110 protein-coding genes (2 of these 110 only partly in view) are annotated in these 112,846 nt (G+C 63.1%); 39 read left to right on the top strand and 71 right to left on the bottom strand.

Features of this window, described 5'->3' with window-relative positions:
* A protein-coding gene (gene gltB / locus AC1D10_RS27990; RefSeq protein ID WP_477277662.1) for a glutamate synthase large subunit crosses the window boundary here: on the top strand, positions 1-1,726 show its 3' end. The gene continues 2,996 nt to the left of window position 1, outside the view; only the last 1,726 of its 4,722 coding nucleotides appear in the window; its start codon lies beyond the left edge, outside the window; the stop codon is at positions 1,724-1,726.
* A 141-nt stretch (positions 1,727-1,867) separates the two neighbouring features.
* A complete protein-coding gene (locus AC1D10_RS27985) occupies positions 1,868-3,322 on the top strand; it encodes a glutamate synthase subunit beta (protein ID WP_477277660.1) in 1,455 nt (484 codons plus the stop codon).
* Here the strand turns inward: AC1D10_RS27985 and AC1D10_RS27980 are convergent.
* Both AC1D10_RS27980 and AC1D10_RS27975 read right to left on the bottom strand, forming a co-directional pair.
* Positions 3,319-4,545 carry an SGNH/GDSL hydrolase family protein gene (locus tag AC1D10_RS27980; RefSeq protein WP_477277658.1) on the bottom strand — a complete coding sequence of 409 codons (1,227 nt, stop codon included), beginning with the start codon at positions 4,543-4,545 and terminating at the stop codon, positions 3,319-3,321. The two genes, AC1D10_RS27985 and AC1D10_RS27980, sit on opposite strands and share 4 nt — an antisense overlap.
* Before the next feature lie 128 nt (positions 4,546-4,673).
* On the bottom strand, positions 4,674-5,897 hold the full coding sequence (locus tag AC1D10_RS27975; RefSeq protein ID WP_477277656.1) for a lytic murein transglycosylase: 1,224 nt from the start codon (positions 5,895-5,897) through the stop codon (positions 4,674-4,676).
* Between the two features lie 212 nt (positions 5,898-6,109).
* Between AC1D10_RS27975 and galU the strand changes: the two genes are divergently transcribed.
* Complete coding sequence (gene galU, locus AC1D10_RS27970; protein WP_379102687.1) at positions 6,110-7,015, top strand: UTP--glucose-1-phosphate uridylyltransferase GalU; 906 nt, start codon at positions 6,110-6,112, stop codon at positions 7,013-7,015.
* A gap of 12 nt (positions 7,016-7,027) precedes the next feature.
* Here galU and AC1D10_RS27965 read toward each other — a convergent pair whose 3' ends face one another.
* Positions 7,028-8,824, bottom strand: a complete 1,797-nt coding sequence (locus AC1D10_RS27965; protein WP_477277653.1) for an outer membrane beta-barrel protein — start codon at positions 8,822-8,824, stop codon at positions 7,028-7,030.
* A 252-nt stretch (positions 8,825-9,076) separates the two neighbouring features.
* Between AC1D10_RS27965 and AC1D10_RS27960 the strand changes: the two genes are divergently transcribed.
* Entirely contained in the window at positions 9,077-10,078 is a 1,002-nt protein-coding gene (locus AC1D10_RS27960) for a KpsF/GutQ family sugar-phosphate isomerase (protein ID WP_477277651.1), read from the top strand.
* 4 nt (positions 10,079-10,082) lie between these two features.
* Here AC1D10_RS27960 and AC1D10_RS27955 read toward each other — a convergent pair whose 3' ends face one another.
* The 13 genes from AC1D10_RS27955 to AC1D10_RS27895 all read right to left on the bottom strand — a co-directional run bounded on the left by AC1D10_RS27955 (position 10,083) and on the right by AC1D10_RS27895 (position 24,524).
* Positions 10,083-10,547, bottom strand: coding sequence for an NfeD family protein (locus tag AC1D10_RS27955; protein ID WP_477277649.1), 465 nt, complete (start codon positions 10,545-10,547; stop codon positions 10,083-10,085).
* Positions 10,548-10,557: 10 nt separating this feature from the next.
* Positions 10,558-11,508 (bottom strand): SPFH domain-containing protein, encoded by a 951-nt coding sequence (locus AC1D10_RS27950; RefSeq protein WP_477277647.1) that lies wholly within the window; start codon positions 11,506-11,508, stop codon positions 10,558-10,560.
* A 121-nt stretch (positions 11,509-11,629) separates the two neighbouring features.
* Entirely contained in the window at positions 11,630-12,841 is a 1,212-nt protein-coding gene (locus AC1D10_RS27945) for an NAD(P)/FAD-dependent oxidoreductase (protein ID WP_477277645.1), read from the bottom strand.
* Between the two features lie 52 nt (positions 12,842-12,893).
* Entirely contained in the window at positions 12,894-13,958 is a 1,065-nt protein-coding gene (gene hemH / locus AC1D10_RS27940; protein WP_477277643.1) for a ferrochelatase, read from the bottom strand.
* Between the two features lie 137 nt (positions 13,959-14,095).
* Positions 14,096-16,147 carry a 5'-nucleotidase C-terminal domain-containing protein gene (locus AC1D10_RS27935; protein ID WP_477277641.1) on the bottom strand — a complete coding sequence of 684 codons (2,052 nt, stop codon included), beginning with the start codon at positions 16,145-16,147 and terminating at the stop codon, positions 14,096-14,098.
* Positions 16,148-16,335: 188 nt separating this feature from the next.
* A complete protein-coding gene (omp10, locus tag AC1D10_RS27930) occupies positions 16,336-16,713 on the bottom strand; it encodes an outer membrane lipoprotein Omp10 (RefSeq protein ID WP_477277639.1) in 378 nt (125 codons plus the stop codon).
* A gap of 85 nt (positions 16,714-16,798) precedes the next feature.
* Positions 16,799-18,244: a homospermidine synthase gene (locus AC1D10_RS27925; RefSeq protein ID WP_477277637.1), complete on the bottom strand. Its 1,446-nt coding sequence runs from the start codon at positions 18,242-18,244 to the stop codon at positions 16,799-16,801.
* A gap of 129 nt (positions 18,245-18,373) precedes the next feature.
* Complete coding sequence (locus AC1D10_RS27920; protein ID WP_477277635.1) at positions 18,374-19,312, bottom strand: heme-dependent oxidative N-demethylase family protein; 939 nt, start codon at positions 19,310-19,312, stop codon at positions 18,374-18,376.
* On the bottom strand, positions 19,309-19,596 hold the full coding sequence (locus AC1D10_RS27915; protein ID WP_477277633.1) for a YciI family protein: 288 nt from the start codon (positions 19,594-19,596) through the stop codon (positions 19,309-19,311). The genes AC1D10_RS27920 and AC1D10_RS27915 overlap by 4 nt, the downstream gene beginning before the upstream one ends.
* A gap of 12 nt (positions 19,597-19,608) precedes the next feature.
* Positions 19,609-20,271, bottom strand: a complete 663-nt coding sequence (locus AC1D10_RS27910; protein ID WP_477277631.1) for an aminotransferase class IV family protein — start codon at positions 20,269-20,271, stop codon at positions 19,609-19,611.
* Positions 20,220-21,365 (bottom strand): aminodeoxychorismate synthase component I, encoded by a 1,146-nt coding sequence (locus tag AC1D10_RS27905; RefSeq protein WP_477277629.1) that lies wholly within the window; start codon positions 21,363-21,365, stop codon positions 20,220-20,222. The genes AC1D10_RS27910 and AC1D10_RS27905 overlap by 52 nt, the downstream gene beginning before the upstream one ends.
* 199 nt (positions 21,366-21,564) lie before the next feature.
* A complete protein-coding gene (locus tag AC1D10_RS27900) occupies positions 21,565-22,317 on the bottom strand; it encodes a proton-conducting membrane transporter (RefSeq protein ID WP_477277627.1) in 753 nt (250 codons plus the stop codon).
* A 374-nt stretch (positions 22,318-22,691) separates the two neighbouring features.
* The gene (locus tag AC1D10_RS27895) at positions 22,692-24,524 is read right to left on the bottom strand and encodes a M3 family oligoendopeptidase (protein WP_477278143.1); all 1,833 of its coding nucleotides are present in this window, start codon (positions 24,522-24,524) and stop codon (positions 22,692-22,694) included.
* A 175-nt stretch (positions 24,525-24,699) separates the two neighbouring features.
* Between AC1D10_RS27895 and AC1D10_RS27890 the strand changes: the two genes are divergently transcribed.
* The 3 genes from AC1D10_RS27890 to AC1D10_RS27880 all read left to right on the top strand — a co-directional run bounded on the left by AC1D10_RS27890 (position 24,700) and on the right by AC1D10_RS27880 (position 29,015).
* Positions 24,700-26,241 (top strand): sigma-54-dependent transcriptional regulator, encoded by a 1,542-nt coding sequence (locus tag AC1D10_RS27890; RefSeq protein ID WP_477277625.1) that lies wholly within the window; start codon positions 24,700-24,702, stop codon positions 26,239-26,241.
* A gap of 470 nt (positions 26,242-26,711) precedes the next feature.
* Entirely contained in the window at positions 26,712-28,559 is a 1,848-nt protein-coding gene (locus tag AC1D10_RS27885) for a peptidoglycan L,D-endopeptidase MepK (RefSeq protein ID WP_477277623.1), read from the top strand.
* A 279-nt stretch (positions 28,560-28,838) separates the two neighbouring features.
* On the top strand, positions 28,839-29,015 hold the full coding sequence (locus tag AC1D10_RS27880; RefSeq protein WP_477277621.1) for a hypothetical protein: 177 nt from the start codon (positions 28,839-28,841) through the stop codon (positions 29,013-29,015).
* A gap of 90 nt (positions 29,016-29,105) precedes the next feature.
* Here AC1D10_RS27880 and AC1D10_RS27875 read toward each other — a convergent pair whose 3' ends face one another.
* Entirely contained in the window at positions 29,106-29,744 is a 639-nt protein-coding gene (locus tag AC1D10_RS27875) for a 2-dehydro-3-deoxy-phosphogluconate aldolase (protein ID WP_477277619.1), read from the bottom strand.
* Between the two features lie 289 nt (positions 29,745-30,033).
* Here AC1D10_RS27875 and trhO point away from each other — a divergent pair, with 289 nt between their 5' ends.
* The 4 genes from trhO (at position 30,034) to AC1D10_RS27855 (ending at position 32,892) form a co-directional block, all read left to right on the top strand.
* Positions 30,034-30,963, top strand: a complete 930-nt coding sequence (gene trhO, locus AC1D10_RS27870; RefSeq protein WP_477277617.1) for an oxygen-dependent tRNA uridine(34) hydroxylase TrhO — start codon at positions 30,034-30,036, stop codon at positions 30,961-30,963.
* A gap of 129 nt (positions 30,964-31,092) precedes the next feature.
* On the top strand, positions 31,093-31,830 hold the full coding sequence (locus tag AC1D10_RS27865; protein WP_477277615.1) for a tellurite resistance TerB family protein: 738 nt from the start codon (positions 31,093-31,095) through the stop codon (positions 31,828-31,830).
* A 123-nt stretch (positions 31,831-31,953) separates the two neighbouring features.
* Positions 31,954-32,082, top strand: a complete 129-nt coding sequence (locus AC1D10_RS27860; RefSeq protein ID WP_477277613.1) for a hypothetical protein — start codon at positions 31,954-31,956, stop codon at positions 32,080-32,082.
* A gap of 54 nt (positions 32,083-32,136) precedes the next feature.
* Positions 32,137-32,892: an SDR family oxidoreductase gene (locus tag AC1D10_RS27855; RefSeq protein ID WP_379102648.1), complete on the top strand. Its 756-nt coding sequence runs from the start codon at positions 32,137-32,139 to the stop codon at positions 32,890-32,892.
* Here AC1D10_RS27855 and AC1D10_RS27850 read toward each other — a convergent pair whose 3' ends face one another.
* Together AC1D10_RS27850 and AC1D10_RS27845 are read right to left on the bottom strand one after the other, a co-directional pair.
* The gene (locus AC1D10_RS27850; RefSeq protein WP_477277611.1) at positions 32,893-33,267 is read right to left on the bottom strand and encodes a YciI family protein; all 375 of its coding nucleotides are present in this window, start codon (positions 33,265-33,267) and stop codon (positions 32,893-32,895) included.
* A gap of 62 nt (positions 33,268-33,329) precedes the next feature.
* The gene (locus AC1D10_RS27845) at positions 33,330-34,226 is read right to left on the bottom strand and encodes a LysR substrate-binding domain-containing protein (RefSeq protein WP_477277609.1); all 897 of its coding nucleotides are present in this window, start codon (positions 34,224-34,226) and stop codon (positions 33,330-33,332) included.
* 135 nt (positions 34,227-34,361) lie between these two features.
* On the opposite strand from AC1D10_RS27845, the gene AC1D10_RS27840 reads away from it, so the two are divergent.
* The 3 genes from AC1D10_RS27840 to AC1D10_RS27830 are packed head-to-tail and all read left to right on the top strand — an operon-like array spanning position 34,362 to position 36,635.
* Positions 34,362-35,201 carry a transporter substrate-binding domain-containing protein gene (locus AC1D10_RS27840; RefSeq protein WP_477277607.1) on the top strand — a complete coding sequence of 280 codons (840 nt, stop codon included), beginning with the start codon at positions 34,362-34,364 and terminating at the stop codon, positions 35,199-35,201.
* 13 nt (positions 35,202-35,214) lie between these two features.
* Positions 35,215-35,892, top strand: a complete 678-nt coding sequence (locus tag AC1D10_RS27835) for an amino acid ABC transporter permease (RefSeq protein ID WP_477277605.1) — start codon at positions 35,215-35,217, stop codon at positions 35,890-35,892.
* On the top strand, positions 35,892-36,635 hold the full coding sequence (locus tag AC1D10_RS27830) for an MBL fold metallo-hydrolase (RefSeq protein ID WP_477277603.1): 744 nt from the start codon (positions 35,892-35,894) through the stop codon (positions 36,633-36,635). The genes AC1D10_RS27835 and AC1D10_RS27830 overlap by 1 nt, the downstream gene beginning before the upstream one ends.
* Before the next feature lie 3 nt (positions 36,636-36,638).
* On the opposite strand, the gene AC1D10_RS27825 is transcribed toward AC1D10_RS27830, so the two are convergent.
* A complete protein-coding gene (locus tag AC1D10_RS27825; protein ID WP_477277601.1) occupies positions 36,639-37,823 on the bottom strand; it encodes a pyridoxal phosphate-dependent aminotransferase in 1,185 nt (394 codons plus the stop codon).
* A gap of 83 nt (positions 37,824-37,906) precedes the next feature.
* Here AC1D10_RS27825 and AC1D10_RS27820 point away from each other — a divergent pair, with 83 nt between their 5' ends.
* The 4 genes from AC1D10_RS27820 (at position 37,907) to denD (ending at position 40,896) form a co-directional block, all read left to right on the top strand.
* On the top strand, positions 37,907-38,593 hold the full coding sequence (locus AC1D10_RS27820; RefSeq protein WP_477277599.1) for a GNAT family N-acetyltransferase: 687 nt from the start codon (positions 37,907-37,909) through the stop codon (positions 38,591-38,593).
* 31 nt (positions 38,594-38,624) lie between these two features.
* Positions 38,625-39,611 carry a cation diffusion facilitator family transporter gene (locus AC1D10_RS27815; RefSeq protein ID WP_477277597.1) on the top strand — a complete coding sequence of 329 codons (987 nt, stop codon included), beginning with the start codon at positions 38,625-38,627 and terminating at the stop codon, positions 39,609-39,611.
* An 83-nt stretch (positions 39,612-39,694) separates the two neighbouring features.
* Positions 39,695-39,907 (top strand): hypothetical protein, encoded by a 213-nt coding sequence (locus AC1D10_RS27810; RefSeq protein WP_477277595.1) that lies wholly within the window; start codon positions 39,695-39,697, stop codon positions 39,905-39,907.
* A gap of 11 nt (positions 39,908-39,918) precedes the next feature.
* On the top strand, positions 39,919-40,896 hold the full coding sequence (denD, locus tag AC1D10_RS27805; RefSeq protein WP_477277593.1) for a D-erythronate dehydrogenase: 978 nt from the start codon (positions 39,919-39,921) through the stop codon (positions 40,894-40,896).
* Between the two features lie 29 nt (positions 40,897-40,925).
* Here denD and AC1D10_RS27800 read toward each other — a convergent pair whose 3' ends face one another.
* The 4 genes from AC1D10_RS27800 to AC1D10_RS27785 form a co-directional block, all read right to left on the bottom strand.
* Positions 40,926-42,146 carry a nickel/cobalt transporter gene (locus AC1D10_RS27800; RefSeq protein WP_477277591.1) on the bottom strand — a complete coding sequence of 407 codons (1,221 nt, stop codon included), beginning with the start codon at positions 42,144-42,146 and terminating at the stop codon, positions 40,926-40,928.
* Complete coding sequence (locus AC1D10_RS27795) at positions 42,143-42,811, bottom strand: DUF1007 family protein (RefSeq protein ID WP_378922144.1); 669 nt, start codon at positions 42,809-42,811, stop codon at positions 42,143-42,145. The genes AC1D10_RS27800 and AC1D10_RS27795 overlap by 4 nt, the downstream gene beginning before the upstream one ends.
* A gap of 205 nt (positions 42,812-43,016) precedes the next feature.
* Complete coding sequence (locus AC1D10_RS27790; protein ID WP_477277588.1) at positions 43,017-43,916, bottom strand: LysR family transcriptional regulator; 900 nt, start codon at positions 43,914-43,916, stop codon at positions 43,017-43,019.
* A gap of 2 nt (positions 43,917-43,918) precedes the next feature.
* A complete protein-coding gene (locus AC1D10_RS27785) occupies positions 43,919-45,118 on the bottom strand; it encodes an amidase (protein ID WP_477277586.1) in 1,200 nt (399 codons plus the stop codon).
* Positions 45,119-45,656: 538 nt separating this feature from the next.
* Between AC1D10_RS27785 and odc2 the strand changes: the two genes are divergently transcribed.
* Both odc2 and AC1D10_RS27775 read left to right on the top strand, forming a co-directional pair.
* Positions 45,657-46,790, top strand: coding sequence for an ornithine/lysine decarboxylase (gene odc2 / locus AC1D10_RS27780; RefSeq protein WP_477277584.1), 1,134 nt, complete (start codon positions 45,657-45,659; stop codon positions 46,788-46,790).
* Between the two features lie 98 nt (positions 46,791-46,888).
* A complete protein-coding gene (locus tag AC1D10_RS27775) occupies positions 46,889-47,524 on the top strand; it encodes a GNAT family N-acetyltransferase (protein WP_477277582.1) in 636 nt (211 codons plus the stop codon).
* A gap of 88 nt (positions 47,525-47,612) precedes the next feature.
* On the opposite strand, the gene AC1D10_RS27770 is transcribed toward AC1D10_RS27775, so the two are convergent.
* From AC1D10_RS27770 to AC1D10_RS27735, 8 genes are all read right to left on the bottom strand, one after another.
* Positions 47,613-47,897: an SCP2 sterol-binding domain-containing protein gene (locus AC1D10_RS27770; protein ID WP_477277580.1), complete on the bottom strand. Its 285-nt coding sequence runs from the start codon at positions 47,895-47,897 to the stop codon at positions 47,613-47,615.
* 199 nt (positions 47,898-48,096) lie between these two features.
* Positions 48,097-48,612 (bottom strand): hypothetical protein, encoded by a 516-nt coding sequence (locus AC1D10_RS27765; RefSeq protein ID WP_379102575.1) that lies wholly within the window; start codon positions 48,610-48,612, stop codon positions 48,097-48,099.
* Positions 48,613-48,679: 67 nt separating this feature from the next.
* A complete protein-coding gene (locus tag AC1D10_RS27760) occupies positions 48,680-49,105 on the bottom strand; it encodes a hypothetical protein (RefSeq protein ID WP_477277577.1) in 426 nt (141 codons plus the stop codon).
* 95 nt (positions 49,106-49,200) lie between these two features.
* Positions 49,201-49,812 carry a rod-binding protein gene (locus AC1D10_RS27755; RefSeq protein WP_477277575.1) on the bottom strand — a complete coding sequence of 204 codons (612 nt, stop codon included), beginning with the start codon at positions 49,810-49,812 and terminating at the stop codon, positions 49,201-49,203.
* Between the two features lie 327 nt (positions 49,813-50,139).
* A complete protein-coding gene (locus AC1D10_RS27750) occupies positions 50,140-51,210 on the bottom strand; it encodes an adenylate/guanylate cyclase domain-containing protein (RefSeq protein WP_477277573.1) in 1,071 nt (356 codons plus the stop codon).
* Positions 51,211-51,213: 3 nt separating this feature from the next.
* Positions 51,214-51,708, bottom strand: coding sequence for a Rab family GTPase (locus AC1D10_RS27745; RefSeq protein ID WP_379102567.1), 495 nt, complete (start codon positions 51,706-51,708; stop codon positions 51,214-51,216).
* Positions 51,709-51,721: 13 nt separating this feature from the next.
* Complete coding sequence (locus AC1D10_RS27740; protein WP_477277570.1) at positions 51,722-54,787, bottom strand: OmpA family protein; 3,066 nt, start codon at positions 54,785-54,787, stop codon at positions 51,722-51,724.
* 7 nt (positions 54,788-54,794) lie between these two features.
* The gene (locus AC1D10_RS27735) at positions 54,795-55,463 is read right to left on the bottom strand and encodes a DUF3450 domain-containing protein (RefSeq protein ID WP_477277568.1); all 669 of its coding nucleotides are present in this window, start codon (positions 55,461-55,463) and stop codon (positions 54,795-54,797) included.
* Positions 55,464-55,879: 416 nt separating this feature from the next.
* On the opposite strand from AC1D10_RS27735, the gene AC1D10_RS27730 reads away from it, so the two are divergent.
* Complete coding sequence (locus AC1D10_RS27730; protein ID WP_477277566.1) at positions 55,880-57,517, top strand: DUF1963 domain-containing protein; 1,638 nt, start codon at positions 55,880-55,882, stop codon at positions 57,515-57,517.
* A gap of 105 nt (positions 57,518-57,622) precedes the next feature.
* On the opposite strand, the gene AC1D10_RS27725 is transcribed toward AC1D10_RS27730, so the two are convergent.
* From AC1D10_RS27725 to flhA, 3 genes are read right to left on the bottom strand one after another with little or no spacing between them, the layout of a single operon-like run.
* Positions 57,623-58,006, bottom strand: a complete 384-nt coding sequence (locus AC1D10_RS27725; RefSeq protein WP_477277564.1) for a hypothetical protein — start codon at positions 58,004-58,006, stop codon at positions 57,623-57,625.
* A gap of 2 nt (positions 58,007-58,008) precedes the next feature.
* Positions 58,009-58,761 (bottom strand): flagellar biosynthetic protein FliR, encoded by a 753-nt coding sequence (gene fliR, locus AC1D10_RS27720; protein WP_477277562.1) that lies wholly within the window; start codon positions 58,759-58,761, stop codon positions 58,009-58,011.
* Complete coding sequence (gene flhA / locus AC1D10_RS27715) at positions 58,758-60,845, bottom strand: flagellar biosynthesis protein FlhA (protein ID WP_477277560.1); 2,088 nt, start codon at positions 60,843-60,845, stop codon at positions 58,758-58,760. The genes fliR and flhA overlap by 4 nt, the downstream gene beginning before the upstream one ends.
* A gap of 122 nt (positions 60,846-60,967) precedes the next feature.
* On the opposite strand from flhA, the gene AC1D10_RS27710 reads away from it, so the two are divergent.
* Entirely contained in the window at positions 60,968-61,267 is a 300-nt protein-coding gene (locus AC1D10_RS27710; RefSeq protein ID WP_477277558.1) for a putative quinol monooxygenase, read from the top strand.
* Between the two features lie 223 nt (positions 61,268-61,490).
* Positions 61,491-63,272: a chloride channel protein gene (locus AC1D10_RS27705; RefSeq protein WP_477277556.1), complete on the top strand. Its 1,782-nt coding sequence runs from the start codon at positions 61,491-61,493 to the stop codon at positions 63,270-63,272.
* A 79-nt stretch (positions 63,273-63,351) separates the two neighbouring features.
* Here the strand turns inward: AC1D10_RS27705 and AC1D10_RS27700 are convergent, their stop codons facing one another.
* From AC1D10_RS27700 to AC1D10_RS27545, 32 genes are all read right to left on the bottom strand, one after another.
* Positions 63,352-64,362 carry a diguanylate cyclase domain-containing protein gene (locus AC1D10_RS27700; protein ID WP_477277554.1) on the bottom strand — a complete coding sequence of 337 codons (1,011 nt, stop codon included), beginning with the start codon at positions 64,360-64,362 and terminating at the stop codon, positions 63,352-63,354.
* 193 nt (positions 64,363-64,555) lie between these two features.
* A complete protein-coding gene (locus AC1D10_RS27695; RefSeq protein WP_477277552.1) occupies positions 64,556-66,199 on the bottom strand; it encodes an MFS transporter in 1,644 nt (547 codons plus the stop codon).
* Positions 66,200-66,417: 218 nt separating this feature from the next.
* On the bottom strand, positions 66,418-66,684 hold the full coding sequence (gene fliQ / locus AC1D10_RS27690) for a flagellar biosynthesis protein FliQ (RefSeq protein ID WP_023761707.1): 267 nt from the start codon (positions 66,682-66,684) through the stop codon (positions 66,418-66,420).
* Positions 66,685-66,706: 22 nt separating this feature from the next.
* Positions 66,707-67,114 (bottom strand): flagellar hook assembly protein FlgD, encoded by a 408-nt coding sequence (flgD, locus tag AC1D10_RS27685; protein ID WP_379102545.1) that lies wholly within the window; start codon positions 67,112-67,114, stop codon positions 66,707-66,709.
* Positions 67,114-67,557 (bottom strand): flagellar biosynthesis repressor FlbT, encoded by a 444-nt coding sequence (gene flbT / locus AC1D10_RS27680; RefSeq protein WP_379102543.1) that lies wholly within the window; start codon positions 67,555-67,557, stop codon positions 67,114-67,116. Before flbT ends, flgD begins: the two co-directional genes overlap by 1 nt.
* A complete protein-coding gene (gene flaF, locus AC1D10_RS27675; RefSeq protein WP_477277550.1) occupies positions 67,554-67,901 on the bottom strand; it encodes a flagellar biosynthesis regulator FlaF in 348 nt (115 codons plus the stop codon). The genes flbT and flaF overlap by 4 nt, the downstream gene beginning before the upstream one ends.
* A gap of 31 nt (positions 67,902-67,932) precedes the next feature.
* Complete coding sequence (locus AC1D10_RS27670) at positions 67,933-68,976, bottom strand: flagellar hook-associated family protein (RefSeq protein ID WP_477277548.1); 1,044 nt, start codon at positions 68,974-68,976, stop codon at positions 67,933-67,935.
* Positions 68,977-68,979: 3 nt separating this feature from the next.
* Positions 68,980-70,434 carry a flagellar hook-associated protein FlgK gene (flgK, locus tag AC1D10_RS27665; protein ID WP_477277546.1) on the bottom strand — a complete coding sequence of 485 codons (1,455 nt, stop codon included), beginning with the start codon at positions 70,432-70,434 and terminating at the stop codon, positions 68,980-68,982.
* 27 nt (positions 70,435-70,461) lie between these two features.
* A complete protein-coding gene (locus AC1D10_RS27660; protein ID WP_477277544.1) occupies positions 70,462-71,718 on the bottom strand; it encodes a flagellar hook protein FlgE in 1,257 nt (418 codons plus the stop codon).
* A gap of 79 nt (positions 71,719-71,797) precedes the next feature.
* On the bottom strand, positions 71,798-72,466 hold the full coding sequence (locus AC1D10_RS27655; RefSeq protein WP_477277542.1) for a response regulator transcription factor: 669 nt from the start codon (positions 72,464-72,466) through the stop codon (positions 71,798-71,800).
* A 221-nt stretch (positions 72,467-72,687) separates the two neighbouring features.
* The gene (locus AC1D10_RS27650) at positions 72,688-73,275 is read right to left on the bottom strand and encodes a transglycosylase SLT domain-containing protein (RefSeq protein ID WP_477278141.1); all 588 of its coding nucleotides are present in this window, start codon (positions 73,273-73,275) and stop codon (positions 72,688-72,690) included.
* Complete coding sequence (gene fliK / locus AC1D10_RS27645; RefSeq protein ID WP_477277540.1) at positions 73,205-74,611, bottom strand: flagellar hook-length control protein FliK; 1,407 nt, start codon at positions 74,609-74,611, stop codon at positions 73,205-73,207. Before fliK ends, AC1D10_RS27650 begins: the two co-directional genes overlap by 71 nt.
* Entirely contained in the window at positions 74,608-75,990 is a 1,383-nt protein-coding gene (locus AC1D10_RS27640) for a chemotaxis protein MotC (protein ID WP_477277538.1), read from the bottom strand. The genes fliK and AC1D10_RS27640 overlap by 4 nt, the downstream gene beginning before the upstream one ends.
* The gene (locus AC1D10_RS27635) at positions 75,987-77,357 is read right to left on the bottom strand and encodes a MotB family protein (protein WP_477277536.1); all 1,371 of its coding nucleotides are present in this window, start codon (positions 77,355-77,357) and stop codon (positions 75,987-75,989) included. Before AC1D10_RS27635 ends, AC1D10_RS27640 begins: the two co-directional genes overlap by 4 nt.
* The gene (locus AC1D10_RS27630; protein WP_477277534.1) at positions 77,354-77,980 is read right to left on the bottom strand and encodes a hypothetical protein; all 627 of its coding nucleotides are present in this window, start codon (positions 77,978-77,980) and stop codon (positions 77,354-77,356) included. Before AC1D10_RS27630 ends, AC1D10_RS27635 begins: the two co-directional genes overlap by 4 nt.
* A gap of 3 nt (positions 77,981-77,983) precedes the next feature.
* Complete coding sequence (gene fliF, locus AC1D10_RS27625; protein WP_477277532.1) at positions 77,984-79,627, bottom strand: flagellar basal-body MS-ring/collar protein FliF; 1,644 nt, start codon at positions 79,625-79,627, stop codon at positions 77,984-77,986.
* A gap of 135 nt (positions 79,628-79,762) precedes the next feature.
* Positions 79,763-80,827, bottom strand: a complete 1,065-nt coding sequence (locus AC1D10_RS27620; protein ID WP_477277530.1) for a flagellin N-terminal helical domain-containing protein — start codon at positions 80,825-80,827, stop codon at positions 79,763-79,765.
* A 296-nt stretch (positions 80,828-81,123) separates the two neighbouring features.
* On the bottom strand, positions 81,124-82,110 hold the full coding sequence (locus tag AC1D10_RS27615) for a flagellin N-terminal helical domain-containing protein (protein ID WP_477277528.1): 987 nt from the start codon (positions 82,108-82,110) through the stop codon (positions 81,124-81,126).
* Positions 82,111-82,344: 234 nt separating this feature from the next.
* Positions 82,345-83,076, bottom strand: coding sequence for a flagellar type III secretion system pore protein FliP (gene fliP / locus AC1D10_RS27610; RefSeq protein WP_023810007.1), 732 nt, complete (start codon positions 83,074-83,076; stop codon positions 82,345-82,347).
* On the bottom strand, positions 83,073-83,567 hold the full coding sequence (locus AC1D10_RS27605; RefSeq protein WP_477277525.1) for a flagellar basal body-associated FliL family protein: 495 nt from the start codon (positions 83,565-83,567) through the stop codon (positions 83,073-83,075). Before AC1D10_RS27605 ends, fliP begins: the two co-directional genes overlap by 4 nt.
* A 19-nt stretch (positions 83,568-83,586) precedes the next feature.
* Positions 83,587-84,294: a flagellar basal body L-ring protein FlgH gene (gene flgH / locus AC1D10_RS27600; protein WP_477277523.1), complete on the bottom strand. Its 708-nt coding sequence runs from the start codon at positions 84,292-84,294 to the stop codon at positions 83,587-83,589.
* A complete protein-coding gene (locus AC1D10_RS27595) occupies positions 84,291-84,872 on the bottom strand; it encodes a MotE family protein (protein ID WP_477277522.1) in 582 nt (193 codons plus the stop codon). The genes flgH and AC1D10_RS27595 overlap by 4 nt, the downstream gene beginning before the upstream one ends.
* A 3-nt stretch (positions 84,873-84,875) precedes the next feature.
* Positions 84,876-86,117, bottom strand: a complete 1,242-nt coding sequence (locus tag AC1D10_RS27590; protein WP_477277520.1) for a flagellar basal body P-ring protein FlgI — start codon at positions 86,115-86,117, stop codon at positions 84,876-84,878.
* The gene (flgA, locus tag AC1D10_RS27585; protein WP_477277518.1) at positions 86,114-86,650 is read right to left on the bottom strand and encodes a flagellar basal body P-ring formation chaperone FlgA; all 537 of its coding nucleotides are present in this window, start codon (positions 86,648-86,650) and stop codon (positions 86,114-86,116) included. The genes AC1D10_RS27590 and flgA overlap by 4 nt, the downstream gene beginning before the upstream one ends.
* 5 nt (positions 86,651-86,655) lie before the next feature.
* On the bottom strand, positions 86,656-87,444 hold the full coding sequence (flgG, locus tag AC1D10_RS27580) for a flagellar basal-body rod protein FlgG (RefSeq protein ID WP_379102508.1): 789 nt from the start codon (positions 87,442-87,444) through the stop codon (positions 86,656-86,658).
* A gap of 11 nt (positions 87,445-87,455) precedes the next feature.
* Positions 87,456-87,782 carry a flagellar hook-basal body complex protein FliE gene (gene fliE / locus AC1D10_RS27575; RefSeq protein ID WP_477277515.1) on the bottom strand — a complete coding sequence of 109 codons (327 nt, stop codon included), beginning with the start codon at positions 87,780-87,782 and terminating at the stop codon, positions 87,456-87,458.
* Entirely contained in the window at positions 87,782-88,198 is a 417-nt protein-coding gene (gene flgC, locus AC1D10_RS27570) for a flagellar basal body rod protein FlgC (protein ID WP_091577769.1), read from the bottom strand. Before flgC ends, fliE begins: the two co-directional genes overlap by 1 nt.
* Before the next feature lie 2 nt (positions 88,199-88,200).
* Positions 88,201-88,581: a flagellar basal body rod protein FlgB gene (flgB, locus tag AC1D10_RS27565; protein ID WP_477277513.1), complete on the bottom strand. Its 381-nt coding sequence runs from the start codon at positions 88,579-88,581 to the stop codon at positions 88,201-88,203.
* 85 nt (positions 88,582-88,666) lie between these two features.
* Positions 88,667-89,536, bottom strand: a complete 870-nt coding sequence (locus AC1D10_RS27560; RefSeq protein WP_477277511.1) for a hypothetical protein — start codon at positions 89,534-89,536, stop codon at positions 88,667-88,669.
* A complete protein-coding gene (gene fliI / locus AC1D10_RS27555) occupies positions 89,517-90,935 on the bottom strand; it encodes a flagellar protein export ATPase FliI (protein ID WP_477277509.1) in 1,419 nt (472 codons plus the stop codon). The genes AC1D10_RS27560 and fliI overlap by 20 nt, the downstream gene beginning before the upstream one ends.
* A gap of 3 nt (positions 90,936-90,938) precedes the next feature.
* Positions 90,939-91,661 (bottom strand): flagellar basal-body rod protein FlgF, encoded by a 723-nt coding sequence (gene flgF, locus AC1D10_RS27550; RefSeq protein WP_477277507.1) that lies wholly within the window; start codon positions 91,659-91,661, stop codon positions 90,939-90,941.
* A 7-nt stretch (positions 91,662-91,668) separates the two neighbouring features.
* Entirely contained in the window at positions 91,669-92,790 is a 1,122-nt protein-coding gene (locus AC1D10_RS27545; RefSeq protein ID WP_477277505.1) for a DUF1217 domain-containing protein, read from the bottom strand.
* 147 nt (positions 92,791-92,937) lie between these two features.
* Between AC1D10_RS27545 and motA the strand changes: the two genes are divergently transcribed.
* From motA to AC1D10_RS27515, 6 genes are read left to right on the top strand one after another with little or no spacing between them, the layout of a single operon-like run.
* On the top strand, positions 92,938-93,813 hold the full coding sequence (gene motA / locus AC1D10_RS27540) for a flagellar motor stator protein MotA (RefSeq protein ID WP_379102494.1): 876 nt from the start codon (positions 92,938-92,940) through the stop codon (positions 93,811-93,813).
* Positions 93,814-93,845: 32 nt separating this feature from the next.
* Entirely contained in the window at positions 93,846-94,793 is a 948-nt protein-coding gene (locus AC1D10_RS27535; RefSeq protein ID WP_477277502.1) for a FliM/FliN family flagellar motor switch protein, read from the top strand.
* Between the two features lie 17 nt (positions 94,794-94,810).
* Complete coding sequence (fliN, locus tag AC1D10_RS27530; protein WP_477277500.1) at positions 94,811-95,197, top strand: flagellar motor switch protein FliN; 387 nt, start codon at positions 94,811-94,813, stop codon at positions 95,195-95,197.
* A gap of 43 nt (positions 95,198-95,240) precedes the next feature.
* Positions 95,241-96,251 (top strand): flagellar motor switch protein FliG, encoded by a 1,011-nt coding sequence (locus AC1D10_RS27525; RefSeq protein ID WP_477277498.1) that lies wholly within the window; start codon positions 95,241-95,243, stop codon positions 96,249-96,251.
* A 9-nt stretch (positions 96,252-96,260) separates the two neighbouring features.
* On the top strand, positions 96,261-97,343 hold the full coding sequence (gene flhB, locus AC1D10_RS27520) for a flagellar biosynthesis protein FlhB (RefSeq protein ID WP_477277496.1): 1,083 nt from the start codon (positions 96,261-96,263) through the stop codon (positions 97,341-97,343).
* Positions 97,340-97,777: a hypothetical protein gene (locus tag AC1D10_RS27515; protein ID WP_477277494.1), complete on the top strand. Its 438-nt coding sequence runs from the start codon at positions 97,340-97,342 to the stop codon at positions 97,775-97,777. The genes flhB and AC1D10_RS27515 overlap by 4 nt, the downstream gene beginning before the upstream one ends.
* A 97-nt stretch (positions 97,778-97,874) precedes the next feature.
* On the opposite strand, the gene AC1D10_RS27510 is transcribed toward AC1D10_RS27515, so the two are convergent.
* Together AC1D10_RS27510 and AC1D10_RS27505 are read right to left on the bottom strand one after the other, a co-directional pair.
* Positions 97,875-98,645, bottom strand: a complete 771-nt coding sequence (locus AC1D10_RS27510; protein ID WP_477277492.1) for a helix-turn-helix transcriptional regulator — start codon at positions 98,643-98,645, stop codon at positions 97,875-97,877.
* Entirely contained in the window at positions 98,642-99,352 is a 711-nt protein-coding gene (locus tag AC1D10_RS27505) for a helix-turn-helix transcriptional regulator (protein ID WP_477277490.1), read from the bottom strand. Before AC1D10_RS27505 ends, AC1D10_RS27510 begins: the two co-directional genes overlap by 4 nt.
* 506 nt (positions 99,353-99,858) lie before the next feature.
* On the opposite strand from AC1D10_RS27505, the gene AC1D10_RS27500 reads away from it, so the two are divergent.
* Positions 99,859-100,272: a hypothetical protein gene (locus AC1D10_RS27500; protein WP_477277488.1), complete on the top strand. Its 414-nt coding sequence runs from the start codon at positions 99,859-99,861 to the stop codon at positions 100,270-100,272.
* A gap of 63 nt (positions 100,273-100,335) precedes the next feature.
* Positions 100,336-101,523 carry a TMEM43 family protein gene (locus tag AC1D10_RS27495; RefSeq protein ID WP_477277486.1) on the top strand — a complete coding sequence of 396 codons (1,188 nt, stop codon included), beginning with the start codon at positions 100,336-100,338 and terminating at the stop codon, positions 101,521-101,523.
* A gap of 92 nt (positions 101,524-101,615) precedes the next feature.
* Here the strand turns inward: AC1D10_RS27495 and AC1D10_RS27490 are convergent, their stop codons facing one another.
* A complete protein-coding gene (locus tag AC1D10_RS27490) occupies positions 101,616-102,647 on the bottom strand; it encodes a histone deacetylase family protein (RefSeq protein WP_477277484.1) in 1,032 nt (343 codons plus the stop codon).
* Positions 102,648-102,670: 23 nt separating this feature from the next.
* A complete protein-coding gene (locus AC1D10_RS27485) occupies positions 102,671-103,324 on the bottom strand; it encodes a TetR/AcrR family transcriptional regulator (RefSeq protein ID WP_477277482.1) in 654 nt (217 codons plus the stop codon).
* 251 nt (positions 103,325-103,575) lie between these two features.
* Between AC1D10_RS27485 and AC1D10_RS27480 the strand changes: the two genes are divergently transcribed.
* The 8 genes from AC1D10_RS27480 to AC1D10_RS27445 form a co-directional block, all read left to right on the top strand.
* On the top strand, positions 103,576-105,249 hold the full coding sequence (locus AC1D10_RS27480) for an amidohydrolase (protein ID WP_477277480.1): 1,674 nt from the start codon (positions 103,576-103,578) through the stop codon (positions 105,247-105,249).
* Positions 105,250-105,376: 127 nt separating this feature from the next.
* Positions 105,377-106,477, top strand: a complete 1,101-nt coding sequence (locus AC1D10_RS27475) for an ABC transporter ATP-binding protein (protein WP_477278140.1) — start codon at positions 105,377-105,379, stop codon at positions 106,475-106,477.
* Complete coding sequence (locus AC1D10_RS27470) at positions 106,477-107,406, top strand: ABC transporter permease (protein ID WP_477277478.1); 930 nt, start codon at positions 106,477-106,479, stop codon at positions 107,404-107,406. The genes AC1D10_RS27475 and AC1D10_RS27470 overlap by 1 nt, the downstream gene beginning before the upstream one ends.
* Positions 107,399-108,211 carry an ABC transporter permease gene (locus AC1D10_RS27465; RefSeq protein ID WP_477277476.1) on the top strand — a complete coding sequence of 271 codons (813 nt, stop codon included), beginning with the start codon at positions 107,399-107,401 and terminating at the stop codon, positions 108,209-108,211. The genes AC1D10_RS27470 and AC1D10_RS27465 overlap by 8 nt, the downstream gene beginning before the upstream one ends.
* A gap of 28 nt (positions 108,212-108,239) precedes the next feature.
* Positions 108,240-109,268 carry an extracellular solute-binding protein gene (locus AC1D10_RS27460; protein ID WP_477277474.1) on the top strand — a complete coding sequence of 343 codons (1,029 nt, stop codon included), beginning with the start codon at positions 108,240-108,242 and terminating at the stop codon, positions 109,266-109,268.
* A 66-nt stretch (positions 109,269-109,334) separates the two neighbouring features.
* Positions 109,335-110,531, top strand: coding sequence for a serine hydrolase domain-containing protein (locus AC1D10_RS27455; RefSeq protein ID WP_477277472.1), 1,197 nt, complete (start codon positions 109,335-109,337; stop codon positions 110,529-110,531).
* A 32-nt stretch (positions 110,532-110,563) separates the two neighbouring features.
* Entirely contained in the window at positions 110,564-111,745 is a 1,182-nt protein-coding gene (locus AC1D10_RS27450; RefSeq protein WP_477277471.1) for a serine hydrolase domain-containing protein, read from the top strand.
* A gap of 129 nt (positions 111,746-111,874) precedes the next feature.
* Positions 111,875-112,846 carry the beginning of a Tex family protein gene (locus tag AC1D10_RS27445; protein ID WP_477277469.1) on the top strand. The gene runs 1,353 nt beyond the window's last position, so 972 of the gene's 2,325 nt are visible here — the first part of the coding sequence; the start codon lies at positions 111,875-111,877; its stop codon lies beyond the right edge, outside the window.

Below are 112,846 nucleotides of genomic sequence, written 5' to 3'. Positions count from 1 at the left end.
GGGCGCCAAGCCCGGCGAGGGCGGCCAGTTGCCCGGCCACAAGGTCGACGCGACCATCGCCAAGGTCCGGCATTCGACGCCGGGCGTCGGCCTGATCTCGCCGCCGCCGCATCACGACATCTATTCGATCGAGGATCTGGCGCAGCTGATCTACGATCTGAAGAACGTCAATCCGGCGGCCGACGTGTCGGTCAAGCTGGTGTCGGAAGTCGGCGTCGGCACGGTTGCGGCGGGCGTCGCCAAGGCGCGTGCCGACCACATCACCATCTCGGGCTATGATGGCGGCACCGGTGCGTCGCCGCTGACATCGCTCAAGCATGCCGGCAGCCCGTGGGAAATGGGCCTTGCCGAGACGCACCAGACGCTGGTGCTTAACGGCTTGCGCTCGCGCGTGGCGCTGCAGGTCGATGGCGGCTTGCGCACCGGCCGCGACGTCATCATCGGCGCGCTGCTCGGCGCCGACGAGTTCGGCTTCTCGACCGCGCCGCTGATCGCGGCCGGCTGCATCATGATGCGCAAGTGCCATCTCAACACCTGCCCGGTCGGCGTGGCGACGCAGGATCCGGTGCTGCGCAAGCGCTTCAAGGGCACGCCCGAACATGTCATCAACTTCTTCTTCTACGTGGCGGAAGAAGTGCGCGAGCTGCTCGCCGAGATGGGCTACACCCATATCGACCAGATCATCGGCGACACCGACCTCCTGGAAAAGCGCGACTTGATCGTGCACTGGAAGGCGCGGGGGCTCGATTTCTCGAAGATGTTCTTCAAGCCGGACGCGCCGCATGAAGCGGTGCACTGGACCGAGCGGCAGAAGCACCCGATCGACGACGTGCTCGACCGCAAGCTGATCGAACTGGCCAAGCCGGCGCTCGAGAGCAAGCAGCCGGTCAAGATCGAGGTCGACATCCGCAATGTCGACCGCTCGGCGGGCGCCATGCTGTCGGGCGAAGTGGCCAAGCGCTTCAAGCACAAGGGCCTGCGCGAGGACACGATCTCGGTGAAGCTGACCGGCACCGCCGGCCAGTCCTTCGGCGCCTTCCTGGCGCGCGGCATCTCGTTCGAGCTTGTCGGCGCAGGCAACGACTATGTCGGCAAGGGCCTGTCGGGCGGCCGCATCGTCATCCGGCCGCCTGAAGAGGCCAAGATTGTCGCGGCCGAGTCCATCATCGTCGGCAATACCGTGCTTTATGGCGCGACCGAGGGCGAGGCTTACTTCGCCGGCGTCGCCGGCGAGCGCTTCGCGGTGCGCAACTCGGGTGTTGCGGCCGTCGTCGAAGGCGTCGGCGACCATGGCTGCGAGTACATGACCGGCGGCATTGTCGTCGTCATCGGCAAGACTGGCCGCAACTTCGCCGCCGGCATGTCAGGCGGCGTCGCCTATGTGCTGGACGAGGCGGGTGATTTCGCCGAGCGCTGCAACATGGCGATGGTCGAGCTGGAGCCGGTTCCCGAAGAGGACGACCTGATGGAAAGGCTGTTGCATCATGGCGGCGACCTTGACCACAAGGGTCGCGTCGACGTGTCCGGCGACATGACCAGCCATGACGAGGAGCGGCTTTACCAGCTGATCTCGAACCATGTGCACTACACCGGTTCGGTGCGCGGCCGCGAGATCCTCGACGACTGGACGACTTTCCGGCCGAAATTCCGCAAGATCATGCCGGTCGAATACCGCCGCGCCCTGATCGAGATGGAACGCATGCGCATGGGCGTGGCGGCGGAATAGACTTATGCGTTGCCGGGAGGCGCTGGCTTCCCGGCCCACTTTCATCGACAGTTTGACCTCGAGGGCAAGGTTGCCATGGCTGCCTCAAGAGGTTAACGGGTGCGGCGAAAACCGCACCATCTGGACAGCAGGAACTGGACTATGGGCAAGGTAACAGGCTTTCTTGAAATCGACCGGCAGGTGCACAAGTACCAGCCGGCCTCCGACCGCATCCGGCATTTCCGCGAATTCACGCTGCCGATGTCGGACAAGGAGGTCGAGAAACAGGCCGCGCGCTGCATGGATTGCGGCATTCCGTTCTGCCATGGACCGACGGGCTGCCCGATCCACAACCAGATCCCCGACTGGAACGACCTCGTCTACAATGGCGACTGGGACAACGCGATCCGCAACCTGCATTCGACCAACAACTTCCCGGAGTTCACCGGCCGCATCTGCCCGGCGCCCTGCGAGGAAGCCTGCACGCTGAACCTCGAGGACATTCCTGTCGCCATCAAGACGGTCGAGCAGGCGATTGCCGACAAGGCCTATGAGACCGGCCATATCAGGCCCTATCCGCCGGAGAAGAAGACAGGCAAGCGCGTCGCCGTCATCGGCTCCGGCCCGGCCGGCATGGCGGCTGCCCAGCAGCTTGGCCGCGCCGGCCACGACGTCCATGTCTATGAGCGCGAAAGCCGGCCGGGCGGGCTGATGCGCTACGGCATTCCCGACTTCAAGATCGAGAAGCACTATATCGACCGGCGCATCGAGCAGATGCAGGGCGAGGGCGTGACTTTTTATTGCGGCGTCAATGTCGGCGTCGACAAGACGGTGAACGAGCTGCTGGCCGAGTACGATGCGGTGCTCTATTGCGGCGGGTCGGAAACACCCCGCGCGGCCGGTATTCCGGGTGACGATCTCGGCGGCGTGCATGACGCGATGCCCTATCTGGTGCAGCAGAACCGGCGGGTCGGTGGCGAGCCGATCCAGTCGGTGGCGTGGCCGTCGCATCCGATCATCGCGGGCGGCCAGCATGTCGTCGTTGTCGGCGGCGGCGACACCGCCTCCGACTGCGTCGGCACTGCTTTCCGCCAGGGTGCGGTGCGCGTCACCCAGCTCGACATCCGCCCACAGCCGCCGGAGAAGGAAGACAAGCTTTCGGTCTGGCCCTACTGGGCGACCAAGATGCGTACCTCGTCCTCGCAGGCCGAAGGGGCGGAGCGCGAATTCCAGGTGGCGACGCTCGAATTTATCGGCGAGGAAGGCCAGCTGACCGGCGTCAAGTGCTGCGAGGTCGACGACAAGCGCAAGCCGATCGCCGGCACCGAATTCGTCATCCGCGCCGATCTTGCCTTCATCGCCATCGGCTTTGCCGGTCCGACCACCGCCGGCCTGGTCTCTGAACTGGACGGCCAGATGAAAATCGTCACCGACAGCCGCCGTTCCAGGAATGTCGAGGCCAATGACCGCGACTACAGGACCAGCGTCGACAGGCTCTACGCGGCGGGCGACGTGCGCCGCGGCCAGTCGCTGGTCGTCTGGGCGATCCGCGAGGGCCGCCAGGCAGCGCGTTCGATCGATGAGGCGTTGATGGGCTCGAGCGTCCTGCCGCGTTAAGGGTTGATCGCCGTCGTCGTGTCGGTCGTGGCTGCCGCCGCAGCAGGCTGCGCCCGGGGTGGCCAGGAGAAATCGTCGGCGCGGCCGGGCGAAGCCTGCGGTGCCTTGCCCTCGACCACCAGCCTTTCGCCGGGCAGGTTCGGGTTGGCCTTTGCCGGCGGCGGTGCCGCGCCCAGAAGTTCGGAGCCGCCATCGAGTGCCGGATCGCTGAGCAGCATCGGCACGGTGCGGTCGATCACAATCGGAGCCGCGGCCGGCCCGGGCGCTTCGACGGGCGCGCCTGCCGGTGCGGTCGCCGGGACCACGCCTCCGGGCGCGGCGAGGCCGAGGATCTTCATCAGCGGCTTTTCGGTATAGAAGGCGAGCTTGCGCTTGCCTGCCTTCGAGACGTTGATGCCGTCGTCGGCACGCAGCCGAACCGGCTGGCCGTTCATGTCGGGGCCGCTGGGGACGAAGGCGCCGTTCTCGTCGACGAAGCCATCCCAGACGTCGACGAATTCGCCGCCATGGCTTTCCGCCGTCTGATGGTAGATGTCGTTGAAGGCCAGCATGTCGGAGGTCATCTTCGGTACCCGGAACGCCGGCATGCCAACCCACACGAAGGGCACCTTGGCGTCGGCGATGGCCTTGCCGAGTGCATCGGTGCGGCGCTCATATTCCTTGGTCCAGTTCTCGGACCGAGGCTGCTCGCGCACATCCCCCACCCTCATCTGCTGACGGTCGTTGGACCCCAACATGACGACCACGGCGGCGGGTTTCTCGGTCTCGATCAGCGTCTTGATCTGCTCGGGCCAGTTGTAGAAGTCGTCGCGCACGAAGCCGGATGAACCATTGCTGCGAACCACGATCCTGATGCCTGGGTTTTCCGCAAAGGCGGTGTCGAGGCCTTCGGCAAGCCCGGACGCCATGAAGTCGCCGACCACCAGGACGGTGCGGGCATCCGGGACTTTCTCGGCGATCGGTGTTTGCGGTTCGGCCGGCGCACGCGGGACGCGGGGTTTGCGCGGCTTTGGCTTCGCCTTCTGGATGTTCATCGGCGGCTCGATCCGCTCGCTGCGGCGCGGGAACAAAAGGTCGCGCAACGACCAGCCGCGGTTTTGCTGTTCCTGCGCCATGGCGGGGGCATGAAAGGCGCCGGCCAAACCGACTGCGAGCACGACGACAGCCAGAACGAGCACCGGCATGCGACGAACAAGCCCTGCGATGCGCGCAGCCGAAGCCAATCTTTTCCTCCATCCCTTGGCGCTTCTTTCGAAAAGTCGCATCGACTTTTCGAAAGGACATTGCACCAAACCAGATTGCTACAGTGTCCGATGCGCGTCCGAAAGGCCGCGCGGCACCGCAGGTGGCTCTATTTCTGCCGGAGCCACTTCAGCACTTCCATGCTCGGATAGCCGTCCTGGGTCAAGCCGGCCTGGGCCTGGAAGGCCATGATGGCGGTTTTCGAGCCGTCGCCGATCTTGCCGTCGAACTTGCCGTCGTAAAGGCCGTGCTGCGAAAGCCGTTTCTGCAGTTCCTGCCTTTCCTCGAAAGTGAGCTTGGTGAAAGGCCGCTTCCAGTCCTGCACGAGTCCGCTGGAGCCGGCGATTTCGTCAGCGAGAAGGCCGACGGCAAGGGCATATTTGTCGGCATTGTTGTAGGCTTTGATGACCGAGAAATTCTTGATCATCAGGAAGGCTGGCCCGCTGCGGCCGTCCGGCACCTTCAGCGTCGCCTTGTCGCCACCGTTCTTGAACGGCTTGCCGTTGGCCCTGACGACGCCGAGCGCCTGCCATTGCGACAGCGTCTTGGAGCCGCCGGGAAGTTTGCCGGCAGGCAAGGTGACCTCATAGCCCCAGGTCTTGCCTGCCTGCCAGCCATTCTTCTTCAGCAAATTGGCGGCCGTTCCCAGCGCGTCGGGGATCGAATTCCAGATGTCGCGCTTGCCGTTGCCGTCCATGTCGACGGCATAGTGCAGATAGCTGGTCGGGATGAACTGGGTGTGGCCCATGGCGCCGGCCCAGGATCCGCTCAGATGGCTTTCGTCGATATCACCCGTCTGCAGGATCTTCAGCGCGGCGATCAGCTGGGTGCGGGCGAATTTCGCCCGCTTCGGATCGGCATAGGCCAAGGTCGCCAGCGAGCGCACGACATTGCGCATTATGTCGTCGCGTTTGAGGATTTCGCCATAGTTCGATTCCATCGACCAGATGGCGAGCAGAATGTAGCGGTCGACGCCGAACCTGGCTTCGATCCTGTCCAGCCATGGCTTCCATTTCTTGGCCATTTGCTGGCCGACGGCGACAGACTGGTCATGGACGCGGTTGTCGAAATAGTCCCATGCAGGCGCGGTGAATTCAGGCTGCGTGCGTGCCTTTTCCAGCACCACCGGGTCAATATCCTTGATATCTCTGAAGGCCTGATCGTAGAGCGCTCCGGAAACGCCGCTCTGCACGGCGGTGGCGCGGAAGCCGGCGACCCATTGCCGGAAACCGGCATCTGCGAACGCCGGGCCGGAAGGCATCAGCAGAGCGAGCGAGAGGCTGGCTGCCGCGATGACGCTGGTAAAACGTTTTGCGGCATTGCGAACGGACATCTTTTCCTCCTTCTCTGTGTCAGGAAAGACCATTCATCGCCGAACCAGGTTAGGAATTAGTTTACCATAGGTGCCGCCGGGAACGAAAAGACGCCTCAAAGCTTTACCGGTGAACGTTCCCCCCTTCAGTCGTCCAGTAATCCTCAATTTCGGCGTGAAAATGTCTTGAAACGGGGATTGCGGAGCAGGCCATCAAACGGATAATTGACAGTATGAAGAGAGTTCGCAAGGCAGTCTTCCCGGTCGCCGGTCTTGGCACGCGGTTTCTCCCGGCCACCAAGGCCATCCCCAAGGAAATGCTGACCGTCGTCGACCGGCCAGTGATCCAGTATGTGGTGGATGAAGCGCGCGAGGCCGGCATCGAGCATTTCATCTTCGTCACCGGCCGCAACAAGGCCGTCATCGAGGACCATTTCGACGTCCAGTTCGAGCTCTATGACACGCTGGCCCAGCGCGGCAAGGACGACCAGCTTGCACGCCTGCAACGGCTGCAGCCGGCGCCGGGGCAGACCAGTTTCACCCGCCAGCAGGTGCCGATGGGGCTCGGCCATGCCGTCTGGTGCGCGCGCGAACTGGTCGGCGACGAACCCTTCGCCCTTTTGTTGCCCGACATGATCATGCAGTCGGAAAAGAGCTGCATGAGGGAGATGGTCGAGCTTTACCAGGAAACCGGCAACAACATCATCGCGGTGCAGGAATGCGACCCGGCTGAAGCCCACAAGTATGGCATCGTCGGCCGTGGCGAGGACACGCATCATGGTTTCCGCATCACCGAGATGGTGGAAAAGCCGAAGACCGGCACCGCACCGTCCAATCTTTACATCAACGGCCGCTACATCCTGCAGCCTGAGATCTTCAAGATCCTCGAAGGCCAGGAAAAGGGCGCCGGCAACGAGATCCAGCTCACCGACGCGATGCTGAAGCTGGAAAAGCTGCAGCCCTTCTTTGGCTACCACTATCAGGGCCGCACTTTCGATTGCGGATCGCCGGAAGGCTTTGTCGAGGCCAATGTCGCCTTCGCGCTGTGGCGCAGCGACATGAACGAGAACATGGCCGGCGTCATCCGCACGCTTCTCGACGAACTGAAGCCGTCGGAGCGTCGCGGCGCCGCCTTCTAGGATAGGCGTGGATCAGCGCTGCACCTTCACGCCCAGGAAGATGCTGTTGGCTGTGTAGTCGCGGCCCGGCAGATTGCTGGTCAGTTTCTCGGTCCTGACCCGGGTGGTCAAGCCGGCATAGCGGTTCAGCCACCACGTCAGGCCAGCCTCGGCGCTTAGAGTCATGTCGTGGCCGTCGACGCCGATGTAGTCGCGCCAGTCGAGGCCCAGAGCAGCATTTCCGGTGAGGTTGGCGCGAATCTGCCGTTCGCCCGTCAAGCGGCCTGAGTAGAGGATATCGCCGCTTTCATCGGCGGTGGTCGTGGGCTCGACGGTGGTCTGGCCGGTCAGGCCGATCGTGGTGCCGCGTTCGGGCGACCATTTGAGATCGGCGTTGACGGTGGCGCCTGAAATCGCCTCCAGACTGCTGTCGTCGATCGCCTCCCTTAGCCAGCCGGCGGAGAACTCGCCGGAGAGCTTCTCGCCCATGTCGAGTTCAAGGCCTGCGCGGGCACCGAGCCGCGTCGAGGAGCGCTCGAAACCCTCGTCGTCGACGCGTTGATCATAGGCCCGGCGACCGACCTCGATTTCAGTGAAAGGGGTGATGGCCGGCGAGATTTCGTAGCCGGTGCGCAAGGTCGCTGTGTAGAGCGTGGAGTCGCGATCCTTCTGCGACAGCGAGGTGCCGTCCGAAAGCTTGGCGTCGCCATAGAAGTCGTGCGTCACCGCGCCGGTCAACGCATAGCGCATCTTGCCGGCGTCCTTTTCGATGCCGAGGCTGCCATTGACGGTCTGCCGCAGGGGCTGCGTGTCGACGCCGGCAATGGCGTCCGGCGAGGAGGCCGATTCCGGTACGGCCTCGTAGCCGAGCTTGGCGATGGCGCGCAACTCGTTGTCGAGGTCGACGTTGAGCTGGCCCTCGATGCGGCCCTGCTCATTGTGAACCGAATAGCCCGACACGGTCTCGCGGAAAAGGCCATAGCCATCGATCGTCGCCGAGTTCTCGCTCCAGTCGGAGGCGGCGGAAAAGCGCAGTGCCGTCTCGGACAGCAGCGCCGACTTGCCGGCATTGCTCGAATCGCCGTTCGACGTTGCGGTGAGGCCCTGTTCGATGGTCGGCCGGATGACGAACGAACCCCATTTGACGCCGGTGGCGGCAAAGGGATCGTCCTCGACCTTCGTCTTCTGGCCTTCGATGGAGGCGGTGCGTTCGGCGCCCGGGTCGAGCTTCTGCCGGTCAACGCTGTCGATGGTGACGGCACGGCGGTTGGCTGCGCCCTGATCCGCGTCATTGCCGTCGGCATCTTCCGTCGTAGACGCGGCGGTGTCCGTGGTCGCAGAAGGGCCCGTCGTTGCGGTTGTCGACTTTTTCTTCTTCGACTTGTCGGCGGCTTTGTCCTTGGCCTGATCCGCCGCATTTCGGCTGGCAGTTGATGGCCGGCGGCGGGGCTTTGGCGGTGCCGGGGTGTCGGCGGAGGTATCGTCGGTGGCAGCCGGCGGATCAAACACGCTGCCGGTCGCCGCCGCGTCGTTGGTGTCCGTGTCGTCAGGCACGGCGCCGGCGCTGGCCGGCAGGTAGGTTCGTGCCGGCGCATTGTCCTGCGCGGCATCGGCCGGCGCCTGCTGGCCTTGGGCTGCCAGGGCGAGCTGTCGCGCCTTGCGCTGCTGATCGGACAGGATCGCCGATTCGGAGACCTCGCCACGCAGTTCCGTTTCCTGGGCACGGAGCGCCTGCGGGCGCAGCAAGGCAAGCATGCTGGTCGCCAGCAGCAGGGCCCACGCGGCCTTGCTCTTTCGTCCTCTTGATTTTCTTGGCTGAACCCCGGACATCGCCACCACTGCTCGCGCGGCGCACGCGCGCCATACTTACCGAACCGTAAACGGGGATGGTTAACGGAGGGTTGAGGCGGGCGGTCACGTCAGGGGCCCCAAGCGCCAATTTCCAAGGGGGTTCATACCGCGTGCGGCAAGCTTTTTGTCCTCTTGCTTGTCGCTGTCCCGAACCACCGCGGACAGTTGGGCGACGTGCGTGGGGCCATTTCTGTTGGACAGGCGGGCGGCAACACGCTAATCGCATCAGCCATGCATGCGGGATCCTTGGATAAGAAGCCTTTGAACAGGCAAGCGTCGATCGCTTCGGCGCTGAGAACGGTGGTAACCGAGCAGGCCGGTATCGCGGCCCTTGCCGAGGCGCTCGAGAACGGACTGGCCGGGCCTTTTGCCCATGCCGTCGACATGATCTCGAAGATCGAAGGCCGGCTCATCGTCACCGGCGTCGGCAAAAGCGGCCATATCGGTTCGAAGATCGCGGCGACGCTGGCCTCGACCGGCACGCCTGCCTTTTTCGTGCATCCCGTCGAGGCCAATCACGGCGATCTCGGCATGATTGCCAGGGATGACGCCATCATCGCCATGTCGTGGTCGGGCGAGAGCAAGGAGATGATGGGGATCGTCGCCTATTCCAGGCGCTTTTCCATTCCGCTTATCGCCATCACTGCCGGAGAGACATCGGCACTGGCGCGCGCGGCTGACGTCGTGCTGCTGCTGCCGCGCGCAGCGGAGGCCTGCCCGCACGGGCTGGCGCCGACGACCTCGACGCTGCTGCAACTGGTCATCGGCGATGCGCTGGCGATCGCCCTGCTCGAAGCGCGGGGTTTCACGCCGGACCATTTCCGCACCTTCCACCCGGGTGGCCAGCTCGGCGCCAACCTGACCCTGGTTTCCGAGATCATGAGGGTTGGCGATCAGATGCCGCTAGCCGCGCTGGGCACCAAGATGCCGGAAGCGGTCATGACGCTGTCGCAGAAGAAGGTCGGCTGCGTCTTGATCGTCGACACAAACGGCGAACTGGTCGGCATCATCACCGACGGCGATGTGGCCCGCAACCTCCACCGCAACCTAGCCAACGTCATCGTCGACGACATTATGACCCGCACGCCCAAGACGATCGATCCACAGACGCTTGCCGGTACGGCGATCGCGCTTCTCAATGAGTACAATATCGGCGCGCTGGTGGTGACCAAAAACAACATGCCGTTGGGCGTGGTTCATTTCCACGATCTGCTGCGTATCGGCGCGGCCTGAGCGTTCAGACAGGCTCCACGGTCAATTCCAGATCCGTGTCGGCAGCGGCCGTCACCCGCACTTGCGTGCCGGCCGGCAGGTCCGGGCCGGAGACACGCCACAACGTATCGCCCAGCTTGATGCGGCCACGCCCGTCCCGGATCGGTTCGGCAAGTGTCGCCATCCTGCCGACCATCTGCGCGCCGCGCCGGTTGAGCAGCGGCTGATCGGTCGGATCATTGCGCCCGCCGACCAGTTTCTTACCGGCATAGGCCGACACAACAGACAATGCCAGAAAGGCAAGGACCTGGATCTGCCAGGTCCAGAAACCGGCGTCCCAGATCAGCAGCGATACCGCGCCGATGATCAATGCGGCGATGCCTATCCACAGCATGAAAATGCCGGGGGCGATGACTTCCATCACCAGCAGCACGAAGCCCAGAACCATCCAGCTCCAAGGGCCGAGTTCGGAAACGATGCGGTCGATCATGGTTATTATCTCAGTTGTCGGTTGGCCGTACGACCGGCGGACGCGCGGCCTGCCTCTGCGCGCCTGTCGTGCCTTCGCTGCGGAAGACTTCCTTGGCGATCTCGCCGATACCGCCAAGCGTGCCGATCAGCGACGAGGCTTCCATCGGCATCAGCACGATCTTGCTGTTGGTGGCCGTGCCGATCTTGCCAAGTGCTTCGGTGTACTTCAGCGCCACGAAGTAGTTCAGCGCCTGCACGTCGCCCTTGGAGATCGCTTCCGACACCACTTGCGTGGCGCGCGCTTCGGCTTCAGCCGAACGCTCGCGCGCCTCGGCGTCGCGGAAAGCGGCTTCCTTGCGGCCTTCGGCTTCGAGGATCTGCGACTGCTTGAGGCCCTCGGCGGCGAGGATCTGGGCACGCTTGTTGCGCTCTGCGGTCATCTGCCGGCCCATCGATTCGATGAGGTTGGCCGGCGGGTTGATGTCCTTGATCTCGACGCGGGTGATCTTGATACCCCACGGATGGGCCGCTTCGTCGACGACACGCAACAGGCGCTCGTTGATGGCGTCGCGGTTCGACAACAGTTCGTCGAGGTCCATCGAGCCCATGACGGTACGGATGTTGGTCATCGTCAGGTTGAGGATGGCGTTCTGCAAGCCGGAAACCTGGTAGGCGGCCTGCGCCGCATTGAGGATCTGGAAAAATGCGATGCCGTCGACACCGACAATGGCGTTGTCGCGGGTGATGATCTCCTGGCTCGGAACGTCGAGCACCTGCTCCATCATGTTCATCTTGGCGCCGATGCGGTCGACGAAAGGCATGATGAGATTGAGGCCGGGGCTCAGTGTCTTGGTGTAACGGCCAAAACGTTCGACCGTATAGTTATAGCCTTGTGGAATTGTCTTGATGCCTTTGAACAGCACCAGCACGACAAGCGCGACCAGAACAATGACCGCAATATCGAAACCACTGAAATCCATTTGGCTCTCCCTCAGAGGCAGGCCGCGAAAGCCATTCTCGCGCAGCCGGCTTCACCAAAGACTTAAGTGTGTTTCAGTAGCGTTACAATCAGGTGATGATGGATTGTTTGTGGGTTTGCACTCAGCGGTTGAAGGCAAACAACTCTGCATCCGAATCGTGAAGTCCGCAGATCGAGGCCGAAATCATCTCGGAAGCGATTTGGGAGAATGTGATGCCATTGCCGCCGTAACCCATGACTGCATGGATGCGCGGATGCCTGGGAAGCGCGCCGATATAGGGCAGGCCGGTTGTCGTGGTGCCGAACGATCCGGTCCAGGCGAATTCGGGCCTGACGTCGAGATGCGGAAACAGCCGGCCAAGTTTTTCGGCAATGCGTGCACTCTTGTCGGCGATCAAGTTGTCGCGCCGCGTCTCGTCGACGAAATCCTCGTCCTCGCCGCCGCAGACGACCCGGCCGTCGGCCGTCGCGCGCATATAGAGGTAGGGATCGGAGGCTTCCCAGATGAAGGCAGCATCGGGCCAGATCTTTCGCGATTGTGGGCGTGTCGCGATCGCCCATGTCGAGATGATCCGGTGGGCCGCGGCCGGCACGATGTCGACCAGCTCGTAGCCGGTGGCCAGAACAACATGCCGTGCGGTGATGGTCGGACCATCCCTGGTCGCGACGACCACCTCGTCGGCACTGTCCTCGATCGCCGTCGCTTCGGCAGGCGTGTAAAACCGGGCCTTGCGCCCCAGGGCCTTCAGCAACAAGCCAGCCGTCAGCTTACGCGGGTCGAGCGCGATGTTGCCATGGCTGAGGATGGCGCCGTCGCGGTCGATGCCGAATGTCTCTGCCAGCGGTGCTGATGTGAGATAGGTCGCGGCGATGCCTGCTTGCCGACGCGCGTCGACCTCGTCCCGGAGTTCCGATGGGCCCAGCGCTGTGCCGGCCAAATAGAGCGATGGGGTGCGGCTCAGGGCGCAATTGATGCCGAGTTCGGGAATGCGGGCAGAGAGGTTGGAAACGGCCAGCCGCGAGCGTCGCCATGCCTGCTCCGCCGAGGCTCTGCCGACCATCTTCGAGAGCATCGATAGCGGCTGGTCGATTTCGAACTGCACCAGTGCGGTGGTTGCCGAGGTCGAGCCTTTCAACGGGCCGCGGCGGTCGATGCAGATCACCGCATGGCCATCGGCCGTGAGCGCCTCGGCCATCATGGCGCCGCTGATGCCCATGCCGATGATCAGCACGTCGGCCTTTGCGTCACGGGTGAGCGTGATTGTGTGCACCGCAGGCGCGCGATAGGCGGACCAGACGGGCCGGCCAGTTCTGAGGTCGAGTTTGCGAGGCATCAAGTTCTCCGGAGGTGCTGCTCAACGCCCCGGAGCTTGTGTTGTTCCGGCCTCAGGCCCAGCCGGACAGTTCACGCCGCACCATCGCCTCGATCACCGCCATGCCCTCGGCGCTGTCGTTGAGGCAAGGGATATGGGCAAAGTTCTTGCCACCGGCATGATGGAAGGTCTCGGCCGCCTCGCGGCCGATCTCGTCCAGCGTCTCGATACAGTCGACCGAAAAACCGGGATTGACGATGGCGATCGACTTGACGCCGTCCCTGGCCAGCTTCTCGACGGTCTTGTCGGTGTAGGGCTGCAGCCATTCCTGCGCGCCGAAGCGCGACTGGAAGGTGATGATCAGTTTCTTGTCATCCCAGCCGAGCCGTTCTCGCAACAGCCGCGTCGTTTTCTGGCAGTGGCAATGATAGGGGTCGCCCTTCTCGAAATAGGGTTTTGGGATGCCGTGAAAGGAGGCAACGACAACTTCCGGTTCGAAATCCAGCGTGGTCAGATGCCGCTCGATCGAACGCGCCAGCGCTTCGATATAGACCGGTTCGTCGTAGTAAGGGGGCACGCTGCGGATGGCCGGTGCGCGGCGCATCTTCATCAGGGCACGAAACAGCTGGTCGTTGGCGGTTGCCGTGGTCGTCGCCGAATACTGCGGATAGAGCGGGAAGGACAGAATGCGGTCGCAGCCTTTGTCGACCAGCGCCTGGGCCACGCTCGCGGTCGAAGGATTGCCGTAGCGCATCGCCCAGTCGACGACGACATCGGGCAGATCGCGTAGCGCCTCGGCCAGCTTTTCGCCCTGTGCGCGGGTGTAGGTGCGCAGCGGCGACTCGTTCCTTTCCCGGTTCCAGATCCTGGCGTAGTTGGCGCCTGACTTCTTCGGCCGGGTGGTGAGCACCACGCCGTAGAGGATCGGATACCAGATTGCCTTGTTGAGCTCGATCACGCGTGGATCGGACAGGAATTCCCGGAGATAGCGCCACATTGGCTTGAAATCGGTGCCGTCCGGCGTGCCGAGGTTGACCAGCATGACGCCGATCTTGCCAGCCTTAACCGGCGGATGGCCGGCCGGCAACGGGCCGACGGCCTTCGCGGCTTTGGGATCGACAGGGGTCGAAAGCGTCATAAGGGTTCTCCAGGAGACGCGAACCTAACCATCTTGCGCGCGCTTTCAATGCAGCGTCTGGCCGCACCTTAGCCTGAAAGCAGAAAACCCGCCCGGTTTCCCGGGCGGGTGCTGTCGTCGAAAGGGGTGAAGCGAGGCTATTTCGCTGGGATGGTGAGCGTCGCGCCAAGCGCAAGGCGGTGAGGCCTTTGACCCTTGTTTGCCTCATAGATCAGTTTCCACTTGGTCGCGTCGCCATAGGCCTTCTTTGCCAGATCCCAATAGGTATCGCCGGCAACGATGACATGGCTGCTTTCGGCCGGTGCGGCCTCGGCGGGCTTTGTCGGTTCGGCAGGAGCTGGTGCTGCTTCGGCCGGTTTCGCTGGCGCGGCAGGTGCAGCGGGCGGCGTGGGCGCTGTCTCTGTCGATATGGCAGGTGGTGTGTTGGCGATATCGCCCGAGTTGGCGGGCAGTTCGGGCATAGGCGCCGCCTCCGCGGGCTTTGCCGGTTCCGCGGGTGCGGGCGCCGGGGTTGCCGGTGCTGCTTCTGCAGGCTTGGCTGGTTCAGCGGCCGGCGCGGCTGGCGCCGCCGCGACGGTCGCGGCGATCTCAGTGATGCGGCCGTCGAGTTTCGGCGTGTAGGGCCGGTGCGCGCCGAGATAGTCGGCAACCACCTGTTCGAGGCCCGGACCGTAGTCATAGGCATTCTTGGCCTTGTCGGCGAAGATCTTGTAACCGTCGCCGCCCTGGCGGACGTAGTTGTTGGTGGCAACCAGGTAGTCCTTGTCCGGATTGATCGGCGCCCAGGCGCCGCCTTCCATCACTTCCACCGACTTGACGCGGCCGGCGTTGGGGGCGACGGATTTGTCGAAGGAATATTTCAGGCCGGCGACCTGCGGGAAGCGACCTGCGCCGTCCTCGATCTGGCTGAGGCCGCTCTCGAGGCCGGCCACCAGGTCCTTGCCGGAAATCTGGAAGGTCGCCAGCGTGTTCTGGAACGGCAGCACGGTCAGCACCTCACCCATGGTGACAGTGCCCTTGTCGATCGAGGCACGCAGGCCGCCGCCATTGGAGATGACGATCTCGACGCCCTGACCCTTGACGCGGTCGAGTATGGCGTCGGAGACGAGGTTGCCCATCGCGCATTCGCGGGTGCGGCAGCTCTCGCGGCTGCCGTCGATGACGTCGGTGGTCTCGGCCACTTCCTTGTTCTTCAGAGCCTCGATCGGCGCGCCAAGCTCCTTGATGCGGGCGAGCACTGCCGGGTCGGGGGTGATCGACTTGTCGAGATAGATCGGGTCGCCGCTGGCCGATTTGACGACGCCATTGTCGTCGAACACCACCTTGAACTCGCCGAGATATTTCGAATAGGACGCGGCCTGCACCACCGGCACCTTATAGCCGTCGGGATTGTCGACCATCGTCGGATAGGGGCCTTCCGCCTTCGGGTCGGTGTTCGACAGCAGCGAATGGCTATGGCCGCCGACGACGATGTCGATGCCCGGGATCTTTGCAATGACGTCGCGCTCGCGCCTGTAGCCGATATGGGTCACGGCGATGATCTTGTTGACGCCTTCGCCCTTCAGCTTCTCGACCTCCGCGGTGATCGACTTGACGTCGTCCTCGATGGTGATGTTGGGGCCGGGGGAGGCGAGTTCGGGCGTGTCATTGGTCACCGCGCCGATGATGCCGATCTTCTGGCCGCCGACCTCGACGACGATCGATGGCTTGACGCGGTCGCCGAGCTTGGATTGCGCATTGGCCTTCACATTGGCGCCAAGCACCGGGAACTTGATCATGTCGAGGAACGGCGCCAACGCCGTCTCACCATCGTCGAATTCATGGTTGCCGAGCGCCATGGCGTCGAACTTCATTTCGTTGAGGAACTCGCCTTCGACCTTGCCCTTGTAGGTCGTGTAGAACAGCGATCCCTGGAAATTATCGCCGGCGCTGAGCAGCAGCACGTTCTGGCCTTCCAGCTTCTTGCGTTCCTGAGCGATCGCGGTGATCAGCCTACCCGCGCCGCCTATGCACTCGCCCTTGGTCTCCTCCTCGGCGGAGCAGGTCGACTCATATTTGTTGTTGCCTTCGATGCGGCTGTGCCAGTCGTTGATGTGCAGGATGTTCAACGTGTAGTCGGCAAAGGATGCGCCGGCCGACAGGCCAAGTGCTGAGGCGGACAGGGCGGCAATGGCGGCAAGCTTCTTCATCTTCGTCTCCCGGAAAGCTGATCAGAGGCGTTTAACGCTCTTGCTTGACTGGAACATAACAGTCGGCGTTTTGGCTATGTTCCCATCGCGTTCCGGATGACGCAAGCGGAAATCGGGGGACTTTTGCCGGCATAAAAAAGACGGCGGCCAATTGGCCGCCGTCCTCAGGGAGGTGAATGCCCGCTGGTTCAGGTGCGCCGTGTCAGCACGAAGTTCTGGCCGCTGGAGCTCGTGCAGTTGAGCTGGCTGGTCGACACCATCAGGCAGTTGAAGCTGACCGCGGTCTGGCGGATCAGCGACGTGCCGTTGATCTGCACCGACGTGGCGCCGGTCATGGTGTAGCTGCCATCGGCAAGCTTCTGGCCGGTGTCGGTCGCGACGGTCGTGAAGGTGCCGCTGGCGAAGGTCGAAAGGCCGGTGCCCTTGGCGTCGATCCAGGAGCCTTCGACGCCTTTCGGCGAAGTCGCCATTGGCGGTTCATCGGGGCCGCTGGTCGCACAAGCAGCAAGCCCCACTACAGCAGCAGCTGCAAAGCTCATCGAAAGAATCTTGCGCGCAATGTTCATTTGAAAATCCTCTCCTCAGTCCGCATCCCTTCAATCGCCCGATTTCCGGGCGATTGCAAGGTAATGCAGTATCCCGAGCAGGCCGCTATCGGACGAGGATGTTGCGGAACTGCCACGGGTCGCTCCGGTCGAGGTCTTCCGGGAACAGGCCGGGACGGTTGTCGAGCGGCGTCCAGTCGGTGTAGTAGCCCTTGACCGGTCCGAGATATTGCGACTGCACGTCCAGACAGCGCTTGTAGTCCATCTCGTCGGCTTCGACGATGCCGGCCTCCGGGTTTTCCAGCGCCCAGACCATGCCGGCGAGAACCGCCGAGGTGACCTGCATGCCGGTGGCGTTCTGGTAGGGCGCCAGCTTGCGCGCCTCGGCGAGCGACAGCTGCGAGCCGTACCAATAGGCGTTCTTGTCGTGGCCGTACAGCAGCACGCCAAGTTCGTCGACGCCGTCGACCAGTTCGTTCTCGTCAAGCACGTGGTGCACCGGCTGAGGCTTGCCGGCAGCGCCGAACATCTCGTCCAGGGACAGCACCGCGTCATTGCAGGGATGGTAGGCATAGTGGCAGGTCGGGCGGTATTGAACCTTGCCCTTCCTGGAGCGCACGGTGAAGAAGTCGGCGATCGAGATCGCCTCGTTGTGCGTGACCAGGAAGCCGTATTGCGGCCCTGGCGTCGGGCACCATGAGCGCACGCGCGTGTTGGCGCCGGGCTGCTCAAGATAGATGGCGGCCTTGGAGCCGTGCTTGTGCTTCCTGGCGTTCTTCGGCATCCACGTCTCATGCGTGCCCCAGCCGAGCTCGGCCGGCTGCAGGCCCTCTGAGATGAAGCCTTCGACCGACCAGGTGTTCCAGAACACATCCATCGGCTTGGGTTTCTTGGTGCGCTGGGTGTCGCGCTCGGCGATGTGGATGCCCTTGACGCCGGCCTTCCTCATCAGCTTGGCCCAGCCGTCGCGGTCGTCCTGCGTGGGCTCTGAAAACTCAAGGCCAAGATCGGTGGCGAGGTTGACCAGCGCCTGCTTGACGAACCACGAGACCATGCCGGGATTGGCACCGCAGGTGGAGACCGCCGTCGCGCCGCCGGGCCTGTCGTGCTTTTCCTTGATCATCGCTTCGCGCAGCGCATAATTTGTGCGGCTGGCATTGTCGGCCTTGGCATCGAAATAGAAGCCGAGCCATGGCTCGACGACGGTGTCGATGTAGAGCACGCCGAGCTTGCGGCAAAGCCGCATCAGGTCCACCGAACCAGTGTCGACCGACAGGTTGATGCAAAAGCCCTGCCCGCCGCCATTGGTCAGAAGCGGCGACAGCAGCTTCTTGTAGTTCTTCTCGGTCACCGCTTCCTGGACGAAGGCGATGCCGCGCTCGTCGAGCAGCTTGCGATCGGTGTCGCGCGGGTCGAGGACCGTCATGCGCGACTTGTCGAATTTGAAATGGCGTTCGATCAGCGGCAGCGTTCCCCGGCCGATCGAGCCGAAGCCGATCATCACGACAGGGCCGGTGATCTCACCGTAAACGGGCCAGGTTTCATTCGCCATTTTATCGGACACTCCTTCAAAACCCAGGAAACTGGGAAAACACGCGCAAAACCGGGCATTTTTTGCCCGGCGGCCATGCGCTACATCACAGATCATTGTCACAAACCAGCGAAAAGCGCCAACCAGGGGCTACGCGTCATTGGCCATGTGGTTAAGGACGGCGATCAGCCGGTCGCGGTCTGATGTCAGGCCCTTGTAGTCGAGCTGGGAGAGATCGAGCGCTTCGAGCTGGGCGGCGAAAGACACTGCGAGCTTCGCCCGATCCGGGTGCCGCGCCAGCACGGCGAGTGGGTCGAGATGGATGCGGATAGTGAACAGGATATCGCCTGAGGCCGGCAGTTTGCGCAGCGTCTGCCGCTCGACACGGATGAAGGCATGGGCGCTGACGTCGCCATCCGAAAACCGTGACGGGCGGCTGGTGGCGCGGTCGATGCGCTGCAGGTCGGAGAGCGGATGGTAGAGCGCGTTGTCAGACTGGATCGACCAGTTGTAGCGCTCGACCGCCTGGCCCTGGAGACCGTCGAACATGCGGTTGATCAGTTCGGCCGGGCGGGTGCCCGGCCCGAAACCCGGCACCGGCGCGTGGATCTCCTGCAGCGGCCGGCCGAATTTCTCGACCAGCAGCCAGGATGAGGGAAAGCACAGCGAGCCGGCAACGAGCCGCCAGCCGCTGTCATTGCGGCGCATCAGAATCAGGTCTTCCTGGATGAGCAGCGAGGCCGCGACAAGCGGGGCGTCGGCGAGACCGGACGGGAGTGCGGGATGGTTCGCTGCGCCCACGACCTCGAGGCCTGAACCGGTGCGTCGATAGGTGCCGGGAAACTTCTGCAGCAGATGCATGCCGAGCAATTCGAGGACTTCCTGCTGGGCCTCCCGGGTGCCGTCCTCCTCAACGAAAACCCGCTCGGGGATTTCAGTATAGAGCCGGCGTTTCTCTGCGAGATATGGCAGCAAATGGCCGTCGAGCTCAATCCAGTCTGCCGGACTGAGCGGCTTCAGCCCGATGCTGAAGAGTTTTGACGAGCCGTCATAGGGCGTATGGGTGGGCAGGGCGTGGAGCAAGCTCATGCTTCCCTGAACGTGTCCAGGCCGGCGCCGGTCATCCTCGCCAGGAATTCGGTGACTTCATAGTCGGCGGCGCCTGCCCTGGCGAATGGATCTTGCGCCAGCCTGGCGTCGAGCACCTCGCGCGGACATTGCGCGATGATGATGCCGCCGGTTCTCGGTTTCTTCGGCCCGGAAGCGACGAAGATGCCGTCGGCATAGCAGGCCTTCAGCCATTCGACATGCGCCGCCTGCAAGCGGTCGATCTCGGTCAGCGGCACCTTGTAGTTCAGCGAAACGACGAACATGGCATTCTCCGATCACACCAGCCTTGCGGGAATCAAGCCGCGCAGCGAATTGCCGACAAAGAGCGCCTTGGCCGACTGCAGATCGGCGTAGCTGTAGATCGCTTCGCGGGCGCGGCCTTCATCCAGAAGCTCGGCGCGCAATACGCCAGGCAGCAGGCCGCAGTCGAGCCGTGGCGTCGACAGCACGCCGTCGCCAAGATCGGCGAAGACATTGGTGATGGTGCCTTCGCAGATCTCGCCACGCTCATTGGCCAACAACACCTCGTCGGCCTGGGTGATGAGATATTCGGCGCGGGCATGCGTGTAGAGCTGTCGCCGGCTGGTCTTGTGGTGCAGCAACGTGTCGTGCGAATCGAGTCTCGTCCGCGCCAGCTGCAGAACCCAGACCTTGTCGGCGACGAGCGGTTCATAGGGCTGCGCCGAGGCGGTCACCGAGCCGTCGCGTGACAAAGCAAGGCGCGTGCGCAGCGCCATGCCGGATCCGCTGACCGCATCGCCCAGCACCTCGCCGACCTTTTGCGGATCGCAGGCAAAGCCCAGCTCCGCCGCCGAGCCATAGAGGCGGGCAAGGTGGCGATCGAAGCGCAGGAGGCCTGCGCCGGGTTCCCAGCGCATGGTCTCGATCAGCTGGAAATCGGCGGTGTTCCCGTCGCGAAGCGCGCTTTCAGCAGACACTCCTGGTACTCCTCCTGCGCCGTCGAATCGAAGACGACGCCGCCACCGACATTGTAGACGGCCTCGCCGCCGGAAAAGAGCGAGATGGTGCGGATCGCCACGGAAAAGCGCATCGTGCCACCGGGCGCGATCCAGCCGATGGCGCCACAATAGGCGTCGCGCGGCGTGCCTTCCAGATCGTGCAGGATTTCCATGGCACGGATTTTTGGCGCGCCGGTGATTGAGCCGCACGGAAACAGCGCCGCGAAGATCTGGCGGATGCCCAGACCCGGCAGCAATTTTGCCCTGACGTCGCTCACCATCTGGTGGACGGTCGGATAGGTCTCGATGCGGAACAGCGCCGGCACGTCCAGCGTGCCGACCTCGCTGATCAGCGAGATATCGTTGCGCAGCAGGTCGACGATCATCCGGTTTTCGGCCTGGTTCTTCTCGTCGTTGCGCAGGAAGATCTTCTGCCGCTCATCCTCGGCCTTGGTGGCGCCGCGCGGCGCCGTGCCCTTCATCGGATGCGTCTCGATCATGCCGGCAGTGTCGATCTCGAAGAACAGTTCGGGCGAGCGCGACAGCACGATGGGATCGCCGAGTGCGATCAGTGCGCCATATTTCACCGGCTGGCGTTCGGTCAGCGCATCGAAGGCGGCAAGCGGGTCGCCCGACCATTGCGCATGCACCGGAAAGGTCAGGTTGCCCTGGTAGCAATCGCCTTGCCTGATGTGCTGGTGCAGCCGCGAGAACCGCTTCTCGTAGTCTTCGAGCGACCACGTCGCGCGGGCGTCGAAAATCGGGCCATTGGTCGCCGCTGCATTGCGGGGCGGCACCGCCTCTTCGACCGGCGCTTCGAAAACCCCAAGGCACAGGAGCGGAGCACGACGCCCCTTCGGCAGCAAGGGAACTAGCTTCGGTTCGAGCAGATAGCCCGCCTCATAGGAGAAATAGCCGGCCAGCCATTTGCCGGCGTCGTGCGCGGCTTGCGCCGCCGCCAGCGCTGGCAGGAAATCTTTTGCCTCATGCGCCACGATGATGTCGGCCGGCCGGTCGAAAACGAGCTGGCGCGCGCTTTCGTCGTTGCGGAAAATTGCGGCGGGCAAGGACATGGGACTCTGATGTTGCGGTCAATGAAGCCGTCGACCGCTCTATATGGGGGGCCGCTCGCGCGCAATCGAGGGAACGGCACGCTGCCACTCAAAGCCGACCTCTTGGCCAACCTTGGGGCCAACCTGGGCCGACGTTGCGGGCAAACAACAAACGGCGGCGCCTTGGCACCGCCGTTTATAACCATCTTGCTTCCGCCGCTCAGGTGTTGCTGGCGGTTCCCGCTGTCGGAAACTGCTTGGCGAACTCCGCCTCGTCACCGGCGGCCAGCAGCTTGGCCTGCTCGATCCAGCGTTCGCGGGCGATGCGGCCGTCGAAGTTCATGACATCCTCGATCCGCTTGATATCGGCGGCTGTCCAGGCGGCGATCTGGGCGAAGCTGGTGACGCCTTGTGCCTTGAGCAGCTTCTCGTTGACCGGGCCAATGCCGATCAGCCGGCGCAAATTGTCGGGCTTGGCCGCTGCTGGTTTGGCTGCTTTCGAACTCTTGGCTGCCGAGGTTGCAGCTGCGGGTTTGGCTGGAGCCGTGGCTTTGGCTGCAGGTTTCGTTGCTGCCGGCTTTGGTGCCGCCGATTTGGCTGTGGTGGCCTTGGCAGGGGCGGTCTTCGCGGCCGCCGGTTTGGCCGGTGCAGGCTTTGCGGGGGCAGATTTGGCCGTCGGTGGTGTCGACATCAGGGCCGCGGGCGCCAGGCCTGCCGGCTTTGCCGCACCGGTTCCGGCAGCGGACGTCTGTGCTTCGCGCAGCCGGCGCTCGAGGTCGGCACGGGTCTTGCCGCATGCATCGAGTTCACCGGTCAGGCGGTCGCTGTCGGCGCGCAGCTTGTCGCGCTCGCTGCGTGTGCGGTCTAGGTCGCCGCGCAAGCTGTCGAGCTCGCCGCGCAGGCGTCCCCAGAGGAACCAGCCCACCAACACGCCTACCAGGAACGCCAGGAGCATGTAGAAAAAAGTGCCCATTGTCTCTCTCCAGTCAGATCCGTCTGCCGAGGCATGGGTCCATGACCTTCGGCGAAAGGACTACTCGATGGTGGTTCCGCGGTGCGCAGAACAGCCGGCTTCGATGGAGCTGTCGGCGATCGGCTTTGCTTGCCCATGGCCAACGGCCGTTGTCGCGTTCGCCAAGGCGCCACGGTAGGCCGAGACTTTCCCTCGCCGATCCGCATCCACTCCGGCTGAGCTTGGAGGGAAGGCTATCATAGAGCTTGTGGAAAGCTATCGGAAAACTTCCGCGCAGAGTACTTCAAGAACAAATATTTAGGCCAAAAACAGCCGTCTCCGACATGCATTCCGGCTAGACTGTTCTGCGGACAGATGAGACCTGGAGGCGCGTTTCAAGCGTCGAGTGTTTCCAGCTCGTCGATCAGGCCGCTTATGACGCCAAGCCCGATCTGCCAGAAGGTGGGGTCGGTGGCATCAAGGCCGAAGGGTGCCAGGAGTTCGGAATGATGTTTGGTGCCGCCGGCGCGGAGCATTTCGAAATACTTGTCCTGGAAGCCGCGCTCGGCGTTCTGGTAGACCGCGTAAAGCGAGTTCACCAGGCAGTCGCCGAAAGCATAGGCGTAGACATAGAACGGCGAATGGATGAAGTGCGGAATGTAGGTCCAGAACACCTCGTAGCCTTCGCGCAACTTGATCGCCGGCCCGAGGCTTTCGGCCTGCACTTCCAGCCAGAACTGGCCGAGCCTGTCGGAGGTCAGTTCGCCATTCTTGCGCTCCGCATGCACTTTGCGCTCGAATTCATAGAAGGCGATCTGGCGCACGACCGTGTTGATCATGTCCTCGACCTTCTGGGCGAGCATGGCCTTGCGCTCGCGCCTGTCGGTGGTCTGGTCGAGCAGCGAGCGGAAGGTCAGCATCTCGCCGAAGACGGATGCAGTCTCTGCCAGTGTCAGCGGCGTCGAGGCCATCAGCGCGCCCTGGCCGCTGGCCAGCACCTGATGCACGCCGTGGCCAAGCTCATGCGCCAGCGTCATCACATCGCGTGGCTTGCCCATGTAGTTGAGCAGGACATAGGGATGCGCCGACGGCACGGTCGGATGCGCGAAGGCGCCGGGCGACTTGCCCGGACGCACCGGCGCGTCGATCCAGTTGCGGTCGAAGAAGGTTCGCGCGATCTCCGCCATGTCGGGTGAAAAGCGCTGGTAGGCTGACAGTACGGTGTTCCTGGCCTCGTCCCAGCCGATGATCGCCTGCGGCGTATCCGGCAATGGCGCGTTGCGGTCCCAGTGGTTCATCACCTCCATGCCCAGCCAGCGGGCCTTCATCGCATAATAGCGGTGCGACAGGCGCGGATAGGCGTCGCGAACGGCGGACGCCAGGGCATCGACCACACCGCGCTCGACGCGGTTGGCCAGATGGCGTGAATCGGCGATGTCCTCGAAGCCGCGCCAGCGGTCGGAAATCTCCTTGTCCTTGGTCAGCGTGTTGGTGATCAGCGTGAAGGTGCGCAAATTCTTGCGGAAGGTCGCGGCCAGCGCCTCGGACGCCCGCCGGCGAACCTCGCCGTCGGCATCCTGCAAACGATTCAGCGCCGGTTCCAGCGTCAGCTCCTCGCCGTCGATGTCGAAGCGAAGGTCGGTCATCGTCTCGTCGAACAACCGGTTCCACGCGCCGCGTCCGGTGATCGATTTTTCATGGAACAGCTGCTCGACGCGGTCCTCGAGCTGGTACGGCTTGTCCTTGCGCAGATCGAGCACCCAGGGCCGGTAGTGACCGAACGCGGGATCGGTGGCAAGCGCGCCTTCGATCGCGCCGTCGTCGATCAGGTTGAGTTCGAGCGCGAAGAACAGAAGGTGTGCGCTGGCGTCGGTCATCTTCTCCTGGATGTCGCCATAGAGCTTGGCGCGCTGCGGATCGGCGGTGTTTCCGGCATAAACCAGCCCCGCATAGGAGACGATGCGGCCGATCAGCTCCTCGAGTGCCTCGTAGGCGACAAGCGCCTCGCCCAGCCTGCCGGCGCTGCCGCGCTCGGCCTCGGCGGCCAGCGTGCCCTTCCAGCGGCTCTCGAAGCTGATCGCGTCGGTGGCGGCCTTGGCGATGTCGCGCTTCAGTTCCGGCGCATCCATGCCGGCATAGAGATCGGCCAGGTTCCACTCCGGCAGGTCGCCAAGCTCGGCCGCGCCCTGACCGGACGCCGGCCCCGCCTGCGGCCGAGCAGAAACCATGTGGCCAGAAACCATGTGCATCGCCGATACCTTCCGTGGCCAAGGTTCAAGGGGAAACGAGAAGCCGGTCAAATGCTAAGGAATTCATTCACCGGGTTTTTTGAAACCTTATTTAGAACCCTGTGCCAAGATGGTCCACAGGGCAGATTTCCTCGGGCGGGCAGTCGTATCAGTCATGACAGGTTCCATACTCATAGTCGATGACGATCCCGTGCAGCGCCGGCTGCTCGAGGCGGCGGTGACGCGGTTCGGCTACAACGCCGTCGTCGTCGACGGCGGCGCGGCCGCTCTCGATGTCCTCGACGGGCCAAGCGCCCGCGAGGTTTCGGTGGTCATCCTCGATCTGGTCATGCCCGGTCTCGACGGCATCGGCGTGCTGAAGGCGATGCGCGAGCGCGACATAAATGTCCCGACAATCGTGCAGACCGCCCAGGGCGGCATCGAGACCGTGGTCTCGGCGATGCGCCACGGCGCCTTCGATTTCGTCGTCAAGCCGGCCTCGCCCGACAGGCTGCAGGCGTCGATCGGCAATGCGCTCAAGGTCGAGGCCGTCGAGGGCGAGGTCAAGCGGACGTCGCGCCGGCGCGGCGGGCTTCTGACCTTCAAGGACATGATCACGCACAGCCCGGCCATGGACAAGGTGATCCGCCTCGGCCAGAAGGCGGCGGCGTCCAACATCCCGATCCTGATCGAGGGCGAGTCCGGCGTCGGCAAGGAACTGGTGGCGCGCGCCATCCAGGGCAGTGGCGACCGACGCTCGAAGCCCTTCGTCACCGTCAATTGCGGTGCCATTCCCGACAATCTGGTCGAATCGATCCTGTTCGGCCACGAGAAGGGTTCGTTCACCGGCGCCACCGACAAGCACACCGGCAAGTTCGTCGAGGCGCATTCGGGAACGCTGTTTCTCGACGAAATCGGCGACCTGCCGCTCGACGTGCAGGTCAAGCTGCTGCGCGCCGTCCAGGACGGCGAGGTCGACCCGGTCGGCGGACGCTCGACCGTCAGGGTCGATATCAGACTGATTTCGGCGACGCACCGCAACCTCCTGCAGCAGGTCAAGGACGGCAAGTTCCGCGAGGATCTGTTCTATCGGCTGAACGTCTACCCGATCTTCGTGCCGCCGCTGCGCGACCGCCGCGACGACATCCCCTATCTGGTCACACATTTCATGGACAAGGTGGCGCCGGCCGACCCGCGCCGTCGCCTGCAGGGCATTTCGGCCGCAGCGCTCGCCGTGCTGCAGGCCTATGACTGGCCGGGAAACATCCGGCAGCTCGAAAATGCCGTCTTCCGGGCCTCGGTGCTTTGCGAAGGCGATGTGCTGACCACGGAGGACTTCCCGCAGATCCGGGCGCAGGTGGAAGGGACAGTCAATCTCGACGTCGATGACGCTTCGCGGTCTGAGCCGTTTCCCCTGGACGTCCAGCCGGGCGACGAGGAAGCGCTGCCCGGCGAGGGTGCCCTGGCGACCGAGCCCGATCCGCCGGCCAGGCTGCAGCCTCGCTTCGGCACGTTGCGGGCGCTCGACGAACGCGGCAATGTGCGTGCGCTGGCCGATGTCGAACTCGAGATGATCAAGCTCGCCATCGATCACTACAACGGCCAGATGAGTGAAGTCGCCCGCCGCCTCGGCATCGGCCGCTCGACGTTGTACCGCAAGCTCAAGGAGTATGGCATCGACCCGGAGACCGGCCGTGTCGACCGGCTCGCCTCGTAGCGTGTTGACCTGATTCTCAACACCGCTTGGAGCGCATAATCCCTTCCGGAAACCACTTTCCACCATTGCTTTGGCGGCCTTCGGTTCGGGATCCATGCTTCGGACGCAAGGCCGGAGCCAGCTTGCAATGCCAGTATGCTCTCTGTATCGGGTTTCGGCGGGAATGTGGCGGGGCTATGGACAGGCCTGTTCACGCATTAAGGCTAACGGTAACAGATCGTGTTTCGGCCAAAGGCGGAAACATGATCTAAACCAGCGGTTTACCAAGAAAGCCTGTGAACGATTTTTGACGGGATATCGCCACGGTGTTACCGCATTTCGGCTTCAATAAGCGATGATTAACCATTAGGATCGATATTCGGATGTGATAACGACACATCCGTTTGGGCAAATCCGGGGACAAACGGCAGCCTGCAGGGCCTTTTGATTTGAACAGAATCGAACGACACACAAACGGGCGGCACCATCACGTGAGCGTCTGGCCGAAATGGCTGGCAGCGTTGATTGTCGCTTTTGGTTTTGTTGCCGCGGCCGCAACCGGCGCCAGCGCCGAAACACGTTCGCTCAAGCTTTATCACCTCCACACCCACGAGAAGGCCGAGATCGTCTACAAGCGCAATGGCCGCTACGTTCCGGAGGGTCTGAGGAAGATCAACATCATTCTGCGCGACTGGCGCCGCAACGAGCCGACCAAGATGGATCCGCGCCTGCTGGATCTGGTCTGGGAAGCGTATCGGGAAAGCGGTGCCACGGATTACATCCAGGTTGTCTGCGGCTATCGCTCGCCGTCGACGAACTCGATGCTGCGCAGCCGCAGCAGGGGCGTGGCCGAGAAGAGCCAGCACATGCTCGGCAAGGCGATGGACTTCTACATTCCCGGCGTGCCGCTGAAGAAGTTGCGCAACATCGGTCTCAAGATGCAGGGCGGCGGCGTCGGCTACTATCCGTCATCCGGTTCGCCGTTCGTCCATATGGATGTCGGCAATGTGCGCCATTGGCCCGGCATCAGCCGCCAGGAACTGGTCAGCCTGTTCCCCAACGGCAAGACGCTGCATGTGCCGAGCGACGGCAGGCCGCTGCCCGGCTTTGAGCAGGCGCTCGCCTCCTACAAGGCGCGCAAGGGTTCAGGCGCGCCGGCCATCGAACTGGCCAGTGCCGGCGGCAGCAGCAAGAAATCAGGTGGGTTCCTGTCGGCTTTCTTTGGCGGCGGCGACGACGAGGCCGACGACAGCGCCGATGTCGAGACCGCTTCGGCTGCACCTCCGCCCAAGGCTAGAAACCTGAAGCCTGCCGCGGCAGCCAAGACCAGCAACCTCCCGGGCATCGCCATCGTGGCGCCGGAGAATGCGCAGCGCGCCGAGATTCCGCAAGTTGCCGAGGAGCAGGCTCCGGAGCCGGAAAAGGACACGCCGGAGACGATCATCGCGGCGCTGCCTGCCCGCAGCATTCCACTGCCTGATTTCGCACCCCGGCCGAAGGCCGATGTCGGCGCCCAGCAGCCCGAGAACGTTCCTTTTGCCATGGCCGATGCGACAGCCACCACCGAACAGGCCGTGGCGACCGCGCATGCACCGGTGAACGTGCCGTTCGGCATGGCCGATCCGTCGGCCGCCCCGGATGCGGCCCAGGTCCAGGATGCGGCCCAGGTCGCGGTCAACAACGTACCGCTGCCGACATGGCGTCCCGACAATTCGCTGCCGGCCGCTTTGGCTCCGCCGCCCAGCAAGGATGTGCTGATGGCGCTGGCGGATACGGCTGAGCGCGGCAGTACCGCGACCGATGCGTTCTCGGTGCTGCCGACGGCACGGCCCGAGATGGCCAGGCCGGATGCGGTCAAGGCCGTGCTCGACGAGGCCAACGCCCAGGTCGGCGCCGCCGATGCGTACCAGGTCGCTTCCGTGCCCGCGTCCGAGCCGCGTTCGGCCTTCAACGATCCGTCGGGCGCCGATGCCGCATCGCCTCGCCAGGCAGTCGTTGCCCGGCCGGCCGGCTCCGACCCGGCCGCCGCGATCGGCGCCGGCGTGAAGACGACCCGCAAGGAATCGAGGGCCACCGCCCGCGACCTGAAGCCCGGCCCCAAGGCCATGGTGGTTGCCGCCGCACCGCAGGCCGCCCGCTGGGCGCTGACCAGCGGCGAGAATGTCGCCACTGTTTCAAGCGCCACGACAGCGCCGGGCTACGCCTACAGCATCGTGCATACGCCGCCGAGCGAGGTCTATACGGCCGGCTTCCAGTCGGGCGACCAGATGGCCGATGCCAACCGCTTCACCGGCAACGCCGTTAAGTTCCTGTCGGTCGCCCGCTTCCAGACCAAGTAACGGACCAGCCAGACGACAAGGCCGCGCCGGGCAACCTGCGCGGCTTTTTTGCTGTTCAATAGTCCCATGCGGTGCATTGAAGCGATTGCCGGATGGCCATCGGGTCGGGCTTGAAGGTGTGAAACGTGGTTCGAACTGACGACCGGCAACGAGCCGACAATCATCAGCTGAGACCGGGTCTCCACCTCGGGATCACGGGCGGCTGAACTTCTCGTGAACCCGGAACAGCCTGCCCGTTTCGGGGTTAGTATGAGTGCGTTCCAACCCTTGGGGATATTCATGAAGACAATTCTACTGGCATCAGTTCTGGCGCTGGCGGCGGCATCGGCCACTATCGCTCCATCACAAGCCGAAACCGTGATCATCAAGGCTGGCAAGCATCACTGCAGGACCAAGGTGGTCACGCATTGGGCTCACCACCGCAAGGTTGTGGAAAAGGTCAGGGTCTGCAACTGATCCTGTTCATGCAGGAAAATCTTGACCCGGTTGGCGAAAGCCGGCCGGGTCTTTCCATAGCCTCGCCGTAAGCCCGAAGCAGTGGATGCGTTATCGACCGAGCTTGCTCGCCGCGCGTGCGAGAGCCTCGATCTCATCCCATTTGCCGGCCTTGACCAGGTCGTCCGGCGCCACCCAGGAGCCGCCGACGCAGACGACGTTTGGCAGGCTGAGATAATCGGCCGCGTTCTTGCCGGTGATGCCGCCGGTCGGGCAGAATTTCACATCGGCGAGCGGCGAGGCGAAGGCCTTCAGCGAAGCGATGCCGCCCGACTGCTCGGCCGGGAAGAATTTCAGGAAGCGCAAGCCGGCTTCCCGTGCGGCCATGATCTCGCCAGGCGTGATGGCGCCGGGCAGAAGCGGAACATTGCTGCCGGCGGCTGCCGCCAGAAGTTCGCGCGTGATGCCGGGGCTGACGATGAATCGCGAGCCCGCGGCCGCGGCCTCTTCGAACTGATGCGCATCGAGAATGGTGCCGGCGCCGACGATGGCTTCCTCGACTTCAGCCGCCACCCGCCGGATCGCTTCCAGCGCATCGGCGGTTCTGAGCGTGATCTCGATCGCCGGCAGGCCGCCACGCGCCAGAGCACGGGCCAGCGGCACGGCGTCGGCGACATTGGCGATCTTCAGCACCGGGATGACCGGCTGGCCGTTGAGGAGCGACAGGAGTTTCTCGGTCTTGCTGGGCATCTGTCTCTCCGTATCGTGGGACAATTCAACCGATTAGCAGACGGGTGTTTCTCTGTCCATGAAACGAAGCGTGTCGCGATGTCACGCGCCGTGGGGCGGTCATGCCGGCCATTGCCATCAAACACGATGACGGGCCGATGAACCGGCTGCGCCTTGAATCGGCTGCGGCGAGCGTCTAGAGCAGCTCACGTTTCACGGAAACGGCGAACCGCTCTAACTTTGTCTTGACGCAATTCCGGACGGAAAGCCGATTCACACTTTTCCTGGAATTGCTCTAGGTGCTTTGGCAATGACATTGTCCACGCCAACAGACCCCATCCGCGTCGCAGCGCTCTACCGGTTTGCCCGGCTCGACGCCTTCGACGAACTGCGCGCACCGCTCGCTGCTTTCTGTTGCGGGCGTGGCATCAAGGGCACCTTGCTTCTGGCGCATGAGGGGATCAACGGCACCGTCGCCGGCAGCGAGACGGCGATCGCCGAACTGATCGATTATCTCCAAGCCATCGAAGGGCTCGCCGGCCTCGAGATCAAATACAGCAGTGCAGCAGACATGCCGTTCCACCGCATGAAGGTGCGATTGAAGCGCGAGATTGTCACCATGGGCGTCGGGGATATCGACCCGGCGAAGAGTGCCGGCACCTATGTCGCGCCAGCCGACTGGAACGCGCTGATTTCGGAGCCTGACACGATCGTCATCGACACGCGCAACGCCTATGAGGTGTCGATCGGCACCTTCAAGGGCGCGGTCGACCCAGCCACCGCAAGTTTTCGCGAGTTTCCGGCCTGGGTGCTCGCGCACCGGGAAGAGCTCGCGGGCCGCAAGGTGGCGATGTTCTGTACCGGCGGCATACGCTGCGAAAAGGCGACCGCCTACGTCAAGTCCCTCGGTTTCAGGGATGTCTTCCACCTCAAGGGTGGCATCCTCAAATACCTGGAGGAAGTTCCGGCGGAACAGAGCCTGTGGCAAGGCGAGTGCTTCGTCTTCGATGAGCGGGTTTCGGTGTCGCACGGTCTCGCCGAGGGCGAAGCCGAACTCTGCCGCGCCTGCCGCCATCCGCTGACGCCGAGCGAATTGACGTCACCGAAGTTTGCCGCCGGCGTATCTTGCCCGCATTGTTTCGATGCCCGTTCCGATGACGACCGTCAGCGATATGCCGAGCGCCAGCGTCAGGTTGAACTCGCGCAAGTGCGGGGCAGGGGCCGGCATATCGGCTCCTGATCCCGGCATCGACCGCTCGCCGCCGCGGATGTGTCCCAAGGATCCGTCATTGTAATGTCAAGCTGTGGGACCTACCTCTTCGGCGTTGGAAACCTGCCCGTTCGGCCGGGCAAATCCTGGAGGCACTGAATGTTCGATCCCAAGAAGCTTCTCGACGATCTGCTCGGCTCGCAAATCCCTGGCACCAGCGGCACCGTCCGCGACAAGGCTGGCCAGGCCGTGCAGATCGCCAAGGACAATCCGCTGGCGGCTGGCGCGCTGGCTGCCGTGCTGCTTGGAACGGGTGCCGGCCGCGAGGTGACAGGCGCCGCGGTGAAGCTTGGCGGACTGGCCGCGATCGGCGGTCTCGCCTACAAGGCCTACCAGAACTACAAGGCCGGCAACGCACCCGCGGAAGCGCCCGCGGCCGGCGAACAGGAATTGCTGCCGCCGCCCAAAGATACCGCCTTCCACCCGTCGCAGGCGCCGCAAGGCGAGGACGAATTCACGCTGACCCTGGTTCAGGCGATGATCTCGGCGGCGAAGGCCGACGGCCACATCGATGATGACGAACGCCAGAAGATCGCCGGCAAGCTGAGCCTTGCCGGGATTGGTCCCGACGCCGAAAAATTCCTGATGGCGGAGCTGGAGAGCCCGCTCAATCTCGACACGCTGGTGGCTGGCGCCAAGACCGATGCGCAGAAGCTCGAACTGTACACCGCGTCGCGCCTCACCATCGATCCCGACACCCGCGCCGAACGCGGCTATCTCGACCTGCTTGCCGGCCGGCTTGGCCTGCCGGATGCGCTGGTCGATCATGTCGAGGCGACGGTTTCGGCCGCGAAGGTGCCGGCCAAGGCGGGGACCTCGCCCAATCCGCGCTGGTAACCCAAATCGGCACAGGCGCCCTTTGCGGGGTTAACCGTCCGTTAACTCAGGAAGCGCATGATTCTATACAGTCGGACCGGCTTTTCCTCCTCCCAAGCCCGGTTCAGATCAGGGCGGTCGCCAATGACCGCCCTTTTTGTCGAGACCTATCAGTTCTTGAGCTTTTCCGAAAATCGGATTCCACTTTCGGACCAAGCTCTGGTGGTCTCGCTTGCCATCGCAGCCGTCATTTGCGATGCCTTCCCTTCTTGAGCCAAATCCCCAAAATCAGTCGAGCACGCGCAGCGCTGCCGGAGGACAACAGTTATGACCGAGCAAAGAACCGCCATCGTCACCGGCGCCGGCACGGGCATCGGCAAGAGCGTCGCCACGGCGCTGCTCAAGGCCGGCTGGAACACGGTGTTCTGCGGACGCCGCAAACCCGTGCTGGATGCCGCGATCGCCGAGGCCGGTCCCACGGATGCCAAGGCACTGGCGGTTGCCTGCGACATCAGCAAGGCCGGCGAGGTCGATGATCTGTTCGAGACGGTGGCCGAGGCTTTCGGCCGGGTCGACCTGCTCTTCAACAATGCCGGCATGGGCTACAAATCGACGCCGATTGACGAGATCCCGGTCGAGGTGTGGAACGATATCGTCGGCGTCAATCTCACCGGTTCGTTCCTATGCGCCCGCGCCGCATTCGGTGCCATGCGCAAGCAGCGGCCCATGGGTGGCCGCATCATCAACAATGGTTCGGTGTCGGCCTACGCGCCGCGTCCGGGCTCGGTGCCTTACACGGCGACCAAGCATGCCATCACCGGACTGACGAAAACGCTGGCGCTTGACGGTAGGCCGTATGACATCGCTTGCGGCCAGATCGACATCGGCAACGCGCTGACCGACATGGCGCAGGCGATGACGGTCGGCGTGCCGCAGGCCAACGGTTCGATCGCCGCCGAAGCGGTGATGGACGTCCAGCGCGTTGCGGACGCCGTCGTCCATATGGCCAGCCTGCCGCTAGACGCCAATGTGCTGTTCATGACGGTGATGGCCACCAAGATGCCGTTTGTCGGGCGTGGCTAGTTATTTCCCCGTCAACGGTACGCCGGGACGGAAGAGCGCGATCGGACGGATCTCGTAGACCGCGGTTGGATTGACGCGGCGCAGATCGCGCGCGATGGCGATGGCACCGTCCCGCGTCGCGCAGTCGACGACGTAGAGGCCAAGAAGTTGTTCCTTGGTCTCGGCGAACGGCCCGTCAATGACGGTCCCGTCGCCTGGCCCGCGCAAGGTGCAGGCCGATTGTGTCTCACCGAGCCGCGCCGACGGCCCGAGGCTGCCTTCGGCGTAGAGCCTTTCGTTGATCCGGAGCAGGTCGGCCATCAGGGCCGCGTCCTGCTCCGGGGTCAGCGCCGTGATGGCTCCTTCCACATGGTAGGCGAGGATTGCATAGAACATCGAGCGTTCTCCTTTTCTCCGGAATTGAACAGAACCTTGGTCCGACCGCAGCTATTTCGTCGTCAGCTAGAGGGCCTCGACGCCTGATCGACCAACCAGTCGACAAACCGGCCGATAGCCGGATTTGCCAGACCCTCCTCATGGCAAATGCAGTAATAGCTTCGGCTGGACGCGACGCCGAGCATCAAGGGCTGAACGAGCCGACCCTCATCGAGGTCCCTGAAGGAAATGATATCGTTTGTGAGCGCCACACCATGACCGTCACGCGCAGCCTGAAGCACCATGGCGAAATTATCGAAATAGATATCGGACTCCACCGAATGTGGCACACGCGCCTCCGTTAGCCAACGTCTCCACTGGTCGCCATCGTCTTCATGGAGCAGGCGGTGACGCAGGACGTCGCGCGGCTCGCGAATACCGTTCGGACCGCGCAGCAATTGCGGGCTGCATACTGGTGACGCGTATATGCTGTGCAGCATCCGCCACCAGAACCCGGCCCAGGGTGGCTTGCCATAGACGATGGCGACATCGATGTCCCGCCAGTCCACCTCTTCGAAATCCACCGCCGTGCGCATGCGCATGCGAATGTCGGGGTTCGCATCGAGAAACCGAAAAATCCGCGCTGCCAGCCACGTCGTGCCGAAAACCGAAGGCACCGACACGGTGAGGGTCGCCTTGGCGGCTGTGCTGTAGGCATCCGCCGATATTTCGCGGATCGATTCCGATATCTGCTGCATGGCAATGCCCACGCTCTTCTGCAGCGCGGCCCCGCGCTCCGTCAGCACCAGGCGGCGACCGCGCTTCTCGAACAGGTCGAGGCCGAGCGACAGTTGCAACGCGCGCAATTGCTGGCTGATGGCGCCCGACGTCACATGCAGTTCGGCGGCAGCCGCCGCAATGTTGCCCAGCCGCGATACGCTTTCGAAGGCACGAAGCGAATGAAGGGACGGAAGCGCCATTTGACACCAATAGTTTAGAAAAACTGCTCAAATTTTCCTTTAAAGATTTAGCTTGTTTGCAGAAAACTTGCAACATACCGTCCCCCGCGCTGCCCGTTCCGGGCCAGCCATGACAAAACAAATGGGGACCGCGATATGTTTCACACACCGATTTCTGCCGCAGCCAGACTGACCCTGGGAGGGATGATCGTCACCTTGCTTTCCGCCACGACGCCGACGGCGCAGGCTGCCGACACAAGTCTCGTGCGCGACGGTGTGCTGAGTGTCTGCACGGGTGGCGACTTTCCACCGATGCAGTACTACGCCAATCCCGGGGACGAAAAGCTCGTCGGTTTCGAGGTCGATGTCGTCGATGCGATCGCCAAGCAGTGGAATGACACCACGAAATACGTCGTTGGTGATTTCAAGGGATTGCTGCCGTCGCTCGGCGCCGAGCGCTGCGATCTGGTGGCTTCCGGCATTCTGGTCACCGCCGAGCGGCTCAAGGCCTACGATGCGGTTCCCTACTTCGTTTCCAACGTCGTGATGGTGACGGCTGTCGCCGACGAAGCAACCAAGACACCGGAGGATCTGAGCGGCAAGGTGCTGGCGATCGAGGCCGGCACCAACTACGAGAAGATGGCTGCCGACCTGAACGCCGAACTAACCAAGGCCGGCAAGGCGCCAGCCGAAATACAGACCTATCCGTCCGCTTCCGCCGTCATCCAGCAGATCCTGATCGGCCGCGCTGCAGCAACGATCACGCAGGATACGACTGCCGCGTTTCGTATCCAGCAGATGCCGGGCCAGCTGCAAATTCCATACAGCTATGGGGACGGTGAAACCTACGGGCTCTACCTGAGAAAAAGCGGTGACGAGCGCCAGCGGCTGGTCAAGGCGATCGAGGCGCTGCAGGCGAGCGGCGAGATGGCGACGCTGCTGAAAAAATGGAACCTCCCCGCGACCGCCACCGACGTCAAGCATACGACCAATTGAGGGAAGCGCTGCCGTGTTCGACTACAAGCTCTTCCTGTCGGCGCTGTTCGGCTGGCCCCTCGCCAAGGGCGCTTTGCTGACCTTGGTCCTTTCGGTTCTCGTCATGGCCGTCGCCCTGGCGGTATCCCTGGCAACGGCGGCGCTGGCCACGTCGAAGCGGCGCTGGATCCGCCTGTTGATCGCCGCGTTTGTCTGGCTCTTTCGCGGTGCGCCGGCACTGCTTGTGCTGCTGTTCATCTGGAACGGGCTGCCGCAGATCTCGGCGGTCTTCCGATCGAGCTGGTTCACGCCGTTCATCGCGGCGTTTCTCGCCCTGACGCTGATCCAGATCGCCTACCTGACCGAGATCCTTCGCAGCTCCTACGCATCCATCGGCGAGGGGCAATCGGAGGGGGCGGCGGCCCTTGGCTTGCACCGGGGCCAGATATTCTTCCTGATCGTCTTGCCTCAGGCGCTTCGCGTCGCGCTGCCGGCCCTGGTCAACGAGTTCATTTCGCTGCTGAAGGCAACCTCGCTGGCCACCGTCATCTCCCTGAAGGAGCTCATGACCGTTACCCAGTTCGCCATCGCCACCAGCTTTCGTTTCCTGGAATGGTATGGCGCCGCGCTGATCTACTACATGTCGATGGTTTCGGTTCTGACCGCCTTCCAGATGAAGGTCGAGCGCATGCTGTCGCGGGGACATCGTTGATGTCGTCCACCGTGCCCGGTGAGGCTTTCGACTGGTTTTCACGCGAGACCCTGGGGCAGGCCATCACGCGGATATGGGAGCCGCACGTCCATCCCTATTTCAGGAGCAATATTTTTCACGTTCGCGGGCGCGATGTCGATCTCGTCATCGATGCCGGCATGGGACTTGTGCCGCTCCGGCCGGTGCTGGACCTGCCGCAAGGCAAGCCGGTGATGGCCGTTGCAACGCATATCCATGTCGATCATGTCGGTGCATTGAGGGAGTTCGAGACGAGGGCCGGCCATCGCGCGGAGGCAGCCTTCTTCGAAGAGATGGCGGATGAGCACACATTGGCTCATCTCTTTCGTGCGCAGCCGGAAGCAGTTGGCAGATCGCCGGATGAGGCATGGTCGCTACAGCGTTTCCGTATCAGCCCGGCGCCGCTGGCCCGGATTCTGGATGATGGTGACCTGATCGAGACAGGCGACAGGTCGTTTCGCGTCATCCATCTGCCCGGTCATTCGCCGGGGTCGATCGGGCTGCTCGATGAACGCAACGGCGACTTCCTGGCCGGCGACGCGATCTATCGCGGGCGACTGGTCGACGACCTTCCTGGGTCGGACATGCCGGTCTACCGAAAGACAATGGAGCGGCTCTTACAGATAGATTTCAGCCAGGCCTATTGCGGGCATGGCGAAACAATTGACCGGCGCGAGCTGCGATCGATTGCAAGAGCCTATCTGGAGAAGCCCAGAGCGAGCTGAGCCTCACTTCGCCAGGAACGTTCCGATCCGCTCCAGCGCCCGCAAGATGTTCTCCTCGGAATTGGCGTAGGAGAGCCTGATGTAGCCTTCGCCGAGAATGCCGAAATCGGGACCGCCGATCAGCGCCACGCCGGCCTCGTCAAGCAGGGCTGACGCGAGCTTCTTCGCTTTCCAGCCGGTGTTCGACACGTTGGGGAAGGCATAGAACGCGCCCTTGGGCGTGATGCAGGAAATGTTGGGCAAGCCATTCAGCCCCTCGACCACGATCTTCCGGCGGCGATCGAAGGCGCGCATCATCTTGTCGACGTCGTCCTGCGGGCCGTCTATTGCCGCGATGCCGGCGAACTGGCTGGGTGCGTTGACGCAGGACCAACAATTGACCGCCAGCTTGCGCACCTTGTCGTAGAGGTGGGCGCCCTTGTCGCCATTCGGCCAGATCGACCAGCCCATGCGCCAGCCGGTCATCGCCCAGGTCTTCGACCAGCCGTTGAGCACGATCAGCCGGTCGCGGATCTCGGGAAAGTCGAGCAGCGAGCAATGCGTCTCGCCGTCATAGGTCATGACGTCGTAGATCTCGTCGGAGAGGATGGCGACGTCGGGGTGCTTCTCCAGCCCCTTGACCAGCTTCTCGATCTCGGCACGTGGCGTGACGCCGCCGGTCGGGTTGGCCGGCGAGTTGAGGATCAGGAGCCTGGTCTTCGACGTGATCAGCGACAGCGTCTCCTCGGCGGAGAAGGCAAAGCCGTTCTCCTCGCGCATCGGCACCGGGATCGGGGCGGCGCCGGTGAACTCGATCATCGAGCGGTAGATGGGAAAGCCGGGGTCTGGATAGAGGATCTCGGCGCCCGGCTCGCCGAACATCAGGATCGCGGCGAACATGGTCGGCTTGCCGCCGGGCAGGATCAGCACCGCTTCGGGCGAAACCTCGACGCCGGTGGTGGTCAGCGTGCGGCGCACCACCGCCTCGCGCGTTGCCAGCAAGCCATTGGCCGGCGTGTAGCCATGGTGGCCGTCGCGCAGCGCCTTGATCGCCGCCTCGACGATGTGTTGCGGCGTCTTGAAGTCGGGCTGGCCGATGCCGAGATTGACGATGTCGCGGCCTTGGCTTGCCAGCGCCGTCGCCCGCGCCAGCACGGCAAAGGCGTTTTCCTCGCCGAGACGGTCGAAGGCCGAAATCGTGTGGAGCATTTTTCCCGTCCGTGTGGTTCTTGCTGTTGGCGTGCGTTTTTGTGAGCTTCGGCCCGCAAAAGTCAAACGGATTGGAGCTTTCGGTGTCGGAAAATCTCAAAGATTGGCAACCGCGTCCGCGGCCCGAGCGCAAGGCGATCGACGGCCGCACCGTCCGGCTCGAACCGCTGAGCGCTGCAAAACACGGGGACGGCCTCTACGAAGCGTCCTCGGTATCCGACGTCGACGGCCGCTTCGCCTGGCTGCCTGATTATCCGCCGGAGACCCGCGCCGCCTTCCAGCCATGGCTGGACAAGGTCGAGGCCAGCGAGGATCCGCTGTTCTTCACGGTCATCGACAAGGCCAGCGGCAAGGTCGCCGGGCGCCAGACGCTTATGCGCATCGATCCTGCTTATGGCGTCGTCGAGATCGGCAACATCTATTGGGGACCGCTCATCTCGCGCAAGCCCGGAGCGACCGAAGCGCAGTTCCTGTTCATGAAATACATCTTCGACGGGCTCGGCTATCGCCGTTACGAATGGAAATGCAACAACCGCAACGAGCCATCGAAGCGGGCAGCCGAACGCTTCGGCTTCAAGTTCGAGGGCATTTTCCGCCAGCATCTCATCGTCAAGGGTGAAAACCGCGATACGGCATGGTATTCGATCATCGACAAGGAATGGCCTGATCTGCGCCAAGCCTATGAAGCGTGGCTCGACCCGGCCAATTTCGATGGCGACGGCCAGCAGAAGCGACGGCTTGAGGATTTTCGCGCCGAGTTCGGCGCGTGAGCTGAATTCGGCGCGCAACGGGAGTTTGCCATTGGCGCATACCCACGATCACAGCGGGCATGACCACGGCGCCGGTCATGTACATGGCTCGACCGACAAGAAACGCGTGTTGATCGCTGCCTGCCTGACCGCCGGCTTCATGGTCGCCGAAGCACTCGGCGGCCTCCTGACCGGATCGCTGGCCTTGCTGGCCGATGCCGGACACATGCTGGCCGATTCGATCGCACTCGGCCTTGCCTGGTATGCGTTTCATCTTGCGGGGCGTCCGGCGACCGGCCGTCTCACCTATGGCTTCGGCCGGGTCAAGACGCTGGTGGCCTATACCAACGGCATCGCCATCTTCGTCATCGCGCTATGGATCGTCTACGAGGCATGGGGGCGCATGCTGGCGCCGGTGCCGGTGCTTGGCGGACCGATGCTGGTGGTGGCGATCCTCGGCCTGCTGGTCAATATCGGTTCCTTCTTCGTGCTGCATGGCGGCGACCGCGACAGCCTGAACATGCGAGGCGCCATCCTGCATGTGCTCGGCGACCTGCTCGGTTCGGCCGCGGCCATCGTTGCCGCGCTGGTCATCCTGGCGACCGGCTGGACGCCGATCGACCCGATCCTGTCGGTCCTGGTCTCGCTGCTGATCCTGTCGACGGCATGGTCGCTGATGCGCGCCGCCGCTCAAGTCCTGCTCGAGGGCGTGCCGCCCAGCCTCGACCGCGATATGATTGCCAGGGATATCGAGGCGACAGTCCAGGGGGTGCGCGAAGTGCACCACATGCATGTCTGGTCGCTTGACGGGACAAGCAACATGGCGACGCTGCATGCCTGCCTCAACGAGGGTGTCGATGCCTATCAGGCGGTCAGCTCCATCAAGAAGCGGCTTGCCAGCGAGCATGGCATCAGCCATGCCACCGTGGAACCGGAATTCGGACAGTGCGCCGACGATAGCGACGACCACGACCACGACCATGAGCACGAGCGCGAGCACGATGCGGCTTCGCATCACGACCACCATCACCAGGCCTGATCGATTGATATCGATTGGTCCTGTCTCAGGAGTCCCAAAGCCTTGAAAACCAGCTTGACGAACGCTCACTGCCCGGGCGCAGCATGATGGATCGCGATACCAGGAATGCGGCCATCGCGGCAGCGTGGATCATGCTTCTGTTCGGCATCGTCGCATTCTACCTGCCGACCGTGATGCTGGCACTTGGCCGTTTCTCGACCGTGCTGGCCGGTGCCTTTGGCATCGTCTTCGTGCTGGCGTTTTTCTCCGTGTTCTGGCTGCGGGCCCGCAACCAGCGCAAAAACCAGGGTAAGTAGAGGTCTTTGACATGCGCATTCTGATCACTGGCGCGGCAGGCATGGTCGGCCGGAAGCTCATCGCCCGGCTGGCCAAGGACGGCACACTGCGCGGCCGCAAGATCGCAGCACTCGACCTGCACGACATCGTGCCGCCGCATGCACCTAGCATGGACAGCGTCAGCGTCACCCTCCACACCGGCGATCTCGCCGAGGCGGGCGCGGCCGAACGCCTGGTCGCATCGCGCCCCGATGTCGTCTTCCACCTCGCCGGCATCGTGTCCGGCGAGGCGGAGGCGAATTTCGATCTCGGTTACCGCGTCAATCTCGACGGCACCCGGGCGCTGTTCGACGCCATTCGGCTGGCGGGCTTTGCACCGCGCGTCGTCTTCACCTCGTCGATCGCGGTGTTCGGCGCGCCGTTTCCGGATGTCATACCGGATGAATTCCATCCGACGCCGCTGACCTCCTACGGTACCCAGAAGCAGATGAGCGAAGCGCTGCTCGCCGACTATTCCAGGCGCGGCTTCTTCGACGGTATCGGCATCCGGCTGCCGACCATCTGCGTGCGGCCGGGCAAGCCGAACAAGGCGGCGTCCGGCTTCTTCTCCGGCATCATCCGCGAGCCGTTGAGCGGCCACGAGGCGATCCTGCCGGTGCCGCGTTCCGTCGTGCACACCCATGCCAGCCCGCGTTCGGCGGTCAATTTCCTGATCCATGCGGCGGAGATCGACGGCAACGCTGTCGGACCGCGCCGCAATTTGACGATGCCCGGTGTCGCCGTCACCGTCGGCGAGCAGATCGAGGCGCTCGAGCGCATCGGCGGGTCGAAGGCGGTGAAGCTGATCCGCGAGGAGCCTAACGAGACGATCTGGGCAATCGTCAAGGGTTGGCCGACCCGGTTCGAGGCGCGACGGTCAAGGGAACTCGGCTTCAGCGCCGAAAAGAGTTTTGATGAAATCATCCGCGCGCATATCGAGGATGAGCTCGGCGGCAAGGTCGCCGGTTAAACCCGCAGCGCCGCGGGCGCGCAAAAGCATCATCCGCCGGTCGCGAGGCTCGCCGACAGCAGGAGCAGCCCGAACAGGAAGACGAACGCCGCGCCGCCGATCTCGACGATCGAGTGGATGCGGTTGCCCATGCGGCCATCGCCGGCGAAATACACCGCCCAGTTCTTGGCGGTCACTGCCAGCGTCGCCAGGGCGGAGACGGTGATGGCGGTTCCGAGCGACATCGCCAGCACCGACAACAGACCGCCGAGCCAGAGCCCGTTGAGAAGTGCGAAGCTGAGCACGATCAACGCGCCTGAACACGGACGGATGCCGACGGCCGCCACCGCCGACCAGGCCGTGCGCCAGTCGAAGCGGTCGCCCGACAGCAGCGCCGGATCGGGCGCATGCGAATGGCCGCAGGTGTCGCAGACCTCACCCGCCGCGTGATCGTGATGCGTATGATCGTGATCGTGTGCGCCATGGTCATGATCGTGCGCGCCGTGGCCGTGATGATCGTGCGAATGGTCATGCGCATGGTCGTGATCGTCATGCACGTGCAGGGCGTGCGAATGGGCATGCGCCGAATGGCTGTGAGCGGCATGGGAATGACCGGTGTGCGAATGGCCGGCATGGGAATGACCATGTCCCGCATGGGAGTGACCGGCGTGAGCCGCCGACAGGCTGTAGGCGGGGCCTCGTCCAAACAGGCGCAGGATGGAGGGGCCGAGCTTGCGCCACAGCAGCCAGGCGCCGAACAGGGTGACGAAGACATAGCTCATGATTTCCATGAACCAGGCCGCGTCGGTCATCGAGATGGTGGTGCCGCGCAGGACGAAATAGGCGAGCAGCATCACCGCGATCGCAGTCAGGCCCTGCAGCAATGCCGAGACAAAGGACAACAGGATGCCGCGCCGCAGCGCCACTTCATTGGCCACCATGTAGGACGAGATCACTGCCTTGCCGTGGCCGGGGCCGGCGGCGTGGAAAATGCCGTAGGCGAAAGACAGGCCGATGAGCACCCACAACTTGCTGCCGTCCTGGCGCATCGCCTTCATCGCTGTTGCCAGCGCGCGATAAAATTCCTGCTGCCTGAGATTGATCCACATCAGGATGTGGGCGAAGGGGCCGGTGGTGGGCGCCATGCCGTCATTGACGCCGATGCCGAGCGAACTCTGGGCATGCGCGGAGCTGGCGAGATGCATCGTGACAAAGGTTAGGGCCAACAGGCCGAATGCCAATCGCAGGGATGGTTTCGTCACCGGGTTCATCCTTCTGGCTGACAGGTCAGTTCGAGCTTGGTGGCGAAGATCTTGCTCATGTCGGTGCCCGTCGGATCGTTGAAGAAGGCATCCGTCAGGGTCTTCTGGTTTTCTTTGATCGCTTCGTCCGGATCCGGACGAATCACCTTGCTGGTGCAATTCGACGGCAGGCCTTCAACCGTGATGTTGGAGTCCTCGGTGAAGTCGATCGCCGTGTAGAAGGTCGGATCGTAGACGCCGATGTCGATCTTGCCGGCCAGCTTGATCGGCACCTTCGGCTCGGACTCGAACAGGATGATCAACTGGTCATTGTCGAAATTGGCCATCAGATGCGGCGGCGGCGTCATCGCCACGTCCTTGCCGTCGACAGTGACGAGCTGGAAGTAGTTGAACTCGGCCAGCGAGGCGTGGACGGTATCGGCGACTTCCTTCAGCTCCTTGTCGTCGAGCTTCAGGTCGGAGTTCTTGTCGAATTCCATCATCACCGTGCTGGAAAACAGATCGTCGAAGCGCCAGAGATGACGCAGCGCCTTCACACTTTGGTGATCCGGAGAAAGAATCACGTCGAGGCGAGCCTCGGCGAAGACGTGTGGATGCACATAAGCCGGTCCGGTGGCGGCAAAGGTCGCCGCCAAGGCCGAAGCCAGCATGATTGCGTGCCGTTTCAGGTGCATTCTCGGTCGCGATTCCATCGGCCTCGGAGAGAGATGTCGAGAGTTACCAGAAAGGGGGCGAAATTGGGACCGCGAGGCGCGACCATAGCCTGTCCCATCCCGATTGGATCGGGATGGGGCTCTGTCTGTTTGTTTGCGCATGATCTCCGGACAAACAGTTTCCGCTTGTCCGAGAAAACCGGCTTCCACTCATGCTCCAGGCCGCTCAGGCGGCCTCACGCGTCTTGAACCACTGCACCAGGAAGTCGACGAAGACGCGGACTTTCGCCGGCAGATAGCGGCGATGCGGGTAGACGGCAAAAATGCCGCCGCCCGACAGGATGCGGTCATCCATCACCGTCACCAGCCGGCCGCTCGCGAGGTCGGGCGCGGCGATGAAATCCGGCAGCACGGAAAATCCGAGCCCCGCCACGGCCGCGGCTCTCGCCGTCATCGGGCTGTTGACCTCGATCGGACCCGAGACCGCAACGCTCACCGGATCGCCATTGTCGCCCTTGAACGGCCAGTTGTTCAGTCCGCGGCCATTGGTGTCGACGATGCAGGGCATGCGGCCAAGGTCCTGCGGCCGCGTCGGCATGCCATGCTTGGCGATCAGTTCGGGAGAGGCGCAGAGCTTTATCGAAAACGGCGCCAGCCGCCTGGCGATCAGCGACGAGTTCTCCAGCCGCGAGATGCGCACGGCGAGATCGAAGCCTTCCTCGACAAGGTCGACGAAGCGGTCGTCGAGCTGGATGTCGAGCACAATGTCGGGATATTGCTTGGCGAAGTCGATCAGCGACTGGCCGATCGGCGCATCGGCGAAGGTGCGTGGCGCCGACAGCTTGATCCGGCCGCGCACGTCGCCGGACGATTCACGCACGGCATCGGCCAGGCTGTCGACCTCGCGCACGATCTCCGAGGCGCGCCTGTAATAGGTGTGGCCGGCCTCAGTCATCGAGAACTGCCTGGTGGTGCGGTTGAGCAGCAGCGCGCCGAGCTCGTCCTCCAGCTCGCGCACATATTTCGACAGCAATGCCTTGGAGCGGCCGATCTTGCGTGCGGCCGCCGAAAAGCCCTCGGCCTCGACCACATCGATGAAGGCACGCATGCGGGTCAGTGTGTCCATGGTCAGGCCTTTCGTGCCGCGTCGAGAAGTTTCCGGCCGAGCCGTATCAGGGCAATGTCGCTGCCGGAAGGGCCAAGCAGCGACAGGCCGAACGGGGCACCGGCGACCGAGCCGATGGGCAAGGTGATTTGCGGAAAACCCGACAGGCCGGCGAGGCACAGAAGCTGAAGCGCCCGTTCCCGATAGGCCTGGAACTGCTCCGGCGTGCTGTCCACATAGGGCGCCGGGCCCGGCACCGTCGGCAGGACAAGGAAGCCGTCCCTGCCGAGCAGTTCGCTCAGTTCGCCGCGAAAAGTCAGCCGGCGCACCGTCTCAGCCTGCGCTGTGCGGTCGTCGACGGCACGGCCGAAGCCGAAACGCTCGTCGACGCCGGGGCCGAGGTCGCGCTCGCCGCTGGTGATCCAGTCGCCATGCACAGTCCAGGCCTCCTTGGCCTGCAGCCGGCGAAAGCACCAGTAGAGTTCGTCCGGAGACGAGGAGAAGTGTGTGGCTGGCGTCGCCGGCGCGCCGAAAACCGCGCTCGCCAGCGACTTCATCTCAGCATATTCGGCAAGCGCCGGGCGGGCGACCAGCTCGTTCAGCCAGTCCAGCCCAAGGGGGCGTTCCAATGCATGTTGGTGCGGGTCGCGGCCGAGCAGCAGCTTGCCGACGGTCTCGTAGGTCTCGATGTCGTCGGCGAACCAGCCGAATGTGTCGAAGCTCGGCGCCAGCTTCATCGCGCCGTCGAGCGAAATGCGGCCATGCGTGGTGCGCAGCCCGATCAATCCGCAAAAGCTCGCCGGCGCGCGGATCGAGCCGCCGGTGTCGGAGCCGGTGGCGATGTCGGCCAGCCTGCCCGCCACCGCCGCCGCCGACCCCGATGACGAACCGCCGGTGACTCGGTCGGGCGCGGCCGGGTTCACCGGAAACGAGAAATGTGCATTCTGGCCGAACAGCGCGAAGGCAAGCTCGTCGGTCTGGGTCTTGCCGACGAAGCGCGCGCCGGCATCGAGAATCATCTGTACGGCCGGCGCGGTGCGCGTGGCGGCATTGCTTTCGGCGAATTTCTGCAAATTGCCGCAACCGGTGCGGTAGCCGGAGACGTCGTAGATGTCCTTGACGGCCAGCCGCAGGCCGGCCAGCGGTCCGAGCTCGGCATGTGCCACCGCCGGCATCTGGCGAACATCGAGAAAGGCGTTGAGGGGGCCGTGCGTGCCTGTCATCGTTCGATATCCGCATACGAGTGCACCAACATTGTTCGGTGCCAGAAATTTTACAACCTGGGATGCGATTTTTATTGATTGTGAAAGCCTTCGCCCTTATATCGCGTTTGCCCAAAGTCGCACGTGCCTGTGGGTGTCCGCCGATCCTCGAATGGTGAGGGAAATCGGTAAGGTAACTGGAGCCAACCCCTCCAGTCGGTTTAGCGGCCAACCGCCAGACCGAGGACACCTTGAAGCAACGACGGTGCGGGCCTTTCTGGTGTTCTGCCGGTTGTCCAAAGACCGGGGTTACTGAAGAGGCACACCTTCATTGCCGGCAGTGCGGACGGGTCTCCCATCCAAGCCAAGGCAGACAAAGCGAACCGAGGCCGGGCAAGGCCAAGGTTCACCGCCGCGAGACGGCGTTTCATGGTTCCGGGGTCTCCACCGGCTGGTTCCATGGATTTCCGTCCCGCCTTTGTCCACCGCGTGTTCGCGAGGCTGACAGCCCGCGTTCCGCAGCCTTATTGCGCGCCGAAAGGCGCTGATGGAGACCCCGATGGCTACCCAGCGCATCCTTGACTTCCTCGCCACCCGACGCCCGACCGGCCCCTGCCTCGTCGTCGACCTCGATGTCGTGCGCGACAATTTCCGCGCCTTCGAGAAGGCGCTTCCCGATTCGAAGATCTACTATGCGGTGAAAGCAAACCCGGCGCCGGAAATCCTGCGCCTGCTTGCTGCGATGGGCTCGTCCTTCGACACCGCTTCCGTTGCCGAAGTCGAGATGGCGATGGACGCCGGTGCGCCGGCGGACCGCATCTCCTTCGGCAACACCATCAAGAAGGAGCGTGACATCGCACGCGCCTACCAGCTCGGCATCCGCCTGTTCGCGGTGGACTGCGTCGAAGAGGTTGACAAGATCGCCCGCGTCGCTCCGGGCGCGCGCGTGTTCTGCCGCGTGCTGACCGATGGCGAGGGTGCCGAGTGGCCGCTGTCGCGCAAGTTCGGCTGCGTGCCGGCGATGGCCGTCGACGTGCTGCGCCATGCCAAGGGGCTCGGCCTCGACGCCTATGGCGTGTCGTTCCATGTCGGCTCGCAGCAGACCGACCTGACCGCGTGGGACCGCGCGCTGGCCGACGCCAAGACGGTGTTCGCGACGCTCGCCGAGGAAGGCATCGTGCTCAAGATGGTCAACATGGGCGGCGGTTTCCCAACGCGCTACCTGCGTGATGTCCCGGCGGCGCAGGCCTATGGCCAGGCGATCTTCTCGGCGCTGCGCAAGCATTTCGGCAACGCCATCCCGGAAACCATCATCGAGCCGGGCCGCGGCATGGTCGGCAATGCCGGCGTCATCAAGTCGGAAGTCGTGCTGATCTCGAAGAAGGCCGCCAACGACAATGTGCGCTGGGTGTTCCTCGACATCGGCAAGTTCGGCGGCCTGGCCGAGACGATGGACGAGGCGATCCGCTACCCGATCGTCACCGCGCATGACGGCACGGAGACCGCGCCTTGCGTGCTCGCCGGCCCGACCTGCGATTCGGCCGACGTGATGTACGAGAAGACGCCGTACCCGCTGCCTTTGTCGCTGACCATCGGCGACGAAGTGCTGATCGAGGGCACCGGCGCCTACACCACCACCTACTCGGCGGTCGCCTTCAACGGCTTCGAGCCTCTCCGATCCTACGTGATCTGATCGGCTCGCAAGAGCCGCTCAGATCATCCCAGGTGGGCGCCTGTCGTCCACCCGGGCTCGCCTGTGGAACAGTTCTCCGCTCGCCAGGGATTGCGGAAATGGACATTGCAAATTTCATTGTTGAGGGCGGCGCTTCACCCGCGGCGACCTCCTCTGTCGCCTTCGGCGACATCTCCCCCTCAAGGGAGGAGATTGCCAGTGCTGTTGTCATCGTTGCCGAAACCACGGCCGACGTTGCAGCGCGTGAAGCGCTGCTCGACGATGCCATGGGGCCGAAGCGCAGGACCAAGTCGTCGGAGAAGCTGCGGCGCGGCCGCCGGCCTTCGGAAGGCATGGCCTTCATCGCCCGCGATGCGTCGGGTAGCGTGGCCGGCACGGTGCGGCTGTGGGATGTCACGCTGGGCGAGGGCGGCCCGGCCGCGCTGCTGCTTGGCCCGCTTGCCGTCGATCCGTCACTCAAGAGTGCCGGCATCGGCTCGGCGCTGATGCGCCATGCAATTACCGAGGCGGCGCGGCTTGGCCACGCGGCGATCCTGCTGGTCGGCGACGCGCCCTATTACGGACGCTTCGGTTTCTCGGCCGCCAGGACCGGATCGCTCGCCATGCCCGGCCCGTACGAGCGGCACCGCCTGCTGGCGCTGGAGTTGGTGGAGGGCGCGCTCGACAGCGCCAGGGGTACGCTGAAGGCCGCGGGACGCAAGCTGAAGGCGCAGGAGCAGGCGTCGGCGGCCTGAGGCTGCAAGAGCGCCTGGAGCGGACACATCGTCGTCGCCCAAACAAAAACGCCGCCCATCGGGCGGCGTTTTGTGCGTCTGAAAGCGGTCAGCCGATCAACTGGCTGAGCGCCATGGCGACAGTCATGTCGCCTTCGACCTTTATCTTGCCGGTCATGAAGGCCATGGTCGGGTTCAGGTCGCCAGATATCAGCGAATCCAGATCGTCGAGCGAGAGCTTGATGGTGCAATCGGCGGGCGCGTCTGTCGTCGAGATGGTTGCGCCGTCGATGACGATGACGCCATCGCCGCCGGTGTCGAATTTCACGGAACGATCGAACCCGCTGTTCGCCACGCGCGACTTGATCTTCTCGGCAATCTCCTGAACGCTCACGCTGTTCTCCTTGTCTGGTTGGTCGCGCAAAGGCGCTTAAATACGGCTTAAGTCGCCATGCCGCCTTTTTCGCGATCACGGCCGCTGCCGCATATAGCTTTGAGTTGACGTTTACGTCAACGCGAATTCGGGTGGTTGGTTCCTATCGCCGCAGCGGATGACATCCCGGAATGACCAGGGCAGCGGCGCGCCGGACAGCTCAATGTTCCTTGAATGCCTTGGTCATTTCCGCTGCCGTCTCACTTTTCTTGCGGCGCAGCCAGTTGTCGCGGATTTCGTCCTTGCTCAGGAAATTGACCTGATCGATCAGAACCTCATGCACCAAGGTGGCGCCGACACGGGTGTTGACGGTATCGCGGATCGCGGCGCGGAAGGCATCGAGATCGATCGTCGCCTTCTTGGTGAAGTCGATCTGCGGATTGGAATAGAGGTAGCTATAGACCTGGTCGGTGATGAGCGCTTCCGCCGGAATGGACAGCTTCTTTATCTGCTCGGGTTCGACCGTGTAGACAAGCTTTGTCAGGAAATAGCCGCCGATCTGGGAGTCGCGGATCAGCGGTACCGAAATGATGTCGGTCTTGACATAGTCGAGGCCGCCCAGCATCGGTTTCGGCGTCTCGCCGACACCAGCCTCGCCGGCCGCCTGGAACGAATAGAACACGGCGCCGAGCGTGGCGGCGCAGATCCAGACGGCGATGGCGATGACCTTGATCATCGGGCCTTGTCATTCCCTTGCGATGCGAAGGCGGCACTGCCCTCTTGCCTGAACATTGTGCTCGGCATCATGTCTTCGCCCAACCGAACTCGCCGGCGGAGTACGTGCCGTCGGTTTGCGAGCGCTGGATGGCGTGGCGCAGCAGGGTGGCGACTTCATTGACCGCGCTGAGGTGCGCCAGGATCGCCGCCTCGTTCTTGGCCAGCTTCTGGCGCAGCCGGGTCAGGCCCTCGCGGTGCTGTTCGAGGAATTCGGCTTCGCTGCCGCCCTTCATGGCGCGGGTCAACTCGTAGAGATAGCGGCTCTTGCGGGCGTTCGACGCCTTGAGATCATAGTTGGTGGCGTTGCGGATGCCCGCCGTCTCTTCCTCGACCACTTCCTCGATGCGGCCGATGATGGCGGCGAGGTTGCCAGGCCGCGCGGACGGGATCGGTGCTTCGGACGCGGTCGTGCGTGCTGGCAGGTTGGCGGTGAATTCCGAAAAATCGGCCATGAAAATCCCGGTCTGGTTAGATTGAACTCGGATACGCACTATCTCAGTGTTTAAGCATGATCTTTCCCAAGCCGGCTCCCGGTTTGGGGCCTGCCCTAGATCTTGATGTCTGTCTTGATGGCGGTCTCGTCACCGGTGATCGACCGCGCCGCCTTGCGCTGCAATTCGTGGACCAGCGAGGTCGACAGGCTGTTCTGTTGATCGATCTCGGTCTTTTCAGGCCCCCCCGAAACCGGACCGACCGGCATGACGCGCTTGCCCTCGAGGTAGTGGTCGGCGAGCATCGACTTGGCGATGCCAATGCCGCCGCGTTCGGCCATGACGTCGGCCACCCGCTCGGCTAGCTGCGATTTCCACATGTCGCCGGCCAGGCCCTTGCCGTAGACGCCTTCGGTGTCCTTGGGCAGCATGTTCTGGATGAAGGTCTGCAGCACCATGGCCTCGAACTTCTTGAACTTCTTGGCCGGGTCGGTTGCCGCGGCGGCCTTGTCGGCGGTGGCCCGCGACAGGATCGAGCCGGCATCTACCGAAGCGGCGGTGTCGACCGAAAACGTCCCGGCAGCACCACCGGCGCGCTTGGTCAGCGCGGCACGGGCGGCCTCGATGTCCGTCGGGTCGACGGCTCGGGCCACATCCATAACGATGTCGCTGGGTGGAGAAATCGCCAAGAAAGTCCGCCTTTTATCGGTTTTCCTTAGCCAGACCATGCCTCAACAAGCTTGTGGCAGGCTTGCGCGGCGGGAGAGGCAGAATGCAGGCGTGTGTCGTTGGTTTGCCAGGCGCTGACTATGGCCATCGCCAAGTTGCTACTCGGACGTCGCGTTTGGGCCGGAAACAGCAGGTCCGCTTGTGGTGCCGGGAAGAACGATCTCGACGTTAGAACTCAGGATCCGATGTCTGAGTTGATCCAGGACAAACCTTTGGCGGTCGCTCGGTGGTCGCTCTGCTTCGGCACCACCGCGGACATTCGAAACCATGATGTTTGACTAGCTTGAGATGCAATGCGCTCCAGGACGGCACAGCCAAGCGGCGAGTCAGGCCGAGAGCCGCCACATTCGCACACGACCTGTACCGCGCAATTCCGTTTCCGCGAGTGGGTCGCAGGCAAATTTTGGTCCAAGCAGTTTGTGAGTTGCATCCGAAATACGGATTTCGTCGGGCTCCGCTGACGTTTGAATACGTGCGGCGAGATTAACGGTCTCGCCCCACAGGTCATAGGCAAACCGCCTGTTGCCTATGACGCCCGCGACGATTGGTCCTGAGTGAATTCCAATTCTGAGTCTCAGCCGTTCTCCTGCGAAGCGTTCGCGCTTAACCGCCTCCCGCAGTTCAAGTGCATAGTGGGCAAGGGCTTCTGCATGATCGGATCGCGCGGTGGGCAGGCCAGCGACCACCATCACACAATCGCCGATGGTCTTGATCTTTTCGCAGCCGTATCGTTCCGAGAGTTGATCCGCCGCCTTGAAGAAGTAGTTCAAAATAGCGAGCGTGGTCACGGCTCCGACGCTCCGCGCTCTTTCGGTAAAGCCGACGATGTCGGCAAAAAGCACACTCACCTCTGCGTGGTTGTCTGCAATTTGCTCGTGTGCTTTCAACCGCTCCGCGATCGACGCCGGAAGAATGTTGAGGAGTAGGGTTTCGGCGCGCTGGTATTCACGCGACAATCCCTCTTGGCTCTCCCTCAACGCCTCGTTCATCGATTGTAGTTTCTCGTTGAGTTGACGCTCCCTCTCTTGCAGAAGGGTCATTTCATAAGCCTTCTGTTGAAGCCGCTGCCTATTGTCGCGTTCGGCAGTGGTGTCAAGAAAGAGCAGCCACACGCAGTCATTGTCAGCAAAAAGATGAAGGTCCGCGACACGCCCATTGGGCAGTTCGACCATGGCCATATGATATGGAAGCTCCGGGGAAGGCAGCAAACCTTCCATGAATTCAAGCTGATCGGCAACAGGCTGACCAATGCGAAGCGATGAGAGTCCGTAATGTTCAACGTTACCGCCCTTTGCAGCTATGCAAAGCAGGGCGTCAATTTTCAGATATGCGATAGAGTGCTCATTGTAGAAGAAATTATAAATCCAGCTTCCGACTTCTTTCGGCAATCTATGCATGGTCTATTTGGTAACCATCGAAGCAAGCTGGCGAAACGCATCATCAACAGATTCTCCGGAAAGCGCACTTGTTAGATAGATTTGCCATCCAAGTTGCCGCAGTCCGTCAATCTCACTATCCGATATTTCCCACCGATCGGCCAAGTCGGATTTGTTGAACAGCAATACAAACGGCATAGCGCCGAATTCGGCCTCGACCCGCTCGCGCAGTGTGAGTGCCGCGGCAAGAGTAGCGGCGCGGGTTCCATCGACGACAAGCACAAGCCCGGTCGCACCTCGCACATGGCTGACGCGGAATGAGCCGATATCGTCTTCGCCGGCCAAATCCCACAAAATCAGGTCCACGGTTTTGTCCGGGAGTGCGACACTCTTCTTGTCGATTTTCACTCCCACCGTGGTCAAGTAGGTTTCTGAAAAGATGCTTTGCACAAACCTGCGAACCAGACTCGTCTTTCCGACAGAGAACCCGCCCAACATGCAGATCTTTTTTTGCAACATCTTGGGCTCCGCCCTATTCCAGGTTTACCGTAACCGAAACCCGGCGATTGGTGGAGCTACCAGTTTGACTATTTTCAGGCACCACCGGCTCAAAGGTGCCCGCGCCCCGAACCAGCAGCAGCTCCGGGGCGACGCCGCGCCTGTTGAGAAGCGCACGAACCGTCTCGGCGCGGGCAGCGCTGATCGACACGTTGGCCGTCTCACGGCCCGTGCCGTCCGAATGGCCGGTCAACATGAACCGCGCTGTTACGCCTGACTTGCGGGCACTTTGGGCGAATTCCTTTAATTGATCCGCCAATCTGTCGAGAACCGGCGTCTGCTCTGGTCCTGGCACAGCTTTGCCGGAATAGAAGAAAATATCGGTTGCCTGGATGGCCTCTCTCAACTGATTGAGTTCTGCAAGGTTCAGCTCTCGCAGCTGTGAGACATCCAGAACCACTCCGTCCGCCGAAAGTTGTTCGGCGGCGGCCCGCGCCCGGTTGATCCAGCCGGCGGGAGCCTCACCCTCGGCAACGATGCGATCCTTGACGATCGAAAGTCGTACTGAATCCGGCGGGGTCAGCGTCGCCGTCAGCCGCTTCACCACGAACTTCGGATCAAGGCTCTGATAGAATTGCCACTGTGAATGAACGCGGGCAGGATCAACCCCCGTTCCGGACAGCAGAGCTTGCGGGTCGGCGGCAAGCGGGTCTCTCAGACCGGAAATGTAGAAATGTCCGCCCTTCGCCGTTTGTTGGGCGACGATGATTCCCGATTGGGCCTCAAGTCGCGACACATAATATTGCCAGTGCTCCGTCGCGCGTGCATCGGGGCTCACATCACGAACCTTGGAGATGTCGAATTCCGGTCCGCCTGCCGAAAGCTGTCGGGCCGCTGCGCGCGCCCGATCTATCCAGGTGTCGGGAGCCTCACCCTCGGCAACGATGCGATCCTTGACGATCGAAAGTCGTACTGTATCCGGCGGATACAGCGACGCCGTCAGTCGCTTCAGCACGAACGCCGGCTCCAGGCTCTGATAGGATTGCCACTGCGAATGAACGCGGGCGGGATCGACCTGCGTTCCGGACAACAGCGACTGCGGGTCGGCGCCAAGCGGGTCTCTCAGGCCGGCAATATAGAATTGGCCATCGCGTATCTTTTGTTCGGCAACGATGATGCCCGGCTGGGTCTCCAGTCGCGACACATAGGCCTGCCAGCGCTCCGCCGCGCGTGCATCGGGGCTCACATCACGAACCTTGGAGATGTCGAATTCCGGTCCGCCGGCCGAAAGCTGCTGGGCGGCGGACTGCGCCCGATTGATCCAGGTATCGGGAGCCTCACCCTCGGCAATGATGCGATCCTTGACGATCGAAAGTCGTACTGTATCCGGCGGAGCCAGCGACGCCGTCAGCCGCTTCAATACGAACGCCGGTTCAAGACTCTGATAGAATTGCCACTGCGAATGAACGCGGGCGGGATCGACCTGCGTTCCGGACAACAGCGACTGCGGGTCGGCGCCAAGCGGGTCTCTCAGGCCGGCAATATAGAATTGACCATCGCGTATCTTCTGTTCGGCAACGATGATGCCCGGCTGGGTCTCCAGTCGCGACACATAGGCCTGCCAGCGCTCCGCCGCGCGTGCATCGGGGCTCACATCACGAACCTTGGAGATGTCGAATTCCGGTCCGCCTGCCGAAAGCTGCTGGGCGGCGGCCTGCGCCCGATTGATCCAGGTGTCGGGAGCCTCACCCTCGGCAATGATGCGATCCTTGACGATCGAAAGTCGTACTGTATCCGGCGGAGCCAGCGACGCCGTCAGCCGCTTCAACACGAACGTCGGTTCAAGGCTCTGATAGAATTGCCACTGCGAATGAACGCGGGCGGGATCGACCTGCGTTCCGGACAACAGCGACTGCGGGTCGGCGCCAAGCGGGTCTCTCAGGCCGGCAATATAGAATTGACCGGAGCGTGTCTTTTGTTCGGCAACGATGATGCCCGGCTGGGTCTCCAGTCGCGACACATAGGCCTGCCAGCGCTGCCCGGATTGCCAGGAAAGAAAGAACCAACCGCCTGCCGGAATCAAAAGCAGCAGGACTGCAGCCACTACCAGCCACGGAAATCCCTGGTTTGATTCCTCCTGCTTCAGCTCAACGCACGTCTGTAACTGCGCCTCTACGCCGGCCAACTGCGAACTGTCGCCGTCAAACTCCTCTAAAACCTGGGAGTATTCCTCATGGATACGAAGCAATACATCGCGAACTATTTCATGTAATTCCTCTGGCGGATTTCCTCGGATCACCGAAACCAGGGTCGCAAACTGTCCAACTTCCGACCAGAGACGAAGGTCGCCAAAACGGATAGTATCAAGGCTACTCTGTTCTTTCTCGTTAAATGAGTCTTTCACAAAATCTTGGATTGCACTAAGCATCGAAGAAATTAGTTGAGGATCCTCGCTCGTTACATTGTCGGCGGTCACATGCGCTATCAAAAGCCCCGAATTGCGGCTAATGAGAAAGGCATGTTCTACACGATAGACAAGAGAATGCTTCAGAACAACTTCCGAGAAGCTGGCGCCAGTTCTCCAGGATTCAAATCTCCACTTGAGCCCATGCCAGGTAAATATATGTCGTAAAGTTTCATTCAGCGACTGAAAGGTCTGGTCGATCTTTTCCCCGATCGACTTGCGAATTGCCGGCAGAAACACCGGGTATAAGATATCCGTCAGCGTGCGCGGGCTCTTCTGGATCGACCGTTGCACAGCCCTCTCGACAGCTGGCGCAAGGGCCTCGCCGAGTTGCGCATGAGGCGCCCGTGCGGCCGCACCGGGAAGAACGTCGCCCACTGCTGCCGCAAGCTGCTCCGGTTCGCCCAGCAGATGCGTAACTCTTGAAAGCTCGGAAATTTCGCGGCCGACCAGCAACTGGCGCAGCGTTTCCATGCGAGGATCGGCGGTTGGAAGTCCGTCGAAACGCGCATGATGGTCCGGATCAACGTTCCGGGCAATTTCGACCAAAAGAATAGCCAGAGCCTCGCGATCAATCTCGGTATCGCTCGACGGGGCTCTTTTAGGAAGGTTGATTGGGTCGACGGTCGACGTCAAGTTCCGATCAACTCACTTTCCAGCTACGTTCCGAGTTACTCTTGTTGCCGCCGGAATCCTGATTTATACATTTTGCAACCTCGATAAACAGGCCGGCCAAAAGATTTCTGTCGGTCTTGACGTTGCTGAGATCGGAGAACATTTTCTCCATTAGCATCTGAATGCTTTCATTCTTTTGCTTGATTTCCTCACGCAGCAAATGATCGCTTCGATTTATCCGATCCGCAACGTCGCGCTCAAGCTCGCTCAATTGATCCGACAGCGCGCGCACCTGCTTTTCAAGTGCCTGATTTTGCTCGCGAAGATTCCGGTCAATCTCCTTGTCGGCCTCGGCTCGTGCATCTTTTTCGCTCCGCAATTGCGCCGCGAGCGATTCGACCTGCTTCTTTGCATTTGACTCGTACATTTCAAGATTGCGCTTGGCCTCGGATTCAACATCCTTGAAGCGCTGCAAGAACCGTTCTTCAAGCTTGGAAAAACGGCGGTCATAGTCCTGCATCTGGTTGCCGAACAGCAGGTCACGTATCTTGTCGACACCTACAGCGTCACCCGGGATCCCGGCCTCGCGAGCCTGGGCCGCCGCCATGAAGTTCAGCCCGTTTCCCTCTGCATTACCTATCGGATTTCCCTCCGCCTTACCTGCTGAAGACGCGGTATTCGAAGATTCTTTAGCCATCCTTATGCCCCTCTATTTGAACGCCTGCCACAGTGCAGAATTCATAAACAGGCAAACATGTCAGCAAAATACCCGGCCCGCAAGCCGGAATCGTCTTGACTTATGCCTATTCGTGAGGCAGCCGCGCGCAAATCACCAGATTGACCAGGAGGGCGAGATCAGTTGATCCGGACGCGGGCATATCCAAACCTCCGAACCGGTTTTCGCGCGTAATGTGGCGTCCCGCACTGGTGGTCGGGAGGCTAGCAGGGAGTACCGCCGCCAGCCGAGTGGGGTTGGCGCCGTTAACTGCGCCGGTATCACCGCGGATCGAGGATCGGTATGGCCCCTTGCTTGCGAAACGCCTCATATGACGGCAATAATTTGGTTGCGGGTGGGGGCGACGTGGGTGACGATCGGGTTGGGGGGTAAGCGTCATGGAAATGCTGATGCCCCTGCTTGTGGTCGGGGCGATGGTCTTGATCGTTGGCAGCCTGATTTATCGCGGAGCAAAAGGCATTGCCGGGCTGTTTTCCGGTTCGTCTTCAAAAGGCAAGTCAAACGACGCTCGGGACAGTTCCTCCTTGCCGGTCGGCAAGGCTCGTCAGCGCACGCTGGCATCGTCTGATGCTGCCCAAGCTCCATCACCCAAGCCTACCTCTGCAGCCGAAAAGCTGATCGCCGAAATGCAGCAGCAGGCGAAGAACAGCGACGACCAGCGCAAGGCGACTTTCAAAGCGCATGTCGAGCGCAAGATCCCGCCGATTTCCGTCGATGGCGGCGAAGCGATCGAACGTGGGCAAGCCGCGCGCATTGCGATCAAACACATCTTTCCGCCGCGGCTCCCCCAACGCAGCATGAGCTATTTTGGCGGGCTGCCTATTGTCCCCGACGAATTCGACTGGCCGACCGTTCACAATCGGAAGGGATTGCTCGAGCGCCTCAATTTCATGGCGCAAATCGACTGTTCGGACCTGCCACCGGGACCTGGGCGAGATCTGTTGCCCGAAAAGGGCTATCTCTATTTCTTCGCGCCGATGTCCGACACGTTTGGCGCGGACGCCATGCACTTCGTGACGCGGTATGAACCGCGTCAGGTGACGCAGAAGTGGGCGCCAGTCGACATGCCGTTCACCGCCAAGATTCTGGGATCGGATCCGATGGACGAAATCTTGCGGGGCAAGCGAACTCACTATGATCGGGTCGAGGTCGAGTTTGCCTGGATCGAGGAGCCGACCGACGCCGAAGTCGCGGCGCGTGCGGAGGAAGGTCATGCTTTCAAGGTCGCGGACAAAATTCGGACCGAAAGGGTCGAGGCTTTCTACGGTCCGCCAATCGCCCCCGATCCGCGGCTTTCCGCTCATCATGCGCCGAAAGACACGCTTTGGACGCCGTATCCGGGATTTCCGGCCAATTGGCATTCCGCGCGGATCGTTCGGAAGCTTGTGGAGGCATTTCACCGCGAGGAGACGGCCGATGTCACGGCAAAACTGAAGGCGCTTGGCGATGTTACCGAAGATGATCCGGAGGCCAAGCGGCTACGGGTGGTGCAGCGCGAACTGTCGGCATTCGGCTCGAAGATGTTCAACGCATTCTTTCCGACGGTCAATGCCGGACTGAAGGACTATGACGCACCGCCTCCCGAGGTGAAGCAGCAAATCCTTGCCTTTCTGGAAGACTTGCGCGTCAACGGCATGCCGTCACCTTCGGCGCGGCGGCCGCATCACCGTCAACTTCCGCTGGTGATGAATGATTGGCTTTCAATCGCGGCGATCCAAGGCGCCGAGGGGGGACTGACAGATCCGGGCGGCGCTGCGCTCATAGGCCCCGACGTCGTGGCCGCCCTGTCTCACCGTCACTTGTCGCGTAGCCATCAGATGCTTGGCAAGGGTGAAGTCGTCCAGGTCGCAGCCGACGAGATGAAGGACCGCTATCTGCTGCTGCTCCAACTTGGGCCGGATATGGCGCTCAATTGGACCGTCGGGGAGATGGGGCCGCTTCAATATTGGATTACGCCCGAGGACCTTGCGGCCAAGCGATTCCAGAACGCAATTCTGACAATCGAAGCCTACTGACTGATGTTGGGTCAGTAACCCCTCTGGCCGCCCTGCCACCCTCTCGCGACGATCTCGCCGGCTATCCTCCATGGCGGGATCGGCCCAATAGCAGAATTTCCTTGGCTACTCTTCCTTCCGCTTCTGCGCGATCAGGTCGAGGCGTTCGCGGTCGGAGCGTTCGCGTTCGTCGCGGTTGCGTACATCCTTGTAGGCGCGCTCGACCATGTTGGTGCGCGCGGTTGCCGCGGCGATGAGGCTGGCCTCCTGCCTGGCGCTTTCGAGGCTCGCTTCCTGGCGCCCGACCGCGCTGGCGATGCGGCGATGGTAGAGATCGGGAAACAGGCCGGAGAGGGAATCGGCCTGGTCGAAATGCCCGACCAGATCCCGGGCTTCGGCCTCGGCGGCGCTGGCCGCGGCGAGGAACGTGGCATGACGGGTTTCGTGCAGCGCCTTCAGCTGTTCCTGCACCTTGACCAGTTTCTTCAGGCGGTCCCTGCGGGTGCTCATGGCTATCTAGCCAATGTCAGGTCGACAAAGCCGGCGACGAACAGCGACAGCATGGTGCCGACGGCGAAATAGAAGATGATCATGCCGCCGGCGATGATGAAGGGCTGGGAGATGAAATAGATCGGGATCTGCGGGGTCAGCTTGTTGACGAAGCCGATCGTCAGATTGACCAGAATGGCATAGGCGACAAACGGGCTGCCGAGGCGGATGACCAGGAAGAACGTGTCCGACACCGTGTCGGTGACATCGACGAGTGCGGCTTGCGGGTTGAAGAAGATGTTGACCGGCGCGACCGTGTAGGAAGCGACCAGCGCGCGTATGATCTCATGGTCGAAATCGAAGACGAACAGCATCAGCAGCGCCGAGAACGAGATGATGGCGGCAAGGGCTGCCTGCGGCTCCGGCTCCTCGATCGCCGGTCCGCCGGTGCCGCCATAGCCGATCAGCATGGCGATGGCCGAGCCCATGAAGCGCAAGGCTTCCATGTAAAGCCTGGTCATGGCGCCGATCAGGCCGCCGACCAGAAGTTCCGAGATGATCATCGGCACCAGGATTTGCGGGCGCGGGTCGACGAAGGGAAAGATGCGGTCCCACAGGAAGGCGAGCAGGCCGCCGGTGGCGGCGACCGCCACGAACAGCCTGACCTGGACCGGGACGCGGGCGCTGGACAGGCCGGGCATCAGCATGAAGCAGGCGCCGATGCGGCAAAAGGCGAGGAACGCCGCGATGACGACGCCTTGCGAGAGAACGCTCACGATATGGTCCCGAGCACCCTGATCTCGACGCCCTTGGCGATTTCGACATGGCTGAGCACCGGCAGCGTGGTGAACAGCCGCTCGATGATCATGCGCACATAGGGGCGGGCATCGGGTGCGGTAACCAGCACGAAACGCTCGCCGGCTTCCAGATACTTCTTGATCGCCTTGGTCGCGTCCTGGCCGAATTCTTCCAGCTGGCGCGGATCGATGTCGAACTCGCGCACCTCGCCCTTGGCGTCGCGCTTGAGGCTCTGGTGAAAGGCCAGGTCCCAGCGGTTGCCGAGCCGCAGCACCTTCAGCACGCCGCCCTCCGAGAGGTCGCCGCAGATCTGCTGGGCCATGCGGATACGGACATGTTCGACGATCTGCTCGGTGCGGCGCACATGCGGTGCGATCTCGGCGATCGCCTCGATGATCAGATGCAGATTGCGGATCGAGACCCGCTCGGCGAGCAGCAGCTTCAGCACCGCCTGCAGGCCGGGATAGGAGATGTGCGTGGTGCAGATCTCGTCGGCGAGTTTGCGGTATTCCTGGTCCTGCCGCTCAAGCAGCGCCTTCATGTCCTTGTAGGACAGAAGCTGCGGCAGGTTGTTGCGGATGACCTCGGAGAGATGGGTGAGCAGCACCGACATGTTGTCGGCGAAGGTGTAGTTCTCGCGCTTCAAATCTTCGGCGAAGGTTTCGACGACCGAATAGGCGCGCATGCCGAAGGCTGGCTCGCGGATTTCCTCGCCCGGTATTTCGGGTATGTCGCGGTTGCCGAGCAGCACCATGATCTCGCCGACGCGCATCTGGTATTCGGCCACCACGGTGCCGTGCACCTTGATCTGGTAGCTCTTCGGCGGAATGGCGAAATCGTCGGCGACCCGTACCTCCGGCACGACGAAGCCGTACTGGGTGGCGAATTTCTTGCGCATCTTGGACATGCGGAAAACCAGTTCCTGATGCGACACCAGCAGCCGCGTCGAAAGCTGCTTGCCGATGAGGAGCTCGATCTCGGCGGTGGCGAGCGACGCCTTGACCGAGTTCTTTTCCTCTTCGACCTTGGTCGCCTTCTCCTGGTCCTTGATCGCCTCGGCGGCGGCGACGGCGCGGTTGTGGCGCATCGGAATGACGTAGCCGAGGCCGGCCATGCCACCGGCCAGCGCAAAGAACGGAAACAGAGGCAGGCCGGGCATCAGGCCGAGCAGCACCAGCAGCGATGCCGCAACGTAGAGGGCGCGCGGATGGGCGCCGAGCTGGCCGAAAACCGCCTGGTTTGTCGAACCGCGCGTGCCGCCCTTCGACACCAATAGGCCGGCGGCCAATGAAACGATCAGCGCCGGGATCTGAGTGACGAGGCCGTCGCCGACCGACAACTTGATGAACACGTCGGCGGCTTCGCCCATGCCCATGCCGTGCCTGATATAGCCGATGGCGATGCCGCCGACGATGTTGATGGCGGTGATGATGAGGCCGGCGATGGCGTCGCCGCGGACGAATTTCGAGGCGCCGTCCATCGAACCGAAGAAGGAGGATTCCTCTTCCAACTCGCGGCGGCGCAACTGCGCCGTCTTGTCGTCGATCATGCCGGCGGAGAGGTCGGCGTCGATCGACATCTGCTTGCCGGGGATGGCGTCGAGGGTGAAGCGGGCGCCGACCTCGGCGATACGGGTGGCGCCCTTGGTGATGACGATGAAGTTGACCACGATCAGGATCATGAAGACGATGAGGCCGATGACGAAATCGCTGGCCATCACCAGCTTGGAGAAGCCGGCGATGACATAGCCGGCGGCGTGCGTGCCTTCATTGCCATGCGACAGGATCATGCGCGTGGTGGCGATATTGAGCGACAGCCGCAGCATGGTGGCGATGAGCAGCACGGTCGGGAATGACGAGAAATCGAGCGGCCGCTGGATCCACAGCGCCACCATCAGGATCAGCACCGAAAGCGCGATCGAGAAGGCGAGGCCGATGTCGATCAGAAAGGCCGGGATCGGCAGGAACAGCACGGCCAGGATGATGACGATGCCGATGGCGAAGAAGACGTCGCGGCCGTTCTTGGCCACTGCGCCGGGCTGGATGCTTTCGCTGATCGCCATGTCGTCCCCAATGCCAAGCCCGCCGAGCGCGCGACAGGTTTCAAACCGTAACCGGCCAAGCTTGCGCGAGGGTGGGAGACTGGCTACTGGGCTCGGATCGCCGCTTCCAAAAAGGAAATCCCATGCTTCTGATCATCGGCACCATCCGCTTGCCGCCGGAAAAGCTTGGGGAGGCAAAGCCCGCCATGGAGCGCATGGTTTCCGCCAGCCGCGCCGAGCCCGGCTGCGTCGAATACTCCTACGCGCAGGACGTGTTCGACGCCGGGCTCATCCGGGTCACGGAAGTGTGGAGCGACAGGACAGCACTCGAAGCGCATTTCCGCTCGCCGCACCTTGCGGACTGGCGTGCGAGCTGGCCGGCGCTTGGCATCGGCGAGCGCAATCTCGTGCTCTATGAGGCAGGCGGCCCCAAGCCGACCTGATCGCCCTGCCAGCCGGCTGCTCGACCACCGGCGACGGGCGCTAAGGATCTGGTGCCAGCCGCCGGCGGCGCCGTTTGCGTTCCAGCAGAGGCAGCAACGGTCGCAACCGGCCGCCCATGCCACAATGGCGCCTTGTCTATCGCCATTGTGGTTGCCATGCCGTGTCGCCGGGCGTATCAGGCGGGCTTTCCACTGCCTTTTCTGATGTCGGCGAGCCGCCCCGGTGCTTTCCAGAAACCACAGCGAAGTCTACGCCCGCCGGCTGCGCGCGGTGCTGATCAGGTCTGTGCCGCTGCTTGAGGCTCGCGGCATCGCGGTGGTCATTCTGGCCGGCGTGGTCGGGGCGATGGCGGGCATATTGGTCACGGCGATGAGCCAGATCGTGCAGGACCTGCACGGGCTGTTGTTCGGCGTTCAGCCCGGCGGCCGGCTTTCCGGCATGTTCTCGCTCGCCAATCCGATGCAGGCGCTGATACCGGCGATTGGCGGCATCCTGCTTGGGCTTACGGTGATTTGGCTCAGACTGCGTAAATTCCGCACGCCGATAGACCCGATCGAAGCCAACGCGCTCTATGGCGGGCGCATGTCGCTGACCGACACCTTCATCATTGCCGGCCAGACGATGATCTCCAGCGGTTTTGGCGCTTCGGTCGGGCTGGAAGCGGGCTATACGCAGGTCGGATCCGGCCTGGCGTCGCGGCTGGCGCGTATCTTCCGGCTGCGCCGCAACGATGTTCGAATCCTGGTCGGCTGCGGTGCCGCCGGCGCCATCGCTGCCGCCTTCGACGCGCCGCTGACTGGCGCCTTCTACGGTTTCGAACTGGTCATCGGCATCTACTCGGTCGCCAATGTAGCGCCTGTCATGACCGCCGCGATCTCCGCCTCGCTGACCGCCGAAATGTTTGGCGGCGTGCCGTTTCCGCTCGAGCTTTCGGGCTTGCCGGCGCTGACCGCCGGCCAGTACGTGCCGTTCCTGCTGCTCGGGCTGGTCGGCGGGGCGGCCTCGATCGCCATCATGCATCTGGTGACGCTGATCGAACGCGGTTTTGCCAGGCTGTCGATCGATGCGTCGCTGCGTCCTGTCATCGGCGGGGTCATCGTCGGTTTGCTCGGACTGGTCACGCCGCAAGTCCTGTCCAGCGGCCATGGCGCGCTGCACCGCGAATTCGCGATGAACTACGGGTTGGCCGTGGTGGCCAGCGTCTTCGTGCTCAAGCTGGCGGCATCGGCGATATCGCTGGGGTCGGGCTTTCGCGGCGGATTGTTCTTCGCCTCGCTGTTCCTCGGTGCGCTGCTCGGCAAGGCGTTTGCCGGTGTGATGGCGATCGTCTCGCCGGCAACCGGCATCGACCCCGCCGTTGCCGCCGTCGTCGGCATGACGTCGCTCGCCGTCGGCGTCGTCGGCGGCCCGCTGACGATGACGTTCTTGGCGCTGGAATCGACCCGCGACCTGACGCTGACCGGTGTCGTGCTGGCGGCCTCGATCATGTCTGCCATCCTGGTGCGCGAGACCTTCGGCTACTCGTTCTCGACATGGCGCTTCCATCTGCGCGGCGAGACCATCCGCAGCGCCCACGATGTCGGCTGGATGCGCAGCCTCACCGTCGGCTCGATGATGCGCAAGGACATCAAGACCATCGATGCCTCGACGACGCTGGCGGCCTTCCGCAACGAGGTGCCGCTCGGCTCAGCCCAGCGCGTCATCGCCGTCGACCCTGGGGATCATTATGTTGGCGTGCTGATCGTGGCCGAACTGCATAGCGATCCTTCCGACGGCGAGGTGGCGGTGCGCGATTTTGCCAAGTACAAGGACGCGGTGCTGGTGCCCAGCATGAACGTGCAGGCCGCCGCCGAAACCTTCCAGCGCGCCGGCGCTGAAGAGCTCGCCGTGGTGGAGGATTTCACCGACCGCATCGTGCTGGGGCTTTTGACCGAAGGCCATTTGATGCGGCGCTATGCCGAGGAACTGGACAAGGCGCGCAGGGACCTGTCGGGCGAAGGTTAGAGCAATTCCGGGAAAAGTGTGAAACGGTTTTCCGTCCGGAATTGCGCCAAAACGTAGAGAGTGCGAGCAGTCGGCCGCTTCAGGCCGAGCGCGGTTCGGAGGTGACCTGTCGTTGTTCGTCACTTCCCTCATAGAAACTGAATGTGCCCCGACCGCTGCGCTTGCTCCGGTAGAGCGCAAGGTCGGCTTTCCGCAACAGGTCGTCCAATGACAATCCGTCGTCGGGGGCCACGGAGATTCCGATGCTGGTGCCGATTGAGATTGAATGCCCACAAACAGCGAACGGTTGATGCATCGCGGCAACCAGACGACGTGCAAGGACGCTGGCGTCGGAGCGCTGGTGGATATCGGTCTGCACGATCGCGAACTCGTCGCCTCCAAGACGTGCGACCGTATCGTGATCGCGAACCGAGGCACTTAATCGTCCGGCAACCTGCTTCAAAAGCTCATCACCTGCCTGATGGCCAAGCTGGTCGTTGACCGGCTTGAACCGATCAAGATCCAGGCACAGGACGGCTATGGTTCCGTTGCGCTTGGTCTTTGCGATTGCCTGCTGCAAACGGTCATTGAACAACGCGCGGTTGGGAAGATCGGTCAAGTGATCGTGGTGCGCCATATGGGCAACGAGTTCCTGGTTGCGGCGTTGTTCCGTCACATCCAGGTACGTTGTCACAAATCCTCCTCCGCTGAGGGGAACGCCTCGTATTTCAAGTACCGTGCCGTTGGGCCGGGTACGGTGGTAACTGTGAGGTGTTCGCTGTCTGACCAGCTCAAGGCGCCTTCTCACATGTTCGTCGGCCGACCCAGGGCCATACTCGCCCCGTTCGGCATTGAACCGGAACAAATCCTCCATGTTCGGATAGCCATTGCGGAAAAGTTCCGGAGGATAATCCAGCATGGATTTTTGCTGGTCGTTGCAGAGGACCATCCGCAGGTCGTCGTCAAACAGGGATATGCCACCGGGGAAGTTGTCGACGACCGCCTCCAGGAGCCGAACCCTCTCCCGCAGAGACTGCTCTGGCGAGCCGATCTTTGCTGGTTCGTTCGATTCGCGATCCGTCGGTGCATCCGATTTACGCAATGCTGACATAAGGCTTTCTCGTTGGCTCTTGCAGGGCGGCTTCCCGTCAAGGTCACGAATACGCCAAGAATCTTTATATCAGGTTCCTCTAAAATTGGTGGCGATGCTGGGGAGAGCGACTCATCCGGCCACGAAGGCTCCCTCTTTTTGTTCTGACGCAGTTCCGGACGGAAAACCGTTTCACACTTTTCGTGGAATTGCTCTAATGCTCGATCGGACCCTTGGCCATCACGAGGGCCGTACCGGCGGTCGTCGGGCGCTCGATCATGCGCCGCACGCGCGGCGGCTCGTCGCCACTGTGCAGCGCCCGCAAGCGCTCGCCGACGACGGCGTCGGCATGGGTGATGCGTCCATTGTGGCGCACATATTCGATCCAGGTCGGAGTATGATAGTGCTCGATCCAGATCGCCGGATTTTCGAGGTCGCGTGCCAATGTCCAGTTACGGGCGCCGTCACGGCGGCGGATGCGGCCGCGTTCGGCCATGGTGGCGAGGAACTCCGGCACGTCCTCGTCGCGGATGATGTACTCGATCATGATGGCGATGGGGCCGCTGCGCGGCTTCAGGTCGAGCGCAAGGTGCGGTTCCCTGAAGCGATTGAGCGGGTCGAGGTTGAGCACCTGCTGCTGCGGCAGCGGCAGCAGCATGCCGATGGCGCCGCCGACCAGCATGGCGATGCTGGCCGCGATCAGCGCGGTTTCGGCGCCATGCGCATCGGCGACGACACCCCAGATCCAGCTGCCGAGCGCGATACCGCCGAAGGTCGCGGTCTGGTAAACCGACAGCACCCGGCCGACCACCCAGCGCGGTGTCGCCATCTGCACCGTGACGTTGAAATGCGAAAGGGCGATTACCCAGCAGGCACCGCCGACCAGCAGGCCGAGCGACGTCTGCCATGCATGATGGCTGACGGCGGCATTGAATGCGCAGACAGCAAAGCCGGCAAAGGCGCAGCGCACCATCGTCTCGCTGGACAGCAGCTGCCGTAGCCTGACGCTGATCAGCGCGCCACCGACCGCGCCGATGCCGAAGGCGCCGAGCATGATGCCGTAGGTCAGGGCATCGCCCTTGACGACATCGCGCGCCACCAGCGGCAGCAGCGCCAGCACGGCACCGGCGCTGAAGCCGAAAGCCGCGCCCCTGACCAGCACCTTGCCGATGTTGGGCGACATGGCGACATAGCGCAGGCCGGCGGCCATGGCCGCACCCAGCGACTCGCGCGGCAAGGTCGAAACCGGCAGGTCCGGCTTCCAGCGCGCCAGCACGACGATGAGGCCGATATAGCTCACCGCGTTCGCCGCGAAGGCGGCGGCCGCACCGGCCGCGGCGACGATGATGCCGCCGATCGCCGGGCCGACGCTGCGGGTCAAGTTGAAGCCCATCGAGTTGAGCGCGACGGCGGCCGGCACCTTGTTGCGGGGAACGATGTCGCCGACGGAGGCCTGCCATGACGGGCTGTTGAGCGCCGTGCCGCTGTCGATCAGGAAGGTGAAGGCCAGCAGCGTCCACGGCGTGATGAGGCCGGAATAGGTGAACAGGGTCAGAAGCACCGAGACGACCAGCATGAAGGTCTGGGCGACCAGCATCACCTTGCGCCGGTCGAAACTGTCGGCGATGGCGCCGGCGACGAGCGCAAACAGCATGATCGGCAAGGTGGTCGAAGCCTGGACCAGGGCCACCTGATAGGGCGAGGTGGCGATCGTGGTCATCATCCAGGCCGCGCCGACGCCCTGGATCAGGCCACCGAAATTCGAGACCAGACTTGCCGCCCATACGGCGCGGAAAATGCCGTGCCGGAAGGGCGCCAGCGCCGAAACGCTCTCGCTTTCCGGCTTTTCGTCAATCATCGGGGGTCCCTGCCATGTCGTGCCGATTCGTCAGATGATCCGTTTGCTCAGATCATTTGCCGAAAGTAGGGCATGGCGGCGCAAAGGGCGAATGTCTTTCGAAAAAGGTCACGGTCCAACAATGGGATAGCTGCGGTCCACGCCTGGTTTCGCGCGAGGTCTGGCCGGCTGCCGCACTGCTGGAAGGCACAACCGCAAGCCAGATGGATAGAAGCTGCTCAGAATCCGTTCTGGATGCGCTCGAAGATAACGTTGGTGAAGGCCGATATCTGGCTGCCGATGAAGGGGCCGGTCAGCGCCACCACCAGCATGATTGCGACGATCTTCGGCACGAAGGTCAAGGTGATCTCCTGAACCTGCGTCAGCGCCTGGATGAGGGCGATGCCGATGCCGACCACCATGGCGACCAACACCACCGGTGCAGACGCGGTGAGCACCGTCCACACCGCGTACTGGACGATGTCGAGAGCGTCGGCCTCGTTCATGGGACTGGCCCTGCCGGAAGCGTCAGCTCGCCGCCTTGACCGAGACCCCCGGGCCGACCGCGACTTCGGTGCCGTTCTGCAGCACGGCGATGAGGCCGCTGCTGGCGAGGCGCACCGACGCCACCGTGCCGGTCGTGTTGCCGTCGGCGGAGGTTATCGAGCGTCCGATCAGCGCGTCGGCCTGCGACAGCGCCGAGGACTGCATGATCTGGTCGAGCTTGGTGTTTGTCTGCACCGACTGCTCGACCTGCGAAAAGGTGGCGAGCTGGGCGACATACTGTGTCGAGTCCATCGGCTTGGTCGGGTCCTGGTTCTTCATCTCGGCGATCAGAAGCTTCAGGAACGACTGGTAGTCGACCGCAGTCTTCGAAGTCGACGTTGTGGCCTGGTTGGCGCCAGTCGGTATCGTCGTCGTCATGTCCACGTTCATCAGTATCGTGCTCCCACAGCCAGCGGGCGCGTGTCACCCGGAACATCGTCATTGCCGCCAAGCGCGCGGCGTTCGAGCGGATAGAGCGCGCGGATCGCCTTCAGCGCCTCGTAGATGTGATCCTCACCGACCATGCGGTCGATCTGTTTCAGCGCAGCGCAGATCTGGGTGTCCTCGAAGCTTGCCAGCAGCAACGGCAGCGAACGCCGGAACATGTCGCGTGCCTCGGCCGCGCCGGCCGGGTTGACCAGCATGACCTGCAGGATGAAATACAGCTGCTTGAGCGGCGTCGAGGCATCGTCGGCCTGGATCACATGGCTTTCGAGCAGGAACTGCACGTCGTTCATCAATTCGACGGTGACCTTGCGGTCGACGCGGATGACGGCGCCGTTGATGTAGATCTTCTCGTTCGGCTTCAGCGATATCTTCAGCGTGTTGGTCATTGAATGCCGTCCCTGATGATCTGGGACACCTCGATCAGCCCTTCGAAATTGTTGGTGCGGCCCTGGCGAATGTCCTCCGCCTCGCGCAGCAGCCACAGGCCGATGGAAATGAGGTTGGCGCGCAATTCCTTGGGCAGGGCGTTGTCGCTGGAGCCGAGATCCTCGACGAAGGTGGTCCAGACGCGGTTGGTGAAATGCAGCGCCTCGACCGCCTCCATCGAGTTGTGGCCGGCGGTGGCCGCTGCCGACAGCATGTCGATCGAGCGGGTCAGGAGCTCCCGCTCGCGGTCCTTGGCGTCGGCAACGGAGGTGCTCTGGATGTCGGCGTAGGAGAATTGGTACATCTTTGGGGCTCTACCGTTCCGTTAAGCGTTGTCAGGTCAGGTAATTCAACAGGCTGAGCTGCTGCAGGCGTGCGGTCAGCGCGAAGGACGTTTCGATGTGCTGTGTCAGGTCGGCGACGCGGGTCGCGGCTTCGGCCGGATCGACGCCTTCCAGATCGAGAATGTGCCGTTCGAAAAGATCGACCTGCGTTTTCATGCGGTCGTTCGCATCGGAAACCCGCTTCTGGACGATGCCGGTCTCGGATTGAATCTGGCCAATGCCGCTCAGCGCTTCGCCGACCAGCGACGTCGAGCGGCTGACGACCGTATTCTTCGCGGCCTGGCTGATGTTGCTGGACATCAGGCCGGTGACCAAGGCTGCCGCCATGGCAAGCTTCTGGATGCCAGCGCTGTTGGCACTGGTCGAGGTCGGCGTGGTCTCGTTGAGGGCGATGCGGCTGACGATCTGCTGGTCGGTAGCGTTCGACCAGGTGCCTTGCCAGCCTGGGCCCATGAACTGCGGCGTGACATCGTTGGTGATGAAGTCGTCCATCTGGGCAGCGGTGATGTTGGCCGCGGCCGGGTCGTCCTGGGTGAAACCGAAATTGGCGACGAAGGCGGCGTCGAACGCCGCCTTGGCGGTGGAGCCGGCGGCGGTGAAGTCGTTGATCGGCTTGACGTCGGTGTTGGTGCCGGCGAACAGATATTCGCCGTTGACGCTGGTGTTGAGGATCGAGGTCAGCTGCTGGATGGTCGCCTTGCCCGAGGATTGGGTGAGATTGTTGGAAGAATCGCTCGAGGTCGCGGTGGTCAGGGCGGACAGAAAGGTCTGCGCGGCGGTGGAGAGCTGGCCAAGCGAGGTCTGCGTCGAGGACAGCCGGGCGCCGACCAGACCGTTGGAATCGATGATGACGTTGAGCCGGTCGAGATCGCGCGAGAAGGTGACGGACTGAGCGGTGCGCCCGCCGAGGGCCAGGCCGGTGTCGGCGACCTTGCCGGTCGAGGCCTCCTTCTGGGCTTTGACGAGATCCGCCTGCATGCGCATCTGCTGGTAGCGCATGGCGTTCGACATGGCGGCTGAGGAGACTGAAGTCATGGATTATCCCACCGCGCTGAGCAAGGCCGTCATCATGTCGTCGACGGTTTTCATCATCCGGGCCGATGCCTGATAGGTGTGTTCGAGGTCGAGGAGCAGCGACATCTCCTGGTCGACATTGACGCCGGTCGCGTTCGACAGCGCCTCGGCACTGCGCGATGCCAATGCTTCCTTGGCGTCGGAGGCGGTCGAAGCTTGCTGGCGCACGCCCTCGAACCAGCCTATCGAATTGGCCGCGTAGTCGGAAACGCTGGACGTCGCCGAGATCCCGGCGGCAGGGTCGAAGGTCAGTGGCTGGTCGAGCCGGTCGCCATAGGCAACCAGAAGGCTGGAGTAGGACGCGCCGCCGCCGGTGTTGGCGACATAGGCAGCACCATTGGCGCCGCCATCGCGCAGCAGCGTCGGATTGCCTCCGGTGCTCGGGTCCATCGCCGCATTGACGCTGATGGAAGCGGCAAGGCCGTTGACCAGCGTGCCCGCTGCCGGCACGGCTGGCGCGCCCGACCAGGTGAACAGGCCGGCGGCATTGGGCATCGCGGGCGCGGTTTCGGCAAAGGCGGTGATCAGGCCGCGCGCGGTCTCGTCGAGCTGGCTCTGCATGGTCGAGGCGACGCCGTCGCGCAATTGCAGCAGGCCGGCAAGCTTGCCGCTGGCGCTGGTGTTGCCACCGGCTCCCGCCGAAATCGGCACATTGTCGATATAGACCGCATTGCCGGCGGCACCGGCGGTGTAGCCGGACGACGCCGCGAAGGTGACCGTGCGCGGTATGGTTTCGAACAGCGTCGTGCCGTCGCCGGTGGTGATGACCATGTCATTGTCGCCACGCGTAAAGGTCGAGACCGGCACATAGTCCGAAATCTTCTTCAAGAGCGCGTCGCGCTGGTCGAGCGCATCGGAAACATCGGTGCCGGAACGGGTTCCGGATATGACCGCCGTGTTGGCATCCTGGAACTGGCTGAGCAGCGAGTTGAGGTCGTCGACCGCCGTGGCGATCTGGCCGTCGGTCTGGGTGCGGAAATCCTGGACCGCCTTGGAGCCCTCATTCAGCGAGCGCACAACCTGCTTGGCGGCGTCGATGACGCTGGCGCCGAGGTTCTGGTTGGACGGCGAGGTGGCGTAGAGCTGCAGCGCCTGCTGCAGATTGCCGATCGCGGTCGAGGGCGAGGACGCATTGTCGACGCCATTGACCGCAACGCCCAGCTGATCCATGCCGCTGTACAGCGCGCTCTGGCCGCTCCAGGCCGACAGCGCGCTGAGGTTCTGGCGGAACAGCAGGTCGTTGGTGGCGCGCTGGATATCAACCGAACGCGCGCCCGGCGCCGTGCTGGTGACAACGGCCTGGCGACGCGAATAGTCCGGATTGGAGGCGTCGGCGACGTTGCGCGAGACAACGCTGGTCTGCCGCGCGGTGTTCATAAGCGCCGACTGGGCGATGCTCAGTGCAGTGGACAGCGACATGCGGGTCTTTCACGGGCGGAGCCCGTTTTATCTCTTCAGGTTGACAAGGACGTCCATCAGATCGGAACCGGTCTGGAAGACTTTCGAATTGGCGGTGTAGCTGCGCTGCGCCGCGATCATGTTGGTCAGTTCTTCGGCGATATCGACATTGGAATTCTCGAGTGCGCCGGAGATGATCGAGCCGGCCTTGCCTTCATTGGCAAAGCCGATCCGGACCGCGCCGGATTCGGTGCCCTGTGCGTAGACGTTGCCGGGCAGCGCGGTGAGCTGGTCCGGGCTCTGCACATCGGCCAGCGGAATCTTGTAGAGCGGCTTGGTGGAGCCGTCCTTGTACTGCGCCGAGATGGTGCCGTCCTTGCTGATCTGGATCTTGTCGATGGTGCTCGGCGCGTTGCCGTTGACCTGGGCATCGGAAACGGTGAAGCCGGTGCCGAGCTGGGTCAATGCCGACAGATCCAGCGAAAAGGCCGCGCCATTGGGTACCGTCAGGCCGACGCTGGTGACGGCGCCGGTGAGCTTGCCCGTGGTGGTGTCGAAGGTCAGGTTGGCCGAGCCCAATGCGCCGCCGGTGTAGGGGAACGACGTCCCGGCGGTGGCCTTCGACTGATCGAAGACCGACACCTGCCAGGTGCCGGTGCCGGTGTTGGTGTAATAGACGTCAAGCAGCTTCTTGTTGCCGAGATTGTCGTAGGCGACCATCGAGGATTTCGAGGTGTACTGAGCGCCCGCGGCGTTGGTGGTGGGCAGACTGCCGGCGGCGACCGGCGTCGCGCCAGCCGGCAGGTTGCCGCTGTAACTACCCTCGGTGCTCGGCGTTGCCGTCATCCCCTGGTCAGAGATGACGACCGGGGTCAGTCCCTCGAAGCCGTTCACTGTCGCCGCCGGCACGCCGTTGGCATAGCTGTAGGCCATCAGCTGGAAGCCGGCCGCGTTGACCAGCCTGCCTTCCGCATCGGGAACGAAGGCGCCGGCTCGTGTCAGGAAAGGTGTTCCGCTCGGATCCTGGACGACGAAGAAACCGTCGCCGTTGACGGCAAGGTCGGAGACCGAGGTCGTGTACTGAAGCACGCCCGGATCGCTGACTGCCTGCCGGATCGTCGTGGTGATGCCGCCGGAATTGTAGGCGCCGCCGGTGCTTGGCATGACCAGCGTCGAAAACTCGGCGGAGGAGCGTTTGTAGCCGGTGGTGTCGGAGTTGGCGATGTTGTCGGCCACGGCGGACAGCCGGTTTGCCTGTGCATTCATGCCGGAAACGCCGGTCCGCATCATTCCGTAGAGGCTCATCGAAACGTCTCCCCAATGTGCATGCCACTGGCTACAAGGCTACGTGTGTTGTCTTGCGCGAAGCTGGCGCGGCGCGGCATCAGAAGACGAGCCGGTAGCCAAGGAAGCGCTTGGAATCGATCGGGTCGGTGCCCAGTTTCTCTCGCAGCTTCTTGCGCAATTTGCTTATGTGGCTTTCAACCACGTTCTCCTCGACCTCTTCGTCGAAGATGCCGTAGATGGCGTTGAAAACCTGGGTCTTGGTGACTCGGCGCCCGCGATTGCTCGCCAGATATTCGAGGATGCGGCGCTCACGGCGCGGCAAGGGCAAAGGCTGGCCGTCGATCTCGGGGTCGCGGCCGTCCATGAAGATGCGCATGGCGCCGATCTCGGTGTAGGCGACGTCTTCCAGGGCGCGGCGGCGGATGGCGGTGATGCGGGCCAGGATCTCGCGGATATGGACGGGCTTGCGTATGACGTCGTCGACGCCGCTCTCGAACAACCGCAGCGTGTTCTCCAGCGAGTGCTGTTCGCTCAGGGCGATGACCGGTGCGCCGGTGCGGTCGCGGATCTGCCGGGGAGAGATCGAGCCTTCGCGGCAGTCGCCGATGAGGAAGGCTCGGACCGACCTCAGGTCGGTGTCGGCCGCCGAGCTTACCCACTCGCCGAACTCGCCTGGCGCGAAGCCTGCACAGGCGACACCCTCACGATCGAAAAGTGAATTGTATCCCTCTGTTACGAGCTCTCGCTCGTCAACGATTACAATCATCGGCCCGCCTCCGAATCAAATCATTTGCCCCGTGAGAAAAGGGGTATCCGGTGGTGAGAATCCTGAACAACCGTCATTTCTTGTAGCTAGTTTCTTGGGAGTCGGGAATCGCGCCGGTTGCATTAGCGCGCGTCCAGATATGTCGGCGTGGCAGCTATCGGCCACCTGAAGCCGCAACTCCAGGGTGGCACGTCTCGGATGCTCGAAAAACCGTAATGCGTCTATGGGTTGCAGAAACCGCGGGCGTTCGCGGTCCATTTTCCGAAGCCGGTGGCGACCATGTTGGCAATGACACGGCAGACATAGATCTTCTGCGCCGGATCGTTGTCGGGACCGGCGTGATAGCGGGCGACGGCCATCGACCATGTCTCGTGACGGGCATGGAGGCTGGCCAGGAAGCGCGCCGCATAGTCGACGTTCTGACGCGGATCGAGCATGTCCTCGACGCTGCGAAAATGCGACGCGTGGTAGTGATGGTTGATCTGCATGCAACCCAGATCGATGAGCGTCTTGCCCTCGCGCCGGGCATTGGCGAACGCAGCAAGGGCCTCGGTCCGGCTTCTCGGAAAGACCACTTTTCCCTCTATATTCAAGGCGTTGGGTTGAAGGCTGCCCTTGTTGCCGGTCTCTGTCAAACCAACGGCATAAAGGATGCCGGCCGGCACGCCATAGCGGTCGGCGGCGCGCAGGATCTCCGGCTCGCAAGGGTTGGTGGCGGCAGCGGCGGCAGTCGCGACGCTAGATGAACATATCGCCGCTAGCGCGCTCGCGAGAAGGCTGAGTACCGCGGCCGTAGTCCTGCGCGTCATCATTGCGGTTTCCTGCGGATTGCTGACCCGGTTGCTGACCACCCGCTCCACCATTGCCGGCGCCCGGGTTTCCAGGTTGGAAGGATGACGGGTCGCGGCCTGACGCCGTTGGCAAAGGGGCGGCCGCATCGGCGCGGATTGCGGCAGGAACCGCTACCGAAGGTTGTACGATCGTGACCTTATCAACCTCGAAACCGAGCCCGCGCAGCGACTTGACGATGGCCTCGCTGTCGGCGGACAGCCGGCGATAAGCGTCGTGTGTTTCTGGCTTCAATTCAATCGAAAGTTGTTCTCCGGAGAGGCGAAGGTGGGCCGTCACCATGCCGAGTTCGGCGGGGTGAAGTTCGATCTTCAGCACATGTGTCGGAACGGCAACAGAGTTGGCCAGCTGGGCGGCCGCGGATGGGGCAGAAAGCGCCTTTTGCGGGCCGCCATCGGTGGCTATGGCGCTGATCACATTGAGGGCTGCCTGGCTGATGAGGCTCTGCGGCGGCGCGGGGAAGCTCTGTTCGGCCACGACGTCGATGCGGACGGCGGACAGGGACTGTTTTCCCGCTTCCGGTCGTAGCGAGGACTGCACATCCTCGATGCTTTTCAGCGCCGGTGCGGGGTGCTTCGACTGCACGCCGGGCACATCGGCGGTTGTGCCGTCCGGCAGCTTCTGGGCCGCCACGATGTTGTCGCGTTTGGGGGCGCTCGAGGCAACGCCGGCAGCGCTGGGCGGCGGGCCGTCAAGCTCAGTCAAAGGCCCGTCGACGATCGACGCCTGCTCCGGCTTCGACAGGGTTTCGAGGACTTCGTTTCCGGCCGTGGACTTCGACCGATAGGTCCTTGGCAGCGGCGCCTGCGCTTCAAGCGCCGGCTCCGGCGGGCTCTCGCCACTAGCCGCGTCGCGTCCGGTTGCCTTGGCCGATGTCGAGAAATGGCGCAGGTCATGAAACGCGATCAGCAGCGGCAGATGGTCGTCAAGCGGCACCGCATCCACATCCGGCGCCGTCTCTTTGGCGTCGTCCTCGTCCTCGTGCGACTTTGCTTCCAGGTCGTCCTTGCTGATTTTCACAGTCGGTATTTTGGCCGAGACGACTTTTCCGGGAGCGGCCGATGTCGGCTCGGCCTTGCCATCATGCCCGGCAAGGCTAGCTGCGAGTTTGGCCCAGCGCTGCTCGCGCGATCCCGTTTCTGTTGTCGTTTGCCGTTCCGGGTGGGCAGGACTGGCCTGGCCGCGCAGCATCTTGCCGAAGCCGGCGTGATCTTTCTTGCCGTTCGCAGCCGGTTGCTCCGGCGACGCGCGCGTGGCGGCAAATCCTGGTAAGGCCGAGCCTAGGCTGGTGGTCATTTGGGGGCGGCTCCAAGCATTTGGTCGATCAGGTCGAGCTGTCGACGTGTTCTGGTCATGGCGGCATCGGTCGGGTCGGCGGGCTCGGGACTGGCCGCGGGCAACGGTGCCGACGCCGGCACAACAGTCGCCGCATCGGCAGCCGCGGCCGCAACTACCGGCGTGTCCGGCGCATTCGGGGCTGGACCGCCGGCGGCCGCGGTGACCGCCGGTTGCTCGGCGATTGCGCCTTCGACCGGTGGCAGCCCGCTCGCGTCGACGCCTTGCGCCGCGGCGGTCTGAGGCAGGGGAGGTTGCTCGGCTGCAACCGGGGCGGGCTTTTGCTCAGCAAGGGCGGCGGGCGGCGCGACGACCTCGCCGGCAATGGCCTGAGCGGCGTCGAGCAAGTCGCGGTCGCCTTCCGACAGCTTGCTGCGGTCGATCTTGCCGAGCTTGGCGCGCACGTCCTCGATGGTGCCCGAGGTAACGGTGGAAAGGCTGGCGTAGAGCTGGGCGCGTGGATCGTCCTGGTTGGTGTTGCCGTCGCGGCCCTGCTCGGCCCGTGCTGAAGCGAAGGCCGACAGTTCGTTCAGGCCGTCAATCGCGGCGCGGCGGGCGATGCGCAGGTAGATGACCTTCTCGCGCTCTGGATCCATCATCGAGGTGATGTCGGCCAGCTTGTCCTGGCTGATCGACATATGCAGCGCGATGACGCCGGAGACGAAGGAGTCGGCGAACTGGCTGGCATAGGGCGAATAGAGATAGCGCTCGACATACTGGGTGGAGGCACGCGCGAAGCGTGCCGCATCGCCTTGCGCGACGGCAATGCCGACCGAACGGCGAAGTGCTGCTTCCTCGACCAGCGTGCCGGGGCTGAGCAATCTCGCCTCGTCGAGCAAACCGAGCGCCGCTGCCGGTTGGTCGCCGGCAAGCAGCGAGCCTTTGACCAGGGCAAGGAAAGCGCCGAGATCGGGAGGCAGCGTCATCGGATCGATCGGCTTCAGCGCTTCGATCGCCTCGCCGGGCCGGCCGCTGAGATAGTCGATCACGCCCTTGGCTATGGCAAGGCTTTGCGGGTCCGTCGTGGCGCGCGACGTGGCGGCCTCGACAGTCACCGGGTTGCCGCCGCTCATGCCATAGACAAGCAGGGCGCGAAAGTTCTTGGGATCCTTGAAATCCTCTGCGTCTGCCGCGCGCAGGCGCGCATCCGCCATCTCGAGCAGCTTGGCCTGCATCGGCAGGGCGGCATGGTCGCCGGCGGCGATGCGGTCCTGAACGAGCTGCAGCGAGCGCACCAGCTGATACGGCTGCAGCGCGTCCTGGGCGAAGCCGGCCGACGGAAGTCCGCCGGCCAGCAGCAACAGGCCAATCAAGCGGCTGGTGACGGCCGCCCGCCTCATCCGCCGGTCGCCATCAGGATTTCGATGCGGCGGTTCACGGCCGCCAATGGATCGGCCGGGTCCTTCGGCTGGCGGTCGGCGAAGCCGGCGACCTCGGTGATGCGGCGTTCGTCGACGCCACCGCGCACGAGCATGTAGTAGGCGGAATGCGCGCGCGCCGTCGACAGCCGCCAATTGTCGTAGCTGTCGCTGCGGAACGGCCGAGCATCGGTGTGGCCGTTGATGCTGATGGTGCCCTTCTGGCTGTTGACGATGCGGCCGATCTTCTCCATCGCCAGCACCAGTTCGCGGCGGGGCAGTGCCGAGCCGACCTCGAACATGCCGAAGTCGAACTGATCGGTGATCGAGATGACGACGCCCTTGTCGGTGGCTTCCACCGAGACGCCGTCATGCAGCTTGTCGCCGGGCTTGAAAGCATCGGCCAACTGCCGCTTGACGTCGGCCGCGGCCTTGACTGCGGCCGCGGTTGGCGCCTTTTCTTCGGTGTCGGGCTTGGCGGCCTCTTGCGCACCGGCCTCAGACTCGGCTGCGTCCGCGGCTTTGGTGTCGCCCGGTTTGGTCTCGCCCGGTTTGATCTGGCTTGGCTTGGTGTCGCCGGCCTTTGCCGTTGCCTCGGCGGGGTTCGCGGCTTGCTTGCCGGTCGCATCCGTTGCTAGCGGCTCGAGCGGTGCAGCCGCGACGGGTGGCACGGCCTCGACCTTCAGCACCTGCGTTTCGGCGGCCTTGTCACCGGGCTTGACCGGATCGCCCTCGATTTTGGCACGCTGGGCACTGGCTTCGGCCCCGGGCGCCGCCACCTGCTGCGACCAGAAATCGGGCTCGAAGGGATCGCGATAGGACGTGCCGCCCGAGGCGCCCGTCGCCGGGCCGGCAGCCTGCGCGCCGCCATCGCCCTTCTGGCTGACGTTCTGCATGACGCCGGTGTCGGTGGCGATTTCAGAAAGCACCGCGTAAGGATCGGCGAACAGATGCTCGTCGGAGTGTTCCGCCTGCGGGAGTTCCTGCTTTTCCTGTTTGCGGTCCGCCGAGCCATCGCCGTCCTGGCCGGCCTTGTTGGTCGCCTTCTGCGGGTTGTCGGCCGTCGTCCCGATCGCGCGCGGACCGTCGCCGAGATCCTCCAGACCCTTGCGGCTCGAATTGCGGTCGACCAGCTTGACCGGGTTGAAATAGCTGGCGACGGCAGCCTTGGTCTGCTCGTTGGCGGCATTGATCAGCCACATGACCAGGAAGAAGCACATCATCGCCGTCATGAAGTCGGCGAAGGCGATCTTCCAGACGCCGCCATGGTGACCCTCGTCGTGGTCGTCGTGACCACGGCGAACGATGATGATCTCCTGATGAACTTGTCCTGCGTCGGCGACGCTCATGCCAGGACCTCCGAGAGTGTCGTCGACCATTCGGCCATGCGCGTCTCGAACACCGCCTCGTCGATGGCGACCGTGAGATCGAAGCCTGGCGTCTCGATGAAGTCGAGATTGGCGGCGCGGGGCCCGAGCGATGCCTTCAGTGTTTCGAACAGCGAGAGAGGCCCGCGCACGGCGATGCGCACTGCCTCGGCATCGCCGACCGCTTCGCGTATCGCGCTGGCGAGCGCTTCGATTGAGCGTTTCTGCAAGTCGTCGCTGACGATGCCGCCGATCATGCGGGCGACGGTGGCCGCGACCAGCCCGGTCACGCGCGCCTCCATGGCATCGATGCGCGACGAGACGGCCTTGCCGACATCGTCGCCAAGGCTTTCGAGAAATACCCTTGCTTCCTCGGCATTGGCCTGGCGTTCGGCTTCGAGCGCTGCTTCATGCGCGACCGACAGGCGCGCCTCGAGCGCCGCTTCAGCCTGGGCAACTGCCTCCGCGATCAGCGTGCCGATATCGGCTTGCGGCACCGGTGCCTCGGGCGTGTGTTCGGGATCGGCCGTGGCGCGGGGCTGGCCGGCGCGTTGCGCGCGCGTGCCGAAATCAGGCAGAAGGTCGAAAAGGGCTGCGGAGGCCATGGTTTACACCGCGACTTCCTGGGCGGCCCATTTGCGCAGGATCTGCGCGGTGCGCTCCTCGTTGAGGTCGACCATCCGGGCAAGCCGATCCTGTGGCGCCGGCCTGATCTTCTGGCGAAGATCGTCGAGAGGTGTGGGACTTGGGCGAGAACCGGGCAGGGCGCCGACGGCGCTTTCGGTGTTTGCGGTTGCTTCCGGCGTCGGCAGCGAGCGCTGGACTTCATCGTAGCTGGGACCCGACAGGGCAGGCGTCGCCTTTGCCGTCAGCGCTGCCGCCATCGGCCTCAGGCCGAAGAAGGCGACCAGGAACACCACGACGATGAAGGCGCCGGCATTGATCAAGGTGCCGGCATGCTGGCCGATGGAATCGAGCATGCCGGCCTGCGGGATCGCCTCGCCATCCAGCCCGTCGATAAACTCCACCGCCGAGACATCGATGACGTCGCCGCGCTTGTCGTCGAAGCCGGTGGCCGAGGTCACCACCTTCTGGATTTCGGCGACGCGCTTGGCAATCTGCTCGGGCGTGGCGTCCTTGCCGAGGATGGTCATCAGGCGTTGCTGGTTGACGACGACGGCAATCGACATCTTGGTGACGGTGTAGCCGTTGGAGACGGTGGCGATCTTCTTGGAATTGATCTCGTAGTTGGTGATCTCTTCCTTGCGGTCGTTTTGCGAAGAGGATTGCGGACCGTCGGTGGTGGTTGCCTGGGCTTCGGGCAGGTTCTGCTCGACGCTGGCCGGGGTGGAGGCCTGTTTCTGGTTGTTGTTTTCGTTTGCCCGCACCGACTGCACCGAGCGCTCGACGCGGGAATTCGGATCGAAAATGGTTTCTTCGGTCTGGCGGGTGTCGGTGTTGACCTCGGCCTTGACGCTGGCGCGGAAGTTGTCGGGGCCGAGATAGGCTGTCAGCGCACGGCGGATGTTGTCGCCGATCTGCGCCTCGACGGTTTGCTCGACGCCGAGCGTGCGGGCGGCGCTGGTGTTGGAAGGATCATCGCCCGCGGCAAGGAGATTGCCGTTGGAATCAAGCACCGTCACCTTGTCTGCCGACAGGCCCGGCACGGCGGCGGCGACGAGATGGCGGATCGACATGGCGCTCTTCTCGGCGTCGATGCCGGTGTAGCGGATGACCACCGATGCCGAAGGCTGCTGTTCGTCGCGGCGAAAATTGGCGCGTTCGGACATGACGATGTGGACGCGCGCTGCCTTGATGCCGGCTATCGACTGGATGGTGCGGGCGATCTCGCCTTCCAGCGCACGCACGCGGGTGATCTGCTGCATGAAGGAGGTGAGGCCGAGCGAGCCGACGTTGTCGAACAGTTCGTAGCCGGCATTGGCGCTGGTCGGCAGGCCCTTTTCGGCAAGCAGCATGCGGGCCTGCGCCGTGGTGCCGGCCGGCACGAGCACCGAGGTTCCGTCGGCGCCGACATCGAAGCCGATGCCGGCTTCGCCCAGCACCAGGCCGATCTGGTTCACGTCGGAGCGGTCGAGCCCGACATAGAGCGTGTCGTAGGCGGGGCGGTTGAGATAGACCGAGGCGATGCCGATAACGCCCATCACCAGAACGGCGATGCCCGCCAGCATGGCGAGGCGCTTCACGCCAAACCCGCGGAGATTCGAGATGATGCTCTGGATCTGTTCCGGCACGGTTCAACGACTCCCAGCATGATTGTCCGCCGGAACAGTAGTCCTCGAAGCTTGTGCGAAAATGAAATCGGGCCGCGCTTGCGGCGCGGCCCGTCAATCAGGATGCGGTAGGGATCGCGCCGGTGGCGCCCGCGATTAGCTCTTGAACAGCGCCAGGATGCTTTGCGAAGAGCTGTTGGCGATCGACAGCGCCTGGATGCCGAGCTGCTGCTGAACCTGCAGCGCCTGGAGGCGGGTCGATTCCTTGTTCATGTCGGCATCGACGAGCTGGCCGACACCACGGTCGATGGAGTCCATCAGGCTCTGGGTGAAGGTCTTCTGCAGGTCGATACTGCTCTTGGCCGAACCGAGGATGGTGGCGGAATCGGTCAACTGCGCCATGACCTTGTCCATCCTGGTGACCATCTGCGTGATGATGTCGTCGGTTACGCCGGTCGCGGTGATGTCGAGGTTGTAGGCCGAAATGTTGTCGACCTTGGCGACCGCTCCCGCCGCCGTCTGGCCAGCGGCGTTTGCGGCGATGTCCGTTGATCCGCCGGCGATCGCGGCCTGGTAGGCGTTGTCATACAGAGTCTGGGCGGCTCCCGTGGCGTAAATGGAAGTCTGGCGATCGAGGGTGCCGTAATTCTTGACCTCGGTGGCAAGGCCGTAGTCGAAAAGCTTGGTGCCCTCGACATCGATGTCGATCGTTCCGATCGAGACCGCGCCGGACGATGAGCGATTGAAGGAGGACACGATCTGGGAGTCGGGCTGGACACCATCATTGGCGACGGCAGTTTGCTTCGAAGTCACCGCAAGGAAATTCGAGCCGGAGAAGGTTGCCGCATCGGCAAAGGACTTCATCTGCGCCTGTAGCGCCTTGATCTCGGTCTGGGTCTTTGCCTTGGCTGCATCGGTCTGGCCTACGGTCGAAAGCACCTTGGTCTTGATCTGGCCGATGGTTGTCAGCACGTTGTTCATGCCGGTGTAGGCGGTATCGACTTTCGAGGCACCGAGGCCGAGCGCATCCTGAACAGTCGACAGGGCCGAGTTGTCCGAGCGCATCGTGGTGGCGATCGACCAGTAGGCGGCATTGTCCGAGGCCTGCGAGACCCGGTAGCCGGTCGATATGCGAGCCTGCGTCTGTTCGAGTGACTTATTGGTGGCGCTGAGGCTCTGAAGTGCGGTTAACGCCGCGGCGTTTGTCATAATGCTCGCCAAGAGAGTCGCTCCTTCTCAAAAACCGACATGCTTCAGACATGCCGGACAGGCCTGTTCAACGGGTGGCGTCGTGCCGGTCGGACCGATTCCCCACTGTCGTAAGCTATTGGTTAACCATAACTAGCGCGGCATGGTTAACAGCCTGTTAAAAGCTGGCCTTTGAGAGCTAAGGAACGAGGGTTGCGCGAGCCTTGCAAACGCGCATCAAGCAAACGCAAAATCATGCAAACGCAAATCGGGCCGCGCTTTTGGCGCGGCCCGATGTTTTAGTGCGAACTAAGGTTAGGCGAAGGTGATCAGCCGCGGAAGAGCGACAGGATCGACTGCGACGAGCCATTGGCGATCGACAGCGCCTGGATGCCGAGCTGCTGCTGGACCTGCAGGGCCTGCAGACGGGTCGATTCCTTGTTCATGTCGGCATCGACGAGCTGTCCGACACCGCGATCGATGGAGTCCATCAAGTCCGAGGTGAAGGTCTTCTGCAGGTCGATACTGCTCTTGGCGGCGCCGAGCGTGGTGGCGGCGTTGGTCATGTCCTTGAGCGCGGCGTCGACAACGTTCATCTGCTGCTGGATCTGAGTATCGCTGGCAGCCGTGCCGCCCGAGAAGATGGTCAGCGAAGCGACAGAATAGGTGTCGGTGGCCGCTGCAGCGGCGCCCAGGGTCGGAGTCGAGGCCGTGGCGACCGCAGCGCCGGTGAGGCCGAGGCGGGCCGTGTCGAGAATGCCCTTCGCGGTCGGTGTGGCACCGGAGTCATAGAGCTTGATGCTTTCCACGTTGACGTCGATCGTCGAGATCGAAGCCGCGCCGGCGGAGTCACGGTTGAAAGCCGAAACGATCTTCACGTCGGCGGCCGTGCCCGTGGCGGTGGACACCGAAAGCATGTTGGTGCCGGAGAAGGTGGCGCCATCGGCGTAGGACTTCAACTGCGCCTGAAGAGCGGTGATTTCGGTCTGGGTCTTTTCCTTGGAGGCATCCGTCTGGCCGTAGGACGCGACCAGCTTCTGCTTGATCGAGTTGATGGTGGTGATCGCGGCGTTCATGCCGGTGTAGGCAGTATCGACCTTCGAGGCGCCGAGGCCGAGCGCGTCCGAAACGGTGGACATTGCCTGGTTGTCGGAGCGCATCGTGGTGGCGATCGACCAGTAGGCGGCGTTGTCCGAAGCTTGCGAGACCCGGTAGCCGGTCGAAATGCGGGCCTGGGTGTCCTGGAGGGATTTGTTGGTGGCGTTGAGGCTCTGCAGCGCGGTCAAAGCTGCGCTGTTCGTCATGATGCTGGACATGGCTACTCGTACCTTGTTCTTACACGTGTTTTTTTGACATACCGGCTCTTCCGGTATGACGGTGCGGCATCATGCCAATGATCTTCGAAATCGATCACCCGCCATCTGCGAGCGAATATGCGGGCTAGTCCCTACCAAAGGGCTAAACCGGACGGTTAATCGAAAATATATTGCTTGAAATTCTGCACTATAGCGGCGCGGCAGCGACCCGTTGCCAGCATCCGTTGCCGGGGATCAGTTGAAGGAGCGCACCAGGCTGCCGACAAGCAGGTTCCAGCCGTCGATCAGGACGAAGAACAGGATCTTGAATGGCAGCGATACCACCGTCGGCGGCAGCATCATCATGCCCATCGCCATGGTGATGGTGGCGACGATCAGGTCGATGACCAGGAATGGCAGCACGATCAGGAAGCCGATCTCGAAGCCGCGCCGGATCTCCGAGATCATGAAGGCGGGCACCAGGATGCGTAGGTCGACGGTGTCGCGCGAAACAGTCTGGCCGCGCTCGCGTGCGAGATCGGCGAAGAGGTCGAAGTCCTTGTCGCGCACATTGCGCAGCATGAAGGTGCGGAAGGGATCCGAAATCTTGTCGAAGGCTTCGGTCTGGGTGATCTGGTTGTCCATCAGCGGCTTGACGCCGGTGTTCCAGGCCTGATCGAAGGTCGGCGCCATGACATAGAAGGTCATGAACAGCGACAGCGAAATGAGAATGAGGTTTGCCGGCGTCGATTGCAGACCGATGCCGGCGCGCAGGATCGAGAAGGCGATGACGAAGCGGGTGAAGCTCGTCACCATGATCAGCAGGCCCGGCGCCACCGACAGCACGGTCAGCAGGCCGAACATCTGAATGATGTAGCCAACGGTGGTGCCGTCGGCCTTGCCGATGCCGCCGAGATCGAGTTGCTGGGCCGCCGCGACGGACGTGGCGGCGGCGATCATCGCCGTGGCGAGAAGGAACTTTCTCATTCGAGCAGCAATGTCCTGATAAGAATCTGCTTGGCGTGGCCCTGGCTGCGGATCGAGGCGCGTTCCTCGAGATCGGCCTTCAGGTGCTGGTAGCCGCTGGCGCCCTCGATCTGATGCATCTTCAAGGTGCGCACCAGGGCCAGCAGATCCTGATGAATGTCATCCGACATTGCCTGTGGCTGCGGCCCGTCGTAGACGACGGACACCTCCATTCGGATCCAGGTATCGGCAGGCGAGGCGATGTTGGTGGTGATCGGCGCCAGCAGGACGAGCGTCGGCCCCGCGCCTGGCTGCTCGGCGGTGGCGGGCTGTGCGCTCTTGCCTTCGTTCTCGGGCGCGACCGGCACCGACGCCGGTGACCCGACGCCCTTGAGATAGCCGCCGGACATCCAGCCCATGCCGATGGCCGCCGCCGTCACAATCAGCAGCATGCCAGCCTGGATGGCAAGGGAGGGACCCTTGCGCGGCTGAACCTGTTCGACATTTGCCACGGTGCCGTGTTCCCCAATCCTAGAACGGAAGAACCTGGTCGAGAACCTGCTGGCCGTAGGCAGGTTGCTGGACCTCGGTGATGCGGCCGCGTCCGCCGTAGGAGATGCGTGCTTCGGCGATGCGTTCGTAGGGGATGGTGTTCTCGGCGCCGATGTCGGCCGGCCGCACGATGCCGGCGATGGTCAGCACCCTGAGCTCGGCGTTGACGCGCACTTCCTGCGATCCCTTGATCATCAAATTGCCGTTCGGCAGGACATCGATGACGATGGCAGCGACATTGAGCTCCAGGGTTTCCGAGCGCTTGATCTCGCCGTCGGCGGTCGTGTCCGTGGTGGAGGTGAGAGCGCCAGCGCCCTTGCCAGCGGTGCTCCACTTGTCCCACTGCGCGCTGAGGTCGTAGCCGAGCTTGCGGTTGGCGGTGCGGCTCCGGTCGTTCTGATTCTTGAAGTTGGCCCTGTCGTTGATCTTGATCTTGACGGTCAGGATGTCACCCTGCGACAGCGCCCGGGGGTCGGTGAACAGCCTGCTCTGGCGGTCATCCCATAACGAGAATTTCCGGACCGGCGCGGGCGGCGTTTCGGGATAGCGATAGAGGGACGAGGTGTTGCCGCCATCGATGCCGGAGCCGACCGGGGACAGGGCCGGCTCCTTGCCGACCTCCTTCAGATTGGTTCCGCAGCCAGACAGCCCGGCGACCGCGCACAGGAGGAGCATTTTGCGGATCATGACGGATCTACCCTTCGGGCTGCGCTGGCCATGATGCCGGTGAGCGTTGCCGCCGCCTTCTGGTCCATTTCGTTGAGGATGACGCTCGCCTTGCGTGAATCGAGCTTCATCAAGATCGCCGCCGCCAGATCGGCGTTGACGATGGCCAGCCGTTCGGCGGCAGCGTCGGGCTTCATGCCGGCATAGATCTGGACGACGCCGTCCTCGGCCCGGGCCAGGAAAACCTCGCGCCGTTTCAGCCAGGTCTCGTATTCGGCCCGCTTCTCCTCCAGCGCCTTCATGCGCTGGTCGATGCCGGCCTGGAGCTGCTTCATCTCTTCCGCCTGCAAGGCATAGCGGCGGTCCCGGGCCGCGTCGGCGATGTTGGAGCAGAAGCGCTCGATCTCGCTTTGGTCCGACGCCTTTTCCCGCGTCAATTGCTGTGGGGCCTCGGCGACCGGTGCGCCCGGCAGGACCTGCCGAACCGTCTCCTCGCCGTGTGCGGCGCTGCCGGGAAAGGACATGGCGGCGACAACCGCGAACAGGATTGCAGCGGGGCGGCGTCTTGCATGATGTGAGAGGGAGCGCGTCATCGGCATCGCCTATTGCAGAACCAGGTCGGCCTGCAGGGCGCCGGCCGACTTGATGCCCTGCAGAATGGCAATGATACCGTCCGGCTTGACGCCGAGACGGTTGAGGCCGGAAACGAGCGTTTCGAGATCGGGTCCATCAAGCACGGCGACGCGGGCATCGGGCCGGTTGGCTTCGATGGCGGTGAACGGCTCGACGGCGGTCTCACCCTTGGAGAAGGGCTCGGGCTGCACGACGCGTGGCGCCTCGGTGATGCGCACGGTGAGCGTGCCGTGGCTGATGGCGACCCGTGAGATCTTGACGTCGTTGCCGATGACGATGGTGCCGGTGCGCTCGTCGATGACGACACGGGCCGGCGTATCGGATTCGACCACCAGGTTTTCGATCTCGGCATAGAAGCGGGCCGCCGAAACACCCTTCGGCCTTCTGATCTGCACCGTGCGGGAATCGCGCTCAGCCGCCACCCGCATGCCGAAGCGCTGGCTGGTATAGTCGTTGATGGCGTCGGCGATGCGAATGGCGGTCGAGAAGTCGGGATTGCGCAATTGCAGCGTCAGCGTCGCCTGATCATCGAACTCGGCCTGCACCGCGCGCTCGACGATGGCACCGTTCGGCACGCGACCGGAGGTCGGCACGCCTTGCGTCAGCTGCTCGGCCTGACCCTTGGCGGTGAAGCCGGAAACGATGACCGAGCCCTGGCCGACGGCATAGATCTCGCCGTCCGCCGCCTTCAAGGGCGTCATGATCAGCGTGCCGCCGGCGAGCGAGGTCGCGTCGCCCATCGAGGAGACGTCGATGTCGATGCGGGCGCCCGACTGCACGTAGGGCGGCATGTTGGCGGTGACGATGACGGCGGCGACATTCTTGGCGCGCGCGCTGCCGCCTTCGGTGGCGATGCCGAGATTTTCGAGCATGGCGCGGATCGACTGTTCGGTGAACGGCGAGTTGCGCAGGCTGTCGCCCGATCCGGCAAGCCCGATGACCAGGCCGTAGCCGACCAGCTGGTTGTCGCGCGAACTCTGCAGCTGGGCGATGTCCTTGATGCGCGAGGCGACCTGGCCCGGCGGCAGCGAACTCGGTCCGGACGAGACCCGGAACATGCGGCTGGTGGTGGCCGGATTGTATTCGGGATCGTCGTAGACCCCGCCATTCTTGGCGGCGAGCTCGCGCTTGGCCTTGAGCGTCAGGCCGTCGGCCAGCGCCGGCTGCAAGCCGAGCACGGCTGCCAGTATCAGGGCAAGTCCGCGCATCATGAAGCGCTGACCTGGATGGTCCCATCCGCCATCACCGTGCCGGACAGGATCTTGCCGCTGTCGATGTTGCGGACCTTGACGAGGTCGCCGGCAGCACCCGGCTGCAAAGTCACCGCGGTGGCCGAGATCGTCAGTCCGCCGGCGATGAAGAAGACCTGCACGGACGCGCCCTGTTCGACCAGCCACGCTTCACGGATGGCGGCGGAGGGGATGTAGCGGCCGGGCAGCAGCGTGCGCTTGGCGACCTTGCCGTCGAGTTCCTCGGCCCGCGTGGCGACCGCGTCCGGCTTGTGTTTGCCGGCAATGAGGGTCACCTGTTTCAGGGCGGCGAGCTCGATGGTCTCGCCGGGATAGATGACCCGGTTGGGGATCAAGATAACCTCGCCTACAGGTTGATTGCTGGCGATCTGAGTGGCCGATTGGTCTGTCGACTGGTTTGCCGATTCCTGGGCGAAAGCCGGCATGCCGCCGGCCACCAGCGCAAGGACGAGCGCGGTGCGGCGGAGCGCGGAACAGGGGATCGGCATGGCCATCATCCCTACCTGATGTTCTTGGAAACGACGGAGGCCATGTCGTCGGCGGCCTGGATGACCTTGGAATTCATCTCATAGGCGCGCTGCGCCGAGATCAGTTCGGTGATTTCCTTGACCGGGTCGACGTTGGAGGCCTCGAGATAGCCCTGCTCGATGGTGGCAAAGCCGGGATCGCCGGGCACGCCGACATTCGCCGGGCCGGAAGCCGTGGTTTCCTGGAACAGGTTGTCGCCGAGCGGCGCCAGGCCCGCCTCGTTGGCGAAATTGGCGATCTGGAGCTGGCCGAGGGTCTGCAGGTCGGTCTGGCCGTCGATACGGGCGAAGACCTGTCCGGTCTTGTTGACGATGACCTCGACGGCGTCGGTGGGAACGGTGATGGCGGGAATGACGGTGGCGCCGTCGACCGTAACCAACTGGCCGGTGGCGTTGGTGTTGAAGGCGCCGGCGCGGCTGTACAGCGTGCCGCCGTCGGCGCCCTCGATCTGGAACCAGCCCCTGCCGGTCAGCGCCATATCGAAACTGTTGCCGGTGCTGGTCAGTTCGCCCTGGGTGTGGACGTTGCGCACGGCCGTCGTCTTGACGCCGAGGCCGATCGAGACGCCCTCCGGCACCAGCGAGGCGTTGGAGCGGTTGGGCACGCCCTGCGTGCGGTCGACCTGATAGAGCAGGTCGGAGAATTCGGCGCGGGCGCGCTTGTAGCCGGTGGTGTTGATGTTGGCGATGTTGTTGGCGATGACTTCCAGATTTGTCTGCTGGGCATTCATGCCGGTGGCGGCGATGGCGAGTGCTTTCATGGCGGAATTCCTCAGATGCCCATTCGACTGACTTCGAGATAGGCGGAAACCACCTTGTCGCGGATGGCGACGGCGGTCTGAAGCGCCTGCTGCGCGCTCATCACGGCGTCGACCACCTGGCGGGTGTCGGCGTCGCCCTTGAGCGCCTGCATCGACACCTGCTCGGCATTCTGCATGGTGTTGACGGTCTTGGAGGCCGCCTGGCTCAGCGCCTCGGCGAAGGAGCTGCCGATGTTGCCGCCGGCCGAGGGTGTCGCGCCGCCCTGGAGCAGGCTCGTTACCGCGTCGTCGCCGCCAATCGATGACTTGAACTGAAGGGCTCCGATGCCGCTGATCATTACTGGTTCCTCATCAGGTCGATGGTCATGGAAATCAGGTCGCGTGCCTGCTTGACGACCTGAAGATTGGCTTCGTAGGAGCGGTTGGCCTCGGTCATGTCGGCCATTTCGATCAGCACGTTGACGTTGGGCATCTTGACGTAGCCCTTATCGTCGGCGGCCTCGTTGCCGGGCTGGAACTCGACCGGAAAGTCGCTCGGATCACGATCGATGGAATTCACCGCGACCGTCGAGCTGCCGGAGGTCCGGTCGAGCTCGGAGACGAAGCTGATGGTCTTGCGGCGATAGGGATCGGAGCCGGGTGTGGTGCCGGTCGACTGAGCGTTGGCCAGGTTTTCCGAAACCACGCGCAGGCGCTCCGATTGGGCGCCGAGGCCGGATGCTGCGACTTTGAGGGCTGCTGTGAGCGCGTCCATGGTCAGGTTTTCACCGCCATCATCATCATCGAATGGAACGCCTTGACGATCGCCGTGTTGAGCTCGAAGGAGCGGCGCACCTCGCCGGCTTTCATCAGCTGGTCTTCCAGCACCACCGAGTTCTTGGACGGCATGACAACGCCGTCGCCTTCCTGCGGCCTGATGGTGAAGCCGGCATTGGTCGCGGCGTTGCCGAGATGGCCGGCCTGCGTGGCCTGCAGCGATACCGCGGTGCGGTCGAGCACCTTTTCGAACGGCTCGACATCGTTGGCCGTGTAGCCCGGCGTGTTCGCGTTGGCGATGTTGCCGGCGATGGCGGACTGGCGCACGGCCAGCCATTGCGCTTGCTTCGCGGCGAGGTCGAAAAGGGAAACGGGCTCCATGGGAATCTCCGGGCGGGTTCCCGAAGACTAGGCCGCCAGTCTTGCGCGGACCTTGCGGATGGCCGGACGCCCGAGACGGGGCGTTTTACCTGGAGAGTTCGATCACCTGGTCGGTGCTGGTGACCATGACCCATTTGCCGTTGCGCTGCTCGATGGAGGACACCAGGCTCGAGTCGGGCAGTATCGAGCCACGCTGGACGATCCACAGTCCGGCGTCGTCCTCGATCATGGCGCGGCCATTGGCGACATGAACCATGCGGAATTTCGCGGCGTCCGCCGGAAACGGTTGCTCATTGGGCGCCGGCGCGGGATTGGCATCATCCTGCACGGTTCCCGTGGCAAGCAGATCGAGATTGGCCGCCGGAACGTCTTTTGCCGTCAACGGCGCGCTGCGTTGGGCGACCACACCACCACCCGCCCGTCCCGAGTTGCTGCCGGTGCCGCCGAACTTGATCGCCTGGACGCCGAATTGTTCCTGGTTGAAGAAGATGTACCAGGGAAACAGGGCGCAGATCAGCCCGAGCGTGAGGCCGAGCGCGGCAACGACGAAATCGCTGCGTCGGTCGGACTTTTTTTTCAACCTGGGAAACTGCGCCTTTGGCGGCTGCGGCCATTCGGTGACCGGGAACAGGCCGTCGATCAGCGAGTCGCGGCTGGCCTGCGTCCTCTCGGCAGCCGCTGCCTGGGGAACCCTGGGCAAAGCGGGCTCGGCAGCTCTCGACAGAACAGGCTCGGCTTTGGCAACCCTGGGCAGGATTGGCTTGGCAACCCTGGGCAGGATTGGCTTGGCAGCCCTGGCTAGAACAGCCTCGGCTTTCGCAGCTATGGCGCGGGCAGCCGTTGCCCTGGCGACTCTGGCTTCGGCAGCTCTGGCTTCCTCCGCAGCGTTGGCCTCGGCGATCATCTCGCGCAAGATCCGCTCGGTGTACTGGCGTTCAGTCTCCTGCATCGGCATTCAGCTTACCCTTGAGGTGGCGGGCGAGATCGGAGAACGGTTCGGCTGACGGGCGGTCCTTGGGCGATTGCGTCAGCGCCTCGTAGATCAGCGGCACCTGACGCACGGCGATATCGAGTTCGGCGTCGACGCCGCCCTGATAGGCACCCAGCAGACGGATATCGCGCGTGTCCTCGAAGCGGGCGATCATCGACTTCAGCCTTGTCACCAGCGCACGCTGTTCGGCGCTCCAGGCCTTGCCGGCCAGCCGCGATATGGACGACAGCGGGTTGACCGGCGGATAGCGGCCCTGTTCGGCGATCGCGCGGTCGAGCACGACATGACCATCGAGAATGCCGCGCACGGAATCGGCGACCGGGTCGTTGTGGTCGTCGCCGTCGACCAGCACGGAAATGACGGCGGTGATCGACCCCCGACCTTCAACCCCGGGGCCCTCCGCGCCGGGCCCGGCGCGCTCGAGCAGCTTGGGCAGTTCGGTGAACACCGAGGCCGGATAGCCGCGGGCGACCGGCGGCTCGCCAGTTCCCGTCGCCACCTCGCGCAAGGCATGGGCGAAGCGGGTGATCGAATCCAGCACCAAAAGCACGCGGTGGCCCTGGTCGCGAAAATGCTCGGCGACGCGCATGGCGGTGTCCGGCGCACGCCGGCGCATCATGGCGCTCTCGTCGCTGGTGGCGACGACTGCAACGGTCTTGGCCATGCTGTCGCCGATGGTGTCCTCGAGGAATTCGCGGACTTCGCGGCCGCGTTCGCCGATCAGCGCCACGACGACGGTGTCGAATGCATCGGCGCCGGCGAGCATGGCGAGCAGCGTCGACTTGCCGACGCCGGAGCCGGCAAAGATGCCGAGGCGCTGGCCGAGGCAAAGCGGCGTGAAGATGTCGATGACCTTGACGCCGGTCATGAAGGCGGTGCCGACGCGCTGCCGTGCCATGGCGCCGGGCGTCGTCTGGGCCCCCCTCGAGGTATCGTCACCCCTGACCAGTGGCGAGCCGCCGTCGATCGCCCTGGTGAGCGCGTCGACGGTGCGACCGCGCCACGAGGCATGCGGCGCCACCGCGAGCGGACCGCGGCGGAACACGGCGTCACCGATGCCGGCATCGGCGCTGCGTTCGAAGGGTGCTACGACAATCTCGTCGCGGCCGATCTTGACGATCTCGCCGCGACGCGTGCCGGCATGGCCGCGCTGCTCGACGATGTCGCCCAGCCTGGCGAAGTCGGAAAGGCCGTGCACCTTGTAGTGCGTGGACGTGACCTCGGTGACGCGGCCGCCGCGCTTGAGCAGCGCCTCGGTGTCGGCGAAACGCCGCCATACCCGTTCCAGCGCGGCAAGCCGGTCTTCCGGCGCCGGCTGGAGCTGTCTTTCGGGTGCGCGCAGGGATGGCTGGTCGAGCGACATGGACTATTTCGAGCCGAGCGTCTTGATCGCCTCGTCGGTGGAGGAATCCGTCTGCCGCATCAGCGCGGCGGTGTTCTCGAAAGCGCGCTGCACCATGATCAGCCGGGTGATCTCCAGCACCGGATTGACATTGGATTCCTCGAGAAATCCCTGGGCGATCCCGGTATCGGAGCGATCCGTGACCGGCTCTGGCGTGCGTGCTGGAACGATGCCTGAATTGCCGTAGCGGACGAAATTCTCACCTGGGTCGAAAGTGTAGACGCCGATGGAACCAACAAGCTGATCGTTCTGGCGCAGCGAGCCGTCGGCACCGGCCTTGGGCGGACCGTTGCGGGGGTCGAGCTGGATCGGCGCACCACCGGCATCGAGCACCGGGTGGCCCTCGATCGACATAAGCTCGCCATTCTCGTTCATCGAAAAGCGCCCGTCGCGGGTCATGACGGTGCCGACCGGCGTATCGATGGCGAACCAAGCATCGCCCTGGATGGCGAAGTCGAACGGATTCCCGGTCTCGGTCAACGCGCCGTTTGCGCCGGAAAGATAGGTCTTGCCCGAGGATGCGAAGGACACCGATTTCGATCCGGTGCCTGACACGACGTCCTCGAATTTCACGCCGGTGGCGCGAAAGCCGATCGTCGAGGCGTTGGCGACATTGTCGGCGATCGTGTCGAGGCGGCGCTCGAGCGCGATCTGCGAGGAAAGGGCGACGTAGAGGCTGTCCCGCATGATGCTCTCAGGACCTCAGTTTCTGCATGGCCATCATCAGGTCGGTGGAAATGCCGACCGTGATCGGCTGGGCAAACAGCACGCTGACCGAGGTGACGGCCGATGAGGTCGGATTGTTGATCTCGTACATGCTGGTGAAGCGTGTCAGGAACTTGCCGAGCTTCTCGGGGTCGGAGAAATCCGAGATGTCGAGTTTCTGCTCGAACAGCTGCGCCTGCTTGTCGATATTCGCGGAGGCGAAGGAATCGGGGAGGCCGAGCGCGGTGCGCACCACGCTGGCAAGGGCGGTGTCGGCCAGCACGTCGTACCAGCTGGTGATGGTTGGCGCCTTGCGGTCGAAGTAAAGCGCCAGCCGCACACCCTGGTTGGTCTGGCCGGCACTCTCTTCGAGGGTCTGGCGCATGTACTTGTCGACCGTCGGTTGCTGCGCCGGATTGATGGTGGTGGCGTTTTCGCCATAGGCTTCGAAGTTGAAGGTGGAGGCGAGTGCGGCGTAGGTCTTGTCCGTCATCTTGTTGGCGACGCTGTCGGGGTCGCGGACCCCGCCCTGCAGAACCTGCTTGATGAGATCCTTGTCCTCGGTCGCCGAATCGAGACCGAATGAGGCGAGGGCGTATGTGTAGAGCCGGTTGTTCGACATCAGATCGTCGATCGACTTCACCTTCGTGATGTTGGCGAGATAGTATGTCGTCTCGCCCTTCACGTAGTCGGAGTCCGGATCGAGGCCAGCGATCTCCGCCTGCGTGGCGTAGTTCTTGGTCACCATCTGCTGCGCCTTGTTGTAGATGGTCGCATCGGCGCCGTTGGCGGCGAAGTTGAAGGCGCTGACAAAATCGGCGTAGCGCTTGTCGGTCAGCTTGTTGGCGAAACTGTCGGGGTCGGAGACACCTTCCTTCAATGCCTTGACCATGAAGGCCTTGGCGTAGTCCATGTCCTCGAGCCCGTAGGCCTTCATGGCATATTTGAACAGCCGGTCATTGTTGACGAAATCGTCGATCGATTTCACCTTGGTGATGTTGGCGAGATAATATTTGGTATCGCGGTCAACCACGGGCTGCTGCTCGATCCTGTCGAGCGACTGCGAGATGTCCTTGGTGATGAGCTGGTAGCTGGTAAAGGTATTAAGCAAAAACGTGCCTCCGGCCGAAGCTATGTCAGCACAATAGCCCCACTTCCTTGCGCGAAACTGAATCGGATCCGCGGGCTTCGATTCAAGCCTCACACAAGGCACGGGGGCTATCCCTTGCTCCTGTTGTGAAATGCGGAAGGACCTCTCGTGGGCATTCTGATTGGACTGGTGGTAACGCTCGGCTGCGTCCTCGGCGGCTTTATGGCCATGGGCGGTCATCTTCACGTGCTGATACAGCCATGGGAAGCAGTGATCATCTGTGGCGCAGCTTTTGGCACCTTCCTCGTCGCCAATCCAATGAAGACAGTCAAGGACACCGGCAAAGGCATTCTCGAAGCCTTCAAGCAGGCGGTGCCGAAGGAACAGGACTATCTCGAAACGCTCGGCGTGCTGCACTCACTGATGCGAGAGTTGCGGTCAAAATCCCGGAGCGAGGTCGAGGCGCATATCGACAATCCCGAGGAATCGGCGATCTTCCAGGCCTTTCCGACCGTGCTGCATAACCATGACCTGACGCATTTCATCTGCGACTACTGCCGCATCATCATCATCGGCAATGCCCGCTCGCACGAGATCGAGGCGCTGATGGACGAGGAAATCCAGACCATCAAGTCGGACAAGATGAAGGCCTATCACGCAATGGTGGCGGTCGGTGACGGCCTGCCAGCGCTCGGCATCGTCGCCGCCGTGCTTGGCGTGGTCAAGGCGATGGGCGCGCTCGACCAGTCGCCGGAAATCCTCGGCGGCCTGATTGGTGCAGCACTTGTCGGAACGTTCCTCGGCATCTTCCTGTCCTATTCTGTGGTCGGACCGGTCGCCACCAAGATCAAGACGGTGCGCGAGAAGAAGAACCGCCTCTACATCATTGTCAAGCAGACGCTGCTGGCCTACATGAACGGCGCACTGCCGCAGGTGGCGATCGAGTTCGGCCGCAAGACCATCTCGTCCTATGAACGGCCGACGATCGACGCCGTCGAGCAGAGCACGATGAACACCGGCACCGTCGATAAGAAGGCCGCCTGAACGATGCGCGACAGATCGGTCCCTGCACTGTCATGACCAGTCCGGGCAGCCCAGCGGAAGCGCGCTCGCTGATCATCGAGCGTCTCGTCGGCGACAGCGGCGAGGCCGCCCAGGTCATCGGCACCGGCCGGGCCATGGCCGAGCGAGCCGCACCGCTGCTGCAGAAGAGCCTCACCAGTGAACTTGGCGTTCCGGTCACCGTCGATCTCAGGGCGGTCGAGGTCAGCCGCGTCGCGGAGGCGCGCTCGCGTGCCGGCGATACGTTTGCCATGACCATCGTCGCATCATCCACGTCCTCCGATGCGATGACCCTGGTGATCGATGCGCCGGCGATCGCGATCATGATCTGCACGCTGTTCGGCGGCGACCCGGATATGCCTGCATCTCCGATAGAGCGCGATCTGTCGCAGATCGAAGTCGATGTCTCGACCATGGTGTTCCAGCAGGTCGCGCAGGCCCTCAACGGATCGGGACGGCGCTCGCTCGACCTGCGCCTGCCGGCGCCGCGGGCGATGTCGGGCACCGAGGCGAAACGGCACGTGCTGCGCGATGGTGCGGCAGTCCGCATCGTCCTTGGCATCTCGACGCCGGCCGACAGCGGCACCGTCACGGTGACGATGCCGCAGCGTGTCGTGCTGGCCAGCCGCGACGGTGCCGCCGCTGTCAGCGACGACGATCACAGCTCCAGCTGGCGCGCGCGCTTTTCGGAAGAGGTGATGCGCTCCGCCGTGGCGCTCGAGGCCACCATGCCGCTGGCGCGGCTGACGCTCGGCGACCTCGCCGGTTTCGAAATCGGCCAGATCATCGAATTCGAGGAAACGGCGCAGTCGCAGGCGCGTCTCAGCGCGCGCGGCCAAACGCTGTTCGTGTGCGAGTTCGGTAAACTGGGGCAGAATTACACCGTCCGGATCAGGCATCCCTACGATGCCGGGCAGGATTTTATCGACGGGCTGATGCCGGCTTCCGCCGGACGCGCCTGAGCATTTGGAGACGACGCATGGCCAACACCAAGGCGGAAGCCGACCTCGACCAGCCGGACGAGCAGCTCGACCGTGCCATCGAAGAATTGCGCGGGGTCCTGCATGAAGAGGAAAGGCGCCCCGATGCGGCGTTGAGGGCCGCTTCCGGTGCCAATTCGAGCGTCATCATGAACATCCCGGTGGATGTCCAGATCATCCTCGGCAGCACCGAGATGCCGGTCTCCGACCTGATGGCGCTGCAGAAGGGGTCGACGGTGGCGCTCAACCGCCGCATCGGCGAACCTGTCGACGTCGTGGTCAACGGCCGCAAGATCGCGCGCGGCGAGATCACCGTGCTGGAAAGCGATCCGTCGCGCTTCGGCATCAGGCTGACCGAAATCATCGCCGGCACGAAGGGCGCCTAGACATGGATTGCGGGGCTTGCCGGTGGCAGCGGAGGCGAGAGGCATGACGACGCCAGTGACCCTGACCCGCGCGCAGAAGGCGGCCGCCATATTGGTGGCGATGGGCAAGCCATCGGCCAGCCGTCTTTTGAAATTCTTCAAGCAGGAAGAATTGAAGGCGCTGATCGAGGGCGCCCGGCTGCTGCGGACCATTCCGCAAAGTGATCTCGAGCGCATCGTCGCCGAGTTCGAGGCCGAGTTCACCGAAGGGGCGGGATTGCTCGATTCCGCCGACAGGATGGACACCATCCTCAATGAATCGCTCTCGCCCGAAGAGATGAGCGCGATCATGGGCGACAAGAAATTCGAGGCCGCGCCGGAAGGCCCGCCGCCGATCTGGCCCGAGCTCGAAAAGCTCGAACCGGCGCGGCTTGGCGCGTTCCTCGCCGGCGAACATCCGCAGACCGCGGCCATGGTGTTGTCGAAGCTGGCGCCGCAAACGGCAGCGGGCGTGCTCCTGACGCTGACCAAGGCAACGCGCGGCGAGATCATCAAGCGCATGGTGACGATCGCCAACGTTCCCGACGCCGCCAGCAGGATCGTCGAAAACCGACTGCGCAGCAGCGTGCTGACGGAAACCTCGACCAAGGACACGTCGGCCGGCCAGGCGCGTGTCGCCAGCGTGCTCAATGAACTGGACAAGCCGCTGCTCGAGGAGGTCATGCAGGATCTGGAGGCCGCCGGCACGCCCGATCTCGACGGCGTCCGGGCCCGCCTGTTCGCCTTCGACGACCTTCCGCTGCTGACCCAGAAAGCGCGGGTGCTGCTGTTCGACGGGCTGTCGACCGAACTGGTCACGCTGGCCTTGCGCGGCGCGCAGGCGGGACTTGCCGAATCCGTGCTGTCGGCGATCGGCGCGCGGTCGCGGCGGATGATCGAAGCCGAGCTCGGACAAGGGTCGGAGGGCGTTGCCCTTGCCGACATCACCGCGGCGCGCAAGACGATCGTGACGACGACGATCCGGTTGTCGCGCGAAGGCGCCTTCGAGCTCCCCTCGACCCGGAACGCCGCCTAAGACCGCGACATGGCTGACGCGGTCGACAAGGATTCGAAAACCGAAGAGGCGACGGAAAAGAAGATCCGCGACACCATCGAACAGGGCAAGCTGCCCCATTCGCGGGAAACGGCGCTGCTGGCATCCTTCGTCGCCATACTGGTGTTCACCGTCTTCTACGCCAAGGACGCGGTCATCGATCTCGGCATGTTCCTGTCGATGTTCCTGGAGAAGCCGGAAGCCTGGCCGATGGACACCGAAACCGATGTCATCGCGCTCTACAAGATCGTCCTCCTCGAGGTGGGCCGCGCCGTGGTCAGCCTGCTGGTGCTGTTGACCGTTGCCGGTGTTGGCGCCTCGGTGTTCCAGAACATGCCGCAATTCGTCGGCGAGCGGGTACGGCCGCAACTCTCGCGCATCTCGATTGCCAAGGGCTGGAGCAGGCTGTTCGGCATTCAGGGTTGGGTCGAGTTCCTCAAGGCACTCGGCAAGGTCGGTTTTGCCATCGTCGTGCTGAGCTTCACGCTGTCGGAAGACCACCGCAAGCTGCTCGCCGGCATGATCACCAATCCGGTTGCCTTCGGCCTCGTGATCCGTGGCATTGCCGTCGACATCCTGGTGGCGATCGTCTTCGTCATGGGACTGATCGCGGCGGTCGACCTCGTCTGGTCGCGCTTCCACTGGAAGCAGGACCTGCGCATGAGCAAGCAGGAGGTCAAGGACGAGTTCAAGCAGTCCGAGGGCGATCCGATCGTCAAGTCGCGGCTGCGCTCGCTGGCGCGCGACCGGGCACGCAAACGGATGATGACGGCGGTGCCGCGCGCGACACTGATCATCGCCAACCCGACGCACTTCTCAATCGCGCTGAAATATGTGCGCGACGAGGATTCGGCACCGATCGTGCTGGCCAAGGGGCAGGACCTGGTGGCGCTGAAGATCCGCGAGATCGCGCGGGAACACAACATCCCGATCTTCGAGGACGTGGCGCTCGCCCGCTCCATGTACAAGCAAGTTTCGGTCGATAGTGTGATCCCATCGCAATTCTATCAGGCCGTCGCCGAACTGGTGCGGATCGTCTACTCGAAAAAGGCTGAGCGCAGACAGATTTCATGAACCGGCAACCGCACGCAAAATCCCGCGAGATCATCGTCGCCAGCGCCATCGAGCAAGTGGTGGCGGAACTCAGGCTGATCGATGTCGCCGACTACATCGCCTTCATCCGGCTGGAGCATTTCGCGTGCCTGTCGGATCTGGTCGACTCGGCTGTGGAGCTGTTCTTCATGCCGGGCACGCTGCGGCTCGGCCATGGCGCCGAGGCGCATGTCGACTGGAGCGGCAGCCCGCGCATCGTGCTCGATCTGGAGCTGAGGCCGCCGGGTGTCACCGTCTATTTCCAGCTGACGCTGAGCGAACTTGGCGCCTCGGTGATGGTCAACTACGTGTCGTTCGAGAAGCCGGGCGAGGATCCCGAGCACAACACGGCCCTGCTCGAGGCGGTGATCGAACAGGCGCGTATCCGCAAGGTCGAGCCGCTGGCCTTTCGCTGACCATCAGTCGCTTCCGAGCCGCTACACGCCGTTGTTTTCATGCATGTCGTTTTCCCAGAACCGGGTCCACTTTTTGGCGACATGCATTGGAATTGCCCTATTCGATCAGGCCCAGCCGCAACGCCTTGGCAACGGCCTGGTTGCGGTTGACGGCGTTGAGCTTCTGGGTCGACTGAGTCAGGTACTGGTTGGCGGTGTGCACCGAAAGCTTCAGAAGCCGTGCGATCTCCTCGCTTGTGTTGCCATTGGCGGTCAGCTTCAGGCATTCGAGCTCACGCTTGGAGATCGCGCGCATGCGGCCGGCTTCGATCGGGCGGATGCGGGCGACGGCGGCGAACAATGAAAAGCAGCGGGCGTGGATTTCGTAGAGGGCGTCCTGCGGCAGGGCGATCTCGGACCCCAGGAATACGACGAGGCCGCATTGCCCGCGATCGGCATGGACAGGGAAGGCGATGCCGCTGGTGCCGGGCGCCAGCGGCGCCATCTGTTCGGTCCAGGCGAGATTGCCGAACGCCTCCGCGATGGCGGCGACCCCGTCGTCCGTCCACCAGCGCGGCTCCGTCGAGTTCCGGGTGTGGCGCACGATCTCCTCGCCATTGGCGCCTGAAATGAACTTCGTTGCCACCGCAATGCCGGGATAGTCGGAATCAAGACAAGGGACGAGCCGTGCCCGTTCGGGCGAGGGGCTGACGAAGAACAGGCCGAAGGCCGAGGCGTTGATGTCGACAGCGATCCAGCGGCAGCGGCGCACGGCGTCGGGAATGGTGACGGCGTGATGGGTTTCGGAGCCGAGCGAGAAGGCGCCGAACGGATTGCGCTGCTCGTTGAAAAGGGCTTCGGCAGCCTCCTTGATATCGGCGTGTTTCAAATGATGCCGCTCCTGATCGCCGTGGCGATGGCCATCGCGCGGTTGCTGGCCGCGAATTTCTGGATGGCGTGGGTGATGTAGCTGTTGACGGTGTTGGAGGAGACGCCAAGGATGACGGCAACCTCGTCGGTGGTCTTGCCTTCGGAGACCCAGAACAGGCATTCGCGCTCACGATCCGACAGCGGGTCCTGCATGGCGGCGGCGGCAATCAATTGCGGGATGTGCGAGAGCGCGTAGCAGCACTTCAACTGCGCCCGCATCAGCGCCGGCTGGTCGATCTTGCCGGCGGTTGCGGCCGAAAACAGCGCGAACAGGCGCTGGCGGCCGACATTCAGCCGGAGCGAATAGATCTCGGCATGGCCGAGCACGTCGAGAAGCCGCGCCTCCTCGCCGGTGACCAATCCGTCTGCCTCGGGTGCCTGGGAGGCTACAAGCGGTCTCGGGCGGATGCCGGGCGCGACGGTGAGCGCACCTTGCGCAAGCCCGGCGATCAGCCGCTTGCCGGTCAGCTCGATGGCGTCGAAAATCCAGTTTGACGAAACGATGCGCGCATCGTTGCGGTCCTGGTCGTGGACAATTGCAACCAGCATGTAGCTGTCGGCGCCGATCTCGGCGGTCAGTTGCATGAAAAAGCTGGTGAGATCACCGCGCGACGTCAGGCGCGAGCCCAATGTGTCGGATTGAAGAAGCGCGGCGGGACTGCTCATTCTTGTTGCTTTTGGCCGGAATCGTTTCTGCCGTCCGGATGCTGGGTGCCAGCCGCCGAACCCGAATACGCATTACTTTGACGAAGACACACTCATGGCGCAGAGCTGCGCCAACCAGATCCGAATCCATTCAGGGAACGCGAAGCCGTCCGCGTCTGGTGCCGGAAAATCTCCGGAACGTGAGACTTTGGGTGGTCGCCGCGCCCCCCAAGGACCGGCTGATTCGGGTCTAATCTACCCGCAGATGAATCCGACATCAAACGCGATTTGACAAAAACGAATCTGGTGGACTCGTGTGCGACTCAGAGGCGGGCTCGCAAGCCTTTTCGCGACTCTGGGGGTCACTGATACGCCGACACGAAAAAGCCGGACGATATTGCGAAGCTGCGGTATCGAGGGCCGATCGATTCCGATAGGTTTCGCCGACCGGCAGGGATGGGCGTCCCGTCGGTCGGACTGGGCGAGACGGCCAGCGCTTGTTCGCGGCCATCGGCATGGGGATGATCATGAAGCGGGAGACCTCGGCCGGCCTGTTTGGTTCGCTGATAGGCGCCGTCGGCTCCGGTTCGACGCTGGCGGACCAGCAGAGCCGGATGACAGTGCGCACCCAGCTGACGCTCGACGCGGTGCAGAAACAGGCGCTGGCACTGTCGTCGCTCGATCCGTCACTGATCGTGGTGGCAGGCGATCCGGACGTGGTGATGCCGCAACTTGCCGCGATCGGCCTCAGGGATGTCGAGATCGTCAAGCGCGGCGATGAAGGCGAGCAGACGGCGATGCGGGCGCTTGATCTTCTCGGTGGCAAGCAGCAGGCGCCGCTGTCCGCCTCGCCATGGCGGGTCGGCGACGGCGGCACGACGCGCGCGGTGCATTCCTGCACTGTAGCAAAGGATTGCGGCGCGCAGATCCACGCCGATTGATCGGTTACATGCGCGGCCGCCGGCCGCGCGCAAATCTTGGCACTGTTGGTTTCGGGGGAAACGATGAGCGATTCATTTCGGGAAGTAACATCCGTCTCGTGGTTCGGGCGGATCAAGCGCGCGGTCGGTGGGGTCATCTTCGGCCTGCTCTTGATCGTGCTGATGGTGATCGGGCTGTTCTGGAACGAGGGCCGCGCGGTGCAGACGGCACGCTCGCTGGCCGAAGGGGCCGGCGCCGTGGTTTCGGCCAGCGCCGACAACGTCGATGCCGCCAATGACGGCAAACTGGTGCATGTCAGTGGGCCGGTGACGACGGATAGTGGCCTGTCAGATCCGGACTTCGGCATTGCGGCGCAAGGGCTGCGTCTGTCGCGCGATGTCGAGATGTACCAGTGGAAGGAAGAGTCCAAATCCGAGACCACCAAGAAGCTTGGCGGCGGCGAAGAGACGGTGACCACCTACAGCTATTCGAAGGTTTGGGACGACAGCCAGATCGACTCGTCGGATTTCAAGAAGCCGGATGGCCACCAGAATCCGTCGATGGCGATCCACAGCCGGACCTTCCAGATCCCGGAAGGCAAGCTTGGCGCATTCACGCTCGACACGCCGGTGCTTGATCGCATCGAGGGCGACAAGGACTATTCGCTGTCGGCCAACCAGTCGGCTGCGATCAAGGCCGCGTACACGGGCGCCCGGCCGCTCAACATCGTCGACGGCAAGATCTATCTCGGCGTCGACACGACAACGCCGGCGCTGGGCGACTACCGCATCGGCTACGAGTTGGCGCCGCTCGGCGTGGTCAGCATCGTGGGGCGCCAGGCCGGCAGCCGGTTCGAGCCTTACCAGACGGTGGCCGGCGACCAATTGCTGATGGTCGACACCGGCACTGTCCCGGCCGACAAGATGTTTGCCGAAGCGGTCAGCGCAAACACGCTGACTACCTGGCTACTGCGTGCCGCTGGCCTGCTGTTGCTGACGATCGGCTTTGCGCTGTTCCTCAGCCCGATCGGCGTCATCCTCGACGTCATACCGTTCCTCGGCAGCATGGCCCGGATGGGAACCGGCATCATCGCCTTCTTCCTGGCGATCCTGGTCGGCACGACGACGATCGCCATCGCCTGGTTCTGGTATCGGCCGCTGCTTGCGGCGGGTATCCTGGTCGCCGGCATCATCGCGGCGGCGGTGGTCTACTATCTCGGGCGCTCGCGCAAGGCAGCCGCACCAGCGGTCGTGCCGAGCACCGGCACCTGATCGCGAGAGCCGGGCGGCGTTGCTGCCCGGTCCTGGTTTTTGCATATGCCTGTCGTTGCCCCAAACCGCTGCACACTTTGGGCGACAGGCATCTACCTGTCTTCAAATCCGGTCAGCACGCCAACGGCGTTGACGCCGATCTCCTCGACGGCATAACCGCCTTCCATGACGAACAGCGTCGGCAGGCCGAGCCTGGCGATGCGGCGGCCGATCTTGGGATAGTCTGATATCTTCAGCTTGAACTGGCTGATCGGGTCCTTCTCGAAGGTGTCGACGCCGAGCGAGACGACGACGACATCCGGCGCGTAAGCAGTAAGCTTGGCGCAGGCATCCTCGAGCGAGGCGTTCCAGGCGTCCCAGCCGGTGCCGAAGGGCATCGGATAGTTGATGTTGAAGCCCTCGCCGGCGCCGGCGCCGCGTTCATCGGCATGGCCGAGGAAGAACGGATACTCGACCATCGGATCGCCGTGCAGATTTAGGACCTGCACGTCGGCGCGGTCATAGAAGATTTCCTGCGTGCCGTTGCCATGGTGGTAGTCGACATCGAGGATGGAGACGCGGCTGGCGCCCTGGTCGCGGAACCATTGCGCGGCGACTGCGGCGTTGTTGATGAAGCAATAGCCGCCCATGAATCCGGCCCCTGCGTGATGGCCGGGCGGACGGCAAAGCGCGAAGGCGGATGCCTCGCCGCCCTTGATCAGGCCGGCGGCGGTCAGCGCCACGTCATAGGACGATTTGATCGCGGCCCATGTGCCTTCGACGAAGGTGGCGCCGGCATCGAAGGAATAGTAGCCGAGCAGGCCTTCGATACGCTTTGGCGGTACGTCGCCGCGCAGGCCGCGCGTCGGCCAGGTGAAGGGCATTGCCGAGCCCTTGAAACCGGCTTCTACCCATTGCGGCCAGACCGTCGGCAGGAAGTCGATGTAGTCGGCCTTGTGGATCCGCTTGGCGGCGGCAAGGTCGTGCTCAAGCGGCAGGACGATCGGACCCAGCTTTTCGCTTTCGACCCGCGCCCTGATGAATTCGGCCCGCGAAGGCTTTTCGAAACCCGGCACGATGGCAGCGGTGACAAGTTCCATCTGGCCGGTATGGCCAGCATGAAGCGGCGAATAGACAGTTTTCATAGAATTCCTCTCGAAGTGCGAAATCAGTCAAGATCGAGATAGGGGCTCACCAGAGCGAGCCACATGGTTTCCACATCGTCCTCGATGAGGTCGAACGTCTTGCGATCCTTCTTCAGCCCCACAAGCCGGCAGACGTGCCCGACCTCCATCATCACCACGCCGAGCCGGCTGGCGATCTTGTCTTCAAGAGCCGGGTTCACATGCCGCAGCCAAGCCGCGTAGAGGGCGATGATCTGGTCGTCATATTCGTTCTGGATCGGCCTGAGGTCGGCGTTGCCTGAAATAGCCTCGATCACCGGCATCAGGCTGGCGTTTTCGAGATAGAGCCTGGACGTGTCGATGAAGAGCTTGCGCACTTCCCGCCGAAACTCTTCGCGGTTGGTGGGCGGTGCGACCTTGATTCGTTTCGCGATCACCTCGGGAAAGGATGACAGCCAGCGCCGGGCGAGGTCCAGAAGAATTGCCTCCTTGTTGGGAAAATATTGGTAGACCGAACCGACCGACAGGCCCGCGCGCTGCGCAATGGCAAGCGTCGTCGGCGTCTTGGTTCCTTGCTCCCGCGTCAAGATCAGAGCCGCGTCGAGAATCCTGTCGACCACCTTGCTCGACCGTTGTTGCCGCGGCTGCTTGCGCGGCTCGAGCGCTATCCTGGTTATGCGGTCGAGACTGCGCTTCACTGCCTGATGTCCTCGTTCCCCGCCCGGTCCCAACGCACGCGGAGGGTGCTGTCCGCAATACAAATTCCGCATGTTGACAAACGCGAATAATTAGTCGCATTCTTTATCCACGCTGTCTTCAGGGATAACAAGGGGAATTTCGAAGACAGCGTGCCGGCATCATTTTTTTCCCATAGCGCCGCTCCAGTGGAGTGGCCGGTCGTGGGCACGGGTTGTCGGTATCAGTCAGTCGTCAAAAGCGCGGAGTCGCGATGTCTGTCACGGGTGCGGGTCATAGTGCTGATCTGATCGTCATCAACGGTCGTGTGCTGACCATGGACGTTGACAATCCCGCTACCGAGGCTGTTGCCGTCAAGGACGGCGCCATCATCGCCATTGGCAGCCGCGCCTCCATCGAAGAGCTCAAGGGACCGGCCACCAAGGTCATCGACGCCAAGGGCGGTTCAGTGATCCCGGGCTTTATCGAAGCCCATATGCATCTTTTCGGCGGCGCCGCGGAACTCGACAATCTGTATCTGGCAGGCGTGCATGGCTTCGATGCCCTGCGCGATTCGATCCAGGCCTTTGCAGCGAAACGGCCGAACGTAAAGCTGCTGGTTGGCGCCGGCGTCGACTATGCGATACTGCCCGAGCCGGTCACGCGCCATCATCTCGACAGGATCATTCCCGACCGTCCCTTCGCCATGTCGGCTTCCGACCATCACACCATGTGGGCCAACACCAAGGCACTGGAGGAGGCTGGCCTGCTTCACGGCAAGCGAGTGGGGCCGGGCAACGAAATCGTCATGGGCGCGGATGGACTGGCGTCCGGCGAATTGCGTGAGGGTGAAGCGTTCGGTCCGATCCTGGAGTTCTACGGTCAGAACCGAACGCGGCTCGGGCTGACGGGCGAGGAGCCGCACCCTTATCCATCCGCCGAAGAACTCGCGGCTGACCGTGACCTGATGCATCGCGGGCTGGAATGGTGTGCCCGCCACGGCATCACCTCGATCCAGAACATGGATGGCAACCTCTACCAGCTCGAACTGCTTGCCGGCCTCGAACAGGAAGGGCGGCTGTTGTGCCGCACGCAAATTCCTTTCCACTTCAAGAACTTCATGGACCTCGACATGCTTGAAAAAGCATCGACGATGGCTTCGACCTACAAATCGGAGTGGCTGTCGTCGGGCATGGTCAAGGTATTCTACGACGGTGTGCTCGATTCATGGACGGCGGTGATGGTCGAACCCTATGCGGATCGTCCGGACTGGGTCGGCGAGCCGCTATTTTCGCCAGAACATTTCGCGCGAGTGGCGGTGGAGGCCGACCGACGCGGCCTGCAGATCGCGGTGCATTCGATTGGCGACGGCGCGGTGCGCGCCGTGCTGGACGGCTACGAGGCGGCGCGGAAGGCAAACGGCAAACGCGACAGCCGGCATCGGATCGAGCACATCGAAGTCACCACCGACGCCGATGTGCCGCGCTTCGCCGAGCTCGGTGTCATTGCGTCGATGCAGCCGCCGCATCCGCCAGGGGCGCTGAATTTTCCGCTCGAACCGACACTCTCGCGCATCGGCCGCAAGAAATGGCCGCTGAGCTACGCTTGGCGAACGCTGAAGACCGCTGGCGCGCGCGTCGTGTTCGCTTCGGACTGGCCGGTATCGCCGGTCGATCCAATCCTGGGCATTCAGGCGGCAATGCTGCGCAAACCGTGGGCAGAAGGCGATCCCGACCAGAGCTTTTCGCTGCAAGAGTCGCTTGCAGCCTACACGGTAGAGGGTGCCTATGCCGAATTCGCCGAGCACCGCAAAGGCCGTCTGAAGCCCGGCTATCTGGCGGATCTCGTGGTGCTCTCGGCCGATATCGAGAAGACCGCGCCGGAAGCGCTGGACACGGTGCGGCCGGTGACAACGATTTGCGGTGGCAAGGTGACTTATCAAGCCTGACGGTGGCATGGGAATTGCCTTTTGAATCAAGATTCAGTTACGCAGTTGCCAAGCCGGCTGCCATGTGATGACAATCAAACAGGAACGAAACCTGCCGCAAAGAGCAGGCTTTCTCAATGGGGTAATCGTGCCGGAACAACCGGGTAAGAATGCGATCGAAGTCCGTGGTGTGCGCAAGGTTTTCGGTACGGGGGAGGCGCAAGTCGCCGCGCTGGATACCGTTTCCGTCTCCATCCGCGAAAATGAGTTCTTCACGCTGCTCGGCCCGTCCGGCTGCGGCAAGACAACGCTTTTACGGCTAATAGCCGGCTTCGATTTTCCGAGCGCCGGCGAAATCCTGCTCTATGGCCAGGACATCGCGCCGCTGCCGCCGTTCAAGCGGCCGGTCAATACCGTCTTCCAGTCCTATGCGCTGTTCCCGCACATGACGGTCGCCGAGAATATCGGCTTTGGTCTGGAGATGCTGGGCAAGCCGAAGGCCGAGATCAAGGCCCGCGTGGCCCAGATGCTGAAGCTGGTGAAGATGGAGGCGCTGGCGGGCCGCCGCACCAGCCAGATTTCAGGCGGCCAGCAACAGCGCGTGGCGCTGGCACGGGCACTCGCACCACAGCCGAAAGTACTGTTGCTCGATGAGCCCTTGTCGGCGCTCGACTACAAGCTGCGCAAGGAAATGCAGATCGAATTGAAGCGGCTGCAGCACGAGACCGGCATCACTTTCATCTTCGTCACCCATGATCAGGAAGAAGCGCTGACCATGTCGGACCGCATCGCGGTGATGTCAGCCGGCAAGATCCTGCAGGTCGGCTCGCCGCGCGACATCTATGACCGTCCGGCGGAGCGCTTCGTCGCCGACTTCATCGGCGAAACAAATTTCCTGAAGGGCACCGTCGTGTCGAAGAAGTCCGGCGTCGCCACTGTAAGGATCGCTTCCGACGCAATGGTGGCGGCGGGGTTTCCCGACAGCTTCGATCCTTCCGGGGAAGTGACGGTCGTGGTGCGGCCCGAACATGCGGATCTGATTGCCGATGCGGCCAAGGGTACTGTCGCCGGGACCTTGGCGAATGTCGTCTACTTCGGCACCGACACCCACTACCACGTGAACCTCGACGGCGGTGACAATTTCATCGTGCGCCATCAGAACAGCCGCTCGAGTGCGGTGGCATTCGAGCCGGGCGCCAAAGTCGGCATCGTGTTCGAGGATGGCGGCGCGCGGATATTGAGGGACTGATGACAAACGCAGTTCCGCAAGCCGCACTGTTCGAAGCCAAAGCGGCACGGGCCGCGAGCCGCCGCAATCGCCTGCTGTCGACGCCGGCGCTGATCATCATCGGTGTGTTTGGCGTGCTGCCGCTGCTGATCATCTGCGTCTATTCGTTTCTCGAGGCCGCGCCCTATGGCGGCGTGAAGTGGAAGTTTTCGACGGATGCCTATCTGAACTTCCTGTTTCAACGAGATATTTTCGACGACACGCTGCAGTTCACGCCGGATTTCCTGATCATTTATCTGCGCTCGTTTCTCTTTGCCGTGGTGACGACGGTCATCTGCCTGCTGCTTGGTTTTCCGACCGCCTATTTCATGGCGACGCGGACCCCGGCGCAGCGTAACTGGTGGGTGCTGCTGATCACCATTCCGTTCTGGTCGAACCTGTTGGTGCGCACGCTGGCGATCATGTTCATCATTCGCGATGAAGGCCTCATCAACAATCTGCTGATGGGGCTTGGCGTGATCGAGAAGCCGATCACCATGCTCTACACAAATTTCGCCATTCAGCTCGGCCTGCTTTACTCGTTTTTGCCGTTTATGATCCTGCCGCTCTATGCCAGCCTGGAGAAGCTGGATTTCCGGCTGGTCGAGGCTGCCAACGACCTCTATGCAACACGCCGGCAAGTTCTTTGGCGGGTGATCATCCCGCTGTCGCTGCCCGGCATCATAGCGGGCTGCCTGCTCGTTTTCATTCCGGCGCTCGGGGCCTATGTGACGCCGCTGATCCTCGGCGGCGGCATCCACCTGATGATCGGCGATCTCATCGCCCAGCAATTCGGCTCCGGTCGCAACTGGCCGCTCGGCTGCGCCCAGGCGCTGATCCTGATGGCGGCGGTGCTGGTGGCTCTCTACTTCTACGTTCGCAACACGTCGGGGAAAATCCAGCATGGCTGACCCCCGCAACCTCGACATCAAGGACCAGCCGGGATTTCGCACGATCGCCATCATATGCGTTGGCGTGCTTTACGTACCGATCCTGATCCTAATGGTGTTTTCATTCAACACGGGGTCGCTCGTTACCCATTGGGAAGGTATCGGCCTGACCTGGTACGGCAGTGCGCTGCTCAACGAGGAATTCCACAGAGCCGCCGCGAACACGCTGATCATCTCGGTGAGCGCGACGATCATTTCGACGATATGCGCTACGCTGGCGGCGATCGGCATGACCCGGGTAAAGCCGTGGCGCGGGCTTTCGGCGGCTTTCATGGTGATCAATCTGCCGCTGATGGTCCCCGAGATCATCACGGCGGTGGCGACCTTGTCCTTCTTCGCCTTGATCGCCGGGGCTTTCGGACTGAATTTCGGCATCGGCAATCTGATCCTCGCTCATTCGGTGTTTTGCATTCCTTTTGCTTATATGCCGATCCGGGCGCGTCTCGAGGACATGGATCTGACGCTCGAATCTGCCGCGGCCGATCTCTATGCCACCCCCTGGCATGCGTTCCGGCGCATCACGCTGCCCTTGCTCATTCCCGGCATTCTGTCAGGTGCGGCACTCGCCTTCATCGTATCCTTTGACGATTTCACCATCACGCAGCTCGTCGCGGGGCCTGGGCAGACGACGCTGCCTCTCTATATCTGGAACCAGATCAGGCGGCCGATGACGCCGGAGATCAATGCCATCTCCACCATCCTGCTGCTGGTCTCGATCCTCTTCGTCTCGGTATCGTTCCTCATCGCGCGCCGACGCGCCAATTGAATTAATGGGAAGGCAAAGGAGAACAAGAATGTCTCGGAAACTGATGGCTGCCGTTTCGACCGCAGCGCTTTTATGGGCAGTGCCGGCGCTCGCCGATGGCGAGCTGCATATCTACAATTGGGGTGACTACACCAATCCCAAGCTGATCGAAAAGTTCGAAAAACAGTACAACATCAAGGTCACGCTGGACGATTATGATTCCAACGAAACCATGCTGTCGAAAGTGCGCGCCGGCAATTCGGGCTATGACATCGTGGTGCCATCGGACTACACAGTGAAGATCATGGTCGACGAGGGTCTGCTCGAAAAGACCGAGCCCGCGTCAATGCCGAACGGCAAGAACATCGATCCGCGTTTCCTGGACATCTATTGGGACAGCGGCCGCCACTACACCGCGCCGTGGCAGTTCGGCACCACAACGTTCGAAGTCAACACTGACAAGTACAAGGGCAACATCGACACGCTGGCAATCCTCTTCAACCCGCCGGACGAGTTGAAGGGCCAGATCAACATGCTCGACGACGTCAACACCGTCATGCATGCGGCCGAACGCTATGCGGGCGTGCCGCGATGCGGCGCTGAAAAGGCCGACCTCAAGAAAGTCAACGACATCCTAGTGGCCGCCAAGCCGTCATGGAAGACCTTCAGCTACGACACGATCACCAAGATCACCTCCGGCGACGTGATCGTCACACAAGCGTGGAACGGCGCGACCTATCGCGCTCGCCAGAAAATCCCGGCAATCAAATATTCCTATCCGAAGGAAGGCATTGAAGGCTGGATGGACAATGTCGCGGTTCTGAAGGGCGCCAAGAACCTCGACAATGCGAAGCTGTTCCAGGACTTCATCATGGCTCCGGAAAACGCGGCGCTGATTTCGGAGTTCGCAGGCTACGACAACGGCATTGCAGGCAGCCACAAGTTCCTGCCGGCGGATTTCGCGGCGTCGCCGGAACTCAACCCGCCGGCCGGTGCGCCGGCAGCGGAATTCGTTCCGCCTTGCCCGCCTGAGGTGGTCGAAATCTACAACAAGATCTGGACCAACCTGCGCAAGTAGCTTTCGTCCCAAATCCTTCGGAAGGGGGGCTTCGGCCCCCCTTCTTCGCGCATACGGGGAGGTTCGATGACGTCTTACCGCAATTCCGATCCGATGCCGCCGATCATGCGGGGCTCGCCGCCCGCCATGGTGCTGCCCAAGCTCGACTGGGACCGGCCGCCGTGGAACCGCTGGGCGTTCCAGCATATCAGGGAGTTCCTGCCGACCGCCGAAGTCTGGCGCGGCAATGGCCATCGCCATCGGTTCGACCGCGCCGAGGTCGATCTCGATGGGCTGCCAGTCGAGGACAGCACGGGGGCGCAGACGACACTCGCCGGCCTTCTCGACGAGACCTATACGGACGGTTTCCTGGTGCTCAAGGACGGCAAGATAGCCTATGAGCGCTTTTTCAACGGGATGGGCGAGCGGTCGCTGCATTTGTCGCAATCGATGGCGAAATCGGTCACCGGCTCGGTGTTCGGCATTTTGGTCGGTCGCGGCCTGATCGATCCGGCCAGGCCAGTGACGGACTACCTGCCGGAGCTCGCCGTCACCGGCTGGGCGGGCGCCAGCGTCCAGCACGTGCTCGACATGACGAGCGGGGTGCGCTTTTCCGAGGAATATACCGACCGCTATTCCGACATCGGTCAGGTCGACGTCGCTACCGGCTGGAAGCCGGTACCGCCGGACAGCGATCCGGCCTTTCGCTGGCCCTCGCACATGTTCGAGCTGATCCTCGGCCTCACGGAAACGATCCGTCCGCATGGCGCAGCCTTCGAATACCGCTCGATCGAGACCGATGTGCTCGCCTTCATCATGGAGCGGGTGACTGGAAAACGTCTGCCGCAGCTGGTTTCGGAAGAGCTCTGGCAAAAGCTTGGTGCTGACGAAAGCGCCTGTTTCACCGTCGACAGTGCCGGCTATGCAGTGGCCGATGGCGGCTTCAACGCGACGCTGCGCGACTATGGCCGCTTCGGCCAGTTGATCCTCGACAAAGGCGGCGGCGTGGTGCCGGCCGACTGGATCGAGGCGACGCGCAACGGTAGGCACGGGCCGGACTTCAACCCGAGCCTGCCTGAGGGCAGCTACCGCAACCAGTTCTGGATCGAGGATCCGCGCTCACGCGCGCTGATGTGCCGGGGCGTGTTCGGACAGATGATCCACATCGACTGGAACAGCCGCATGGTCGTGGTGAAGCTTTCGACCTATCCGGATTTCAGCAATGTCGCCTATTCGGTGGCGACGGTGAAGGCCGTGCACGCCATCGCTGCTGCACTGGGCTGAACCCCACAAGAAACGACCTGCAAGGAACCGCCATGACCGGCAAGACCGCGTTCGAGACCCGATACGGCTTCCGCCGCAATGAGGTGCTGCTCGCCAACTGGCGCGAAAACCCGTTCAACCGGTGGTCGTTCCAGAATCTCGGCGAACTGGTGCCGACAGCACGTGTGGCGGTTGCGCCTGATAGTGTCGAGGCGCCGGTGCGGGATATCAGCGGCCTGCTCGGCGACAAAATTACGATCGCCAGCGCGCCGGAGACAGTGGCTGAATTTCTCGCACGCTCGAGCAGCGACGCGCTGACGGTGATGAAGAGCGGCAAGGTCATCGGCGACTGGTTTGCGCCGCATATGGATTTCGGTGCCCGCCACATCATCTTTTCGATCAGCAAGTCGGTGACAGCGATTGTCGCCGGCATACTGGAAGGCGAGGGGATGTTCGATCCGGAAGCGCCGGTGACGGCCTACATCCCGGAAGCCGCCGGCTCGGCCTATGGCGATGCCAGCGTGCGGCATGTGCTCGACATGAGCGTCAGCCTCGATTTCGAGGAGGCCTATCTCGATCCGGAAAGCGCCTTTGCCCGCTATCGCCGCGCCACCCTATGGAACCCGGGCGGTGGCACCGAAAGCCTGCGCGACTTCATCCTGACCTTGCAGCAGCTTGCCGAGCCGCATGGCCAGACCTTCCGCTACCGCTCGCCCAATTCCGACCTGCTCGGCATCCTGCTCGAGCGCGCTTCAGGTCAGCGGTTCAGCGACCTGATGCGCGAGAAACTGTGGCTGCCGCTTGGCGCCGTCAGCGACGCCTCGATCGGGGTCGACATGGAGGGCACGGCGCGCACCGCCGGCGGTATTTCGGTGACACCACGCGACCTGGCGCGTGTCGGCGAGATGATGCGGCAAGGCGGCACGGTCAATGGCCGGCGCATCGTGCCGGAGGCCTGGGTGCGCGACACCACCAGCACCGGCGGCAGCACGGATGCCTGGCAGCGCGGCGCAATGCTGCCGCTGTTCCCCAAGGGCCGCTATCGCAACAAATGGTACCAGACCGGTGCCGAAAACGGCGCCTATTGCGGCATCGGCATCCACGGCCAGTGGCTCTATGTCGATCCCAGGACCGAAGTGGTGATCGCCAAAATGTCGTCGCAGCCGGAGCCGGTCGACGACCCACTCGATATCGAGATCGTCGCCTTCTTCGAGGCGCTGAGCCGGATGGTCTGATCCGCGCCAAGAGCGCCACATTAGCGCACGCTTTCCTGTGGACCCGCTGGGCCGATGAAAACGCGGCGGTTGGCGGACTGAGCGTCTGCGCCTATGGTCGCCGCTCTTTTCGACGAGAGCAGGAACGACATGGCATCCGACATCAAGCGCATTGCCGCCATCATCGCGGCCGAGATCACCGCGCGGCCCGAACAGGCCGCGGCGGCGATCGAACTGCTCGACGAGGGCGCGACGGTGCCGTTCGTGGCGCGCTACCGCAAGGAAGTGACCGGCGGGCTGGACGACACGCAGCTGCGGCTGCTTTCGGAGCGTCTTGTCTATCTGCGCGAGCTCGATGCGCGTCGCGACACCATTCTTGGCTCCATCCGTGATCAGGGCAAGCTGACCGAGGAGCTTGAAGGCAAGATCGCCGCCGCCACCACCAAGGCCGAACTGGAAGATATCTATCTGCCCTACAAGCCGAAGCGGCGCACCAAGGCCGAGATCGCCAGGGAGCGCGGGCTGGGGCCGCTGGCCGAGGCCATCCTTGCCGACCGGTCGCTGGTCCCGGTCGAATTGGCGCTGGCCTATGTCAGCGAAGAGGTGGCTGACGCCAAGGCAGCGCTCGAGGGCGCGCGTGACATCCTGTCGGAACAATTCGCCGAGAATGCCGACCTGGTCGGCAAATTGCGCACCTACATGAAGGAACGCGCCTTCATGCGCGCGCGGGTGGTCGACGGCAAGCAGGAGGCCGGCGCGAAATTCTCCGACTATTTCGATCATGTCGAGCGCTGGGCAAATGTGCCGAGCCATCGCGCGTTGGCCATGCTGCGCGGCCGCAACGAGGAAGTGCTGTCGCTCGACATCGAGGTCGATGCCGACGACACGTCACCGGTGAAGCCGGTCGAACGGATGATCGCCAATGCCTATGCCGTCGGCGGCAGCCTGCCGGGTGACCGCTGGCTGATGGAGGTGGCGGGCTGGACGTGGCGCATCAAGCTTTCGCTGCACCTGACACTCGACCTGATGCGGGACCTGCGCGAGCGGGCAGAAGAGGAAGCGATCCATGTCTTTGCCCGCAACCTGAAGGATCTGCTGCTTGCCGCGCCCGCCGGCTCGCGC

This window comes from Mesorhizobium sp. P2_A8 (assembly GCF_056404935.1).
Note: the sequence above shows the minus strand (reverse complement) of the source record. Positions and strands in the feature narration are given on the sequence as shown.

Excerpts from the sequence above, each read along its gene's own strand:
- AC1D10_RS27915 (WP_477277633.1), bottom strand. The coding sequence starts at position 19,596 with ATGTTCGTCGTTTCGCTGAACTACAAGGTGCCGCTGACCGAGATCGAC.
- AC1D10_RS27840 (WP_477277607.1), top strand. The coding sequence starts at position 34,362 with ATGTTTCACACACCGATTTCTGCCGCAGCCAGACTGACCCTGGGAGGG.
- AC1D10_RS27660 (WP_477277544.1), bottom strand. The coding sequence starts at position 71,718 with ATGAGCCTCTACGGAATGATGCGGACCGGCGTTTCCGGCATGAATGCA.
- AC1D10_RS27590 (WP_477277520.1), bottom strand. The coding sequence starts at position 86,117 with ATGATGCGCGGACTTGCCCTGATACTGGCAGCCGTGCTCGGCTTGCAG.
- AC1D10_RS27495 (WP_477277486.1), top strand. The coding sequence starts at position 100,336 with ATGAGCGATTCATTTCGGGAAGTAACATCCGTCTCGTGGTTCGGGCGG.
- flgH (WP_477277523.1), bottom strand. The coding sequence starts at position 84,294 with ATGATCCGCAAAATGCTCCTCCTGTGCGCGGTCGCCGGGCTGTCTGGC.
- flbT (WP_379102543.1), bottom strand. The coding sequence starts at position 67,557 with ATGACCAACACGCTGAAGATATCGCTGAAGCCGAACGAGAAGATCTAC.
- fliP (WP_023810007.1), bottom strand. The coding sequence starts at position 83,076 with ATGAGAAAGTTCCTTCTCGCCACGGCGATGATCGCCGCCGCCACGTCC.
- fliQ (WP_023761707.1), bottom strand. The coding sequence starts at position 66,684 with ATGAACGAGGCCGACGCTCTCGACATCGTCCAGTACGCGGTGTGGACG.
- AC1D10_RS27490 (WP_477277484.1), bottom strand. The coding sequence starts at position 102,647 with ATGAAAACTGTCTATTCGCCGCTTCATGCTGGCCATACCGGCCAGATG.
- AC1D10_RS27875 (WP_477277619.1), bottom strand. The coding sequence starts at position 29,744 with ATGCCCAGCAAGACCGAGAAACTCCTGTCGCTCCTCAACGGCCAGCCG.
- AC1D10_RS27525 (WP_477277498.1), top strand. The coding sequence starts at position 95,241 with ATGACGACGCCAGTGACCCTGACCCGCGCGCAGAAGGCGGCCGCCATA.
- AC1D10_RS27950 (WP_477277647.1), bottom strand. The coding sequence starts at position 11,508 with ATGGATTTCAGTGGTTTCGATATTGCGGTCATTGTTCTGGTCGCGCTT.
- omp10 (WP_477277639.1), bottom strand. The coding sequence starts at position 16,713 with ATGAACATTGCGCGCAAGATTCTTTCGATGAGCTTTGCAGCTGCTGCT.
- AC1D10_RS27695 (WP_477277552.1), bottom strand. The coding sequence starts at position 66,199 with ATGATTGACGAAAAGCCGGAAAGCGAGAGCGTTTCGGCGCTGGCGCCC.
- AC1D10_RS27455 (WP_477277472.1), top strand. The coding sequence starts at position 109,335 with ATGACGTCTTACCGCAATTCCGATCCGATGCCGCCGATCATGCGGGGC.
- AC1D10_RS27855 (WP_379102648.1), top strand. The coding sequence starts at position 32,137 with ATGACCGAGCAAAGAACCGCCATCGTCACCGGCGCCGGCACGGGCATC.
- AC1D10_RS27560 (WP_477277511.1), bottom strand. The coding sequence starts at position 89,536 with ATGCCGATGCAGGAGACTGAACGCCAGTACACCGAGCGGATCTTGCGC.
- AC1D10_RS27955 (WP_477277649.1), bottom strand. The coding sequence starts at position 10,547 with ATGATCGACCGCATCGTTTCCGAACTCGGCCCTTGGAGCTGGATGGTT.
- AC1D10_RS27755 (WP_477277575.1), bottom strand. The coding sequence starts at position 49,812 with ATGGTCTGGCTAAGGAAAACCGATAAAAGGCGGACTTTCTTGGCGATT.
- AC1D10_RS27760 (WP_477277577.1), bottom strand. The coding sequence starts at position 49,105 with ATGGCCGATTTTTCGGAATTCACCGCCAACCTGCCAGCACGCACGACC.
- AC1D10_RS27505 (WP_477277490.1), bottom strand. The coding sequence starts at position 99,352 with ATGAGCAGTCCCGCCGCGCTTCTTCAATCCGACACATTGGGCTCGCGC.
- AC1D10_RS27650 (WP_477278141.1), bottom strand. The coding sequence starts at position 73,275 with ATGACGCGCAGGACTACGGCCGCGGTACTCAGCCTTCTCGCGAGCGCG.
- AC1D10_RS27515 (WP_477277494.1), top strand. The coding sequence starts at position 97,340 with ATGAACCGGCAACCGCACGCAAAATCCCGCGAGATCATCGTCGCCAGC.
- AC1D10_RS27960 (WP_477277651.1), top strand. The coding sequence starts at position 9,077 with ATGCATGCGGGATCCTTGGATAAGAAGCCTTTGAACAGGCAAGCGTCG.
- AC1D10_RS27965 (WP_477277653.1), bottom strand. The coding sequence starts at position 8,824 with ATGTCCGGGGTTCAGCCAAGAAAATCAAGAGGACGAAAGAGCAAGGCC.
- trhO (WP_477277617.1), top strand. The coding sequence starts at position 30,034 with ATGACATTGTCCACGCCAACAGACCCCATCCGCGTCGCAGCGCTCTAC.
- AC1D10_RS27630 (WP_477277534.1), bottom strand. The coding sequence starts at position 77,980 with ATGGCCTCCGCAGCCCTTTTCGACCTTCTGCCTGATTTCGGCACGCGC.
- fliN (WP_477277500.1), top strand. The coding sequence starts at position 94,811 with ATGGCCAACACCAAGGCGGAAGCCGACCTCGACCAGCCGGACGAGCAG.
- AC1D10_RS27670 (WP_477277548.1), bottom strand. The coding sequence starts at position 68,976 with ATGACTTCAGTCTCCTCAGCCGCCATGTCGAACGCCATGCGCTACCAG.
- AC1D10_RS27825 (WP_477277601.1), bottom strand. The coding sequence starts at position 37,823 with ATGCTCCACACGATTTCGGCCTTCGACCGTCTCGGCGAGGAAAACGCC.
- AC1D10_RS27730 (WP_477277566.1), top strand. The coding sequence starts at position 55,880 with ATGGAAATGCTGATGCCCCTGCTTGTGGTCGGGGCGATGGTCTTGATC.
- AC1D10_RS27935 (WP_477277641.1), bottom strand. The coding sequence starts at position 16,147 with ATGAAGAAGCTTGCCGCCATTGCCGCCCTGTCCGCCTCAGCACTTGGC.
- AC1D10_RS27735 (WP_477277568.1), bottom strand. The coding sequence starts at position 55,463 with ATGGCTAAAGAATCTTCGAATACCGCGTCTTCAGCAGGTAAGGCGGAG.
- AC1D10_RS27975 (WP_477277656.1), bottom strand. The coding sequence starts at position 5,897 with ATGTCCGTTCGCAATGCCGCAAAACGTTTTACCAGCGTCATCGCGGCA.
- fliK (WP_477277540.1), bottom strand. The coding sequence starts at position 74,611 with ATGACCACCAGCCTAGGCTCGGCCTTACCAGGATTTGCCGCCACGCGC.
- AC1D10_RS27595 (WP_477277522.1), bottom strand. The coding sequence starts at position 84,872 with ATGCCGATGACGCGCTCCCTCTCACATCATGCAAGACGCCGCCCCGCT.
- AC1D10_RS27945 (WP_477277645.1), bottom strand. The coding sequence starts at position 12,841 with ATGCCTCGCAAACTCGACCTCAGAACTGGCCGGCCCGTCTGGTCCGCC.
- AC1D10_RS27790 (WP_477277588.1), bottom strand. The coding sequence starts at position 43,916 with ATGGACACACTGACCCGCATGCGTGCCTTCATCGATGTGGTCGAGGCC.
- AC1D10_RS27890 (WP_477277625.1), top strand. The coding sequence starts at position 24,700 with ATGACAGGTTCCATACTCATAGTCGATGACGATCCCGTGCAGCGCCGG.
- odc2 (WP_477277584.1), top strand. The coding sequence starts at position 45,657 with ATGGCTACCCAGCGCATCCTTGACTTCCTCGCCACCCGACGCCCGACC.
- AC1D10_RS27725 (WP_477277564.1), bottom strand. The coding sequence starts at position 58,006 with ATGAGCACCCGCAGGGACCGCCTGAAGAAACTGGTCAAGGTGCAGGAA.
- denD (WP_477277593.1), top strand. The coding sequence starts at position 39,919 with ATGCGCATTCTGATCACTGGCGCGGCAGGCATGGTCGGCCGGAAGCTC.
- AC1D10_RS27895 (WP_477278143.1), bottom strand. The coding sequence starts at position 24,524 with ATGGTTTCTGCTCGGCCGCAGGCGGGGCCGGCGTCCGGTCAGGGCGCG.
- AC1D10_RS27925 (WP_477277637.1), bottom strand. The coding sequence starts at position 18,244 with ATGGCGAATGAAACCTGGCCCGTTTACGGTGAGATCACCGGCCCTGTC.
- flgK (WP_477277546.1), bottom strand. The coding sequence starts at position 70,434 with ATGTCGCTGTCCACTGCACTGAGCATCGCCCAGTCGGCGCTTATGAAC.
- flgF (WP_477277507.1), bottom strand. The coding sequence starts at position 91,661 with ATGCGGGACAGCCTCTACGTCGCCCTTTCCTCGCAGATCGCGCTCGAG.
- AC1D10_RS27785 (WP_477277586.1), bottom strand. The coding sequence starts at position 45,118 with ATGACAGGCACGCACGGCCCCCTCAACGCCTTTCTCGATGTTCGCCAG.
- AC1D10_RS27535 (WP_477277502.1), top strand. The coding sequence starts at position 93,846 with ATGACCAGTCCGGGCAGCCCAGCGGAAGCGCGCTCGCTGATCATCGAG.
- AC1D10_RS27860 (WP_477277613.1), top strand. The coding sequence starts at position 31,954 with ATGACCGCCCTTTTTGTCGAGACCTATCAGTTCTTGAGCTTTTCCGAA.
- AC1D10_RS27845 (WP_477277609.1), bottom strand. The coding sequence starts at position 34,226 with ATGGCGCTTCCGTCCCTTCATTCGCTTCGTGCCTTCGAAAGCGTATCG.
- AC1D10_RS27460 (WP_477277474.1), top strand. The coding sequence starts at position 108,240 with ATGTCTCGGAAACTGATGGCTGCCGTTTCGACCGCAGCGCTTTTATGG.
- AC1D10_RS27920 (WP_477277635.1), bottom strand. The coding sequence starts at position 19,312 with ATGAGCTTGCTCCACGCCCTGCCCACCCATACGCCCTATGACGGCTCG.
- flgC (WP_091577769.1), bottom strand. The coding sequence starts at position 88,198 with ATGGACGCGCTCACAGCAGCCCTCAAAGTCGCAGCATCCGGCCTCGGC.
- flgD (WP_379102545.1), bottom strand. The coding sequence starts at position 67,114 with ATGAACGTGGACATGACGACGACGATACCGACTGGCGCCAACCAGGCC.
- AC1D10_RS27470 (WP_477277478.1), top strand. The coding sequence starts at position 106,477 with ATGACAAACGCAGTTCCGCAAGCCGCACTGTTCGAAGCCAAAGCGGCA.
- AC1D10_RS27850 (WP_477277611.1), bottom strand. The coding sequence starts at position 33,267 with ATGTTCTATGCAATCCTCGCCTACCATGTGGAAGGAGCCATCACGGCG.
- AC1D10_RS27700 (WP_477277554.1), bottom strand. The coding sequence starts at position 64,362 with ATGTCAGCATTGCGTAAATCGGATGCACCGACGGATCGCGAATCGAAC.
- AC1D10_RS27640 (WP_477277538.1), bottom strand. The coding sequence starts at position 75,990 with ATGAGGCGGGCGGCCGTCACCAGCCGCTTGATTGGCCTGTTGCTGCTG.
- AC1D10_RS27810 (WP_477277595.1), top strand. The coding sequence starts at position 39,695 with ATGATGGATCGCGATACCAGGAATGCGGCCATCGCGGCAGCGTGGATC.
- flhB (WP_477277496.1), top strand. The coding sequence starts at position 96,261 with ATGGCTGACGCGGTCGACAAGGATTCGAAAACCGAAGAGGCGACGGAA.
- fliE (WP_477277515.1), bottom strand. The coding sequence starts at position 87,782 with ATGATCAGCGGCATCGGAGCCCTTCAGTTCAAGTCATCGATTGGCGGC.
- AC1D10_RS27880 (WP_477277621.1), top strand. The coding sequence starts at position 28,839 with ATGAAGACAATTCTACTGGCATCAGTTCTGGCGCTGGCGGCGGCATCG.
- AC1D10_RS27615 (WP_477277528.1), bottom strand. The coding sequence starts at position 82,110 with ATGTCCAGCATCATGACGAACAGCGCAGCTTTGACCGCGCTGCAGAGC.
- flgG (WP_379102508.1), bottom strand. The coding sequence starts at position 87,444 with ATGAAAGCACTCGCCATCGCCGCCACCGGCATGAATGCCCAGCAGACA.
- flaF (WP_477277550.1), bottom strand. The coding sequence starts at position 67,901 with ATGTACCAATTCTCCTACGCCGACATCCAGAGCACCTCCGTTGCCGAC.
- AC1D10_RS27765 (WP_379102575.1), bottom strand. The coding sequence starts at position 48,612 with ATGATCAAGGTCATCGCCATCGCCGTCTGGATCTGCGCCGCCACGCTC.
- AC1D10_RS27465 (WP_477277476.1), top strand. The coding sequence starts at position 107,399 with ATGGCTGACCCCCGCAACCTCGACATCAAGGACCAGCCGGGATTTCGC.
- AC1D10_RS27745 (WP_379102567.1), bottom strand. The coding sequence starts at position 51,708 with ATGTTGCAAAAAAAGATCTGCATGTTGGGCGGGTTCTCTGTCGGAAAG.
- flhA (WP_477277560.1), bottom strand. The coding sequence starts at position 60,845 with ATGGCGATCAGCGAAAGCATCCAGCCCGGCGCAGTGGCCAAGAACGGC.
- fliI (WP_477277509.1), bottom strand. The coding sequence starts at position 90,935 with ATGTCGCTCGACCAGCCATCCCTGCGCGCACCCGAAAGACAGCTCCAG.
- AC1D10_RS27830 (WP_477277603.1), top strand. The coding sequence starts at position 35,892 with ATGTCGTCCACCGTGCCCGGTGAGGCTTTCGACTGGTTTTCACGCGAG.
- AC1D10_RS27985 (WP_477277660.1), top strand. The coding sequence starts at position 1,868 with ATGGGCAAGGTAACAGGCTTTCTTGAAATCGACCGGCAGGTGCACAAG.
- AC1D10_RS27500 (WP_477277488.1), top strand. The coding sequence starts at position 99,859 with ATGAAGCGGGAGACCTCGGCCGGCCTGTTTGGTTCGCTGATAGGCGCC.
- AC1D10_RS27865 (WP_477277615.1), top strand. The coding sequence starts at position 31,093 with ATGTTCGATCCCAAGAAGCTTCTCGACGATCTGCTCGGCTCGCAAATC.
- AC1D10_RS27775 (WP_477277582.1), top strand. The coding sequence starts at position 46,889 with ATGGACATTGCAAATTTCATTGTTGAGGGCGGCGCTTCACCCGCGGCG.
- AC1D10_RS27800 (WP_477277591.1), bottom strand. The coding sequence starts at position 42,146 with ATGAACCCGGTGACGAAACCATCCCTGCGATTGGCATTCGGCCTGTTG.
- flgB (WP_477277513.1), bottom strand. The coding sequence starts at position 88,581 with ATGGAGCCCGTTTCCCTTTTCGACCTCGCCGCGAAGCAAGCGCAATGG.
- AC1D10_RS27795 (WP_378922144.1), bottom strand. The coding sequence starts at position 42,811 with ATGCACCTGAAACGGCACGCAATCATGCTGGCTTCGGCCTTGGCGGCG.
- AC1D10_RS27710 (WP_477277558.1), top strand. The coding sequence starts at position 60,968 with ATGCTTCTGATCATCGGCACCATCCGCTTGCCGCCGGAAAAGCTTGGG.
- galU (WP_379102687.1), top strand. The coding sequence starts at position 6,110 with ATGAAGAGAGTTCGCAAGGCAGTCTTCCCGGTCGCCGGTCTTGGCACG.
- AC1D10_RS27900 (WP_477277627.1), bottom strand. The coding sequence starts at position 22,317 with ATGGGCACTTTTTTCTACATGCTCCTGGCGTTCCTGGTAGGCGTGTTG.
- AC1D10_RS27905 (WP_477277629.1), bottom strand. The coding sequence starts at position 21,365 with ATGTCCTTGCCCGCCGCAATTTTCCGCAACGACGAAAGCGCGCGCCAG.
- AC1D10_RS27750 (WP_477277573.1), bottom strand. The coding sequence starts at position 51,210 with ATGCATAGATTGCCGAAAGAAGTCGGAAGCTGGATTTATAATTTCTTC.
- AC1D10_RS27655 (WP_477277542.1), bottom strand. The coding sequence starts at position 72,466 with ATGATTGTAATCGTTGACGAGCGAGAGCTCGTAACAGAGGGATACAAT.
- AC1D10_RS27635 (WP_477277536.1), bottom strand. The coding sequence starts at position 77,357 with ATGAGCGTCGCCGACGCAGGACAAGTTCATCAGGAGATCATCATCGTT.
- flgA (WP_477277518.1), bottom strand. The coding sequence starts at position 86,650 with ATGGCCATGCCGATCCCCTGTTCCGCGCTCCGCCGCACCGCGCTCGTC.
- AC1D10_RS27450 (WP_477277471.1), top strand. The coding sequence starts at position 110,564 with ATGACCGGCAAGACCGCGTTCGAGACCCGATACGGCTTCCGCCGCAAT.
- hemH (WP_477277643.1), bottom strand. The coding sequence starts at position 13,958 with ATGACGCTTTCGACCCCTGTCGATCCCAAAGCCGCGAAGGCCGTCGGC.
- AC1D10_RS27480 (WP_477277480.1), top strand. The coding sequence starts at position 103,576 with ATGTCTGTCACGGGTGCGGGTCATAGTGCTGATCTGATCGTCATCAAC.